The 114,091-nt window shown below is 45.2% G+C and carries 123 protein-coding genes and 2 pseudogenes (2 of these 125 running past the window's edge); 39 read left to right on the forward strand and 86 right to left on the reverse strand.

Annotation, left to right across the window (positions count from 1 at the left end; genetic code table 11):
* The 7 genes from L3068_RS24170 to L3068_RS24200 all read left to right on the forward strand — a co-directional run.
* Positions 1-336, forward strand: partial view of a hypothetical protein gene (locus L3068_RS24170; protein WP_000975181.1) — the 3' end only. It extends 561 nt beyond the left edge of the window; the window shows 336 of its 897 coding nt (coding positions 562-897); its start codon lies beyond the left edge, outside the window; it ends in the stop codon at positions 334-336.
* A gap of 47 nt (positions 337-383) precedes the next feature.
* Positions 384-698, forward strand: coding sequence for a hypothetical protein (locus L3068_RS24175; RefSeq protein WP_001005009.1), 315 nt, complete (start codon positions 384-386; stop codon positions 696-698).
* A gap of 73 nt (positions 699-771) precedes the next feature.
* On the forward strand, positions 772-1,029 hold the full coding sequence (locus L3068_RS24180) for a hypothetical protein (protein ID WP_000637193.1): 258 nt from the start codon (positions 772-774) through the stop codon (positions 1,027-1,029).
* A gap of 986 nt (positions 1,030-2,015) precedes the next feature.
* Positions 2,016-2,213: a hypothetical protein gene (locus tag L3068_RS24185; protein WP_001371914.1), complete on the forward strand. Its 198-nt coding sequence runs from the start codon at positions 2,016-2,018 to the stop codon at positions 2,211-2,213.
* A 140-nt stretch (positions 2,214-2,353) separates the two neighbouring features.
* Positions 2,354-2,629 (forward strand): hypothetical protein, encoded by a 276-nt coding sequence (locus L3068_RS24190; RefSeq protein WP_000864986.1) that lies wholly within the window; start codon positions 2,354-2,356, stop codon positions 2,627-2,629.
* A gap of 491 nt (positions 2,630-3,120) precedes the next feature.
* Complete coding sequence (locus L3068_RS24195; protein ID WP_000927306.1) at positions 3,121-4,599, forward strand: SulP family inorganic anion transporter; 1,479 nt, start codon at positions 3,121-3,123, stop codon at positions 4,597-4,599.
* An 18-nt stretch (positions 4,600-4,617) separates the two neighbouring features.
* Positions 4,618-5,445: a universal stress protein gene (locus L3068_RS24200; protein WP_001066652.1), complete on the forward strand. Its 828-nt coding sequence runs from the start codon at positions 4,618-4,620 to the stop codon at positions 5,443-5,445.
* A gap of 59 nt (positions 5,446-5,504) precedes the next feature.
* On the opposite strand, the gene arsC is transcribed toward L3068_RS24200, so the two are convergent.
* The 3 genes from arsC to L3068_RS24215 are packed head-to-tail and all read right to left on the reverse strand — an operon-like array spanning position 5,505 to position 7,598.
* Positions 5,505-5,930 carry a glutaredoxin-dependent arsenate reductase gene (gene arsC / locus L3068_RS24205; RefSeq protein WP_000065802.1) on the reverse strand — a complete coding sequence of 142 codons (426 nt, stop codon included), beginning with the start codon at positions 5,928-5,930 and terminating at the stop codon, positions 5,505-5,507.
* A 12-nt stretch (positions 5,931-5,942) separates the two neighbouring features.
* The gene (locus L3068_RS24210) at positions 5,943-7,232 is read right to left on the reverse strand and encodes an arsenic transporter (protein WP_000922628.1); all 1,290 of its coding nucleotides are present in this window, start codon (positions 7,230-7,232) and stop codon (positions 5,943-5,945) included.
* Positions 7,233-7,277: 45 nt separating this feature from the next.
* Entirely contained in the window at positions 7,278-7,598 is a 321-nt protein-coding gene (locus L3068_RS24215; protein WP_000941305.1) for a transcriptional regulator, read from the reverse strand.
* An 86-nt stretch (positions 7,599-7,684) separates the two neighbouring features.
* Between L3068_RS24215 and arsH the strand changes: the two genes are divergently transcribed.
* Positions 7,685-8,389, forward strand: coding sequence for an arsenical resistance protein ArsH (gene arsH, locus L3068_RS24220; protein ID WP_000130816.1), 705 nt, complete (start codon positions 7,685-7,687; stop codon positions 8,387-8,389).
* A 32-nt stretch (positions 8,390-8,421) separates the two neighbouring features.
* Here arsH and L3068_RS24225 read toward each other — a convergent pair whose 3' ends face one another.
* From L3068_RS24225 to L3068_RS24250, 6 genes are all read right to left on the reverse strand, one after another.
* Entirely contained in the window at positions 8,422-9,825 is a 1,404-nt protein-coding gene (locus L3068_RS24225; protein WP_044704760.1) for an ISNCY family transposase, read from the reverse strand.
* A gap of 294 nt (positions 9,826-10,119) precedes the next feature.
* Entirely contained in the window at positions 10,120-10,926 is an 807-nt protein-coding gene (locus tag L3068_RS24230) for a hypothetical protein (protein ID WP_016239971.1), read from the reverse strand.
* Between the two features lie 17 nt (positions 10,927-10,943).
* Positions 10,944-11,384 carry a hypothetical protein gene (locus tag L3068_RS24235; protein ID WP_016239970.1) on the reverse strand — a complete coding sequence of 147 codons (441 nt, stop codon included), beginning with the start codon at positions 11,382-11,384 and terminating at the stop codon, positions 10,944-10,946.
* A 152-nt stretch (positions 11,385-11,536) separates the two neighbouring features.
* A complete protein-coding gene (locus L3068_RS24240; protein ID WP_000482601.1) occupies positions 11,537-12,898 on the reverse strand; it encodes an FRG domain-containing protein in 1,362 nt (453 codons plus the stop codon).
* A 13-nt stretch (positions 12,899-12,911) separates the two neighbouring features.
* Positions 12,912-13,715, reverse strand: coding sequence for a hypothetical protein (locus L3068_RS24245; protein WP_000589340.1), 804 nt, complete (start codon positions 13,713-13,715; stop codon positions 12,912-12,914).
* 58 nt (positions 13,716-13,773) lie between these two features.
* Positions 13,774-15,120: an ISNCY-like element ISLad2 family transposase gene (locus L3068_RS24250; RefSeq protein ID WP_076611902.1), complete on the reverse strand. Its 1,347-nt coding sequence runs from the start codon at positions 15,118-15,120 to the stop codon at positions 13,774-13,776.
* Between the two features lie 221 nt (positions 15,121-15,341).
* Here L3068_RS24250 and L3068_RS24255 point away from each other — a divergent pair, with 221 nt between their 5' ends.
* The 4 genes from L3068_RS24255 to L3068_RS24270 all read left to right on the forward strand — a co-directional run bounded on the left by L3068_RS24255 (position 15,342) and on the right by L3068_RS24270 (position 17,568).
* Complete coding sequence (locus L3068_RS24255) at positions 15,342-15,659, forward strand: hypothetical protein (RefSeq protein ID WP_000785965.1); 318 nt, start codon at positions 15,342-15,344, stop codon at positions 15,657-15,659.
* Between the two features lie 22 nt (positions 15,660-15,681).
* Complete coding sequence (locus tag L3068_RS24260) at positions 15,682-15,987, forward strand: hypothetical protein (RefSeq protein WP_001100610.1); 306 nt, start codon at positions 15,682-15,684, stop codon at positions 15,985-15,987.
* Positions 15,988-16,031: 44 nt separating this feature from the next.
* On the forward strand, positions 16,032-16,703 hold the full coding sequence (locus L3068_RS24265) for a S1 family peptidase (protein WP_000285959.1): 672 nt from the start codon (positions 16,032-16,034) through the stop codon (positions 16,701-16,703).
* Between the two features lie 457 nt (positions 16,704-17,160).
* Positions 17,161-17,568 carry a hypothetical protein gene (locus L3068_RS24270; protein ID WP_001371904.1) on the forward strand — a complete coding sequence of 136 codons (408 nt, stop codon included), beginning with the start codon at positions 17,161-17,163 and terminating at the stop codon, positions 17,566-17,568.
* A 50-nt stretch (positions 17,569-17,618) separates the two neighbouring features.
* On the opposite strand, the gene L3068_RS24275 is transcribed toward L3068_RS24270, so the two are convergent.
* The 7 genes and pseudogenes from L3068_RS24275 to L3068_RS24305 all read right to left on the reverse strand — a co-directional run bounded on the left by L3068_RS24275 (position 17,619) and on the right by L3068_RS24305 (position 25,842).
* Positions 17,619-18,044, reverse strand: a complete 426-nt coding sequence (locus tag L3068_RS24275; protein WP_000457316.1) for a hypothetical protein — start codon at positions 18,042-18,044, stop codon at positions 17,619-17,621.
* Positions 18,045-18,101: 57 nt separating this feature from the next.
* Positions 18,102-19,070: pseudogene (locus L3068_RS24280) on the reverse strand (IS5-like element ISKpn26 family transposase); the annotation flags it as partial.
* Positions 19,071-19,512: 442 nt separating this feature from the next.
* Positions 19,513-20,004 carry a hypothetical protein gene (locus L3068_RS24285; protein ID WP_000636790.1) on the reverse strand — a complete coding sequence of 164 codons (492 nt, stop codon included), beginning with the start codon at positions 20,002-20,004 and terminating at the stop codon, positions 19,513-19,515.
* An 84-nt stretch (positions 20,005-20,088) separates the two neighbouring features.
* A complete protein-coding gene (locus L3068_RS24290; protein WP_000228894.1) occupies positions 20,089-20,604 on the reverse strand; it encodes a hypothetical protein in 516 nt (171 codons plus the stop codon).
* A gap of 564 nt (positions 20,605-21,168) precedes the next feature.
* Complete coding sequence (locus L3068_RS24295; protein WP_000502666.1) at positions 21,169-24,504, reverse strand: hypothetical protein; 3,336 nt, start codon at positions 24,502-24,504, stop codon at positions 21,169-21,171.
* A gap of 222 nt (positions 24,505-24,726) precedes the next feature.
* Positions 24,727-25,080 carry a hypothetical protein gene (locus L3068_RS24300; protein ID WP_000769182.1) on the reverse strand — a complete coding sequence of 118 codons (354 nt, stop codon included), beginning with the start codon at positions 25,078-25,080 and terminating at the stop codon, positions 24,727-24,729.
* A gap of 153 nt (positions 25,081-25,233) precedes the next feature.
* Positions 25,234-25,842, reverse strand: a complete 609-nt coding sequence (locus L3068_RS24305) for a hypothetical protein (RefSeq protein WP_000926374.1) — start codon at positions 25,840-25,842, stop codon at positions 25,234-25,236.
* 193 nt (positions 25,843-26,035) lie between these two features.
* Between L3068_RS24305 and umuD the strand changes: the two genes are divergently transcribed.
* Both umuD and umuC read left to right on the forward strand, forming a co-directional pair.
* Positions 26,036-26,470 carry a translesion error-prone DNA polymerase V autoproteolytic subunit gene (umuD, locus tag L3068_RS24310; RefSeq protein ID WP_000111290.1) on the forward strand — a complete coding sequence of 145 codons (435 nt, stop codon included), beginning with the start codon at positions 26,036-26,038 and terminating at the stop codon, positions 26,468-26,470.
* On the forward strand, positions 26,460-27,713 hold the full coding sequence (gene umuC, locus L3068_RS24315; RefSeq protein ID WP_001371894.1) for a translesion error-prone DNA polymerase V subunit UmuC: 1,254 nt from the start codon (positions 26,460-26,462) through the stop codon (positions 27,711-27,713). The genes umuD and umuC overlap by 11 nt, the downstream gene beginning before the upstream one ends.
* Positions 27,714-27,758: 45 nt before the next feature.
* Here umuC and L3068_RS24320 read toward each other — a convergent pair whose 3' ends face one another.
* A complete protein-coding gene (locus L3068_RS24320; protein ID WP_000031378.1) occupies positions 27,759-28,568 on the reverse strand; it encodes a DsbA family protein in 810 nt (269 codons plus the stop codon).
* A gap of 262 nt (positions 28,569-28,830) precedes the next feature.
* Between L3068_RS24320 and L3068_RS24325 the strand changes: the two genes are divergently transcribed.
* The gene (locus tag L3068_RS24325) at positions 28,831-29,286 is read left to right on the forward strand and encodes a hypothetical protein (protein ID WP_223230168.1); all 456 of its coding nucleotides are present in this window, start codon (positions 28,831-28,833) and stop codon (positions 29,284-29,286) included.
* A gap of 59 nt (positions 29,287-29,345) precedes the next feature.
* On the opposite strand, the gene L3068_RS24330 is transcribed toward L3068_RS24325, so the two are convergent.
* From L3068_RS24330 to L3068_RS24340, 3 genes are all read right to left on the reverse strand, one after another.
* Positions 29,346-29,606, reverse strand: coding sequence for a hypothetical protein (locus L3068_RS24330; RefSeq protein ID WP_001439466.1), 261 nt, complete (start codon positions 29,604-29,606; stop codon positions 29,346-29,348).
* A 195-nt stretch (positions 29,607-29,801) separates the two neighbouring features.
* Positions 29,802-30,194: a hypothetical protein gene (locus L3068_RS24335; protein WP_000843243.1), complete on the reverse strand. Its 393-nt coding sequence runs from the start codon at positions 30,192-30,194 to the stop codon at positions 29,802-29,804.
* 24 nt (positions 30,195-30,218) lie between these two features.
* On the reverse strand, positions 30,219-30,968 hold the full coding sequence (locus L3068_RS24340) for a thioredoxin fold domain-containing protein (RefSeq protein ID WP_000720274.1): 750 nt from the start codon (positions 30,966-30,968) through the stop codon (positions 30,219-30,221).
* Positions 30,969-31,115: 147 nt separating this feature from the next.
* Here L3068_RS24340 and L3068_RS24345 point away from each other — a divergent pair, with 147 nt between their 5' ends.
* From L3068_RS24345 to L3068_RS24360, 4 genes are all read left to right on the forward strand, one after another.
* Entirely contained in the window at positions 31,116-31,655 is a 540-nt protein-coding gene (locus L3068_RS24345; RefSeq protein ID WP_000494968.1) for a lytic transglycosylase domain-containing protein, read from the forward strand.
* A gap of 82 nt (positions 31,656-31,737) precedes the next feature.
* Positions 31,738-32,295 (forward strand): HAD domain-containing protein, encoded by a 558-nt coding sequence (locus tag L3068_RS24350; protein WP_001371950.1) that lies wholly within the window; start codon positions 31,738-31,740, stop codon positions 32,293-32,295.
* A 123-nt stretch (positions 32,296-32,418) separates the two neighbouring features.
* Positions 32,419-33,480 carry an HNH endonuclease signature motif containing protein gene (locus tag L3068_RS24355; RefSeq protein ID WP_000902297.1) on the forward strand — a complete coding sequence of 354 codons (1,062 nt, stop codon included), beginning with the start codon at positions 32,419-32,421 and terminating at the stop codon, positions 33,478-33,480.
* Positions 33,481-33,489: 9 nt separating this feature from the next.
* Positions 33,490-33,996 (forward strand): YrhA family protein, encoded by a 507-nt coding sequence (locus tag L3068_RS24360; RefSeq protein ID WP_000654195.1) that lies wholly within the window; start codon positions 33,490-33,492, stop codon positions 33,994-33,996.
* A gap of 122 nt (positions 33,997-34,118) precedes the next feature.
* Here the strand turns inward: L3068_RS24360 and L3068_RS24365 are convergent, their stop codons facing one another.
* The 5 genes from L3068_RS24365 to L3068_RS24385 all read right to left on the reverse strand — a co-directional run bounded on the left by L3068_RS24365 (position 34,119) and on the right by L3068_RS24385 (position 42,435).
* Complete coding sequence (locus L3068_RS24365; RefSeq protein ID WP_236904883.1) at positions 34,119-38,069, reverse strand: conjugal transfer protein TraG N-terminal domain-containing protein; 3,951 nt, start codon at positions 38,067-38,069, stop codon at positions 34,119-34,121.
* Positions 38,070-38,077: 8 nt separating this feature from the next.
* Positions 38,078-39,493: an IncHI-type conjugal transfer protein TrhH gene (gene trhH, locus L3068_RS24370; RefSeq protein WP_001257292.1), complete on the reverse strand. Its 1,416-nt coding sequence runs from the start codon at positions 39,491-39,493 to the stop codon at positions 38,078-38,080.
* Entirely contained in the window at positions 39,483-40,529 is a 1,047-nt protein-coding gene (locus tag L3068_RS24375; RefSeq protein ID WP_000196727.1) for a thioredoxin family protein, read from the reverse strand. Before L3068_RS24375 ends, trhH begins: the two co-directional genes overlap by 11 nt.
* 591 nt (positions 40,530-41,120) lie before the next feature.
* Complete coding sequence (locus L3068_RS24380; protein ID WP_001140952.1) at positions 41,121-41,633, reverse strand: hypothetical protein; 513 nt, start codon at positions 41,631-41,633, stop codon at positions 41,121-41,123.
* A gap of 1 nt (position 41,634) precedes the next feature.
* The gene (locus L3068_RS24385) at positions 41,635-42,435 is read right to left on the reverse strand and encodes a hypothetical protein (protein ID WP_000004208.1); all 801 of its coding nucleotides are present in this window, start codon (positions 42,433-42,435) and stop codon (positions 41,635-41,637) included.
* A gap of 759 nt (positions 42,436-43,194) precedes the next feature.
* Between L3068_RS24385 and mobI the strand changes: the two genes are divergently transcribed.
* The 8 genes from mobI to L3068_RS24425 are packed head-to-tail and all read left to right on the forward strand — an operon-like array spanning position 43,195 to position 53,337.
* Positions 43,195-43,680: a conjugative transfer protein MobI(A/C) gene (gene mobI, locus L3068_RS24390; protein WP_000071885.1), complete on the forward strand. Its 486-nt coding sequence runs from the start codon at positions 43,195-43,197 to the stop codon at positions 43,678-43,680.
* The gene (locus L3068_RS24395) at positions 43,677-44,414 is read left to right on the forward strand and encodes a hypothetical protein (protein WP_000995978.1); all 738 of its coding nucleotides are present in this window, start codon (positions 43,677-43,679) and stop codon (positions 44,412-44,414) included. The genes mobI and L3068_RS24395 overlap by 4 nt, the downstream gene beginning before the upstream one ends.
* Before the next feature lie 9 nt (positions 44,415-44,423).
* Entirely contained in the window at positions 44,424-47,570 is a 3,147-nt protein-coding gene (gene mobH / locus L3068_RS24400; RefSeq protein ID WP_001011152.1) for a MobH family relaxase, read from the forward strand.
* The gene (traD, locus tag L3068_RS24405; protein WP_001284073.1) at positions 47,570-49,654 is read left to right on the forward strand and encodes a conjugative transfer system coupling protein TraD; all 2,085 of its coding nucleotides are present in this window, start codon (positions 47,570-47,572) and stop codon (positions 49,652-49,654) included. The genes mobH and traD overlap by 1 nt, the downstream gene beginning before the upstream one ends.
* Complete coding sequence (locus L3068_RS24410) at positions 49,654-50,763, forward strand: hypothetical protein (protein ID WP_000343600.1); 1,110 nt, start codon at positions 49,654-49,656, stop codon at positions 50,761-50,763. The genes traD and L3068_RS24410 overlap by 1 nt, the downstream gene beginning before the upstream one ends.
* Positions 50,750-51,412, forward strand: a complete 663-nt coding sequence (locus L3068_RS24415; RefSeq protein ID WP_000718549.1) for an IncC plasmid conjugative DNA transfer DtrJ family protein — start codon at positions 50,750-50,752, stop codon at positions 51,410-51,412. The genes L3068_RS24410 and L3068_RS24415 overlap by 14 nt, the downstream gene beginning before the upstream one ends.
* Positions 51,413-51,422: 10 nt before the next feature.
* Complete coding sequence (locus L3068_RS24420; protein WP_000952985.1) at positions 51,423-52,604, forward strand: S49 family peptidase; 1,182 nt, start codon at positions 51,423-51,425, stop codon at positions 52,602-52,604.
* A 1-nt stretch (position 52,605) separates the two neighbouring features.
* Positions 52,606-53,337 carry a nuclease-related domain-containing protein gene (locus L3068_RS24425; protein WP_000338612.1) on the forward strand — a complete coding sequence of 244 codons (732 nt, stop codon included), beginning with the start codon at positions 52,606-52,608 and terminating at the stop codon, positions 53,335-53,337.
* 286 nt (positions 53,338-53,623) lie between these two features.
* Here the strand turns inward: L3068_RS24425 and L3068_RS24430 are convergent, their stop codons facing one another.
* The 11 genes from L3068_RS24430 to L3068_RS24480 form a co-directional block, all read right to left on the reverse strand.
* Entirely contained in the window at positions 53,624-53,977 is a 354-nt protein-coding gene (locus L3068_RS24430) for a hypothetical protein (protein WP_000210769.1), read from the reverse strand.
* 65 nt (positions 53,978-54,042) lie between these two features.
* Positions 54,043-54,327, reverse strand: coding sequence for a hypothetical protein (locus tag L3068_RS24435; RefSeq protein WP_001091367.1), 285 nt, complete (start codon positions 54,325-54,327; stop codon positions 54,043-54,045).
* A gap of 356 nt (positions 54,328-54,683) precedes the next feature.
* Positions 54,684-54,983: a hypothetical protein gene (locus L3068_RS24440; protein WP_000442693.1), complete on the reverse strand. Its 300-nt coding sequence runs from the start codon at positions 54,981-54,983 to the stop codon at positions 54,684-54,686.
* Between the two features lie 432 nt (positions 54,984-55,415).
* Positions 55,416-55,784 (reverse strand): hypothetical protein, encoded by a 369-nt coding sequence (locus L3068_RS24445; RefSeq protein WP_000537761.1) that lies wholly within the window; start codon positions 55,782-55,784, stop codon positions 55,416-55,418.
* 225 nt (positions 55,785-56,009) lie between these two features.
* Positions 56,010-56,546 (reverse strand): hypothetical protein, encoded by a 537-nt coding sequence (locus L3068_RS24450; protein WP_000800251.1) that lies wholly within the window; start codon positions 56,544-56,546, stop codon positions 56,010-56,012.
* A gap of 67 nt (positions 56,547-56,613) precedes the next feature.
* On the reverse strand, positions 56,614-57,051 hold the full coding sequence (locus L3068_RS24455; RefSeq protein WP_000286108.1) for a hypothetical protein: 438 nt from the start codon (positions 57,049-57,051) through the stop codon (positions 56,614-56,616).
* Positions 57,052-57,095: 44 nt separating this feature from the next.
* Positions 57,096-57,392, reverse strand: a complete 297-nt coding sequence (locus tag L3068_RS24460) for a hypothetical protein (protein ID WP_000856246.1) — start codon at positions 57,390-57,392, stop codon at positions 57,096-57,098.
* Between the two features lie 134 nt (positions 57,393-57,526).
* On the reverse strand, positions 57,527-58,228 hold the full coding sequence (locus L3068_RS24465) for a hypothetical protein (protein ID WP_000237191.1): 702 nt from the start codon (positions 58,226-58,228) through the stop codon (positions 57,527-57,529).
* A 314-nt stretch (positions 58,229-58,542) separates the two neighbouring features.
* Positions 58,543-58,824 carry a hypothetical protein gene (locus tag L3068_RS24470; RefSeq protein WP_000708863.1) on the reverse strand — a complete coding sequence of 94 codons (282 nt, stop codon included), beginning with the start codon at positions 58,822-58,824 and terminating at the stop codon, positions 58,543-58,545.
* A gap of 65 nt (positions 58,825-58,889) precedes the next feature.
* The gene (locus L3068_RS24475; RefSeq protein ID WP_001272971.1) at positions 58,890-60,074 is read right to left on the reverse strand and encodes a ParB-like helix-turn-helix domain-containing protein; all 1,185 of its coding nucleotides are present in this window, start codon (positions 60,072-60,074) and stop codon (positions 58,890-58,892) included.
* Between the two features lie 416 nt (positions 60,075-60,490).
* Positions 60,491-60,667, reverse strand: coding sequence for a hypothetical protein (locus L3068_RS24480; RefSeq protein WP_001371930.1), 177 nt, complete (start codon positions 60,665-60,667; stop codon positions 60,491-60,493).
* 510 nt (positions 60,668-61,177) lie between these two features.
* On the opposite strand from L3068_RS24480, the gene L3068_RS24485 reads away from it, so the two are divergent.
* From L3068_RS24485 to L3068_RS24505, 5 genes are all read left to right on the forward strand, one after another.
* Entirely contained in the window at positions 61,178-62,122 is a 945-nt protein-coding gene (locus tag L3068_RS24485) for a DUF5417 domain-containing protein (RefSeq protein ID WP_000778029.1), read from the forward strand.
* 95 nt (positions 62,123-62,217) lie between these two features.
* A complete protein-coding gene (locus L3068_RS24490; RefSeq protein WP_001371889.1) occupies positions 62,218-62,820 on the forward strand; it encodes a hypothetical protein in 603 nt (200 codons plus the stop codon).
* A gap of 59 nt (positions 62,821-62,879) precedes the next feature.
* Positions 62,880-63,230: a hypothetical protein gene (locus L3068_RS24495; protein ID WP_000743059.1), complete on the forward strand. Its 351-nt coding sequence runs from the start codon at positions 62,880-62,882 to the stop codon at positions 63,228-63,230.
* A gap of 46 nt (positions 63,231-63,276) precedes the next feature.
* Positions 63,277-63,480 (forward strand): hypothetical protein, encoded by a 204-nt coding sequence (locus tag L3068_RS24500; RefSeq protein ID WP_001015183.1) that lies wholly within the window; start codon positions 63,277-63,279, stop codon positions 63,478-63,480.
* Between the two features lie 281 nt (positions 63,481-63,761).
* Entirely contained in the window at positions 63,762-64,082 is a 321-nt protein-coding gene (locus tag L3068_RS24505) for a hypothetical protein (protein WP_000332796.1), read from the forward strand.
* A gap of 608 nt (positions 64,083-64,690) precedes the next feature.
* Here the strand turns inward: L3068_RS24505 and L3068_RS24510 are convergent.
* The 3 genes from L3068_RS24510 to relB all read right to left on the reverse strand — a co-directional run bounded on the left by L3068_RS24510 (position 64,691) and on the right by relB (position 65,447).
* Positions 64,691-64,849: a type I toxin-antitoxin system Hok/Gef family toxin gene (locus L3068_RS24510; protein ID WP_001447866.1), complete on the reverse strand. Its 159-nt coding sequence runs from the start codon at positions 64,847-64,849 to the stop codon at positions 64,691-64,693.
* Positions 64,850-64,920: 71 nt separating this feature from the next.
* On the reverse strand, positions 64,921-65,208 hold the full coding sequence (gene relE, locus L3068_RS24515; protein ID WP_000323025.1) for a type II toxin-antitoxin system mRNA interferase RelE: 288 nt from the start codon (positions 65,206-65,208) through the stop codon (positions 64,921-64,923).
* Positions 65,208-65,447, reverse strand: coding sequence for a type II toxin-antitoxin system antitoxin RelB (gene relB, locus L3068_RS24520; protein WP_000534858.1), 240 nt, complete (start codon positions 65,445-65,447; stop codon positions 65,208-65,210). Before relB ends, relE begins: the two co-directional genes overlap by 1 nt.
* A 24-nt stretch (positions 65,448-65,471) precedes the next feature.
* Here relB and L3068_RS24525 point away from each other — a divergent pair.
* A pseudogene (locus tag L3068_RS24525) lies at positions 65,472-65,588 on the forward strand (hypothetical protein); the annotation flags it as partial.
* Positions 65,589-65,709: 121 nt separating this feature from the next.
* On the opposite strand, the gene L3068_RS24530 reads toward L3068_RS24525, so the two are convergent.
* From L3068_RS24530 to L3068_RS24750, 45 genes are all read right to left on the reverse strand, one after another.
* Positions 65,710-66,633 carry a cation diffusion facilitator family transporter gene (locus tag L3068_RS24530; protein WP_000167917.1) on the reverse strand — a complete coding sequence of 308 codons (924 nt, stop codon included), beginning with the start codon at positions 66,631-66,633 and terminating at the stop codon, positions 65,710-65,712.
* Positions 66,634-66,832: 199 nt separating this feature from the next.
* Positions 66,833-67,405 carry a cytochrome b/b6 domain-containing protein gene (locus tag L3068_RS24535; RefSeq protein ID WP_001515348.1) on the reverse strand — a complete coding sequence of 191 codons (573 nt, stop codon included), beginning with the start codon at positions 67,403-67,405 and terminating at the stop codon, positions 66,833-66,835.
* Between the two features lie 475 nt (positions 67,406-67,880).
* The gene (locus tag L3068_RS24540) at positions 67,881-69,119 is read right to left on the reverse strand and encodes an IS110-like element ISEsa2 family transposase (RefSeq protein ID WP_000219087.1); all 1,239 of its coding nucleotides are present in this window, start codon (positions 69,117-69,119) and stop codon (positions 67,881-67,883) included.
* A 421-nt stretch (positions 69,120-69,540) separates the two neighbouring features.
* Positions 69,541-70,881, reverse strand: a complete 1,341-nt coding sequence (locus L3068_RS24545; protein WP_000589001.1) for an ISNCY family transposase — start codon at positions 70,879-70,881, stop codon at positions 69,541-69,543.
* Positions 70,882-71,055: 174 nt separating this feature from the next.
* A protein-coding gene (locus tag L3068_RS24550) for an IS3-like element ISKpn8 family transposase (protein ID WP_085949440.1) occupies positions 71,056-72,425 on the reverse strand; the annotation gives its coding sequence in 2 pieces (ribosomal slippage) (positions 71,056-71,945 and positions 71,945-72,425; 1,371 coding nt in all).
* A gap of 332 nt (positions 72,426-72,757) precedes the next feature.
* Positions 72,758-73,363: a hypothetical protein gene (locus L3068_RS24555; protein WP_000137794.1), complete on the reverse strand. Its 606-nt coding sequence runs from the start codon at positions 73,361-73,363 to the stop codon at positions 72,758-72,760.
* Between the two features lie 216 nt (positions 73,364-73,579).
* Positions 73,580-73,861: a hypothetical protein gene (locus L3068_RS24560; RefSeq protein WP_000703842.1), complete on the reverse strand. Its 282-nt coding sequence runs from the start codon at positions 73,859-73,861 to the stop codon at positions 73,580-73,582.
* 145 nt (positions 73,862-74,006) lie between these two features.
* Positions 74,007-74,183: a hypothetical protein gene (locus tag L3068_RS24565; protein WP_000802040.1), complete on the reverse strand. Its 177-nt coding sequence runs from the start codon at positions 74,181-74,183 to the stop codon at positions 74,007-74,009.
* 53 nt (positions 74,184-74,236) lie between these two features.
* Entirely contained in the window at positions 74,237-74,548 is a 312-nt protein-coding gene (locus tag L3068_RS24570; RefSeq protein WP_000633161.1) for a hypothetical protein, read from the reverse strand.
* A 222-nt stretch (positions 74,549-74,770) separates the two neighbouring features.
* Positions 74,771-74,971 (reverse strand): hypothetical protein, encoded by a 201-nt coding sequence (locus L3068_RS24575; protein ID WP_000814953.1) that lies wholly within the window; start codon positions 74,969-74,971, stop codon positions 74,771-74,773.
* 39 nt (positions 74,972-75,010) lie between these two features.
* Positions 75,011-75,235: a hypothetical protein gene (locus L3068_RS24580; protein ID WP_000551490.1), complete on the reverse strand. Its 225-nt coding sequence runs from the start codon at positions 75,233-75,235 to the stop codon at positions 75,011-75,013.
* Positions 75,236-75,289: 54 nt separating this feature from the next.
* Positions 75,290-75,493, reverse strand: a complete 204-nt coding sequence (locus L3068_RS24585; RefSeq protein ID WP_000781547.1) for a hypothetical protein — start codon at positions 75,491-75,493, stop codon at positions 75,290-75,292.
* Between the two features lie 552 nt (positions 75,494-76,045).
* A complete protein-coding gene (locus tag L3068_RS24590) occupies positions 76,046-76,537 on the reverse strand; it encodes a DUF3085 domain-containing protein (protein WP_001371932.1) in 492 nt (163 codons plus the stop codon).
* Between the two features lie 4 nt (positions 76,538-76,541).
* On the reverse strand, positions 76,542-76,853 hold the full coding sequence (locus tag L3068_RS24595) for a DUF957 domain-containing protein (RefSeq protein ID WP_001165367.1): 312 nt from the start codon (positions 76,851-76,853) through the stop codon (positions 76,542-76,544).
* Positions 76,854-77,369: 516 nt separating this feature from the next.
* A complete protein-coding gene (locus L3068_RS24600) occupies positions 77,370-77,690 on the reverse strand; it encodes a hypothetical protein (protein ID WP_000071366.1) in 321 nt (106 codons plus the stop codon).
* Positions 77,691-77,868: 178 nt separating this feature from the next.
* A complete protein-coding gene (locus L3068_RS24605; protein WP_000336109.1) occupies positions 77,869-78,096 on the reverse strand; it encodes a hypothetical protein in 228 nt (75 codons plus the stop codon).
* 174 nt (positions 78,097-78,270) lie between these two features.
* Positions 78,271-79,164, reverse strand: a complete 894-nt coding sequence (locus L3068_RS24610; protein WP_000252081.1) for a hypothetical protein — start codon at positions 79,162-79,164, stop codon at positions 78,271-78,273.
* Positions 79,154-80,266, reverse strand: a complete 1,113-nt coding sequence (locus tag L3068_RS24615; protein ID WP_032666269.1) for a toxic anion resistance protein — start codon at positions 80,264-80,266, stop codon at positions 79,154-79,156. Before L3068_RS24615 ends, L3068_RS24610 begins: the two co-directional genes overlap by 11 nt.
* Positions 80,263-81,072: a toxic anion resistance protein gene (locus L3068_RS24620; protein WP_000368643.1), complete on the reverse strand. Its 810-nt coding sequence runs from the start codon at positions 81,070-81,072 to the stop codon at positions 80,263-80,265. The genes L3068_RS24615 and L3068_RS24620 overlap by 4 nt, the downstream gene beginning before the upstream one ends.
* A gap of 570 nt (positions 81,073-81,642) precedes the next feature.
* The gene (locus L3068_RS24625) at positions 81,643-82,254 is read right to left on the reverse strand and encodes a DUF6012 family protein (RefSeq protein WP_001371923.1); all 612 of its coding nucleotides are present in this window, start codon (positions 82,252-82,254) and stop codon (positions 81,643-81,645) included.
* 110 nt (positions 82,255-82,364) lie between these two features.
* On the reverse strand, positions 82,365-82,898 hold the full coding sequence (locus L3068_RS24630; protein ID WP_000241452.1) for an HNH endonuclease: 534 nt from the start codon (positions 82,896-82,898) through the stop codon (positions 82,365-82,367).
* A gap of 54 nt (positions 82,899-82,952) precedes the next feature.
* Positions 82,953-83,147 carry a hypothetical protein gene (locus L3068_RS24635; protein WP_000159617.1) on the reverse strand — a complete coding sequence of 65 codons (195 nt, stop codon included), beginning with the start codon at positions 83,145-83,147 and terminating at the stop codon, positions 82,953-82,955.
* Entirely contained in the window at positions 83,144-83,455 is a 312-nt protein-coding gene (locus tag L3068_RS24640) for a hypothetical protein (protein ID WP_000172888.1), read from the reverse strand. The genes L3068_RS24635 and L3068_RS24640 overlap by 4 nt, the downstream gene beginning before the upstream one ends.
* Positions 83,456-83,517: 62 nt before the next feature.
* A complete protein-coding gene (locus L3068_RS24645) occupies positions 83,518-83,757 on the reverse strand; it encodes a hypothetical protein (RefSeq protein ID WP_001180999.1) in 240 nt (79 codons plus the stop codon).
* 249 nt (positions 83,758-84,006) lie between these two features.
* Positions 84,007-85,419, reverse strand: coding sequence for a hypothetical protein (locus L3068_RS24650; RefSeq protein WP_022646499.1), 1,413 nt, complete (start codon positions 85,417-85,419; stop codon positions 84,007-84,009).
* A gap of 153 nt (positions 85,420-85,572) precedes the next feature.
* Positions 85,573-85,902 carry a hypothetical protein gene (locus L3068_RS24655; protein ID WP_000140246.1) on the reverse strand — a complete coding sequence of 110 codons (330 nt, stop codon included), beginning with the start codon at positions 85,900-85,902 and terminating at the stop codon, positions 85,573-85,575.
* A 116-nt stretch (positions 85,903-86,018) separates the two neighbouring features.
* On the reverse strand, positions 86,019-86,987 hold the full coding sequence (locus tag L3068_RS24660) for an IS5 family transposase (RefSeq protein ID WP_016151349.1): 969 nt from the start codon (positions 86,985-86,987) through the stop codon (positions 86,019-86,021).
* A gap of 1 nt (position 86,988) precedes the next feature.
* Positions 86,989-87,189, reverse strand: coding sequence for a hypothetical protein (locus tag L3068_RS24665; protein WP_022646497.1), 201 nt, complete (start codon positions 87,187-87,189; stop codon positions 86,989-86,991).
* 50 nt (positions 87,190-87,239) lie between these two features.
* On the reverse strand, positions 87,240-88,031 hold the full coding sequence (locus L3068_RS24670; RefSeq protein ID WP_000774871.1) for a hypothetical protein: 792 nt from the start codon (positions 88,029-88,031) through the stop codon (positions 87,240-87,242).
* Positions 88,032-88,261: 230 nt separating this feature from the next.
* A complete protein-coding gene (locus tag L3068_RS24675) occupies positions 88,262-88,519 on the reverse strand; it encodes a hypothetical protein (RefSeq protein WP_001052325.1) in 258 nt (85 codons plus the stop codon).
* A 65-nt stretch (positions 88,520-88,584) separates the two neighbouring features.
* On the reverse strand, positions 88,585-88,911 hold the full coding sequence (locus tag L3068_RS24680; RefSeq protein ID WP_000556022.1) for a hypothetical protein: 327 nt from the start codon (positions 88,909-88,911) through the stop codon (positions 88,585-88,587).
* Between the two features lie 242 nt (positions 88,912-89,153).
* A complete protein-coding gene (locus L3068_RS24685; protein WP_000834113.1) occupies positions 89,154-89,474 on the reverse strand; it encodes a hypothetical protein in 321 nt (106 codons plus the stop codon).
* Between the two features lie 294 nt (positions 89,475-89,768).
* The gene (locus L3068_RS24690) at positions 89,769-91,019 is read right to left on the reverse strand and encodes a site-specific DNA-methyltransferase (protein ID WP_000104393.1); all 1,251 of its coding nucleotides are present in this window, start codon (positions 91,017-91,019) and stop codon (positions 89,769-89,771) included.
* A 170-nt stretch (positions 91,020-91,189) separates the two neighbouring features.
* A complete protein-coding gene (locus L3068_RS24695) occupies positions 91,190-91,798 on the reverse strand; it encodes a polyamine aminopropyltransferase (protein ID WP_000833775.1) in 609 nt (202 codons plus the stop codon).
* A gap of 155 nt (positions 91,799-91,953) precedes the next feature.
* Entirely contained in the window at positions 91,954-92,211 is a 258-nt protein-coding gene (locus L3068_RS24700; protein ID WP_001290639.1) for a hypothetical protein, read from the reverse strand.
* A gap of 64 nt (positions 92,212-92,275) precedes the next feature.
* Positions 92,276-92,704, reverse strand: coding sequence for a hypothetical protein (locus tag L3068_RS24705; RefSeq protein ID WP_000069824.1), 429 nt, complete (start codon positions 92,702-92,704; stop codon positions 92,276-92,278).
* A 91-nt stretch (positions 92,705-92,795) separates the two neighbouring features.
* Positions 92,796-93,173, reverse strand: a complete 378-nt coding sequence (locus tag L3068_RS24710) for a hypothetical protein (RefSeq protein ID WP_044704553.1) — start codon at positions 93,171-93,173, stop codon at positions 92,796-92,798.
* Between the two features lie 405 nt (positions 93,174-93,578).
* Complete coding sequence (locus tag L3068_RS24715; RefSeq protein WP_000339750.1) at positions 93,579-94,724, reverse strand: hypothetical protein; 1,146 nt, start codon at positions 94,722-94,724, stop codon at positions 93,579-93,581.
* Positions 94,725-94,768: 44 nt separating this feature from the next.
* Complete coding sequence (locus tag L3068_RS24720) at positions 94,769-95,065, reverse strand: type II toxin-antitoxin system RelE/ParE family toxin (protein ID WP_000581857.1); 297 nt, start codon at positions 95,063-95,065, stop codon at positions 94,769-94,771.
* A 49-nt stretch (positions 95,066-95,114) separates the two neighbouring features.
* Complete coding sequence (locus L3068_RS24725; protein WP_000170639.1) at positions 95,115-95,585, reverse strand: hypothetical protein; 471 nt, start codon at positions 95,583-95,585, stop codon at positions 95,115-95,117.
* A 433-nt stretch (positions 95,586-96,018) separates the two neighbouring features.
* Positions 96,019-98,409 (reverse strand): Ig-like domain-containing protein, encoded by a 2,391-nt coding sequence (locus L3068_RS24730; protein WP_000694552.1) that lies wholly within the window; start codon positions 98,407-98,409, stop codon positions 96,019-96,021.
* A gap of 401 nt (positions 98,410-98,810) precedes the next feature.
* Positions 98,811-99,062 (reverse strand): hypothetical protein, encoded by a 252-nt coding sequence (locus L3068_RS24735; protein ID WP_000115760.1) that lies wholly within the window; start codon positions 99,060-99,062, stop codon positions 98,811-98,813.
* Between the two features lie 32 nt (positions 99,063-99,094).
* On the reverse strand, positions 99,095-99,283 hold the full coding sequence (locus L3068_RS24740) for a hypothetical protein (RefSeq protein WP_001107529.1): 189 nt from the start codon (positions 99,281-99,283) through the stop codon (positions 99,095-99,097).
* A gap of 236 nt (positions 99,284-99,519) precedes the next feature.
* Complete coding sequence (locus L3068_RS24745; RefSeq protein ID WP_001251242.1) at positions 99,520-99,951, reverse strand: hypothetical protein; 432 nt, start codon at positions 99,949-99,951, stop codon at positions 99,520-99,522.
* Positions 99,952-100,054: 103 nt separating this feature from the next.
* On the reverse strand, positions 100,055-100,570 hold the full coding sequence (locus tag L3068_RS24750; protein WP_012695482.1) for a hypothetical protein: 516 nt from the start codon (positions 100,568-100,570) through the stop codon (positions 100,055-100,057).
* 331 nt (positions 100,571-100,901) lie between these two features.
* Here L3068_RS24750 and L3068_RS24755 point away from each other — a divergent pair, with 331 nt between their 5' ends.
* The 5 genes from L3068_RS24755 (at position 100,902) to L3068_RS24775 (ending at position 106,381) form a co-directional block, all read left to right on the forward strand.
* Positions 100,902-101,666 (forward strand): hypothetical protein, encoded by a 765-nt coding sequence (locus L3068_RS24755; protein ID WP_000277498.1) that lies wholly within the window; start codon positions 100,902-100,904, stop codon positions 101,664-101,666.
* 80 nt (positions 101,667-101,746) lie between these two features.
* The gene (locus tag L3068_RS24760) at positions 101,747-102,508 is read left to right on the forward strand and encodes a methyltransferase (RefSeq protein WP_001447802.1); all 762 of its coding nucleotides are present in this window, start codon (positions 101,747-101,749) and stop codon (positions 102,506-102,508) included.
* 93 nt (positions 102,509-102,601) lie between these two features.
* Positions 102,602-102,865, forward strand: a complete 264-nt coding sequence (locus tag L3068_RS24765) for a hypothetical protein (protein WP_000149862.1) — start codon at positions 102,602-102,604, stop codon at positions 102,863-102,865.
* A 43-nt stretch (positions 102,866-102,908) separates the two neighbouring features.
* Entirely contained in the window at positions 102,909-103,496 is a 588-nt protein-coding gene (locus L3068_RS24770; protein ID WP_000491820.1) for a hypothetical protein, read from the forward strand.
* A gap of 464 nt (positions 103,497-103,960) precedes the next feature.
* Positions 103,961-106,381: an Ig-like domain-containing protein gene (locus tag L3068_RS24775; protein WP_000681217.1), complete on the forward strand. Its 2,421-nt coding sequence runs from the start codon at positions 103,961-103,963 to the stop codon at positions 106,379-106,381.
* 2,077 nt (positions 106,382-108,458) lie between these two features.
* Here L3068_RS24775 and repHI2 read toward each other — a convergent pair.
* Both repHI2 and L3068_RS24785 read right to left on the reverse strand, forming a co-directional pair.
* Positions 108,459-109,547 (reverse strand): IncHI-type plasmid replication initiator protein RepHI2, encoded by a 1,089-nt coding sequence (gene repHI2 / locus L3068_RS24780; RefSeq protein ID WP_000159528.1) that lies wholly within the window; start codon positions 109,545-109,547, stop codon positions 108,459-108,461.
* A gap of 1,107 nt (positions 109,548-110,654) precedes the next feature.
* A complete protein-coding gene (locus L3068_RS24785) occupies positions 110,655-113,111 on the reverse strand; it encodes an Ig-like domain-containing protein (RefSeq protein WP_001232713.1) in 2,457 nt (818 codons plus the stop codon).
* Between the two features lie 372 nt (positions 113,112-113,483).
* Here L3068_RS24785 and L3068_RS24790 point away from each other — a divergent pair, with 372 nt between their 5' ends.
* Positions 113,484-114,091, forward strand: partial view of a hypothetical protein gene (locus L3068_RS24790; RefSeq protein WP_000966518.1) — the 5' portion only. 19 nt of this gene lie beyond the right edge of the window; only the first 608 of its 627 coding nucleotides appear in the window; its start codon is at positions 113,484-113,486; its stop codon lies beyond the right edge, outside the window.

The following is a 114,091-nucleotide window of genomic DNA, read 5'->3' on the forward strand; positions in this document are numbered from 1 at the left end:
TGGGTAAAATGGCCTGGCAAAATTGAGCATGCGCAAAAAGGAAATTGCAACGAAAATTACTGGTTCGATTATCAATCTGATAATCAGGAAGTGAACTGTACGGTCTCTGTTGTAGGTATCGAAGGTAACAGTTCCGGTGAGACAATTTATAGATTGCAAACTTTGCTAAAGCGTAAGCTCAATGAATATCAACTGGTTCGGTCTTTAGGGACTATTATGCTTCTTGATAATACCGGGAATATGATTCCATCAAACCATCCTTATTTTGAAGTCATCTCAAAAGCATGTATAAATGGAGTGCGTGACTTTGTTCGTCAAAACCCGTGGGTAGTCTGACGGTCAACTATAAAGCATAATATAATTAGTAATAACAAGGAACAGACATGAATGAAAACTCAGTAATCTTAATAAGTTTATTTTGGTTTTTTTTTGGATCGAGTGTTGTAGCTGGTTTTATGGATGCATCATTATATTGCTGGATTTTTGCAGCCATAAGCGCATTGTTTCTTCTTTCGGTGATACAAACACCAAAGGAGTTAACGGTATCTATTCTTCTTGCGGTACTTATGGCAAGCTCCGCAGGTGTTTTCATTCTGGCTTATAAAGTCAAAACGAATGTCGTTTCACCAATCTATCTCTTAAAAAAGCCTACTGCATACATGGCTGAAATAGATAACCGAAGGATTCATGGTTACTAAATATTTTGCAATTGCATCATTTGACGGTCCGGGTTTATTTACCCACAGCATCGACTAATTCAAGAGGTTACATATGATAGTTTCAGAAGCAATTTTTTATTCTTCTATTATTTCCTGGGTTCTTTATTGGTGGTTTATTGGAAATATTACTAAAAAGGTAGGGATGCTTGTTGTTCCACTCACGCTTACCTTCGGATGTTACATTTATGCAATTCATTTGGATGATTCCGAACAGCAAACCAATTTACGTTGGGAGCAGATCGGTTTTATTACCTTTATAATTGTGATAATGTGGGCAGGAAAGTTTGTGATGAAAAGACTATCTGAATGATGATCTAATCCACACTTTTCGATATCTTAGAAAAGTAACTTTGTGAGCAAACAGTCATATGACATGCAAAACGCTGATCTCAAAGACAGATGATGGATACACATTTAGCATTTCACCTTACGAAGACGGGTACCGCTTATCAGTCTCGCCTGAAAATCGTCACAATGGTACCCAAAGCTTTGACGGCTGGTTCCCACGTTTTTTTTCCGAACCACAGTATGCCAAATCATCTTTAACTAAGTTTCTCGGTGAGTCCTTAGTATGGGAAGAAGATTCAAGTAATGCTCTATGAGATTACTTATTATAAATTTTTCTATTAATCTCCATGGAGTGATATATGAATTTGGCCTATTTTTTATTTTTGTCTATAACTGTTATGCTTACGAGCTTTATTATTAAATCACTTGTCGTATTGGTAAAGTTCAAATTACTTCGTGATGAACGTCTCGAATATACCAGCAATAAAAATATTGATGAGATGTACGATTTAATGAATGCGAAGGAAGAAATCCTCATAAGGCATCATAAGCAGATGTTGGCATTGCATCTTTCACTATTAATATTCGTTCTATTTATTGCTTACATTTACTAAAAATAATTTTATTCAACATTTCAACAAAGGGTTTTCAATGGAAAGCTTCGAAACTGAACAAATGATTCAATATGCTTTCTACATAAATATCGTAATAACGACTGGTTTGGCATGGTTTTGCTTGCGGTCAGGATTGCATTACAATTTTTTCAGAAAAGCAGAGAGTGCCAGAACAAAAGGGCTGAGTAGTACCTCTACTGAACACGGTCCAGCAATTGTGAGAATAAAGAAGCTACAAGCATTAGTAGATTTTATTAGTAACTGTGCTTTTCTAATCCTTTCAATTGGCACAGCTTATATTTTGTATTTTTGGATCCACAGTTAACTCATACAAGGTAACTTCGGCAAATAACAACTTCTAATGCAGGACTTTAATAACTATAACGGATGCTACATGAAAAACGACAGTTTAATTACGCGGTATAAAATACTTAAAGGCGAACGCGATGAGTCTATCTTCACCATAATAATCGCGCTAGTAGTAAAGCTGGGGCTGGTAGCCCTGGCATTCTATCTGTTGCTTGGTTCCACGATTGATTGGTCAAGCTGGAAAACCTATGCCGCCATGTTGATCTTTGGAGCATTTCTCTAAAAGGATGACCACGGCAATACCAGGTCAGACAACAAGGTCGTTAGCATGATCGTTGGAAGCAACGGAAGCACCTTGAAAAAGGTCGGCAGCACTATAAAATCCATCAGCAATGCACACAAATAAACTACTGGTATCTTAAAATGAAAGTGAAAGAGTTGATCGCCATGCTGAACGAAAGAGACCCTGAGGCAATTGTTCTGATTTCCGGCTATGAAACGATCGGCGGCACGGAAGTCGCAGAAGCTGATTTGCTCATTGATATGCAGTCAATATGCTTAGAACAGGCTGATAATCTCACAGGAAACCGTAAAGTTGTTTCTTCCGGTGGTGAAGATTCAGTTTGGTTAGGCTGGAAAGATGATTACCGTACAAAGGTGTTTTTAGAAGATGCCCAAATTCCTGATCAAGATGAATGACGGTCAGCGTTGGCTTCAAAGGCAATCTATCAGTACGTGAAACGTAAATGTTAAAAAATAACCACATATGAATCAATAACTTATGTCAAAGCTAAGTAGAGATGTCCGGGGTGGGGCAAAGTTCAAATGTCCTTTGATAATATTGAATTCCTGGATAAAAATCGCATCTTAACCTCTTCGTTTGAGTACCTTGTTGGGTTGACCCCGTATTCGCTTTATTTGTAGTATTGGGCTGCTTTGAAGTGTTTCATGTTCAAACGCGACGTGTTCTGTAAGTTCTTCCTGACAACAGAGCCGACAATATATACACATCCGCTATGGAGAATCTGACAACCGCTATGCGTATTACGCCACCCTGAGTTTTTCCTTCCTCTGTCGTACTGAGCAAGCCTCAGCACGCACTCAATAACATCCCGTCTGCGGATGTGCTTTACCGTACGTAAAAATGTAGCCCTCCAGGGCTGACTGTATCTAAAAACTGAGAAATTACTATGTTGCTGTCCTCGACGCGTAAGGACTGGCTGGGTAACGTCCGTGGTGACGTTCTGGCCGGTATTGTTGTCGCGCTCGCACTCATTCCAGAAGCGATCGCCTTTTCCATTATCGCCGGTGTTGATCCCCAGGTGGGCCTCTACTCGGCGTTCTGTATTCCTCTCGTTATGGCCTTCTTTGGCGGACGTCCGGCGATGATTTCGTCCTCCACCGGTGCAATGGCTCTCCTGATGGTGACGCTGGTGAAAGATCATGGCTTACAGTATTTACTGGCTGCCTCCATACTGACCGGGGTATTCCAGCTGATAGCCGGATATCTGAAGCTTGGCGGGCTGATGCGTTTTGTTTCACGCTCAGTGGTCACGGGGTTTGTTAATGCACTGGCAATACTGATTTTTATGGCCCAGTTGCCTGAGCTGACCAATGTGACATGGCATGTTTATGCCATGACTGCGGCAGGGCTGGGGATCATCTATCTCTTCCCTTATATCAACAAAACCATTCCTTCACCGCTTGTGTGCATCGTGGTGCTGACTGGGATTGCCATGTGGCTGCATCTGGATGTGCGAACCGTCGGGGATATGGGGAAACTTCCCGACAGTCTGCCGGTCTTCCTGCTCCCGGACGTGCCTTTAAATCTTCAGACGCTGCTCATCATCCTGCCATATTCTGCGGGGCTTGCGGTGGTTGGCCTGCTTGAGTCGATGATGACCGCCACTATCGTGGATGACATGACCGACACGCCAAGCGACAAAAACAGGGAGTGCAAAGCTCAGGGCATCGCGAACATCTGCACATCCTTTATCGGAGGAATGGCAGGCTGCGCGATGATTGGGCAATCTGTTATCAACGTAAAATCCGGTGGACGCGGACGACTTTCAACCCTCACGGCGGGCGTGGTGCTGCTTTGCCTGATTGTGTTCCTGCGCAACTGGGTCTCCCAAATTCCGATGGCAGCGCTGGTCGCGGTGATGATTATGGTTTCCATCGGGACATTCTCCTGGCGCTCCATTGCCAACCTGCGGACACACCCCCTTTCAACCAGCGTGGTCATGCTTGCCACCGTCGCGGTTGTGGTGGCAACACATAATCTGGCCTTCGGTGTGCTGACCGGTGTACTGATTGCTTCGCTCAATTTTGCCACTAAAGTATCCCGGTTCATGCGTGTAACCTCAGTTCTGGAGGGGACGAGCCGGACGTATACCGTCACCGGCCAGGTATTCTTTGCATCAGCAGACCGCTTTACGAGCCACTTTGATTTCCGTGAAGCGATTGAGAATGTGGTGATAGACGTTTCACATGCCCATTTCTGGGACATCACGTCCGTCAGCGCCCTGGATAAGGTGGTCATTAAGTTCCGTAGAGAGGGCGCCGGGGTTGAAATACGTGGGATGAATGAAGCCACCCGCACCATCGTTGACCGGTTTGGTGTTCACGATAAACCTGAAGAAGTCGAAAAACTGATGGGCGGTCATTAACAGACTGGAGGGAAAACTATGAATAATACTGTTACAGCCTGTGTGGACGGTTCACTTTCAACGCGGTCAGTGTGTGAATATGCGGCGTGGGCAGCCCGCACTTTGCAATCACAGCTAGCACTGTTGCACGTTATCGAAAAAGACAGCACCCCGGTAGTGTCAGACCTGACCGGCACTCTCGGCATAGACAGTCAGCAATTGCTGACCGATGAGCTGGTAGAAATTGAAGGGCAACGTAATCGCCTGCTGATGGCCCAGGGGAAAGCAATACTGGAAAGTTGTGCTGAACTGCTTCAAAAACAGGGAAGCCCGGATGTGCTTTTGATGCAAAAACACGGTACACCGGATGAAGTTCTGGCAGAGCTGAGCGACCTTCGTCTCATGGTGCTGGGGCGTCGGGGTAGCCAGCATCCGGTAGGCTCTCATCTGGAAAGCGTTATTCGTCTGCAAAAGAAACCCCTACTGGTTGTTCCGGAGAACTACTCAGTGCCTTCCAGAGTCATGCTGGCTTATGATGGCAGTGAAGAAAGCAGGAGTAACCTGGAACGTCTGACGATGAGTCCCTTACTCAGGGGGCTGGAGTGCCACCTTGTCATGGTAAACGGTAAGAAGGAAGAGCTGCTGACCGCACAGCAAATTTTACGTGACGCGGATATAGAAAACAGCACAACACATCTTACCGGGCAATCAGTCGGGGACGCGCTTATTCGTTACGCCGAGGAAAATGCTGTCGATCTGATAGTGATGGGGGCCTACGGTCATTCCAGGTTGCGGCAGTTCTTTATCGGTAGTCATACCTCCGAAATGCTGCAAAAGACGCAACAACCGCTTCTTATCCTCCGTTAGCACTGATTATCTTAAATAAAAAAGGGCGAGTTCTCTCGCCCTTCGTCACAAGAACACGTTTAGTTCAGCCGGTTACCTTTTTCATCAACTACCTTCTCACCGTCCTCTTTCGTGAACGCGCTTTTCTGCGCATCGGGAAGAATATCCAGCACGACTTCAGAAGGGCGGCATAGCCGGGTACCCAGCGGCGTTACCACGATAGGGCGATTGATCAGAACAGGGTGCTGCAACATAAAATCGATTAACTGCTCGTCAGTAAAGCGGTCTTCCGCCAGCCCTAACGCTTCAAAAGGTTCGACATTCTTACGCAGCAGCGCTCGTACCGTGATCCCCATATCCGCAATGAGTTTTACCAGCTCAGCTCGTGATGGTGGGGTTTCAAGATAATGAATAACGGTCGGCTCTGTACCGCTGTTGCGGATCATTTCAAGGGTATTGCGTGACGTGCCGCAGGCCGGGTTGTGATAAATGGTAATGTTGCTCATATCAGTATCTCATTACAAAGTGAAAGACAGACGAAGCGCCAGTGCTGCAAGCGTGACAAACAGCACGGGGATTGTCATGACAATGCCCACCCGGAAGTAATATCCCCAGGTAATTTTGATATTTTTCTGCGACAGAACGTGCAGCCACAGTAACGTTGCCAGACTGCCGATAGGGGTAATTTTTGGCCCCAGGTCGCTGCCGATGACGTTGGCGTAAATCATCGCTTCTTTGATAACACCGGTCGCTGTGCTGCCATCAATCGACAGCGCCCCGACCAGCACGGTCGGCATATTGTTCATCACTGATGACAGGAAGGCCGTCAGGAAGCCCGTACCCAGCGTTGCCGCCCACAATCCCTGCTCTGCCAGCTGATTCAGCAAGGAAGAGAGATAGTGGGTCAGACCGGCATTTCGTAAGCCGTAGACCACCAGGTACATCCCCAGCGAGAAGATAACGATTTGCCAGGGCGCACCACGCAGCACCTTACCGGTGTTAATGGCATGCCCTTTTTTCGCAACAGCAAACAGAAGCAATGCACCAGCGGCTGCGACCAAACTGACCGGTACGCCCAGCGGCTCCAGTCCGAAGAATCCCACCAGAAGCAACACCAGAACCAGCCAGCCGGTTTTAAAGGTATTCACATCACGTATAGCGTCTTTCGGTTCTTTCAACAGAGAAACGTCGTAAACGGCGGGAATGTCCTTACGGAAAAACAGATGCAGCATCACCAGCGTAGCCGCAATCGCGGCCAGGTTAACCGGGACCATCACGGCGGCATATTCTGAGAAACCAAGCTTAAAGAAATCCGCCGAGACGATATTCACCAGGTTTGAGACAATCAGTGGCAGGCTTGCCGTGTCAGCGATAAACCCTGCGGCCATGATAAACGCTAAGGTTGCTCCCCGGCTGAATCCCAGCGCCAGCAGCATCGCGATAACGATAGGTGTCAGGATCAGTGCCGCACCGTCGTTGGCAAACAGTGCCGCAACCATCGCACCAAGCAGGACGATCCAGGTGAAGAGCAGCCGCCCCCGGCCATTCCCCCAACGGGCAACGTGCAGCGCGGCCCATTCAAAGAAGCCGGATTCGTCGAGCAGAAGACTGATGATGATCACGGCGATAAAGGTGGCGGTCGCATTCCACACTATCTGCCAGACCACCGGAATATCCCCCAGATGAACGACGCCAGTCAGCAATGCCAGAATTGCGCCCAGTGAGGCACTCCAGCCAATCCCCAGCCCTCTGGGTTGCCAGATAACCAGGACGAGCGTGAATAAAAAGATAGCACCAGCCAGTAACATCAGAAACTCCATTCACATTTGTTTATTCGGATATATATATCGCCATCAGCAGGAGACAGATGCCACGCTACTGAGCTTGTTGCGTATGTTTTCTCGTTCACAGTTCCAGGCTGTATCAATAATACCCGCAGCCCATGCTGGCATGTGTGGCGACAGTCGGTAATGCACCCATTTTCCTTCGCGACGGTCGATGACCAGCTCGGCTTCACGTAAAAGGGCCATATGGCGAGAAATTTTTGGCTGAGACTCTGCGGTTGCCGCACAGATGTCACAGACGCACATTTCACCGGACTCCCTGAGAAGCATCACGATAGTTGAACGGGTCTCGTCGGCGAGCAGTTTAAAAAGCTGAACAGGCTGTAGCATGCTTAACCTCGTAAAAAAATAACAATACATATGGTATTTCATATGTGATAACTTTTAAAGCATAGCTTATGAAATGGAGATTTTTTATGACCGACTTACCAGCAATCGAACCGGCTTATTTTGATGATGCGCTTGCCAGCAAACTTACGGGCAACAACGAAACCATGCCGCGAATTCTCATCCTGTACGGTTCAGTACGAGAGCGGTCCTACAGTCGTTTTGCAGCGGAAGAGGCCGGGCGGTTGCTGGCAAAGATGGGGGCTGAGGTGAAAATATTTAACCCATCCGGTCTGCCGTTACCCGATGATGCGCCCGAAAGTCACCCCAAAGTGCTTGAACTCCGCGAGCTGGTCAGGTGGTGTGACGGAATGGTCTGGAGTTCTCCGGAAAGACATGGCGCCATGAGCTCGGTGATGAAGGCCCAGATTGACTGGATACCCCTGAGTGAAGGTGCTGTTCGTCCTTCCCAGGGTAAAACGCTGGCCGTCATGCAGGTTTGTGGTGGTTCACAGTCGTTTAACACGGTCAATCAGATGCGGATACTTGGCCGCTGGATGCGGATGTTCACCATCCCCAATCAGTCGTCAGTGCCAAAGGCATGGCAGGAATTTGATGATGAAGGGCGCATGAAACCCTCACCCTGGTATGACAGGATTGTCGACGTTACCGAAGAGTTGTTCAAAATGACGTTACTCCTGAAAGGGCACACAGCCTACCTGTCCGACCGCTACAGCGAAAGGAAAGAGAGTCATCAGGAGCTCGCGGCACGGGTCAATCAGGCCAAAATCTGACAGCCAGGCATGCCCGGATGGATTACCGGGCTTTAAATCGGTTTCTTCCCAAATATCTCTTCAGAGCGTGACTGAAGTTTCACCAGGGCATTGAACATATCGTCCTGATCCAGGGAACGCTGGGATTTCTTCGTCGTGGGAGCTTTACGCCTGCGAGAAGGGCCGTCTCCGGATGGTACGGATTGCGACCGGTTATTATCCCGCTCGGCCTGGACCAGCTGCGCCATTTCCAGGGCCCGCCCCAGACGTTTGTTATCCACAATGGCCCCCTGATCGATTTCAGAAAGCTTGTCATAGGTGGAGTAGGGAAGTGATACGCCATTAAGCCGGAGCTCTTTATGTCCATCCGGGTAATGCCAGACATCGATGTATTTACCAATCGCCCGACGACTGAATTCGCTGTCTTCAATCAGATAAAGGACTTTGTCGTATTGCACTGTGAGTGATTTCGACACTTTACGAGCTTCATGCCAGTTAAATACCATATCAAGATCGTCATCGACATCCAGTTCCCGATGAACATCAAACGCCTGGCGAGGCGCTTTTGCGAAACGACGGTTGTAATCGTTCATGAACTCTTCGGCAAATGCGTTCGCAGCTTCCATGGAACTGATGCCCTGGAGCCTGAGCTCCTTGACCAGTCGGTCCTGAAGCGTCAGGTGCGCCCGTTCAACGCGGCCTTTGGCAGCACTGGTTTCTGCACAAATGGTCTGAATGTTCAGTTCATGCATCGCACGGCCAAACTGGGTATCGCCGTCGCCGCCGGTTGCATTTTTATTGTTGATCCTGAATACGCTGGCTTTGTCGCTGTACAGCGCAAGCGGTTTGCCATGTTTTTCAATATAGCCCCGGGTCGCTTCAAAATAGGTGAAAGTAGACTCAGATTTCACGAAAAGAAGCTGCATTAAACGACTGGTTGCGTCATCAACGTAAACCAGTGCCGTACACTTAGGTCCCCGATTTTCAAACCAGTGGTGGTCGCAGCCGTCGATTTGTATGAGTTCACCGGCACAGGCACGGCGGTAACGAGGTTGCTGAATTTTTGGCGCACGTTGCTTACGTGGGACCCACAGACTGGCCTGAGTCATCAGCTTACGGACGGTTTCTTTGGAAAGATGAACACCGTGCACCTCAGACAGTTTTTCACAGGCCAGCGTCGGACCGAAATCGTTATAGCGTTCGCGAATAATGTTCAGCGCGTATGCGGCCAGTCCCTGAGGCAACTGGTTGTTACTGGATTTACCACGACGGCGGCTGGTCATGCCAATCGGACCATCTTCACGATAACGCGCAAGCAGACGACGGCACTGACGGTCGGAGATACCAAGCCGCTGAGCTGCCATTTGTGTTGTCAGACGCCGGTCGATGACATCCTGAATGATTTTGAGTCGGTTAACTTCATCCAATGTGAAAAACTCCGCTGCGAGAGCCGTCATGGTAATCCTTACTTGATTATACACGCCGGACATCTTAACTTAGCCATTATCGGACATTACAACTTTGCTACTACAACTTATGTCAAAGCAAGTTTAAAATGTCACCTCTTTGTGCAAGATAGAAAGGGCACTTTCAGCCTATGTAATCATATTAATGTGACTGCTGCGTTATCCCACTCAACCAATTAATAAAGCAAAAGTTAAATATGAAAGACTGGAATAAAAATATAACGAAAACATCTTAATATGGAAATATCTGTGTCAACGGGATCTTTAGTTATTGAATATCTGGTTCTAAATAGGTTCTACATTCAACGGGAAGGGAAACCAAATATCTATATGTTTTTTATAAATACCATTACGTGGCAAACAACAATCTGCATATTTTTTTAAAGAATCTCCACATGGACAAATATTTTCTGGCGATAATACTCCATCATGTTCTTTCGCCTTAAATCTCCAGGTCGTAATATTGAAAATTTGATGTGGGGATTGTATGTATTTGACAACACTAATTAAAGTTGAATAGTTATAATGATCACCATCATTGGAGAAAAAAACACTACATTTGTTAACGGGATTACTAACTATGTCATAAGTAATTAATTCAAAATCGATCACTTCATCAAAGCAAAGAACTCCATTATAAAGTTTATTTTTAACATGACCACAATCATTAATAAAACTACGGGTTGTATTACATACTGAACATTTCACTTCTTTTATTATTTCACGAGAACTACCGAAGATTTTATATGGGAATAACGCCTGCCAATTACATACCATTCTCGCTAAGAAGTTAACACCATAGAAATTAACCTCAGGCAGAAACTCATTATTTTCTTTAATATGTATTAAATCTATTTCTATCCTTTCAAGTTCTACCCATGCTTCATAAAAATCACCTCTTGTAAGTAAATTAATGACTTGAATATATTTTAAATGGGCTAGTAAAATTGTTTTGTATAAAAACAATCTGTTTGATTCATTATTCAAGCTCAAGGATTGAGCTTTTTTTAACTCAGCATTAAGATAATCAAGAATAGCACTATCTTCTTGAGTAATACACATCCAACGCTTTAACTTTTCGTGAATATTCATAATATCTATATAGATTTTTATTTGATTTTGTTAATTACTTTTAAAACATCGTCTACTTTTCCAGAAACAGTGTATTTCACATGTTTTCCTGATTTATTTTTTTTAATTATAGAGACTTTAACGTCTATATCTCTAGTTCCAAAGTTATCAATTTTTTTCTGAATATAATTTGAAACAAGATTTACTAAAAAAGGTATCATTACTGATGTGGCAAAGAAAGTGCCTAACGCTAACGTTATACTGTTTAATTGCAGGTACGAAACACCATTAGAATCTCCGTACACTTTAACATTAGAATGTGATTGCTTGGTGAACTGGAAAAAATCCAGTGCATTACCTCCAGTAATTTTTGAACTATCAAAAACGATCGCAATCTCATCATCTTGAGGTTCATATGAAGAAATGATTTTTACCTCTTCATCTTCATCACTCATTTCACTCAAAGTAATGGGGTTCATTCTCAACTCCTTGTTTTATATTTTTACATTCAAATTTTACTATACGACTGGTTAATTGCTCCTGTCCAACACACACCAGAGTTCATATGCTTAGCATACAAGGGACCAATGCCAGTAGCGACAGGCTAGTGTGTCAAAAAACCACATGAAGATCAATCTCCTGCGGAAAATTTGGCCGCAATTAGTTTCATTGTCCTTTCCATGCCTTGATAAACTGTCGCATCTGTAATGTTTAACCTTGCGAGTTCCTTAAGTATTCTAGCTTTGTTTCTGATCACTATTTTTTCTACTTTAAACTCTTGCATAGCATCATCAGGGTTTGAAACTAAATCGGGATAAACAGCATTATTCCCAAATAATAAGAATGCACCTGACTGTGATGACATCCTTTCATTATTATTTCTTCCTTTAACGAAAATTAACCTTTCCAAATCTGATGGTATAATTACATCTTTAAAATAAGGTTTTTCATCTTTAATGTAATGTATGAGTTTTTGACAAGCTTCAGTTTTATTGAAAGCCTCCTTGTCCATTTTACAATCCAGCTGATCTTTCAGTGTTTGACTTAGCATTGATATATTTGATATGCAACTTACTGTATCAGAGTCAAAGAATTTTATACGATCCCTTTTTGTTTTGAAAATAATAACATGTCCATCAACCTCATTTGTATTTTCATTATTACTAATGTCGCAACAAGCGAAATACAGAGCGATTAGTGGATTTGATGTTATATCCAACAAACGAGTTGGTAGTCCGTAGTGTTGCATCCTTACTAACTTGTCTAGCATTGTTTTATCATCAACAAACTCAGTTGGCCTTGCTGTTAGGGCTTCACGGACTAAATTTGATTCACTGTGCAAATGCTTGAAGTTACCTTTTTTGTTTTTCCTGAAAACTGATGGAGCCAACTCGTAAGATACATCAGAATGTCCACGATAAAATATTTCTGCATCTTCTTCATGATCTTGTTCTAAAACACGCGCCATGAAACTTTGAACATTATCTATTATTGGGTAGTTATCAACTTCATCAGGAAGTGCTTCAGTAGGAGGAAGTGGTGTACTTCTTGTCGTTATATTTAGAAGTGCTAATGTTTGATTTAAATCACGTGCTTTTATTCCCCAGTGAGTCCGTTTCAGCCCATATGCACCTAATTCTAAAGCTGTTTGATATAACTCTTTGTTTATCACTACGACATCATCTTGTGAGTGAGTGATTCTGAAATCAAACTCAACATTTTTGTTAACTGTTCGTAGATTTGAAATTACACCAAGTCGCAAAGTAATGTATTCAACATTGTCTCGGGAATAAAGTTCTGACATAAAAAGCGTAGGTAATTTCTCAATATAAGATAATGCTTTATCATTCAAAGGCGTTAACTTCAACCGGATGTCATCAGAGGTGCCTTCTAACATACGTGATATAGGAAAATCACAACTCCCACTAACCCGTTCATACATGGGCCAATGTTCAAAATAGTCAGGTTCTCCGCCCATAATTAGATTAAACATTAAAACTAAATCCTTATATTTTACTTAATGAATTATTTACAATCCAATCAATTGCGCCAGAGGTGCGAATCCAAGGCTTTATATTATGATTCACATAATAAATGGCTTCATCCATTCCACCTAACGTGATATATCCACTGTTAGACTTGATCTGTAATCTGCACTTCGATAACAAGCCGGGGATGTGTCTATTAGAATCAATCGCAGCTTTAGCGATATCATCGGCATCCGGGGATGACTGTCGGTAGGCGAGTAGGGCGCGTGTATACTGAAAAAACGAACGCATATCCCCAGGATAATCGTCCAGTAGCAAGGCCAGATCATCCACCATTTCAAGCTCAAGGTAATAGTTCGCTAATAAATGACGAATCCCCTGGTTATCGTTCGGGTTGAGCTTCAGCATTTCGCGGCTATGAGCCATAGCCGGATAAAAATTACCAGACTCCCATAAGGCCTCAGCCAAAGCTGCTTTTGCTCTCATATATGGACGTGTTTCGACAAATCCCCAGAAACGTCCTGCGAACTCCTGAAAATCCTCGCCAAGTGCAATGCTGGCTGCGTACAAAGCAGTCTCCAGCTTCCCGATTTTTGACTCAGGAGGTTCTTGAGATATCTCGCAGTAGAATGAGTATGCGTCAGCACAGAGCGGGGATTTCTTGATAGCTTTTCTGATGAGTTTCAGCACAACTTCCAGGTCATCATTTTCCCAGGCATCGAACATGAACTCCTGAGCCGCAACCAGATCTAGATGTAATTGCTCAGAGCTGACAGCAGTTTTATACAAATCAACGCGCTTTGTAGTCGGGAATTTAATCATCTCAAGTATCCTTTTGGGGACTCACTGTTCCGGTACTTTGCAGCACTGATGGTCGATTCTATCGCTTTGAACTTGCCACAAACAAGCTCGGGTCTGCCAGAACGGGATTGATAGCCCGGAGCTGTTCCTGGATGCGCACCTGAGCCTTACGGCTGGGCGATTTTTTGCTTCGTTCCCGTTTGCCTTCGCTTTCCCGCTCATCCTGTTTTACCTGAGCCAGTCGGAGTACAGTCCCGAGACGTTTGTTATCAACAATCTGCCCCTGGTCGACACAGGCCAGCTTATCAAATGCCTGGCACTTAAGGCTCCGGTGCCCATAGAGGAAGGCGAGGGTGCCATCGGGATAATCCAGTACTTTAATTTTTTCACCGGCAAGACGGCTATTTTCTTCTGTGGTGTCCATGAGATAAAGGATCTTATCGTACTGGAAGGTCAGTGATTTCGACACGGTACGAACATCATGCCAGGCAAAGATGTCTCTTAATTCATCGGGGCTTTCCTGCACCGGACGATGCAAATCTTTGGGGAACTTAGCCGGTCGTGAAAACCGGCTGTTAAAGTCAGCGATGAAAGTGGCAAGCCAGGCATTTGCGGCCTCAATGCCGGTTATACCTTCCAGACGCATTTCTTTGATCAGCCGATCCTGAAGTGTCTGATTCGCACGTTCCACGCGGCCTTTAGCTTCAGAGCTGTTGGCACAAATAAGCTCGATTGCCAGGTCATAAAGCACACGTCCGAACTGGGTAACGGTGGTATTGCGTTTCTCCGGACCACTGACGCGAAATATTGCGTGTTTGTCACTGTACAGCGATACCGGCTTCCCATGCTGCTCGATGTATTCCCGGGTTGCCAGCATGTAGTCAAAGGCTGTTTCTGACTCGCTGAACCGCAAATGCATCAGACGCCCGGTGGCATCATCGATAAAGACCAGCAGGCAGCATTTTGGCGCACGGCCTTCAAACCAGTCATGGTGGGAGCCGTCGATCTGGATAAGTTCACCCAGACAATCACGCCGATGTCGGGGTTGATAAACCCGTGACTTACGGCGAGCATGCGGGACCCAGAGTCCGTCAGACGTCATCCAGTTGCGGACGGTCTCGATTGAAAGCCGGATATTATGGCGCTCTCTGAGTTTTTCTGCGGCCAGTGTGGGCCCAAAGTCACTGTAGTTTTCACGTATCAGCGTGAGTACTCGTAGTTTGAGAGATTCGGTCAACCGGCGGTTGCTGGGCTGGCCGCGTTTGCGGCTGACAAGTCCTTCAGCACCAGAAACTCGGTAACGATTGATAAGTCGTTGCGCCTGACGTTCTGAAATGCCAAGCTGTGATGCTGCATCACGACGGCGTAGACGCTTTTCACAAACTGCCTGTATCACCGGTAGGCGGTGGATCTCTTTATCTGACATGGTCACCAACATGCGTTGAGCCCCTTAGAATTGCATTCAGTTTAGCTTACTCTAAGGTGACGTTTCTATCTGGATAAAAAGTGACATTACTAAATGGTTCTAACAACTTAAGTGCGCATAATCAGGATTATGTAAGATCAGCGTTAAGTAGTCGATTTATTTGAAAGTGACGTCGTCTTTAAGTTAAAATCACCTATAATCAATACCTACTGGAGCAGCTCATGGCTGACACCTACCTCCCCCCGGGCTTTAAAAAATGCAAATCATGTCAGCAAGTTAAACCCTTTGAACAGTTTGGAAAAGAGCTCAAGGGCAAGTTTGGCCTCAAGAGTAAATGCCGAGCGTGTATTAGCGAGAAAAACAAAACGTACGCAGCAGGCCCAGGGGCCGAAGTAAAGACGCAAAATAATAGGACCTACCAGGCAGAAAACAAGACTGAGCTCGCGGAGAAAATGCGCGTTAAGCGTGCGAAAGAAAAATTTGGTGATCGCTATAATTCCTACCTCGCTTCTTTAGAGTCCATGAAAAAACTCAAATAATGTAATCGCCAACGGAGGAATAATGAATGTACATCTGAAATATGATACGATAAAGCACTATCACTTTGATTGGCTAACGCCTGCTGGCGACTATCCTAATTCAGCGGTTATGCTCGTAGGTTTCCGTGATGGGCGCTGGATTATTGTTCAAGAGTTCGGAAATGATTATAGCTGCTTCGAGGGCGTTCTGAAGAATGGTGATGATCTTAATACGGAGCCTAAATTCTATTCCGACTTAGAAAGCGTAGCGGTTGCTGCTTTTGGCATGATGAAGCAGATATATCCCCAGTACCAAGATAGCACGTTAGAAGAATTCCTCGCTGGATAAAATATTCTAGAAACCAAACTCGCCTTATTCGAAGGAAACTGACTATGTATAGAAAGGTTTTAGCTCTTTCAGCCTTACTGATTTCTGCTTGTTCCACCGATAATCCTCATAAACAAAGTATGCACCACAATGATTTTGAGCTTTCGGACTCAGCTGTAAAAATTCAAATCAAGTCTGGAAATAAGACAATCTCCGGCTCAGGTACTTGGATCGATGAACAACATATTCTTACAGCTTCACATTTATGGCTTGATGCAAGCAAGGATTATAGTCTAAGTATAATAACAAGGAATGGGAGCCAACCAGCAACAGTTATCAATATTGATGATCCTAAGAACCGGGACCTCGCTCTTTTAAAAGTAGAAAAAAATACTATTGTCAAAGCCCCACCTAATTGGAAGCTTCCAGTATGTGATAATGTTCTAGCTCCAGGTGAGTCTGTTTGGGTTCTATCGGGAATGTATAATACGCTTTCAAATACGTATGCTTCCCCCGACTCAACCTACTATTATAAAGGAATAGTTGGTTCTGATGGTTTGACTGCTTTTTATCAAAATGGAGTTAGTGGAAGCGCTGTGTTAAACCAATCTAAGAGTTGCTTATATGGTGTTGTGAGTCAACAAGACATTAAAAAGATCAATGTCTATCAGATATATATTACGAAGATTACTACAAATGAAATTATACGCGGATTCATAGGTTATAAAAATAATTAAATGAGCGTAATCTTACAACAGGCAATTCCGACGTTATCTGCGTTGGTCTACCTATCTGAACCTTTAAAAGGAACGTCTATCATGTATAAACTTTTACCCGCAATACTAGTCTTTCTTTCGGTGTTCCTTGGACTAATCGCTCTACTCAGTGCTATCAAAAATGGTTCTGATGAATTGGCGGTATTCCTCATTACACTTTCGGCGTGGTTCGCTGCTTTAAGTAAGTTTTATTCACTTAAACTGTATAAAAATAGTTAGCCTGTGAATCCAAATACAGTTGACAAGTATCCAGCACTGCCCCCGTGATTTATTCAGGTTAGAAGCATTCCCGGAGTGCAGGCTGGGATTAGAAAAGTTACTTTTCTTACGATGTACCAACCAATAGGGCACGACTTATCGTAATGCCTAATTACATATTACCTGTTTAAGTCGATCTAATAATTTCATTGGAGCAGACATGTCCCCGGAATTGGTATCAGGCATTGCACGAGTGGCGCATGAAAAGCTACTTTCAGTTTTGACGGAGTGCGGCACAAAGAAGACGAAAGGCACATGCCTTTTTGCAAGCTATCTTGTATGTTATTTAGCAAAAACTAAAGGTCTAGATGCTGTTGTTCGTGGGGGTAACGGTGCAGATGATGGCGGTATATTTACAGAGAGTGGTGGCTTTGGCCATTATTGGTGTGAATTGAACTTCGAAGAAGTGCAATATTATATTGACATCACTTCCGAGCAGTTTGGGTTTCATCCATACATAGTGAAACGCGTCAACGATATAACAGGATGGCCACGATATATTCCTGGTGATCAGGAAACGGTCGATAGTCATTTAGAACAATTATTACGCGACGGCTATACAGAATAGGCTGCGTATACACTATCGCAGCCTTTCAGGCTCTTAACCCTTGTGACCAGTTAACGGAACCACTCAGGATGACGCTGCCGATCAACGTTGATAACCTGCGAATTAAATTCAACGACATCCGCTGGAGTAAGCATTAATTCATCAGGATTTACAATAAATGGTCTTAAAACCACTTCGCCACCGTCTTCTTTTGCACCGTAGATATTAATAAGAAAGTGCAGTCGTTGATTTCCGTCAGCATTGCGTTGCCATTCTCTAAAAGTCAAAGTCTGTTTAATATAGTTTGTTAAAAGAAATGCGAATTCAGATTCTTCCGTTTGTGAGATACCGTTTTTGTTAGACATTTTTTTTAGTATCTTTCCGAGCATGGATACACAGGCATCTAGGGAAGGTGCGAATAAGCAGGTCATTTCTTCCCAAGCTGACTCGCTGATTAAAATTTCGCGGATCTGGGCCGATTTTTTTCCCGCAAACACATCGAATCAGCCTATTTAGGCTATTTTTTCCACCATTTCTGGCGTTATTTCCGGTTTTTACTGAGATCTCTCCCACTGACGTATCATTTGGTCCACCCGAAACAGGTTGGCCAGGGTGAATAACATCGCCAGTTGGTTATCGTTTTTCAGCAGCCCCTTGTATCTGGCTTTCACGAAGCCGAACTGCCGCTTGATGATGCGAAACGGGTGCTCCACCTTGGCACGGATGCTGGCTTTCATGTATTCGATGTTGATGGCCGTTTTGTTCTTGCGCGGATGCTGCTTCAAGGTTTTTACCTTGCCGGGACGCTCGGCGATCAGCCAGTCCACATCCACCTCGGCCAGCTCCTCGCGCTGTGGCGCTCCTTGGTAGCCGGCATCGGCTGAGACAAATTGCTCCTCTCCATGAAGCAGATTACCCAGCTGATTGAGGTCATGCTCGTTGGCCGCGGTGGTGACTAGGCTGTGGGTCAGGCCACTCTTGGCATCGACACCAATGTGGGCCTTCATGCCAAAGTGCCACTGATTGCCTTTCTTGGTCTGATGCATCTCCGGATCGCGTTGCTGCTCTTTGTTCTTGGTAGAGCTGGGTGCCTCAATGATGGTGGCATCCACCAAAGTGCCTTGGGTCATCATGACGCCTGCTTCGGCCAGCCAGCGATTGATGGTCTTGAACAATTGACGGGCCAGTTGATGCTGCTCGAGCAGGTGGCGGAAATTCATGATGGTGGTGCGATCCGGCAGGGCGCTATCCAGGGATAATCGGGCAAACAGGCGCATGGAGGCGATTTCGTACAGGGCATCTTCCATGGCACCGTCGCTCAGGTTGTACCAATGCTGCATGCAGTGAATACGCAGCATGGTCTCCAGCGGATAGGGCCGTCGGCCATTGCCCGCCTTGGGATAAAACGGCTCGATGACAGCGGTCATATTCTGCCATGGCAGAATCTGCTCCATGCGGGAGAGGAAAATCTCTTTTCGGGTCTGACGGCGCTTAGTGCTGAATTCACTATCGGCGAAGGTGAGTTAATGGCTCATGATGTCCCTCTGGGATGCGCTCCGGATGAATATGATGATCTCATATCAGGAACTTGTTCGCACCTTCCCTAGACTTAACGATGTTAAAATTTTGGTTGTATTAAAATCCTCCTGCGAAAGTGAAATCATCCATGTATTATCTTTATGATAGTCGGTGATATAAATAAAATGAGATGTAAAAGGCGTTGAGTGATTGAACTCTCCTAAGTTCCATCCATACTGTCTCACTGTATTTGAGCTAAGTTCTTTGTCGGTAATGTTCATAATTCATACCTTTCGATAAAGTCTGTAATGATAATTAGCTATCTCAAAGGCCCAGAACAACTCTTGAAATAACCTCACTCGAAGAATTTATCATATTGAACACCCCTACCTAATAACCTTGCCGACTTAATAAATCACAATAGCCCTCCCCTGTCATTTTAAAACGCTACTTGAATTTTTGATAGCTTATAGTTGTTTTACGTTCTTTGTGATACTCATATGTCATCTTCTCTTTCCAGTACCAATCTTGTAAATCCTGCAAGTCTAGCCCATTTTTCTCACGTATGCTTTCGTGTAATTCGCTAAGCGCGAGTTTATCATTAGGTTTATAAATGGCTAATTTTTCTTCAAATAAATCCAGCCAACGTTTCCCCATCTTTCGACGCAAAACAAACACCATCGTGATAATTGTACTGAAATGCACAGCAATTAGTTCCAACTTATGCGATTGCTGACCAGATAAAATTACTATTGTAACAACAGGGATGGCCGTATATAAAGCAATCAAAGCGACCATAAGTTGATATGGTTTTTCCCGTATTACCATGTCCATGGGTAAACCAGAGGACGCTACTGCTTGCCAAAATCTTAAATACCTTCCGATGGACTTAAACCTTTTCCCGTTTTTATGCATAAACCTGTTTTTATTTACTATCATGTTAGACCTCTATTTTTCTGTAATTCTAGAAGAATGTTACCTTAACCCTTAACAGGGATAACACCGCATGTATTATCTCCATAATCAAAGCGCAGGGCCGGTAATAAAAAGTACCATACCATCGATGTGTAGTTCGTTCAGTGCATCCCTGTCCGTGGATAGCTTTCTAATGTTGTCAGGAGTTGCATCAATCGGGTATAAATCTTGCGTCAGTTTGACGAGATTCTTCTCAGTGCAGGTAAGACCGCCTTCAGCGAGAGTGCGCAGGTAATCACTAAACACGACTTCTTTTTCATCAGAGGTAAGTCGCTCGAAGTACCCCATATGTTCGGACGTGAAATTCTCATCTGCAATACTTCTCACTACTGAGATGATATCCGACCTTATGACCAACTCCCGCACCGCAGCATAAAAAATCCTGCCGTAATGTCCTGACACGTTTTCCTTTGCGAGCCACCAGCGCTCATCCGTGGTAACGGGTACTGTGGTCGGGGATGCCAGTAGCAGAACGGGGCTTAAACCGGATCGCGATAACCCTTCAGCAAAAGCTTCTTCAGGAAGACTGCTAACAGGCTTGCCTTGATAACGTGCTTCTACCATCTATGCTTCTCCTTTCTGATGTAGGCATGACTGCCTTCTATTTAAGCAATCAGTAAACCGGATTGAGCTGAGCAACGTTATCCTTCTCCCATCATTGCTTGCCACTTTTACCATAAGCGCCAAACAATTAGCCCCATTATTCCGGTTGTAAACTGAACCTTAACACTAACCAGTATGAATCGGTCATCTGGGGCAAAGTGTCCACCGGGTTGAAGTAGCCAGGTTGTTAGCGGCGGATGGAAAGCCAGTACGAATCCGTAAACTATAAAAGCCAAGCTCAGTAAAAGAAGGAGCATGCGCCCAATACGTTTGAGTTGATAAGATAAACTCGCGCTAGTTTTTCGTGGGGGTACGATATGGTCTTTCAACACTGTCTCCTTGCCAGCAAATGCCGAAGCGCTGGCATAAAGATTAAACAATTTTTATGCCAGTTACTCCGGCGAGATGGGTGATAATCCTCGTTGCCATCATAAAGCCTTATCTCTTTCAAATTTGAGCGATAAGGGGTCTTTGAGCCTGTAATGGCTTTTTGTTTGATGTTTTGATGGCACCTGCCCCCGCGTTTTACCATGACCGAAGTACATAGCGGCTCACACCTTCTGCTGGCTGTTGCCACTCGCTATTCTCCGTTGACGGTCTGAGGCGCGTCGAGCCCCGGGAGATGTTTTTCATCGCCTGCTCAAGAGTGTCCATCCTGTAGGTTTTGATGTTCACCCCTTCTTCAGAAATAGGCCCCAGCAGTTCCGTAACCTCACGCTCACCCTGATAAATATCGACCCACTGTGTAATATTCACCTTATCACCATTCGCATCAATGCCACGTCGGTTAAAGTGGTCAATTTCAAACTCACACACGGTTACCGGTACCAGCCCCTCCGGGCGCGGATACCCGAGTATTTCATCAAAACCAGGTTCCCCTTCATCAGTGACCAGATCAGGCGTCAAATAGAGTTTTCCGTTACGGGAAAAATGCGCAACATGGCAGGACCACTGGTCATTTAACATCGTTGGCATGCTTGTGAACATTCCTGAATACCACCGTCTGGCATTATCAACTGATTTGGTGACGAGGATTTCATCTGGTACTTCCCCGTTGTCCATGGTGTAAAAACTGAGAGACAGAGCGGTATTTCTGCGTGAAAGTAGCTTTTCTTTATTGACCTCTTTATTTTCAAATTTGGACAGGTATTCCTCAAGGAACAGCGCCTGCAACTCGGGTGTCGGCGCTTTCTGATAAAACCAGTCGGCCAGGTCTTTAGTGCCAATATAGATGAGGCTGGCTTTACCTTTTTCGCTCTTGACCGCAACAGGAGCCATTAGGCTTACTTGCTGTACGTACTCACTGGTTTCATTGATACTTTCATAGGCCTCAATCCACTGGCCAAGCAGATTGGTGTAAATCACCGGATCGTTCAGCTTTAAAAACTGCTTAAGAGCCTGAGCGCCACGGGAGCATGTATCAAAATAACGCTGCTTCTCTTCGAAGCTTTTGAAAGCAGTCTTTTTGCCCGACCATGTGGCCACCAGCTGTTCATCTTCGAACAGGGTGTTTTCAGCTGGTAAGAAGTGTTTCATTTTCGCAAAACGTTGATGAGTGACGTTTAAGACATTTCGGGATGTAGCAAGTACCATTCGATGAACCCAGGCATGCCCTTCCATCCGGTTGTCGCATTCAAAATTTGCTGGTGCGGCATATGCAACAAGTTTCCCTGAAGCATTTACCGATAACCTGACCAGCTCATAGCCTTTGCTGCTAATAAAATTACGAACCCCGGGAAGATGTTTGAGCCCCACATCAGCGAGCATATAGAGCTGGTTCAGGAGCTCTTTGGAGCCCTTCTCTGTACTCATGGCAGCTTCCAGCGTCGCCCCCCTGTTATCAGCTCGCCAGGCTACAATGCATCGATCTATCAACTCTGATCTCAGATTAGGCTGGCCAATATTTCCATCGGCCAGAGCCTGGCTCAGCATCTGCCGGTAAGGTTCTTCTGCCTCACGCTCGGCACGAATATAATTTAAAGCCATCTTGAAGAAGCGAATGTAAAACAGGTGATTAGACCTGAATTTACGTCTGTGAATGTACCATTCGAGCTCCTCCGCTTTAATGGTATCCATGCACAGGAAACCCAGTTCAGCATCATTCCTGCTGGACTCCTTAAATAAAGACAAATTCACCTTACAATTGAAATCTCGATCCGTTGAGTATCTGTTTACTGTTGCGTTGACACAGATATCGTCTCCCTGACGGAATGCAATAACCGGCTCATAGTTTTTATGGGTTCTCCCAAGCCATTTATAGCCAGAGTAGCTGTTGTCTTCCTGAACTGCTCCTGGTGCTGTCACTGGGTTCATCAACGAATCCCAGTTGCACATTACCCGGGATCCGGACTGAAGGCATGAGTTTGCCTGTTCAAGATAACTTTGCAGAGACGGCCGTGTCTCAGCCATACCCAAAAGGCCAGAACCGTCTTTGTCGTGCAGAAATTGGAAGTACCGTTCCTGGAACTCAAGGCTCAGAAAACTGTAAGGGGTATTGGTATCATAGAAATCACCAAATAGTTTGAGCCGGTGATCGAGGCCGCAGATAAGGATCAGGAAACGACGGTAGTGAAGTGCCATAAGATCATGCTGCTTCAGTCGGTCGGTATAACTGACGTCCTCAAACTTTATGGTGCTGCCATCAATCCCCTGGAAATGTGCTTCCTGTTCGCTGGCGGAAGGGAATAGCTGCGAAGCCCCAAGATGGCTTTCTACCGAAGAGTAAACCTGATGAATATTTTGACCGTCCCGGACCAGAAGGAATACAACCCGGTTCCTGTCATTGCGGACATGATTTTCCCAGGGATCGCGGTAATCGATATAACGTCGTGTTGTGGCCATACATACGATGGAACGTTCGGACGGAAAAATCTGCTCCACCAGCCCGGGGCTGGTTCGTAAAGTTTCATGAAATTTTTCCATATCAGAGAAGTCGAACCAGCTATCGAGATCGCACCATACGGCCAGCTCTTCATCCACCATCAGCTTTGCCTGAACGACCTGGAGCGGGAGGTGTGATGGAGCGGATTCACCCTTCACGATATTCACTACCTCAACGTCTTTGCCGGTATACAGTTCCAGACTGCCAACGCCATCGTGGATTTTCTTCACATATTCCATGGCTTCTTCTGTAGTGGCCAGACTTGCCGCTGCAACTTCCTCGAAATAGGGCAGCATTCTTTTGCTGGCATTAGCGATTGCCTGCGTTCGTTGTGTGATGATTTTGCTGATGGCTGTGCTGATCTGCCCTTCTTTTAAGGCCGCTTCTCTGATTTGTTCAATGCGGGTATCTGAAATACCAGAGGACAGAGCATTTTGAACTGATCCAATCGCCAGTGAGGTTACCGCCTGCTGCTCTTGTGGGGGCACTAACGCAACGCTAAGGCCCGTCACAGGGTTTTCACGGTCATCTGTACCTAATTGCTCAATCGCAAGGTCACGGAGCCCCTGAGCATCGCTCACGAGGGCTGTAAGCGATGCCTGTAGGCTATTCACTTCTTCCTGAGCTTGTCTGAGTTCAGCATCCCGGATTACCTTATGGTCGGGTTCAAATACAAAACTGGACAGAAAATCCTTAACCAGGAAGCGATGCTCTCGCATTTCTTTGCCACGTTCCCTACGGTTGCCGCTGCTGTCTTCAGTGACAATAGCTACAGTCTGACCGTAAACGCGGGGATGGGCGCGTAGAATCACTGTGTGCAGCTTATCTTCAACGTAACGCAAAGACGTAATGAGCAGCGTATCCCCTGCCACAATACCCTCTTCAGGGATGCTGTCAGTGGACGTCCAGTACTGACCCGCCAGCAAAGAATGAAATCGCTCTAAACGGTCAATGTTATTTTTGCTGACCAGGTCACCCATATACCTTTCCTTCCAGATTCGTATGTTAGGTGAATCATACCAGATTGCACTTACCGTCTAATAACTCAAAAAACACCAACTTCGGCATTCACTAGAAATGAATCCGTCCACTATTATTCATTAATTAAATAGATTCTTAGATATGAATAGCGCATTGCTTTTAAAGCAGGTTTCGCAAAGGGTTAAAAAAGGCTTCTTAAGTGAAGCCTTTAATAATAAATGCTACTTATCTTCAGAGGGATACATTTCCCAGTATTTATTACGTACATTAACAAGGCAATGGTCTGCTGTTTCTGAAGCGCCTTTGTCGCGGTTTACAAAGGCTTCTGCAACTTCATCCAACTTATCCGGTACCGTATTTAATGGTAATGCCTGCTTCAGGTTGGTGGTTACCAGTTCCTTTGCTTTATCATGATTAAGTTCAGTTCGGATGCTTGCATCTTTACAAATATCATCAACCTTACCATCAAGAATAATGTTTGGGATAGGTTCGTTTTCAACTTTATGTGTAGTATTAGCAGAGGAGCCAAAAGCGACTGACATCATCGCACACAGCAGAATATTTTTTAATTTCATAGTTCACTCCATTATGACTATTGATATCTACTTATGAAGTATTAGTTATATCATGTTTGCCGTCAAAACATAGAACCCACTGTTTTGACTTTAAACATATCATGCTACAACGTTTTTTTGCACGTGACTTTAGTAGGCATGATTTATGAGGTTTCAGCAGGACGTCAGATTGTTGTCGATCCAGTATTGATGCAAGCCTACCGTCCATTTCTTCGATAAGGCCGAAAGTAAAAGCGCTAAACCACAGCAGTTACCAGGAGTAAAAATTCGTATGGGATCTGGAGAACCGACTTTAACACTCATAATGAACTCCAGAATGTTGCCATGGCATAGACTATTTCTAAGCCTGACGATATCTGCTTCAGGTTTTTTACCAGCGTCTATCTTTGCCAACATATTCTTCTCGGCTGGAAATGACAGTAATTCTATCGGCATCCCTTCCTGCTTAGCCTTTCGCATTAAAGCGTTACTCATTACTGACGTACCATCTAAGTCCACCAGTACAGGAACTGACTGCTGAACGTTAACAGTTGATTTCAACTTCAGCGTAACCCTGAGTGATGTTTCGATCCCATTCAGAAAGCTCGTACAGGCCGGTAACCATAGACCATGATGCAGCGCCTCGGTTGCTTGTTTAAAAAACCAGTCAATCACGGGGACAGTGCAATGCTCATAATAGTGATTTACCTCGCTGAACCTTGCCATATAAGCATCGTACTCAGCCTGGTCTTCAGGAGATAAAAAATTTGGTGGGAGGAGCATCAGAATCCTTTCATCCTAGCTTGTATACCTTCTTCGTAGGCCAGCTCGCCATTATCGGTAAAAGATGGTTTTTGATGTTTATGATAAAGCTTAATTTTTCGTCAGGCTTGATAGCGTTACCGGAGAGATTTGATCTTTTCTCTTCAACTCGCAATACTGTTTATACATACAGTACAAGAATTCGAGTGTAGCTATGTCTGTTATCCTTGAGCACATTAGCAACAAGCCTTACGAAATGGCACCTTTTTTCAGTGATTTACTAAGCTGTGGAGTGATGAGTCCGTGCGCCGGGCATGAAGATAATGAATTAAATTTGCATGAATATGTAGTCCGCAACCGCCCCTCAACCTTCTTTGTCAGGGCGGCGGGCCTCAGTATGATCAATGCCGGTATCAATGATGGAGCAATACTGGTTGTGGATCGGTCTTTAACAGCACGACACGGCTCTATCGTCGTTGCGCTGGTGGATGGAGAGTTTACGGTAAAGATCTTACACACGTATCCTGAGCTGCTTTTGATGCCTTCTAATCCAGCCTATAAGCCGATACGTGTAAATCCTGAATCCCTTGAGATATGGGGCGTCGTCACCTTTGCACTGAATCAGTTCAGCCATGTACATGCACGTTGATATTAACGGAGCCTATGCGGCATTTGAGTGTGCGATGGATCCCAAGCTGTCAAAAAAGCCGCTCATCATAGCCAGCAATAACGATTCGTCCGTCATTGCAATGAATAAACTGGCTAAAAGCGTTGGTATTAAGCGTGGGACCCCAATTTTTAAGTGCAGGGATTTGATTCAGCAACACCGGATCGAAGTCCGGAGCTCTAACTTTACTTTGTATGAAGACTACTCAAATCGCTTCCATGAAACGCTGGAAAGCTTCGCGCCTCAATCGAGTCGATATAGCATAGATGAAAATTTCATGTTATTGAAAAACATGAACAAGATAATAGATTATGAAGATTACGGCCGGTTGATCAGAAGTACACTTCTTCATAATCTGTCCCTTACCTGTGGTGTGGGTTGTTCAAGCACCAAAACCCTCGCTAAATTATGCACCTATGCGAGCAAACGATGGGCAGCTACAGGCGGGGTTGTAGTTTTGACTGATCAGGCCAGGATCAGGAAGCTCCTGAGCCTGATCAGTACCAGAGAAATATGGGGTATTGGTCGAAAGATTAGTGAACGCCTGTCGGCTTTCGGGATCATCACTGCCGGTGATTTTTATAATAGCGACGTTCGCTTTTTACGTAAAAGCTTTGGCGTTGAAATCGAGCGTACCTGGCGGGAACTGCATGGCGAACCATGTTTCCGGCTGCACGAGTCTCCTCCTGTCAGGCAACAGATTATCGTTTCCAGAAGTTTTGGTCAGCGCCTTAATGAGATAGGCAAGCTACATGAGGCAGTTTCATTTTTTACCGCCCGGGCGGCAGAGCAGCTGCGCAAGGATGGCTCGTGGACCCGTCAAATCACAGTCTTCATTCAGAGTAGCAATTATGCGCAAGGTGAAAACCGCTACAGCAATTGTGGTATCGAGCCGCTTACCGCTACACAGGACACCCGCGATCTGGTTGATGCAGCCATGACCATCCTGAACCGCATTTACAGACCCGGGATAGCGTATGCGAAAGCAGGGGTAATGCTCTCCGCTATGACTGACGGCACAGAGCAACTCAGCCTGTTTGATACTCGCCCGGCCAGGCCTGGCAGTCAGGCACTGATGAAAGTTATGGACCGGTTCAATAAAGAAAAGCGCGGAGCTCTGTTTTTACTGGGGGAAGGCATTCAACAGGATTTTCGTATGAAGCAGGCCATGCTATCACCGAGATATACGACCCGCTGGGATGAATTACTCGTTGTAAAAGCGTAGCGGCCATGACCGGCATGGCCGTACTCATCAAATGTGAAAGTAACTTTAGGCCCCGCGAGCTTTTTCGATTGCGCCCTGCAAAGTTGCTGCGTCCATAGCCCCGGGGATAAATGTGGTAGTCGCCGCATTCGGCTTTTTCATATTCATAATGATGAAACCGGGTGTGCCGGTGATCCCGAGCGCTTCGCCCAGCTGCATATTGCCGGAGATCACGTTTTCATACCGGTTTTTTTCCCTGTCAGAAAACGTGCTGTTAAACCCTGACTTTTCCACCACAGTATTAAAGTCAGTGAGTTCGAATTTGCGTTGAGAGGTCATGAAGGTATGAGCCACAGCCATCAGGTTGTTGTGGTACTTACGATAGGCTTCAGCACCGAAATTCTGATAGACGTGCAGACCCGTAGCGGCCCCCATGGCAGATACAGGTTTTGAACCGGCAAAAATCGGGAATTCTTTAAAGAAGAATTTTACATCTTTGCTCTGATTCATTACCGATTCAACAACAGGTGTAACCCGCATGCAGTAAATACACTGATAGTCGAAGAACTCGATTACCGCGACGTCGGCGTCATCAGGGCCGATGTTTGGCGTCTCCTTGGTATCCAGCAGAGCTGGCGCATATGGAATTATTCGTTCCACTGAGGCACTCACGTTCTGATTTTCCAGCGCCTTACCTGCTTCCACTAAATAATGGGGATTTTTTACCAGGTAAGTAGCGGCAATTTTGCCAATTTCTTCCTCACTGAGCACCTTCGGTTTAAAATAAGTTGCCGTGATTAACGCCGAGGCAGCGGTAGCAATAACCGCAGAAATTAAAATCGTGGCCATCGGTTTTAAATAAAATTCTTTAGACATAGCTACCTTTATGCTTTTCAGCCTGTTAGTTATTAACCTGCGATGGATTATACTGGCCCGGTAAATCGGAATTATTCGTGAAACAATGCTTTTTGGAGATTAAAGGATGATTAGGCAGGGCTTTATACTCACAACCGCAATGCTTTTGAGTGGATGCGGATATCATTTCGCAAACCAGGTAGATGCGTACGATCTAATGCCTCGTCCTGTTACAAATAAAAGGTTTCAGATAGTCCCTCCGGACGAAAGTATTCAGTCCAGAATGTTTTCAGGCCGTTTTGCTGATGGATTAGCAAAAAAAGGAGTCATTATTTCCACTCACCAGCCAGATTATGTGCTCAGGTTCCGAATCAGCAGCTCACAGGAGAACATGCAGTATAGCGAGCAGCTTCTTACTGGGGTGACAGGCTACGTTGTAGATAAAAAGACAACGAGAACTGACAAGCATGGCGAATTGCATACTGACTATGACTACAAGCCAGTCGATGGGGTAATAGGCACTGAGACGATGTCGCAGATGCACTATATGCGACAGCTGGATGTCGAGGTATACCCGTCAGCGAAAGGAGCAAAGCAGGTTCTGAAAGTGAGTATGCAAAGCAATGCACCTGTGCCGTCAGACAGCATTGCTTATTCAGCAATGATCGACGCCTTTACTGATAAATTTGATGCGCCGCTGCGTTCCGGAAATTATGTTGCAGTGATCCCCTGGAACTGAAAGCAGACGGCGGGAAGAGAATGTTCAAAAGTGACTTTTGGACACGCACATTAACGTGGCTATCGCCCTCCCCCATTAAAATCATAAAGTCGGTAAAGATCGCCCATCGTGATGGAATTGGGCTTATTAATGAACAGATACTGTAACTGTTCTTTATGTTGAGTACTGGCAGCTGCATTCATAAGCACTTCCAGGTAGAACTTGTAGCCTATGCTTCGCTCTGAATACATATACTGGAACTGCATCAGTAAAATGCCTGACATAACATACAACAGCAGCAGACTGAGTAATACAGTGCTATCAGGCTGTTCCAGTGCCATACTGACATACCCTGAACCCAGAATGCACAGAAGCCACCCCGTCATTAGAGCAGGCACCCTACGACTCAGACGTTTATAACAACGTTTTATTACGGGATCCCGGAGATACTTTTTGTCAGGTATCCCCGTTGCTCTGATGACGAAGCTACTGAGTATCGACATCTTTTTTCCTTCTGGACGCTCTCAGTCAATAAATCAGGCCAGGCGCTCATTGAAAGCTACCACGAGCTGCGAATCGGGATTTTTTACCAGTTCGGGCCGGATAACTTTTAGTTGCCTCGTTGGGGCGAGCTCATCTGTAGGCCTGATGGTGGTATTACCCGGCCCCTTGCGGGTACTGTCGGTGTTTACCTTGAGCTTTTTATTTCCCAGGTAGCTTTCCATCTTTTTAGAGATGGTGTCACCTGTGGTCGCAACACCAGAGAGTTCCTTTAGATGTTCACCTTTATCCATTTGTACCGATGACATCAGAAATCCGATTCCGGGATCGTTTTCCGTTCCACAGGCTCCGTACTGACATTGTGCAGCGAAAACGGGCTGTACACCTACAGCAACCAGCATTAACGTACTCAGTAAAGTAGATTTCATACACACCTCTTACAGTCGGAAAAGTTACTTTTGCGCAGCGCCCATTTGGGTCACCAGGTTTTCCGGGCTCAGCCACCCCGTAAATAACTGCGGTTTGCCGCTTAGTGTCACCATGGTAGGAGTACCTTGCAGCGGGATTGTTGAGGCCACCTGGAAATGCGATTTGATAATGTTTAAGCAAGCCTCATCAGGACGTCCTTCCGGGATAGTTGAAACCGGATTCATCGCTGCATCCAGAGCTTCGTTTGGCTTTGCTGAACACCAGATTTTGGCCATGTTCCCGGCTACTACCGAGTTCAGTCCTGCACGTGGGAATGCAAGAAACTTAATCGAAATACCGGCATCAAGATAAGACTTCAGATCATGATGCAGTTTTTGGCAGTATCCACAGGTTATATCGGTAAAGATAGCAAGCCGGTATTTTTCGTTTGGTGATTTGTAGTCGATGGATTTTGTTTTGGATGCGAATTCCCGGACGCCCATTAAAATGGCCTGCTCAGTGGTGTTTACCACATCTTTACCTTTCACGTGGAATAAGCTTCCGGTAAAAATGTAATCTCCGTCTTTGCTCACGTAACTTACCCCCTCCCTGGAAATCACCGTAAAAATATCTTTTACTGGCGAGGGTTCGACGTGCTCGATTGAAAGCCCAATGGCTTTGAGCTTATCCCGGGCTGCATCTGGCAGTACCATTGTATTAACCGGCTCGGCATTCATCGTGAAGGCGGTACTTAATGAAAGAAGTAATACCGATGCCTTAATAATTTTTTTCATTTCCGCTCCTTAAATCGAGCACTAATATTATCACGCCCCAAAATTCCAGAATTTTGCTTAAACGCTTAAATCAACGGGTAAAGCCGAAAGAAAGTCGATAGATATATGGGAGAATAGATAAAACGTAGATTCAGTGGAGAAATCGTTGTGTTTACACCACCAGCAGATGATGTGAAACCTATTCCCGTTCCTGATGAGATTTACACTCAGTGCATTACGGATGCCGCCCGCTACTTCGGAATTGATGCTGAACTGGTTTTTACGTTGTTTGACAATGAAGGCGGTAAGGTTGGTACTTTCAGCAGGAATACTAACGGCACTTATGATATTGGCCCAATGCAGATCAACTCATCCAATCTACCTGAAATAAAAAAGCATTTCCCGACGGTAACGTGGCGGGTTCTGGCTTACGATGCTTGCGCAAGTTTCTGGGTTGGAACATGGTGGCTCTATAGAAAAATTGTTGATCGCAAGGGCAATGTGTTTGAAGGGATTGCAGATTACAACAGCAAAACCCCAAAGGTACGTGCAAAGTACATATTTAACTTCATGGTAAAGTACAATCGCCGGATCCAGCAGCGTAACGGGATGGGTGAGCTTTATCAATGGACCCAGCAACCTCCTCGATACAATGGCCATATAGCTAAAAATGTCCCGGAGCAAAACCCGACTCCTGTTGTTAAATAAATACAACCCGATATTACAGAAGATCATCGAGTGGCTTGGGTAAACCACCACAAATATTTCACACTGACTCAGGAGTAATATATTGTCTTCTTCTGCAAGAAATTTATTTAAGATTCTCTCTTCTTTCTTGATCCAGAAAAACCCTCATCATGAAGAAGTATGTGTTCATGAAGAAACAACAGCTGGTTTATGGGCCCCTCTCCCTGATTCGCATGTCGTGCTTTTCTTAGATTTCGATGGGGTTTGCCACAGGTGTAAAAATGAAACCTTTGAGCGAATGCCACTGTTAGAGAAATTGCTGGATAACTGCCCTGCCATGGTGATTGTTATCTCCAGCTCATGGCGTGAGTGCGCTAATACAAGTTATCTGAAATCTCTGTTCCGGGTGCCTTATAGAGACAAAATCATAGGTGCAACCGGTTCGGTATATTTAAAACACGGACAGACTGGTGTGCGGGCTGCCGAGTGTGAGGACTTTGTCTTTTCACATCGAGTTAAAGCATTTATCTGCCTTGATGACGACGAATCATTATTTCCGGCCGGTTATCCGCATTTGCACAAAACCGATTATTACACGGGCCTCACCGAATCTGACCTTGCAGCTCTTAACGCAAGGTACCATCAGCTCATGGGACGCTGATGAACAAAGTAACTTTCCTTTTACCCTGTCACTGCTGATCTCGTACGCCCATCCACTTTAGGATTGATTGTTTTATACCATACGCAATAATGTCTCATATGAATTCGACAAGAAAGGGACATTATGCTGCATCACTGTCAGGCTAAGTCACTGGATGACATATACCTTGAGGATATTCCCCACATCATACATCCGGCCACGGCGGTACATGACCTCGAAGATACCGCCCTGCCAAACCGGATTATTCAGGAATGGAATTTACCGCAGGGATATACACAGTTTGTCAGCCGGTATCACCAGTTCCACCATCAACGCCCCTGGCTCGCTTACCGCGATACGCTTGACGACATCAGATACGGTAAGATCGTTCTGCTTAGAAAAGACATAACCGGCAATGCCGGGCCGGGGGTTATATCAAATGGCAACCTACGCAATGACCTGCCCCTGTCCCTCTTTACCCGTCTGCGCGATATCATCTCTCGTCAGTTGAAACGCCCGGGGTATTACGTTCGATCAACGACACCAGCACAGCACGCCCAATCAACAAAAACCATTAATTCCAAAGCGGCTGGTCGTCTTCTCGCAGCTGGCGGGCTTTATAATGGAAATGTGGAGGGATTTCGACATACGGCTGAACAACTTGGCGGCGAAGCTGTTGAAGGCTATGACCAGGTATTGAACGAAACAACTTCAGGTATGCTGGTTGCAGCGGCTTCACTTCTGGTTATCCGAAATCCAAGGTCTGCGGATGAATTGACAAGTTATCTCGGCAAGTACAAAAAAGCACACGTTTTGCTCGATGATATGAATGTTAGCGAATTGAACTACATGCGCCGAGACAGAGCTGAATATTTAGCTCTCCGTGGACAATTCAACAATACTGTACGCCCTAACTTCCTTAAATCACTTTCAGACCACCCAGATGCCCTGGCTACGTTTGAACCTAACGATTTGATGAAACTTGCAACAGGCAAGGTCCCCTCTGGGTGGCAGGTTCACCACAAGATCCCTCTTGATGATGGTGGCACAAACGCTATAGACAACCTGGTACTTATTCAGAATTCACCATACCATTCAGCACTGTCGAAAGCACAATCCATCATTACGAAGGATCTACCGTATAATTCAAGCACCAAAGTTCTATGGCCATCGCCGAACGGTGTTATCTACCCGGTAGGAAAGTAAGAGGCGCTCATGAAAGATTTAACTCAACTACTCAGCAGCTTAAAGAGGTTGATGGTTGCAGATCACTACCCTTTAGCCAGCCCGGTAGCCCCGGAAGTCTTGAAAGACTTAATCTGCAATCCGCCTCCAGTGGAGTGGGCAGATCACAAAAAGAGCGCCTATATAGATATACAGAAACTCATTAAAACCAGGCTTGATTATGCCCAAGTGTTTAATGCTATGGATGGTTTTGAGTACAACGGACTTACGTTTTATAACCTTGTTCAGGCAGAGAACGAAAATCTATTGTGGTCAAATATTTACATACGCAACTTTGAAGCACGAGACAATGAAATCTACGTTGACCCAAATCTCACTGATAAGGTGTTAATCGGAGAAGATGGCATGTCACTTTTCGCTTATAGTTTTGCAGACGACTGCTTTCAGATAAGAGACAAAGCATCTACTGATTATGTTATTGAATCTCATACAGAGTTTGATAGATTTTTGTCTTCACTGATTCAAACCGTCAGTTGAATGTTCCGCAAGAGCGGTACTTCTGAAAAAAAGGCCGCAAACACATACTTTGCGGCCTTAATTGTTTAGCAGTAATTTACAATCTATTGATAGTCATTTCAGGAGGTTATATTCAACCTCCCTTATTTTTTATTTTCATTAAGCCACTGATCCGCTTTATCGACACGTGACTGGTAAGGCTCATTTGTGTTGCTCAGCTCTGACTTCATGTACTGAATGAATTCATCTGCTTTCTGAGGCCCAAAGCGTGGGTCATCCGTCAATTGCTGCCGGATAGCCCTTTCAGAGTTCTGCGCTGCATTCGCATAAGTCGAAACGCCGTCGCTGCTAATACTCTGATACCGGTCACTTACAGCTGCGACGCCATCAGACATCTGCATGTGATTAAGGACTTTACCCTGGAGAGAATCAGGCATATTTGCAGGGTTAGAGGCATCATTTGCTATCGATGTCTGGGTTTGAAGGATGCCCGCTCCCGTAAGCATCTCATTTACCGGTTTCGCCCCAACGCTGGTTAGCGTATCCGAAACAAATTGCTGGCCCCCGAGTAGCGCACCAGAAATCGCGCCCCGCTCAGTGTTGGCCTCTATCTTTTCCCCAACCAAGCGATCTGTGACGGTCTGAGTGCGGTTACCAACGAGACCACCGCCCGACCCACCTTCTCCCAGGTTTGCCCGTACGACTGACTCAAGTGAACCATCAGCTCTGTTATGAGTGTTGAAACTGCTATGGATGCTCTTAACGTCATTCATACTCCAGTTAACGTTATAGTTACCCAGTTCATTAAGGATCTTCTGGGTATCCGCTTTGAGCTGCTCTCTTTCGGCACCGGTAGCCATGGTGCTGGCACCATAGGTAAAGACAGCTTGCTGTGCCAATTCAGCTCGCTTATCGTCCCGGCTTAAGTTCGGGTTGTTGGCAACACGACTAAAGTAGTTATCAGTGTTATTAGATAAGCCACGAACTTGCCCGCTCTGATACATACTGTTCAAAGCAGTGGCTCGTTGATCCATTCCATCACCAACCACCCGACCTCCAACCTTTTCCAGATCGTTAAATGTGCCTTCTGCATTTCTGACATCCTGACCCGAATTGACGACTTTCTCTACACCCTGATTATTCAGTACAGGTCCATTCTTTTCGAGAGAATTAAGCACATTCCTTTCTTCATCAGAATAAGTGCGGCCCACGTTGTTGTTATGTATTCCCTGAATATCGCCTTTGCCCGCGTTATCAAGGTTATACGGAGTAAAGCCAGCTTCACTTTTTCCAGGGACATGCTGTGTCGCGTCCTGAGCGTTGGAGGAAAGACCGAGTTTAGCCTGCGAATCTACACTTCCACCCAGTTCCCCTACGCGTGACGCACTCATCACGCCAGACGTATTTACGCTGTCAGGAGTTCTATCCTGTGCCTGAGTGATAGTATTAATTCCTGACCCGTCACCTGAAATTCTGTCGAGCTGATTGGTGATAGGTAGCAGCTGCTGTGCATTACCACCGAAGTCGGAAACCAGACTTTTAAGCAGGCTGGAGGTTTCACGGAGATCCTGTTTATTACTTTCGGCCGTCTCTCCCCGGGCGGTATCAATCGCAATTTTTTGCTCACTGAAATCTCGGGTTGCAGCCACAAGCGCGTCAGTACGTTGAAGCTGCGATCCAAGCTGATTACTGGCCTTGAAGGTATCGTTATAGGAGTTGAATTTCTCCATAAACGCATTCTCATCCAGCCCATTCTTACGAGCAAAATTCCTTACATCATCATCACTGAAGTTTTTGTTGCGAATAGAATCGGAGAACCTGTCCAGGTTAATGCTTTGTTTAGAATCAAGGCTCATTCCACTATTGGAGCTTGCGTTAGTCGAAACCGATGTAGAAATATTTTGCGCCATCGTCTGTGTCGCCTGGTTCATTTTCGACGATGCTTCTTTAAACGCATTAGTATTGGATATCTGATCGCTGCTTACCTGAGACGCCGCTTTAATGAACTGGTCAGTTAACGCAGAATCCTGGCTAAGCTGATTCGTGATTGCTTTTGAAAGGTCATTTGAAAGCGAGTCACTGCCTGTATTGGTCTTAGATGCACCGCTACTCAATTGCCCTGCTACAGCCGCTTTCAGCCCGGCTCCATTGCCAGTTCCAACACCTCCATTAAGCCCAGCGTTGAGAATAACATTTGAAGCAATGCTGGCCATCTGAGACGCACTCACCCCATGTTTCGTTGCAATACCTTCTGCTACAGAGGCACCAATCTTATCCGAGATCTGCTTCATTGTTTGCAGGTTGGTTGAGAACTGCTGGCTCGACTGTCCTGACCTTCCAATTTCGCTCATCTGACTGTAACCAGCCTGGAATGAATTACTTGCCGCACTCATAACTGATGAGGTTACAGCTGATCCTTGTCCCTGGCTGTTAGCGATACTTGAACCAGCATTCCACATTCCAAGACGGAAATTACTTGAATCAACTGCGCCGCCATCGCTGTATCCCTGACCGGTACTGGTTAAGGCGGTTCGTGTCACGTCACCAAATGAAGATTTACCGCTGTTAGGGCCATCCCATACTTTGGGCGTTACATGACCAGTATCCACCGGCGCATCGGGGGTCACTCCCTTAACCGCATTCATCATCGGGTGAATCGACTGTGTCATCAGGAATAATGTGAGTACCGGAATCAGAGCATAGAGGGCGGAAGCAACAGACAGGTATGAACTGTATGTTTCCGCAAGCCCTGGGAGTCCCATCCACGTGACGGCATTATTCTGGCTGTTGAGGGTGCTCCAGGTATCCAAGTCGGCCGTCGCGACTTTCTTCACATACGCGTTGACCATTACTGCCGTAAGCGGCCACATATTCACGAAGAGGATAAGTTGCAAATATTTCGCCGCAGCGGCAACACCATTACCACCTAACGCCAGCAGCATAAGCAAAGCAAATGGAGCAACCATATAAGCAAACATTTCAAGGAATGCGATTGCTGCTCCCGACAGTTGTAACCACAACTGGCCCTGTGAAGCCATTGTGTTGGTTCGCTTCAGAGAAGCCTCAAACAACTGCATATCGGAAGCCAGACCGAGTGGGGTCTTATATTTGCTTGCGCCATTTCTGAGCTCATTCATAATGAACAGGTTCAGGGTGGCGTCATACGAACCAATAGCCTTACCGTACATACCATTTGCTGACGCCATAACATCAGTAAAGCTTGCGCCGGTAGGTGCACCATTTGCTTCGTCTGGAGTAAGGATGCCGTTTGTCTGTCCTATAAGGGAAATAGTCTGGCGAGCTTCAGCTGTACTGGTAACCTGTTTCACAGTTGACCAGACCTCATCACACGTACCAGATTTTGAACCGTTAGCGCCAACAATACTGGCAGAGGCATTCTTCAGTGCGCCTTTCATCGCCTGATTAATCCGGTCCATGCTATCTGCCAGATTAGCTGAGAAAATATCGTTAAAAATAGTTTCTTTACCGGCAATATTTGCGCTTGAGTTTTGGGTAGCCTTCAGGCAGTTGTATGCAAGAGACTGAACGGTAGCACATACGTTCATTGGCCCTAGCCCGCTGGCCGGTTCAGGAAATGCGGAACAGTAGCCCTGGCTATCGCCGCCCCATTGCAAAAACTTCACGAATCGGATCATCGGACCGAGGGTGATGTCATCGTCCAGAGTTGTTGCAGACAGGTCCACCGGAGAAAGCGGATCAAACGCTGTTTTATAATCCTTCAGCAAACCCTGGCTTAAGTTAGTGGTGACGGTTGCCATCGCAGCAATAAAAATTGGAATTCCGTCGACGTTTCTGACCTCTCCCGACTTTACAGATTCAATAGTTACATCCACTCGAACCATTGCCATCATGAAAAGGATCAACCCCAAAAACCAGGAGAAAAACGGTAATTCATTTTTGGTCGGAGCCTGAAGCCATAGCCACGTTTTATAGAATAGGCTCACACCTGCTACAACGGCGGCCGTGGTCAGGAACTCTTTTACACCAGTATATTGAGAAAAGATCAGGGCAATACCGGTAAAAGCCGACCAGACAAAATCAATATCACCCAGGGTATATATGTTGTAATCCATGTCAGACCTCAGTTACGTGTGCCACGAATACTTTCAGTGAAAGCCTTCCGTTGCAGGCGACGGTTATCCCAGGTTGAAATGACGTCCGAGCTGGTACCGACCTGGCTGTGCGATAGCTCATAGGCGGCTTTAACCTGTTTTGAGAGATTGTCTGTTAATCGGTTGAGATCATCCCTTTTACCCGACAGCGACTCACTCGGTATGCTCATGGTTGAAATTTTGGCCTCAACCTGGCGCAACATGTTGATTACGAGGCTCGTCGCAGCAATAGTGCTGATGTCCTGAATGTATGCGTACCCTTCCGGTGCTTCGAATGTTTGCAAAGAGTCGATAATGGTCGGGATGCCGATATAGGAGATAATGCGTAATTCATCATCTGAAACACGAACGTCGTTGATGATTTTTTTCTGTACGTTTAAAAGAAGATCAGAAATGGTATCCTTCAATCCCTTAAAACCACCGTCATTAACTTCTGACATGACAAGGCACTGAGCCTTTCGTGGGGATGATGGATCTGGTGCCGGAGAACACTTGAGCATTTTAATTGATCCGCCAGCTGGTGGCCCCATGATGTAATCCGTGACAGTCATGGTAGACGGGCGGACTTCCATTCCCGCTTTTTCGCCTTTGCTATCCCAGTTGATAATGACAGTACCTACGAGAGACATAAGTTGTTCTGCCAGTTTATAACCGGATAACTCCGTTACCCCTCCGATGTTCATCGTTCCCTTATCAATATCCATGAACGACATATAGAAGAGGTTACCACTGAATTTTTCAGCGAACTCTTCGGGATCCTTTGCTTTAACCTGAGAAGTGACAGCTTCAGGTGACTTTGTCATCGATGAGCCAAAATCAGGAATAAGACCATTAATCGATCCCAGAATTGAGGCTGGTCCAGAGCTAACTGAGTTAGCGAACTGGCTTGGCGTACCCACGTTTTCAGAAAGGAAAGAGTAAGTTGCATTGCATGAATCTTTCGCAAATTTATTTAGCGCTTGCAGTTTGTTTTGGATGTCATTAATCGTTGCAGCACAGTCAGCACAAATAGCTGAAACAGCAACGTTAAAAGCATAGATAGCCGCACCCTGGGCAATACCACGGGCCACCTGCACAAGCTGGTCCCCGTTGATCATGCTGAAGGACCCAAGAAAAACGTCAATACCGTTACAACCGACAGAAGCTTTTGGAAACGACATGGAAACAAGGTTGGTATTAACGTTTGTTGTTCGGTAAGACATTGACCCGCCAACTATGCCTGTACGGGTTGCTGTGGAAAAGGTGGCCGGGCTGGTAGACGTCATCATGCCATTGAAAATGTTACGCATTGCGTTGTCTGCATTTGCAGTCGGGGCTAAAATTGCAGCACAAACAGAAAGAGACAAAAGTAACTTTTTGAAGTTGAAAACGGCATTACTGCGCATAAGTGCCTCCAAAACTGCCGCCAGCATTGAGATAATTGACCGGATCGGCCGTAGGCATGTCATAGCCTTCGAGTTTTTGGTCCATTATTTTTTGAAGTAGGAATGGGTCTGATTCCATTTCGGATTTATTAACGGTAATAACGCCATCATCGCCGATGGTATATTGCCTTTTAATATCTAGAGTTGACTGGAACGAAGCGTCATCGATCAGATTCATGCCCTTCGCGGCAAGTATAATAGTGTTCTTTAATTCATCAGCGGAGATCATGCCTTCACTAATGCGCTGAGCTGATGTCCCATCCTTTGAAACCAGGAAAATTGTAGGTACCTCTCGAATTTTAAATTGATCAATAATTTGTGCGTTGGGGATGTTAAAATCCTGAAAAAGGCCATTATGCAATGGCCTTCCATCCATACTGATTGGAAGAATATCTACCGAATAATAGTTCTGCATAAATTGAAGTATTTGGCTTTCTTCGTGGCAAAACTGGCAAGTACTCTGGAAAAAGAAAAATAAACCTGACTTAGTAAAGATATCTTTCATTACCGTTTGCTGATTTTTTTCAACAACAGTGCGGTGAGCATCCAGTGCCACCTTTTCCACTGGTTGCCTGCGTTTTTCAGACATCATCGGGTTTTTAAGAAAATAATCTTTTGATTTGTCAGAAAAACGCGTACTGATATCCAGCATTAACCTTTGCGCCGTGTAATAACGTGATAGATTTTCTGCGGTAGGGTTATCCATTGCCTGCGTTAACAGTCGAGGCATATTCTCTTTTAGCCATTTTGAATTTAAATCTACCATTTCCTCTTTTGAAGGCGAGCTAGCAGCACCGGTTGGTGGCAAAACCTCTTCTTCTTCAGCTTCGCTTTTTTTAGCAGGATCGTCATACCAGAAGAAACCCTTCTTATAAGCCTGGCCAGATACAAAGGGCGTATCTTTTATTAGGGGTTGCTCAGGGCTGGCGTGGGCACCAGTAATTACCAAAGACATAAGCAAAACCATCTTTGAAGGCGCTAATGCAATACGAGTCATAGACCGTTCTCCTTTTCTGATGCGGTTATGATGGCATACAAAAAAAAGGTTAGAGCTCGTATAGCATGGTCGTTTTTATGTTGAAAAGGACGGAAAAGGAGTGCTGACTAAGAAGATAGTCTCGGTGATGGAAAGATCATCCATCTTGCACGTTGTCAAAAATCCGGTGTAACAAAAACATGGTTTTATCGAATATCTAAAAGCAAATATTGCTTTGAAAACAGGTGTATTTAGAGCTGAAAAAAATCATCACAAGTAATGCTGTTTCTATATTTCAAAAAAGGAATAGCTAAGGATCAAAGAAGCGAACTTAGACAAGAATATAAAATATATTAATTGAAAGCGATTAAGAAGTCGTCATGCATAGAAGGTTTTGAGAACCTAAGTAGTTTTACGTTTTCAACAGAAAAAAAGGTGCACATTTTTGGAACGAAGAAAAACTGAATAAAGAAAAATCAAATTATATCTTTACTTGTCAAGAGTTGATATTTAAGTTGTAACTAATATTTGATTGTAAAGCAAACAACAGAATTTGACTTAAGTCAATATTTAGATTCAGACAAGGCAAGTTTCGCGATATCTTTTTTAAATTTAATCTAATTCTTCTTGAGAATACCTCTCTATGGCTGAAGCAGTTGAAGATAATCTGCAACGTGGACAATGAGCATCATTTGTCACTGGCACAATGTATGGGCGTTTACATTTTTCGCAGGCACCTAGTTCTTCAATTTCTTTCATAGAAGTAAGGATTTCTATTATTTTATTAACTTCCGGTGCGCATACAAAGTATCCCAGATTATGAAGGACACTCATTATTCGGTTGAAGTCAATTTGCCGAAAACTCGCTTCCGGATTTATTGGATCAAAACCAAAATAGTTAACTGCGACATCAATAACAGCAGAAAAGGCTCGGCGGTTATCTGTGCGTTTGCTCCAGCCCCGGATACCTTTTTTGAGTTTTGTTTTTGCACCAGGCTCAAAATCGATATTTTCAGCAACATGATTACCGTACAAAATTCGTATTGTATTTTTATTTGCCCCAAGCGACATAGTTCTTGCTGCTCGCAATAGAGCATTAGCTTTTGTTTGATCGACCTTTGCCATATCAATAATCCTTTAACATAACTTTATTTGTTAAAGTGTTGAACACATCCTGACGGTGACTGGTGAACATAGTGTCATAACGTAATAGTTCCATCAAATCATCACTAACTTTTCCTAACCGGATGTCAGCAGACAATTCATAAGCCCAGGCAAAAACTTTCGTTTTAAGTGAAACACTCTCTTCAATATGCCCTTGTGAGAAAGCAATTGTACGTGGGAAAAGAACGACATCGTTAATTGTTTTTAACGATGAATAACCAATGTCTTTAATAGCATCAGCTGTAGTTGGTTTTAAACCAAAGAAAATACTTACAAACTCTGGTGCGAGCATTGAGATAAAGAACACCTGCATAAAGTAGTCATTCTGTATATCAACACATTTAGAACGCAACTCATGAATCTTCTTGGGATTATAGATATCCACTGTACCATTCAGAAAAGTCACTTTTTCACCGGCATCGTAAATACCATAGTCAATATCATTTGTATCATATTCACGAATTACATTGGAATCACCGTCCAAGACCGCAGAAAAAAACCTCTCCCATGTAATTTCCTTTCCGAGTGTACGCGGAACCAAAAAACTACCTGGACGTGTTTCCACTTCAAAAGCTAAATCAGCGGCTGTACTAAATCCTTTCCCAAATAGGCGACGCTGGAGAAGAGGAGTCCCAGTTTGATATGCAGAAGATCCATGCACAGGCAATAACATTAAAAATGCACGGTAACTACGAATAAGCGAAATCTCAGTGCGGAAAAGTTTACCGAGTAAGCTACGAGTTAAATTATCAGATTCTGACATGTGCTGATTGTCCTTGCGCCATTACAATTGTTCAAATCTTCAACATGGATTTTTTGTTAGGTGTTCGGTAGGGTGAAAAGTAACTTTTAGTATTTTCTTAAGGCTTGAATAAGCCTTAAATCTATCCCTTCAACCACACCGCTTACTTGTAACACTTTTTAACCAAACTAACCAGAATTTTATCAAAAATTCCTGCGCATGCTAACGAAATGTGAAGCGATTAAAAAAAAACCTAAATCCAGCCCCTCCCAACGTTGGATTAGAATAACGACGTCTTTCACTGACCGTCATAAACTGACATTTTTACTTTTCATCAACCTCATGCTTACATAGGATCACTAAACAAAGAAAAGTGACCCTATGAATGCCTCACATAGGGTCACTTATGTTTGAAAAGTGACCCTATGTAATGTCGTCATAGGGTCACTTTTTATAAAAGTGTCACTATGGACAAAGTTCCATAGGGTCATTTTTTTTGGAAAAGTGGCACTAGATATATGTATAACTTTAATAGAGCAATGCACATTATCAAAAGCAATAATCCACAATGGTCATTCTGTCAAAAGTAACTTTAGGGGGTAGCGATGGAAGTGAGGCTAAACTCGCTGTTACTGTTTCTGAAGGCCCCTCCCGAATGGGGGAAACAGCGAGTGCATTACATCTGTTCAATTCCCTCATCAAAGAGCATTCAAAAATCTTCTGTTCGTGAAAAAAAACGGAAATTTCCTCCGGTATAGTAATTTCACATCAGGAGGCGTCATGAGTAATTCAAATCTTATAAGTTCTATAGAGCTAACACGTAAAAATTTACGTGCTCAGATTGAAGGTTTGCGTGTTGAGGCTGAAGATCTCATTACAAAATACTGGATCAAGTGGAAGGAACGAAACCACCAAGAGATTAACCTTACCCGACATAGCAAAGTTCCAAAGAGGGAGTACCTGGGTTCTTACGCACCAAAAGTTGAGCTAATTGGTAATGCCAGAAAAGTAACGATCACTTGGCATCAGTTCAGCCCTTATAAAACAAGAGCGCCTAGCCACATGTCAAAACGGGTGCAACCAATGAAAAGTGGAAAATATTCTAAGAACTGTTTTGTAAACCATGCCAGCTGGGAATACGAAATGATTTCTGAAACGGAAGCATTGCTGGAGCCTTACAGAGAAATGCTTGAGCTCTATCATTCAGCATATATCGAACTTGGACGAAAAATCCGTCAATACTCAAAAACTAAGGTGGCACAATGAACGACGCAATTATCACGGACAATGAGCGTATTAACATTGAACCAAAAGATGTAATGGTAAAAGGTTCAAATAAAAAGCAAGGCGTAAACGCTCAAACTTCTACTCAACGTAGACCAGAGCACCAGGGTATGGCCAAAGTTATTATTAACCCCGGCACCCCAGACTTTAACCGGTTTTTAACTGCCAGAAATGGAGCAGTCATCAGAGGTTTTGATGATGTGAGTATCGCTATTTCCTCTCTCTTTAAAACGGTTGATGCAGTTAAACATCCTGACCTTGTTCAGGCTATTCAGGATTGGTTCAACGAGCTGCATGAAGAAAACAATAAGATGAAAGAAAATCTTGTTGCTTATATTAAGTCAATTGAGTTCGACAAGAATGACTCATTCATGTCATCAACTCAGTTTGTACCTTTCAGTTTTGAACCAGTACAACTCAACTTCAATAACCACAACACCATGAGGTTTTACAAGTACATCTTCGAGATGAACCAGCTCATGAACACAATGTATGAGTACAACTCATTGGGTTTACTGGCTGTAAGCGACTATCCGGTTATGTCTCACAACATTATAAAGAGTATTAATTTATATGTTGAGAATGTGAAAAAGACTCTGAATGTTTCTCGCCGTAAGGATGGGCCATACAGTCCAGCAGAGTTCATCACCAAAGTAATGCAATATAAAAGTGTGCAGGCATACATTGCAGCCGAACTGTCAGGCAAACGTCGATAAGGTATGATGATGAATTTCAGGGCGCTGTATTTATGTATTAAACGGATTTTGGGGATATTCTCATCTCAGGAGAATGATGCAACCTCTGTAATGATTGAGGATATATCAAGCCTCTCTCCTTTTGCGCAGATTCTAGGAGATCAGAAGTACACTGTTCCTGATCATCCAAATCCAGAAGTCCTGAAATTCATCGAGTATCCAACTCGTCCGACGGGCATACAGACATTTAATGAACAGTCAATCCTGTCTCTGTATCGGGAAAAGCTGCACTCAATTTCAATGATGTTAGCTATCAGCGATAGCGACATCAGGGACGATGCATATACATTTACTAATTTAGTTTTAAAGCCCTTGGTTGAATATGTTCGCTGGATACATCTTTTGCCAGCTTCCGAAAATCATCATCATAATGGTATTGGTGGGTTACTTTCTCACAGCCTGGAAGTGGCCATACTCTCTTTAAAAAATGCGCATCACTCAGAACTGAGACCAATCGGATATCAAGATGAAGAAGTAGTCCGTAGAAAAGTATATCTCTATGCTGCGTTTATCTGTGGTTTAGTCCATGATGCCGGAAAGGTTTACGATCTCGACATTGTAAGCCTGAATTTAGCTAGTCCGATCATTTGGACGCCAAGCTCACAAAGTCTTCTTGACTGGGCACGTGAAAATGACGTGGTTGAATACGAAATCCACTGGCGAAAGCGTATTCATAATCAACATAATATCTGGTCCAGCGTTTTCCTTGAGCGAATCCTAAACCCGGTATGTCTTGCATTTTTGGATCGGGTAAATAAAGAACGTGTTTATTCAAAAATGATCACCGCCCTAAACGTTTATACTGATGGGAATGACTTTTTGTCTAAATGCGTGAGGACCGCTGATTTCTATTCTACTGGTACAGACCTTAATGTTTTACGTGACCCTATCATGGGTCTGCGTTCTAATGATGCAGCAGCAAGGGCCATTAGTACCATCAAGCACAACTTTACCAGTATCAATATCAACAATTACAATGCTAAGCCTATGCACATCATTATCGTAAATGGTGAGGTATACCTTAACGAGAACGCATTCCTTGATTTTGTTCTCAATGATTTCGAATTACATAAATATAACTTCCCTCAGGGAGAGGCTGGTAAGACCGTATTGGTAGAATCCCTAGTTCAACGTGGTTACGTCGAGCCCTATGATGATGAGCGTGTCGTTCACTACTTCATTCCGGGTATCTATTCGGAAAACGAAATATCAAACATCTTTAGAAATGGGATAGGGAAACTAGAATTCTATAACCTTCTTAAGCTAAGGTGGATTGGTTTAATCTTTGATTCTTATAAAATCCCTGACTCAGTGCCGGGTCTTTTTAGCGTTAATGCCAATAAAGACTTTATTTACATTGACGAGCAAAAAACAGTTACTGAATACAGAAGACCAGTGCCCGGTCGGGACGTTATAACTAAAATTACTGATACTGTTGAGACGGCTGTTCTTAAGGTTAATGATTTAGGCCGCTCCTCTGCCTCTATTGATGTTGATATACATTCTAAGAAAAATGAAGGCTCATCCGACGATTTTGAGAAGAAAGCCGAAAGTGATAATGAAATTGATAATGACACGCAGATAGTTAAATCTGAGGGTGAGGAAGCAGCTGATCCTGTCATTCCTGATATAGAAGAAAGTGAAGATGAATCGGCAAAGGACACGGAATCCCATGTCCTGGTCAACCAACTTCATGAACTCCTTTTAAGCGCTCCACTTTCCAATGACTATATAGTGTGTGTTGATGCTGTCCCCTACCTCAACATAGATACCACTATGGCATTGCTGCCGGGATTAGATGAAAAAGCATTCAGTGAAGAGCCCTATTTCCAACTGACATTCAGAGAAGGCTCTCTCGATGGAATGTGGATAGTAAGGGACATTGACGATCTGCGTTTAGTCCAGCTCGGCGATAACTGCGCCGGGTTCCAGCTCACCTATCATGAGCCAAGAAGGCCAACAACTTTAAAGTCACTTTTCAATACTTCTATGTATCAGGCATTAGTGATTAATGATGAGTCTTCTGTTGAAAACTCTGCCCCACGTCCAAAGCAAACGCTTGAGCTGCCTCCCCCACGTGTAAATGCAGTCGAAGAACATTCTGGCGACGTGGAATATCATGGAACCGATAGTGCATCCGCGACTGGTCCGCTGAAAACTGAGGCTGTGGAATATGAACATTATCAACATCTTTTTGAGAAAGAAGATGAAGAGCATGAGATCATTGATTATACCGATTTCTCACAGCTTAGTGTTTCTCGGCCAGAAGTCGGTAGTTGTGCAACAAGCTCTTCGGTCCATAATGAAAAGCTTCTCTCCGAGCCGTCAGAATTACCAGAACTTAACCGAGAACAGAACGCTGATCCCCAGGGTACGAATGAACGCTCTATGGATGTTTCTGTAGGACAAGAAAACTCAGAACCAGATACTGAGGGTAACTGCCCACCACCAGCTGAAGTTGTGTATTCCCAGACCGAAGCAGCCGCAACCAGTGTGATGGCAAGTGAAGAGCCCGCCTTACCTCCTGTACTTGAAGAATCAAATGGAGAGCATGCGCCCACAGACGCTAAGGGGCATCATCTTTCGCCAGCACTGGCCAGACTGTTCGCCCCAACAGCACCGGTAGAAAAACAAAATCCCAAGCGCAACCGGAATAAATCATCGGACAAAGCAGAAGTACAAAAACCAGCATCACCTGTTTCTGGTCACAATCTGAACAGTAAAGTCTTTGCATCTACTGAATCAGACCAAAATGGTGAATTCTCGCTTATAAGCGAAGGTGACGTTACAGAGCTTGAATTTGTAGAAATTGCGTTAGTACTGCATCAAATTCTGTCCAAAATGGAGGTGGCGTTTAAAAGAAAGCGCAAAAACAGATTTATGGTAAGTACTCCTAATACTCTCTATCTGACCCAATCTTGCGTGGAAAAATTTGGGTCGCAGTTAGAGGCTCAAGATCTTTTCAATAAGCTTCCTCAGTACCTCGTTAATTCTGGTGCTGTGATCAATACAAAATGCCATGCATTTAACATGCCTACTTTGCTGGCCGCATCAGACCGGGCGAAAGTGGACATTGAACGAATTATCAATAACCTGAAAGAGGCTGGGAACCTATAATGTCAGATTCGAAGAGGACTAACCTCCATGCACAAGAGAATTTTTATCGGCCTATTCTTGAGTATCGTAGTGCCTCAATACTTTTGATTTGTTCGGTTTCTATGCTTTATATGGGACTTTCTTCAGACGGACTGGACATCGCCCCAATAGTTCTGTTCACCTCAATATTGCTTTTTTTGCTGTGCCTTTATCGTTGCAAAACAGCAGCGCCATTTTTGATGGCTCATTGGCGTGTATTCAAGCGACATTTCATGTTCGTTAGTCTTGATTCACTGCGTGTAATTAACAAAAGTAACTTTTTCTCCAATGAGCGAAAGTATCGTCAACTGGTTCAGGATTATCAAAATAAAAATAAGGATATACCCGAGCGAAAGTCCTATTTTTGTGATGGGTTTGAGTGGGGTCCGGAACATGCGGATCGGGCATATCAAATAGCTAACCTCTCCAGTGATAAACGTGAGATCGAGTTGCCATTCGTCTTCAACCCAATTAAGAGACATTTTGACGCAATGGCTCGTAAGATGGGCGGCAGCAATGCAATTTTTGCTGTGGAACGTAGGGAACCCATATTTGTAACTGAAGACAATTGGTTTGGTCATACTCTGATAACCGGAAACGTGGGTACCGGGAAAACGGTGCTACAGCGTTTACTAAGCATTAGCATGCTTCATCTTGGTCATGTTGTTGTTGTCATAGATCCAAAGAACGATGCAGAGTGGCGAGAATCTCTAATGGAAGAGGCTAAGACCCTCGGTCTTCCTTTCTATAAATTTCATCCTGGCCAGCCAGCATCTTCGGTCTGTATTGATGTCTGCAACACCTATACTAATGTTTCTGACCTAACATCTCGTCTTTTGAGCTTGGTGACAGTTCCCGGTGAGGTTAACCCATTCGTTCAGTATGCCAAGGCTCTCGTTTCCAATGTGATTTCCGGGCTTTCTTACATAGAGAAAAAGCCTTCTATTTATCTGATTCACAAGAACATGAAAAGCCACATGTCTATTGTGAATCTTACAGTCAAGGTAATGGAGTCATGTTACGCGAGATATTATGGTTACGATGTCTGGACCGAAAAAGTTAAGTACGTCGCTAACGATACCTTGCCGGTACGTTTCAAGCGTCTCGCTGAATGGTTTACGGCTCATTTCATGAATTACGAGGGGTCCGAACAAATAGACTGGTTAGATACTGTTTCCCAGCTTATTGATTACTCAATGTCCGACCCAGAGCATATGGCTAAAATGACCGCAGGTATTATGCCTGTTTTCGATATGCTCATTGAAAAACCTTTAAATGAGCTTTTATCTCCTAACCCGAACTCAGTATCATCAAGAGAAATTGTAACAAGCGAAGGGATGTTCAGCACTGGCGGGGTGCTATACATTTCGCTTGATGGCCTTTCAAACCCCGATACAGCAGCTGCTATTTCTCAATTAATAATGTCAGATCTGACCTCCTGTGCCGGTAGTCGCTACAACGCTCAAGATGGTGATATGTCAGCTAATTCCAGGATAAGTATTTTTGTTGATGAGGCACACTCAGCCATTAACAACCCTATGATTAACCTTCTGGCGCAGGGTCGTGCAGCGAAAATTGCACTGTTTATTTGCACCCAAACCATCTCCGACTTTATTGCTGCGGCAAGTGTTGAAACTGCCAATCGAATTACGGGGCTCTGCAACAATTATATAAGCTTGCGAGTCAACGATACTCCTACTCAGACGCTTGTTGTAGAGAACTTTGGTAAGAGTGCGATAAGCACAAATATGGTCACTTATACGACCGGTTCAGAAACATCTTTGCCGCATAATAACTTCTCAGGTTCAATCTCAGAAAGAAAGCAGACAACTTTAGAAGAGAGTATTCCAAAGGATCTCTTGGGTCAGGTCCCTATGTTTCACATAGTTGCCAGGCTTCAAGATGGCAGGAAGGTTGTAGGCCAAATCCCTATTGCTGTTGCTGAGAAACAAATGAAGCCAAACACAACTCTGTCGGAAATGCTTTTCAAGAAGGCCGGAAAAGTTACTTTGCGTCAAAATCTCGATATCAAAAATCTTAATAAATTTCTAAGGAAGTTGCATTGATGGATGAAAAAATTGTCCTGACGCGCCAGCAAATTTTAAGCTCTGCACTAAAAGTCAGCAAATGTCGCTCGCTCGTAAAAAGGCGCTTTCAGTCTTTGGGTTTAAAGTACGCAGATTCTCAGGAAGTTCGAGATCGGCTAACTATGATAGAAAAAAACGCGTTTCATCATTTGGGAAAATTTTGTCAGAGCAACGATATCGATTCCCTATTCTCCATGGCAAATACCCTGTCTGAGCTTTTCCTTTTAAAGGGAGAGTTGATCACGACTGATCCCTTTGGGGACCGTGAAACCAGCTACTGGTCGGTACCACAAGGATCATGCCATGAATGGATTCAATCACTGACCACCAGCGAAGGTCCTGAACGTAAATTCGTTAGTTTCCGTATTTCTTTCGATAACAATGACGTACGGTGTGATCTTGTAAAAAAGAATGCCCGTATGCTTGGTTGTTATCTTTTGCCTTATTTCGTCGATTTAACACGCACGGTGGGCGCATTCATTAATTTGCCAGGTAGTGTCTCTTTTAAACAAGTACAGCGCATCAAACCCCAGATTCATCCAGAAACAACACATAGTCATATAGTTACTATTGAGGACTCTCCCTTTCTTTCTCGGTTAAAATTTAAAATCATTACTGCCATAGATCAGCTTCCTGACCCTAATGGCCTTTATACAAACACCTTTAACAGCATTATTGACCGTGCACTGCTGACTCATCTCAAAACCGAACAGGAAAAAATAGATAGTCCAAGAGTCTGCAAAAATGTGATTTCGGCTTTTGCCGACTCAACTCTTTCTCTGCCGGTGTTTAACATCGGCCTAAACGAGCAGTACAGATACTGGACGCCGTGGGGCATCAACTTTATAGAATTTTCCCGCCAGGCCGCAAAAGCAAGGACCGCTGTATTTGTTCCTGATGTGGGACAGATCGAGTGGAAAAGCGCAGAGCATAAAGAACTGGCGGAGTTAAGCCTCATCGACCAAATCATACCTAAACAGTACCACTGGCTCCTGGGTATCCCGACGATGTGGCGTAACAACTATTGCAATCACGATCAGAGGCTAGCTCTTTTTCGTGAATGGAGGGAAAGCAATGGCTGCGGATAATACAAGCAGGGCAGCAGTGCTCAGAACAATGCTTTTTTTTGGCATGGTCATTTATTTTGGTTACAGCTTGGCTTTCCAGAATACTGAGGAGCTCAAATATCAGATTACTCAGGAGGTTAATGCAAGCCGGTCCATCATATCAAATGACCGTTGGAAGTCTGTCATTGCAAATAGTGAAGCGACTTTAAATTGGTTGGTACATGACTATAAGTTAATTGACTATCTGAATACTATTCTGATCCCTGACACCAAAAAACCAGCCAGAGGTATTAACATTGTTGCTGAAAAATTTACCTCTATTAATTACACTATGGCCAAAAACATACCCCTCTTACTTTATCAGTCCATTTTCCGGTGGAACTTAATCCTGGGGTGGCTAATCGTTTTTCTGCCCTATCTATTTGCCATGCTAGCAGATGGAATGTACCAGTGGAAATTGAAGAGGTACGTATTTGGTAAGGTTACAGTTCAGTTTTATCGTATTTGGTTTCGAGCATTTTGGGTGATCAGTGCTTTAACGATGGTCTACCTGGTCATGCCAAATATGTCACTATTTAACAATATCGCTCAACTTTTCCCACCAGTCGCTTTATTGATACTGGGAATTGCATTGAATCGCTTGTGGTCTAACTTTCAAAAACTCATGTAAAGGTGGTCAGATGTTAAGCAGTAAAAAAAGGAAGTCCCCTACAAATATCAAAGAATCGCTCAATGATAACGCTGACCGTTTTTATAAGATGTTTCGCATTCATACCACGGCAAAAGTTGCTATGTCGCTAATTGCCATGACCGCTGTAGGGTTTTCTTTCTACAATCTTTACGAACAATGGCAGGACGCTGAAGGGAAGAAAGACCATATAGCTGTAATACGGATTTCTGGCGAGATGGGTACCGGCTCGGAAACGGGCGATGGAACAGTGATCGCAACAGCTCTTGCCAAAGCTTACAATAATCCCCATGCCAAAGCAGTTATTATCGAGGCAGAGTCAGGTGGTGGTGGTCCCTCTGACGCCATCATTATTTACCGCCAGATAAACGCGCTTAAAAACCACCAGCCACAGATTGAACGCGTATCAGATGCCGGTGGCTCTCTTTCATCTGTAGCCGCTGACAAGAGTAACAAAACCGGGAGCACAGAACGTGGCGATGAAGCACGGTCGAAGCAAAACTCCCTCGAAGTACTCTCCAGCGGTACCGGTCGTTTTTTCTCTGATATCGCAGACTCATATAAACCAATCATCGTTAGTGTGAAAGGCATATGCGCATCCGCATGCTATTACGCGGTATCGCCCGCTGATGCAATTTATGCCGACAGTAATGCCCTGATCGGTTCTATCGGTGTGCGTATGGACCACTGGAATCTGTCAGAGATCATGAGCACAGTAGGCGTCAAGAATGAGCCCCTTACGGCCGGTGAGTTCAAAGATGCTCTTGACCCCTTCCACCCATTGTCCGATTCAACGAGGGAGTTCATGCAGAAGGAGATCCTGAACACGATGCATGAAAAATTTATAACTGATGTTGAACTTGGACGGGGTAAAAAGCTTCTCTCGCGTCATGATGCCGATGCTGTTTCTCTCTATTCAGGCCGTGTATGGCCAACACCTCAGGCAGTTAAGTACGGCCTGGTGGATGGAGATCTTACGTCAGTAGAGATCCGTACACGTCTTTCAAAAATGTACTCCACTGACACGTTCAAAAACTACAATGAGCCTCATCGTAATCTCCGTTCTGCACTCGGCATGCTGATGAGCCTGTCTTCAAATATTGAGAGCCTTACCGGTACCACTACCCGCTTAGTAGAATCTGTTAATGCCACCAGCTACCCCTCTGTGAGGTAACATGGATGCTTTCAATCTGCTGTGGAGCATTACGGGGGTAGCTTTCATTATCCTTATTTTCGTCGTGTTGCTGTGTCTGTTGGGATTTATGACCTCTGCCATAGCGGAACGGCGGACTGCAAAGGCAATTGAATCTGGGCTTCCTGAAGAAGCTCAGGGGCTACTTAGTGATCTCACCTTTCAGTTGTCGGCTCATAGCACTACGCAGGTTGATCACATTCTCGTAGCCCCACATGGTATATACGTCATAGAGCAGAAAAACTACGTAGGCAAGCTCTACGGTACTCTGGAGGAAAGCCACTGGCGGAAATGGACTCAGTCCCGAACCCTCAAGTTGCAGAACCCGTTTAAGCAAAACCAGGGGCACATCAGGGCTATTCAGTCTGCTCTTAAGGCTAGAGAACTGGAATGTATCAATGTCGTCATCATAAACGGACGTTGTAAGTTTGATGGCATCAAGCCGGAATGGTTATGTATGGGGATGGACGATTTTATCCATAAAGTCAAACAACGACGAGGGCTACGGTTGTTCACACCGGAGTCTGTTCAGCACATCTGTTCGGTGTTGAAGTCAACAAGGAAGTCGCCAGGGCTCTATACGGACCTTACTCATATTCATAACATAACGACAAAGTACAAAGCCCCGATGAAATTCGAGCAACGAGTAACATACATTCTGCTCAACTTTATCCATTATCTGTGGGCAAGTCTGTTCACTAAGCAGAAGCCTTAGCGCTCTATCATTGGTAAGGCTGTAAAATGTCTGCAAAAGGCCCCATCGGTAAATTGTTGGGGCTTTTTCTTTGCGTAGTTCTGATACGGTTTATCCTGTGGAGCATTATGGCCACCAGCCAGCTGGTGACTGGCCAACGCTTTGTATGACGTAGCCTACTCAGGGCAGGCTATTTTAGAGGGACCGATTTTTATCCGGGCTAATTTAGAAAGAGATAATTTGAACTTAGGCGGGCTGACCACCAGCAGAGAGGTAAATCACTAGCCGGTGATATTGACAGAAGTCGTCAGGGGTTTAACGCCGGAATATTTTGCCAGGCCTCCTGCAAGGTCTGCAAGACTTCTACAAGTGATAGTGACGGCCACAGGACTGTTTCCGTCATTATCACTCCAGGTGGCTCGCACTCTACTGGTACCAGAATTAAAACAACACGAGTTCCTTTTACCTGGTAGGCAAGGTTTACTGCCGGTTGGCGGTAGGAGGCCAGTACACCCTCACCATATTGAGCAGGGTTACTTGCCCAGTTCCGCACCATTGCATACACCTGAGGCATATACCGACTATCCAGATCCCCTTTGGGCCGTCTGAACGGCACGATTTCTTCTGAGCGGTAGGTGGTCGTTGTTGTATTGGTTGTCATCTTTGTCACCTCCCCTGTTCGTCCATTTAGAGTTTTAAGCTGCTTTACACATCACACTCAACTGATTATTTAAGCTGGTCATCGTCTCTGGCCAGCATAGCCCAACCATTCGCCTGGTTTTCGCGGGAGTAAGGATTCATTTCAAAATAACTATCTACCGCGTCGCTGTCCGCAACAGAACTGTTGTTAGCTCTCTTTGAACCCTGAACCACTACAGCATCAACCTCTGCGGCTTTCCCGTTGCGCTGTACCAGGATTTTAACCGTATTGGGCTTACGTCTTGCGAGCAGTTTGTTGGCGATAAAAAGCACAACAATCCAGGCCAAAAGCACGTATAAAAATGTATTCATAATGCCCTCCTTTGTATGTGATTATTATACCTGCTTCCATTGCAGGCCAAACAGGTTCGGTGCATGAAAAATAGACTTCTCTCCGGCGTATAGCAATCTACTTACTGATCTGTTTTCGTATCAAACTGTATGGCATAACCGAGGGGCGTACGTGGTGAGTCAGAAAGTTACTTTTCCGTAATAGTTAATTTCAGATCCTTCTTCCAGTTACGCTTCAGTATAAAACCGATACCCTCTAATTCAGCATCCTTCACGTTTAATACGCTTCACTTTAAGGCAGGGCTTTTCGGTTGAAATGAATTCTTTTTCCGGTTGCTGGACATGGGTTTCATCCTGATAGTTAAAGTTGCAGGCTATCAGTCACCACCACCACCTCCGTCACCTCCTCCACCGCCACCATCACAACCACCAGCTATGCTATTTTCACCATTACAATCACCTCCGAGGGGGTTCAAATGGCTGCTCCCCTGTAGATGGTGTCCTTGCCAGATCGAACCCGAACCAGCGCCTCCTGAGCGTCTTTGCTTGCCCTGAGGCAATTGTGCAGGCTCACCAGCACCGGCGGTACCAAAAATGTCCCGGGCAATTTTATAAAGAAGGTAAAAAGGTACGCCCAGCATCATAAAAAAGATTACTGAAAATATTACACGTTCCATTGATGATCTCCTGTCTTGTGAGAGACCAGTTATATCAGGGTGATTCAGTATTTCCGTTTAGAAAAGAGTACTAATTTGGCCCTGTTCGCTCTTAATTTGCCATCCGGGAAAAAGTCATAGGGATAGGCCTGCCAGAGTCAATAACTTCCAGTGATCTGGAGGAGACCCCGGCTCTCTGAGCCCTCATGGATGGTACGGCTTTACCCCTTGTAAACAGATTCACGTTCCGCAGGACAAACATCGACTACTGACGTCTCATATTTGCTGACGCTAATCCGACGTCTCATTGCCGTCTGCTTGTTTTCTTTAAAGGGTGTATTAGACGAATATCAAATCGGAATGGTAGGGGATGTGTGGGCACCATGCCCGGCCCTCTTTGAGCATCTGAGAGATTGGAGACCTAGCCGGGTAAGATAGCTACTTTCTTACGGGTTACCCTTCAAATCCAAAGACGAAACGGACGCTGCCGTTCTCCACGTGGAGACGCTTTACTTCTTCGACAAATTCCTGGATCACCTCTCCGGCGTTATCGGGTGGTATGGCTGACAAAATTTCTTCCGAAGTCAGCCATGAGTATGAATGTTCACCGAATAAATCATCATCTTCGGACGGTATATCATCAGGTAATCCGCGTAATGCGTGGATAAAAACTGCTGATGTGCTCGCCCTTTCACGATCTACATCAAATCCGAGCCAGGCAAAGTGGAGATATGATCGGTCCCCTTTATAATTGCTTGATAAATTAATCCATTTACCAGGCTTTTCTTCCCTTTGAAATCGCCAGCAGATATCAACGCCCATTAAGAAACTCCATTACTATCGTTCGTATGAGATAACTATCATTTCAGAATACTATGACTTCTTCCCGTATAGAACTAATCGCTCACGCCATTTAGCTACTTACTTTTTTTACGTACGCTTGCAGCGCAGTACCTTGAGAGAAGTAAGTAAGACTGGGCGAAGCCAACCGGTTCCGCCACCTCGCTCACCGGCTTTTAGGCGTAAGCACTGAAGTCAGCCTCCATGCTAACTGGCGAGCCTGCGAAAGTCAGACTCGTTGTTATAAAGCGGCATATCGTAAGCAGTGTCTGAAATGAACATTCGGATCTGCTCAAGCGTCATGCCACAATGAAAACGGGTTACGCTCACATTGGCCCGGGGGAAGTCAGCACAAAATGCATTCAAAACATTCTCATGGACAATACCAATGTTGATTAACGCAGCTGGCCCGTTGTCACGGAAAGATACGACACGGAATCCCCCATACCAGCCTGACTGGGAGAAAAATGAAAATGCACTCGTTGCCAGACCATTAGACAGGTCATAGCGCAATTTCCCGCTCAGAGACTGGCTGTCTCTGCTGTACACGCGATTAATGAAAATGCCGGGACCAACTTCTACCGGCTGCTTGTTGCTTGCTAAACACGGAAAGCCCACCAGCGAAACCTCCCTTTCTCCTAACCAGTTTACCTGATACCCGGCAGTGAGAAAGTCAGTCAGTTCTACGCCAGAAAGAGCATTAATGGCCGCAATATCGGTATCCAAAATATTTACGTTTTTCATATTCATCTCATCTATATTCTAAAGTGCGTTTTTTGTCTATCAGCCCGAGGATTGAAAATTTGAATATTTAATGTGACAGAAAAATACCTGTCACCTTTTCAAAAACTGCCTGCAATTGAATATCGAGAGAGTCCATTTTAAAATCCACCAGCTCAGCTTTATTATCGCAAACCGAATAAAAATAGGAGTCAAATGCGTCTGTATCTTCATCTTTAAAAATACGGAAGGAATTAATTTTATTATGCCCTTCAAATTCGGCATGAATACCATAGCGAACCGAGCCGTCATCGAACTGAACAACCCGTCGTACAGAATTAATCCGGACGTACTGTTTTAAGGCCCTCGCGAAATCGGCATTTAACGCCAACGCTCGTAAGATTGAATCAGCGGTTTCATTCTGCTTTTTACGATCATATTCAAACATCCCACAGCCGGTGTTACGAAAGACCGGCTGAAGAGCATTAACCAGGTTGAAGGAATCCACGTTTCTGTCGTTTCTGTACATGAGATATCTCCTGCCCCTCCGCTATACGAAGGGGCTTGATAGGGTTACTGCCAGGCTGCGATCACTTCTTCGCACTGGAAATGAGATAAGCACTGCTGGAGTAAAAGGGCCAGCACCGCTGTGTTAGGGACGCGATTGTTACACCACGCGTTGAATAGCAGCTGCCATGGACCGGCATAATACCCGGCCAGTTTCTTTTTTTGTTTATCTGTGCAGCAGCTGGAAATGGCCTGCTGATAAAGGCTTTCATTCTCGGCACCAGAGCGTTGTTGCAGTGCCTGATAAATATAGGAGTAGACAGAATCGGAGCAATTAGATGCATAGGCCAGATTGGTTTTCATAATACCTCCTGTGTTTTTGGGTATTATATAAAACTCCGACCTACTGGCTAATAACCCACACTGTAATTTCTTTTAAAAACACAATAAATTTTCAAAATTGGACCAGTGTGGATTTAAGCGAGCAGTTTAAATCTTTATGAACTAGCTTTCAAAGAGGTTGGTTTTTCGGGAAGTTTTTTGCCAGACCAGCATGTTGGTTTTTTTTCTGTAGTGCAGATTAGCTGGTACCTGCCCCTTCTTACCTCTTTGAGCAATGACTGTTTGAAATATGGTAAGCCCAGTTCAAAAACCCAGTAACGACCGTCTGCAAAAACGACTGAATTTTCAACGCCATCCGAAGCCACCAAGGATGCATCATTAAGTAGACGTTCTTCATAATGAAATGGTAATGAAAATGTCAGATATAACGCACAAAGTACAAAGATTCCTGTGAGACTAACTGCCAGTGAACCACAATAACCAGAATAAACATTTAAATTTCTTTTGATAAATTTCTCATGCAAGATTACAAGCAGACAGAATACACAAGCTACCAGCCCAAATCCTACATGCAGATAAAACTGTCTTATTTCATCATTCCAGACGATGTTGTCCCATTTCGTGCTTAAGATTGAACCCAACAAGGAGATAATAAAAGCGGCAATTTGAGAACTGATAAAGTAGGAGAAAGCTGACTTTGAAGTTATTTTTTTCATAGAAACAGGAACCTCTTTACCTCGTTCCTGATCAGAGAAAAGACACAAAACGCACCATGCGCAAAAAACTGCAAGTCCAGATGCAATAATCTCGCGTAAAAACATATTAAACGTTTCCGATAATGAATAAGTAATTACCATATCCTCTCCGTAAGTCTACATATAATTCAGACGTGACAAATAATTAAAGGCATTGCTATTCTATCATTATGCATTGCGTTTAAAATCATTTCTAATTCAGCAGAGTAGCGATACAGGCATTTCGCTATCCTAAAATCTGGTAGCTTTCCATTTCCTTGCTGAGATAAATCAAAATAATTCTATTTATTGCCTATTCGGATGCTGCAAAACCTTATAAATCCGGATGTATATCACTTAACAGTGAACCATTCGGTGACTTGCTCTCCGTGAGGTCCACCGGGTTTATCCAGTAGGGAACATTCTGCTTTTACCGTTTACTGCATACGCGAGCAGGAATTCTGTTGCAGTTCTGCATTTGCCTGCTTTTCCAGTGCTGTCATAACCCGGCGGAGCATCGCCAGAGCCTGAACAGGCGAGCTCCCAAACTGCACTTTCACTTCATCCGTATCATGATCCTGAATCAGGTCGAGGATGTTCACTTCGATCCCTGCCCCGTTTTCATCTTTTGCCGTGCACTGAATACTTACCCGGGTCACCGAATCCGTCAGGACTGGCAGTGGGTTAGTCTTGTCTACGTTGATAAAAGCCTTCTTCATTGCCCTGTTTCCCCTTGTCCTGAAAAAGTTACCGACCCGTCCGGATGGAGGGGTCGGTCAGAAAATCATGCCTGTCCCTTATTCATCTTCTCAGCATGCTTACGCAGGTACTCTTTCAGGTCAGCATGAGCATTGATGATATCGTTCATTTCATCATTGGTCAGAACAAGCGTGTAAGTATCAGTGCTGACAGATTCACCTTCTTTAAGCTTGGCTTCTTCAGCAATACGTTCAAAAATCGGGATCGCGGTGTCGGCAATGACGGTCACGGTCTTTTTGTTCAGAACGCTGGACATGGATGGTGCTTTACCTGCCGGGTTCTGTTTAGGAGCGCTGTCCTTTGGAGCCGGAGCTGGTTCCTGTACCGGTGGCGTAACCAGCGTCTCTGTATTGCTTTCATCATTCAGTTGATCCGGTACCGGGGTGTTAACGGTAGCATTACCTGCCGGTTGCTCATCACCGGAGTTTTCCGGAGTCTGCGGATCTGCCATGCGCTCTTCTACCTTGGCAGCTTTGACGAATTTCAGCGTGTTTTTCGTCGCTTTACCATAGATGGAGATCGCCTTGTTGATGTTATCTACCGCATCCTCACCGCTGTACATATACTCGTCCAGCGCAACGTACATGCTCACCTGATCGCTCACAAGCATGGTCTGTAGTTCAGAAGGCAGGTCCAGTACGCGAACCATCTGGCGAAGATGCTGCTCTGATTTACCACGTTTTTTTGCCAGTTCCGCAAAGGTCTTAGGCTCTTCTTTATCTTCAACAAGACGCTTAATTGAAAGCGCTTCAGCTACGACAGACAGCGCCAGGTTGGAGTTGCCGGTCAGGGTGAAGAGTTCTGCTTTTGAAGCGCTACCGCGAAACTCTTCGCAGCGAATACGAGTAATGCGTTCACGCCCTTCTGCTTCCAGCTGGCGGTTTGCAATAGCGATGGAACGGATACGGCAAGCCCCCTGACGCAGTACAGGTACGCCATTAACCATCTGAACAACGATAGGCGTCACGCTGAACGGGTCTTCCATGTAGGCATCGGCCAGGCTGTTCAGGTGTTCCACAACGTGAGGCATTGAATAGTAGAGCTCGCCCATACCGGCCGTGCGGGTGTTAAAGCCTTCCTGCTCTACAACAACCGAAGGGTCAATGATAAGGCCGTTACCTTTACGGGCACCGTTACCAGTGCGTTCCAGGTAACCACGAAGGCTGATTTCGTTGCTGTTGTTTTTTACTTCAGTTTCGATTGCGGACATTTTTGTTCTCTCTTTTGGTTGGTTGTTTAACTGCGCTACAACACAACAATACCAGGTTCGACATTTTTTCTAATAGGTTGCACAGAAGAAAAAGTAACTTTTCTTAAAAAAAATTCCTGAGACAATACTACTCGATCCGTCCGTTTTAAATCTTCACAACAGTGGGCCGTTTTTACGTTTAAGCAAAATAGCTGGTTCAGAAGGTGAGTCGGAGAGAAAAGTTACTTTTCCGGTTGTCTGGGCCAGTGATGAGAGAGTGGCAGGACAGGAATGGCTAAACCGGTGCGGGTCTCTTGTAAGTCGCAGGGGATTGAGGAGATATAGAGGTAAACCGGTACGTTCAGTTTTTGGATTGAGCCGGGCTTTTGGCCCGGGCTTAAGGAAGCGGAAATTTGAACGAACTGGCAGGTAATGATTTATGCCGCCGACAGCTGGCCGTCAGTGCTTTGCTGTTCTGGTTTGACAGTTGGGGGATAACCGGCAGTTAGCCGCTGGCATTCCGCATCACAGAAAGCCCTGAGGTTGCTGAAGACGGACTCCATGAAATCAGCATGAGCATACGAGTCTACAGGACGTGTCTTGTTATCTTTCATCTTGTTCTCCTCAATCATTATTAAAACCAGCGGATTTAGTTCCTGGCGCTCCATCTGCTGACCGGCTTTCCCAGAGAGCAGCGATGTGTCGGGTTCTGTTTCTCATTTTATCGTTTTCATCGGGCCCATCCGGCCGTATAAGAGACCGATTTGGCATGTTTAAGAAACGTACTGGCGACATTAAAAGCTGAGGTTGGCTTTGGAATAAAAGGATACTTTTCCCGTTTGTCAGGTCTTTCGCTACCGCTGCACGATGATTCTGTCAGGCATTCTGCGCCCTCCTTGGCTGTACATCTTGAAACAAGCGGTGGGATGTTCCCTTCCCCCTGCTCACCGCAGAATAATTGGCAAGTCCCGACGGTCGTTCCGTACGAGCCGGGTCCAAATAATGAATAAATACAACGCCACTTCAATTGTATTGACAATAGAAGTTAGGAGGATCATAGTGTCATTCATGGTGCGGCTTTCGCACCACCGCCCCGGCGGTACCGGGCAGAACTGGAGTACCTCATGAAACTTTCCCGTCAGACGACTTCTGATACTTCTGTTGATGGCCGTTCACGCGCATATGCCTGGGGCCGTGTCCATTATTTCATTATCGAACATGCACCAATGGCTGAGCTGGTCGCTATTGACGAGCTGCTGGAAAAAGCTGGCTGGAGCAATGACGGCTGTCCGAACTATGAGAAAGATGACGAGTTTGGTAATGCTGGTTACAGCTGTGGTTACTGGATCGATATTGACAGCGTGGGAAGCTTCAAGGCTGACTACAAACGTCTTAAGGGTGAGATTAGTGCGCATATCGCCTCAAAGGCGGCAGAGGTGGAGATCCGCGTACTGGACTCGATGTCCGACAAAGAATGTAAAGATGTTGCCTCGGTGGCATGTACTGTTCGCCGTGACTTACGTACGCAGTCCGAATCGCTTCATTCACTGCGTACTATCGTAACGGTTGATCATTACAATCCCTATGTGATCACCAGCCGCCCGCTGAGCATTTCCGCCTGGACACTTATCCACGACTGTCTGAAAACCGGCACCATCAATGACGTCTGTTCACGGTTGAGTTCATTAATCCTGCACTCTGAAGCCGCGATTGCCCGTTGTAAGGGAAGCTCCGACTACTCTTCGGAACACGCTCAGCTATCGTTTTTTGCTGGTAACGACTATGTCACCAGACGCACCCTTGTTGATGCAGCTCACGAAGAGGCTCTGCGAATGAACCGCCGCTTTGATGAACGTATTGCAATGAACGCGGATTCTGATGCCAGAAGGCTCCAGTGCGAATTCAACCTGAGCAACCATGTCGTACAGCGTCGGACCGTTGAATCTGCTCATATCCAGGCAATCAACGAAGACGTCACCCGTTCACAGGCGGAACCACGCTGCCCTGGAAAGCTTCTTCTGAAAATGACCAGTCATGAGGAAGTGCGGGACTCACTGAGCACCTGTTAGTCCAGCGACACCCCCTGCGGCTCTACTACCGGGCCGCAGTCTGCTCCGGCCAGATGGTGCCAGTGGCGTAATGAATTTGTTTAATAAGGCTGAGTATGATGAATAAAGAACAACTAATCGACAAACTGGAACGCGTGGTATGTGGTCAGTACTCCTACGAAATGCAGGAGCTTGCGTATTCGGCCCTCTGCTGCATTAAAGGCACCCCGGACGACTGCGCTAAGTTCCCTGTTACGCGTCCGCTGCCTGACACCTTAGTGGACGTATGGGACGAGATCGGGCAATACCTTGGCACAGGCAAAGCCATTGAAACTCGCAGTTGCGGCGTTTCGCTTCTGCTTCATGGACACTGCTACGATTCAAATCATGTGCTGTACTGGCGCAATGCTGGCGCACTTCCAGCAGCTTGCGATACGCCACTGGCTGGTGGGTCTCGCAAACTGTTCACCTGCTCAGCCTGTGGAGTGGACGGTCTGGATGAACCACCTGAAACCAGTTGCCACTGCTGCACAGAGGGGGCCCACTGGATTGAGAGCAGGCTCTTCACCTCCGGGCAGGCAGACCCTGAAGAATTTAGACCCGTGGCGGTCGTGAAAGAGTGTGCAGGCTCAACGCCGGATGATCGGCTCATCTGGAGCGTGATTGAACAGCTCAACGGCGAACTGGCGGAAGGCGATAAACTATTTAAGCGACGCTGACAGATCACGTCAGCATTTATATCAGACGAACTCCAGAATAATTTAAAGCAACCATGAACATGAAAAAGCCCAAAGCTGCATTACAGAATGCCATGAAAGAAGATGTGCCAGCTGTGACACAGATTCAGATGCGATCTACGGTTTCCAGAAAGGTTCGCTATGTAAAACAGGCAAATCGAGAGGGTCTGAAATTATCTGAGTGGATGTCGCGGCATCTCGACGCTGTCTGTGATACCGCAGATGAGATTCATAAAGGCAAACGCTCAACTCCGGTTGCGCCTGGGAAGATTCCCCCTGAGGTATACCAGGTGATATACGATCAGTGCGGCGGGTTCGTGGAGTGTGATGCTAATGCCCAGGTAATCTGGGAAGCCTGCCGTGATGCCATTCTTAACGGAGACAAAGGGTAAACGGCAGGTATCGCCTGTCATTTTTACCCTTGTGAGGAAAATCCTGATGAACCATGAGAGCCGAACTGTATACCTGAACACGGCCATTGAGGCCCTGTTGAAAGCTGAGGCGGCTCTGAACGAGCTGGCATTAGCCTATGTACTCAAACCAGGTGAAAAGGCAAGCGCATGCCATCCCCGAACCGGTACGCTTTCCACAGCTTCCCAGGTAAGAAAACTTCGCCGTGTTCTAGAAAAAAACAAGTTATGACGGCCCTTATACGCTGGCATAATGTACCGTGCTTCGCTCATCCCAGCAGTATGGGTTTTAAACTCTTCCATTTTTAAGAGTACGGGAAGAGCCTTATTATTGTCGCATACCCTACGGATGCATTGCAGTTCAAACCGCTGTTCGGTGCAATTATTGCTGTATCCGGCGGATTTGAAAATGACAGAAATAGTGATGTAAAGCTCCGCCATTAAAGAAATGCCCCGTAGTTTGGCGAATCAACTTTCTGAATTATCTCGATGAACACCATTTAAGGAAATCGAATGTGTGATTTTTGCAGGGCTGACGAAAATTACTTTCATATGGCAGAATGCGTGTATGACCAACTGGTTAAAGAGTATCCCGTAATGTGGCTGCGGGATTCAACCCGGATCGGGGCCTGCTACCTCTGTCGAGAACTGCTGTCGCCGGAGGGGATGGTCCTGGCGATGCAGAGCGCTTTCCCTGCGAAGGGATGGCGGCTGCGTATTTGGTACAATGAAACCATTGACGAAGAGATAGAACCGCAGCGTGGAGACTGTATTGAGCTGTCCTCCAGGGCGGACGCTCTGCTGTCCTTCATGTCGTTCCAGGAAAAGGTTTAGCGCTGCGGCCCCCCTCACAAAAAGGCGCTTTCCGCGACAAATCTGGTACGACCGGACAACGTTGAGTCAATTCTTGCTTCCCCGCAGAAGAATCCCTATGAAGTAAAGTAGAGGTAGGCATTACGCCCACCAGCAAACCTGATAACTGTTCTTTGCGTAACATCCTCAAACTTCTGGTGCCTTCGTAGACTGCGATGCGAATGCCCATGAGCTGAATTCACCGTATCATTTGACCGGATGCAGCGAGAACAGAAATGACAATGTTTGAACGATTTGCCAGACGGCCATAAAACTCTACTGGGTACAGAATAAGGACTGACCGCAATGGCTACGTTCTATGAGCTACCGACCAGTGAGAAGTCCATTGTTTCCGGTACGTGCCCGGACGAGCACCGGTGAAATTTTTCCCGACTGGATTACGCTAAGGCTTTTGAACGGTTTGCGTGAAGTGGGACTCTTTGGGTCTGGTTCTTGATTTATACAAAAGGCTATATGCCACAAGACGGGAGGAAAAAAGGGTTTCCCCGACTGGAGAAACCCTTTCAAAAGGTGCCGATGGCATACTAATCCACACCCCGAAAAGAGGGGGTTGCCCCCCTCTTTGTCAGCTACTTACCGGATTCGTAGGCCAGGATAGCAGATACCTCCCTTGTTCCGTCTTTCATCCGCAACTCGCAAAGCGAGTTTCGTGTGAGCCAGGTGAATATCAACAGCGTTAAACAAACTATTAATATGCACAAAACAATGGGTTGGTTCGGCATTTTCATGGCCTTCTTCTCCTGTCAACGCAAAGCAGAAGTGTCACCATCGGTGCGAAACAGAGATGTCATGCTTTGGTTCAGAGAATGCGTTTGACCGCCTCGCTATATACTTCCGAGCGTTCTCTTTTCCCAACAGAAATCACGAAAACGACAACTTTCTCGTCTATAACCTGGTATACAAGGCGATAGCCTGAAGACCGGAGCTTAATCTTGTAACAATCAGGCATACCACGGAGCTTGTTTGCTTCAATCCGGGGTGACTCAAGTACTTCAACCAGCTTCTTTTTCAACTGTTCACGTACCGTCGAGCCCAGCTTTCGCCATTCCTTTAGTGCCCGCTCGTCAAAATCCAGAAAATACGCCATCAGAGTTCATCCAGCGTCACACGTACTGGCTTAGGATTACGAAGTCGTTCTTTCACTATCTCCACAAGTTCAGCATCTTCATCACTCAGGAGTGTCTGTTTGAACGGCAAGCGTTCATTGTCAGCGATATACTCGAGCATGAGACGAAGCGCTTCAGAAGGAGTTACGCCCATTTTTTCAAGCGCGGCGTAAGAACGCGCTTTAAGTTCATCGTCAATACGTAGGTTAATGCTACCCATGTCTTACACCCCTTGTAATTACAAATGTCATTACAAGTATCGCACTACAACATGCTTAGGGCAAGTCACGAAGTAAGTCAGAAAGTAGTCGTAAGAACGGTGATCACTGTCCGCTTTGTGCCAGAAGCGGACTTTTTAAAAATATTGCGTGCCCAACAATTGGGCGCAGGTCACATCAAGTACCCTCAGAATTATAGAGAATACCTGAAATTTTTGTAGAGCGAGGTTTGTTACCCTGCCCGACCAGCGACATGTGGTTAGTTTAGTGATCAGAAATGTCGAGCGTTTGGTCGTTCATTGACGCGGGATCTTCCAACGGTTCCACATGAGTGGTGATATGGATAAAAGGCAGTGCGGTGCGGATATCATTCTCTATACGCTCGGCCCAGTCGTGCCCATATTGAACAGTCCATCGCCCAGGAACTAGGATGTGCATTGTCATAAACGCCCGCCCGCCAGCCTGGCGTGTACGTAGTGCATGGAAATCAAGCCCCTGTTCACGATATCCTGCCAGCAGTGACTCGATTTTTTTGAGTTCTTCCGTGGGTAGCGATACGTCCATCAGACCTGCAGCTGAACGACTCATAAGCTGATAACCAGTCCAAACGATGTTGGCTGCGACCAGCAATGCAACGATCGGATCGACCCAAAACCAGCCGGTCAGATAAACCAGTCCGACACCAAAAATGACACCGACCGACGTCCAGACATCGGTCAGCAGGTGATGAGCATCTGCCTCAAGAGTGATAGAGTTGTGCTGCCTGCCAGCCCTTAACAAAATGCGAGCCGTCACAAAATTAAGGATTGATGCGACTGTTGAAACCAGTAATCCGAGACCAATCTCCTCAAGCGGCTGTGGAGTTAACATCCGCTCAACTGCGGTATAGGCGATACTGGCTGCCGCCAATAGGATCAGAAATCCTTCGAAAGCACTCGAGAAATATTCGGCTTTGCCGTGCCCATATGCATGGTTCTCATCGGCCGGAAGCGCAGCCAAGGTCAGCATCCAGAGCGCCATTAGGGCTCCTGCGAGGTTAACTACGGATTCGATGGCATCAGATAGCAGACCGACCGAACCGGTCATTTTCCACGCCACACCTTTGAGTCCGATAGTGGCAATAGCCGTGGCAATGGAAAGCCAAGCGTAGTGCGTCAGCGGACGAGGTAACCCTTTTGTTTTAGTCATTATTAACTTCCTAAAATAGGACGACTAACTCACATTTCTATCCATGATAGATAATTAAACAATCATTTCGCCATGAATATTTTTTCGTTTTTATTAAATTTAATTAAAAAGTCTCTGCAAGTGCTGTTTCATCTTCTAGTAAACTAAATTTTATTTTTAGGGTTTTCTTCAACTTGAAGTAATATTATCTCACAACAGATTAGTCACTTAGGTTAACTGAGCGGCTTTTATATTTTTCAATTAAAATATGCAAAACTCCCATTGCACCATGTGCATAAAAATAGACCTCAATGAAAGTAGTAAAGAACTTATGCCAGTGGATTACTGTTTCAGCCAGATTTGACTGCATGGTATTCAACAAGAACCATAGGCCACCTGAAAGTGCTACAATTAGCAATGCTAGAACTCCAAATCCTTGGATTGTACTGGCAATACCTCCCGAATGTGCATCGGGCAGTCGGAAACTAGTCAACGTTTTTATATCTTGCTTAATACCACTAAAGTCAAGCCCTACCCATGAAAAATAATAAGTAAAACCTCTTTGAGTAAGCATCCAACTTAACATAATAAAACCACAAATAATCAGTCCTAACCCTGAAATAATGTGCATCCAGGTTATAACTCCTTCAAGACTATGTTCACCAATTGCTTCGGTCTCTGTCAGATTAGAGTTAATAATTTGTGATAATATTAGAAATGCCACAATGATGTGAAGAATACGAAAAAAAGGAGCGTAATCATGGGGTAATAGATTCCAGAGTCGCAATTTCATTAATGAGTCCTTAGTAAATTTATCGATGATCTTAATCATACAAAAGAATTATTAGGATAACCTTAATTCTTAAAATTGCAGCAGGCATTAGTTCACCTCTGATATGGCCACTTGCGAAATGGGAATGGTAACTGTTATTACTATGTGTTTACTTGCTGTTCTTGTTACGCAGCCCCTTAAACACATTACTTTCAAATATGATTTCCTGCTGGGTTTAAATATGTGTCTTTCTATAGTGCGGCAACCTATTTTTACACCAACTCATGAATTAAATAAGAATCATAAATTAAATGAGAGGTTTAATTCTCTTGCTTAACGCGATGATATTAAATGGAAATTTTAATTTTTGTAATTTATTAAACAGTTAGAATGAGACATGGTAAATACGATCTTCCTTTAGATAATTCTGATAGCACTTTTTCTACTGGGCAGTCTGCAATGTCCGCTTCACGCCCTGAGACATTCGACAAGCTTTTTATGGCTTCAGTAAGGGCGAGTGTCTCGCTTCGAGAGCCAGCAAATATTTCGCTTCGTCATAACAGGTTCTGGCCTTCCAGCAGCGGTAAATGATCCTTATCCATTTGAACGCCAGTGCCCGGATCGCAGACTGATGAGATTTGCCCTTTTCTCTAAGGCCCTGATAATACAGTTTGGCCCAGTATGATGAATTAACCGTCTTGGCAGCCCATTCAACAAAGGTCTGCCTGACGAACTTGGCACATTGCCATCGCCAGTGAACCCATGATTTTTGGCCGCTTCGTTCGGTCACCGGTGCTATACCTGCGTAGTTTTGAATTTCTTCAGCGCTGTTAAACCGGTCACGATTATCACCAAGTGCAGCAAGCATCCGTGGGCCCATGCACGGTCCCATGCCCGGAAGTGATTTGAACAGCCCCGCATCTGGCAATGTGTCAAACAGCGTTTCGATTCGTTCGTCATAGGTTTTGATGATTTCACTCACGACTTTAATTTGTGTCGCCAGTGCTGCTGCCATCAAAGCATTAGCCTCTATAACACTCGGGTCTGTAGTCAATGGGATCGCATTATCAATACTCGCAACACGTTGCTCGGTAAGGGCCATAGCGCGACCACCTTTGGCATTCAGAAAGTTGCGGATCGTGTCGCGTCTGGCTCGTTTCAGTTGTTGCAGACTGGGCCACCGGATAATCAGCTCACACAACAGTAAGCTACCCCGATGTGAGAACCACTCCAGTGGCTGAGGATAATACTGTTTAAGCGTGTTGATTATCCGGTTCACAAAGCGTCGTTTATCTTCAACCAACTGACGACGTTGCTCAACCAGTTGCTGAAGTAAGCGAATATCCGCATTGTCGGGTTCAATAGCTTTTATCTTCTGGGGGTAACGCAGCATTAACTCTAATGCCAGCTCGGCATCCTGCGGATCATCTTTAGCGCCGCTGGGCGAGAAGGCTTGCCGATAACGAGCCAGGGACAATGCGTGGACGGGGAAAACGGTGATAAAGGGGTATTTTTGAAGAGCATATACCACGGGGCCCTTCTTCAGTTCGAGAGCTATTGCGATTCTACCTTTTACTTTCTGGTGTAACTCAGTAAGCCAGGCATCAAGCGCTTCTGCTGTATGTTCAATCACATCGAATACGCGTTCACCGTTTTTAAACTGAACACAGACATCGTGTTTTTTATCAGCCCAGTCCAGACCAACGTGCGCAGCAAATTGATTAGTCACAGTCATCACCAACTCCTTTTTATCGGGGATTGGTATGCATTCCACGCTCTTCGAAAGAAATATAGCCAGCAGTTTATCTGCATGCCCTGAGTATTCGTTAGCGAACGTGGAGCACCTACTGGCTCGAAAGAAAAGCGGCGATCATCACATGATTCTCGCTCAATATTCGTAACCAGTAAGCGCATACCCTGAATCACTTCAAAGTGTAATTCTCAGGGTACGAATGACTATATCTCGCTCTTAGCGGACATTAGCATAGGCTATTTACCATAACGCCGCATTACGCGTACCGCTCAGACGGCCTGAGCGCGTTTCTGACGTGTCCCCGTTAAAAACAGTAACAAACCACCCGAAAATGCACGCCAGAAACGCTACGTAAGAATCTATCCTATGACTGGATATGCACTCAACTGAATAACGCCTGGTTTCAGTCCATTTTATCGGGATCAGCCTTCTTTCTGGGTAATTTAGGGGGCTTCACTTGCTGATTACTTTGCGTGCGGCGCGTGAGCCAAGGATGGTCAGCTTTAGGTTTTACGTAGAATTTTGAGCGTAAATCAAAACGGGCATTATCCACACGTTCATGGACACTTTTTTCATCATCCAGTGGTATAGGCTCCGGGCCATCAACATATTTTTCCCATCCCAACGCTTTCCCATCATACAGAACCTTAATTTCACCGTTAAAGCTTTCGCATACCGTGACAACCGAATGCCGAAGTCGATATCCCCGGCCTTCACTGCGAATCTGAAACGCACTGCTTTTGTACTGGAAAGTGAGATTTTTGGAGAGAACGCGCTTCGCCTGGAGGCTGAAGATATAACCCAGTTCCTCTTCAGAATGGTGTACATCAAGATGGGCGTTATCAGCAATACGAGGCGGCGTAGCAAACCGGTTGTTATAGGCTTCAATAAAGGTCGGCAACCATGCGTTTGCTGTTTCAATATCACTGATACCCTGAAGCCGCATTTCTTTGACCAGCCTGTCCTGCAGTGTCTGATTGGCACGCTCTACCCGCCCTTTTGCCTGCGGGCTGTTGGCATGGATTGGCTCGATGCCCAGTGTCTTTATCGCACGTGTGAACTGAGTCAACTCTCCTTCCCGCTCCGGGTTATTTACTCTGAATATACTGTGTCTGTCAGAATAGAGAGCCAGTGGTACGCCATGATCATTAAGGTAACCCCGGAGGGTTTCCATGTAAGCCCGGGTTGTTTCTGCAGGAGCGAATCGTAGCGCCATCAGAGCGCTGGTAGCATCATCGATAAAGACTATCAGTGTGCATTTGGGGCCCCGACCTTCAAACCAGTCATGAGGCGAGCCATCAATCTGGATGAGTTCACCGTAGGATGGGCGCCGCATCCGGCGCTGATAAATTCGGGCAAACTTACGACGACGTTCGCGCCATATGCCCTCCTCTACCATCCACTTCCTGAGAGTTTCAATGGATAAACACAAGCCGTGTATCTCGCGCAATTTTTCGCACGCAAGCGTAGGTCCAAAATCAGCGTAGCGGCCTTTGAGGAGTGAAATTACTGTTGCTCTGAATTCGGTAGAAAAGGAATTATTGGGACGCTTTCCACGTCGGCGGGAAACTAGACCAGAAGGCCCTTCATTTCTATACCGTTGCACCAGACGTTTAACCTGCCGAATAGAAATGCCAATGCGTGCCGCAGCTTGTTCCTGAGTAATATGGCGATTAAGTGACTCCTGAATAATGTGAAGTCGGTCGAGTTCCTTATGACTCATCGTAACAGTCTCTTTGATCATGAAAAATCCCCCAGAGAATTGTCTGGGGACATTTTAGAATGGTTCAAAGGGGACATTACAGCTTGGTGTTAACAATGGCCTTCTTCTCCTTGCATTTAAGCAGGCAAGAGGCTACTCTGAATGTGACTAGCATACAGGGGCCTCGGGTTGTACTGACCCCAAAAAGTTGGACAGTTAAACACGAGGCACATAGGTCTGGGTTCGATATTCAATTGGACTCAGACCTTTTAATTTCAGGCTAATTCTTCTGCTGTTGTAGTAGTCAATATATTCCGTAACAGCATCCTTCAGTTCGCTTATATTACTGAACTCGTCAAGATAAAAACACTCCGACTTTAAGGTTCCAAAGAAACATTCCACGACTGCATTATCCAGACAATTGCCTTTTCTGGACATGCTCTGTGTAATGCCTTGTTCTTTAAGGATGTTTTGATACCTTCTCATACGATACTGCCATCCCTGGTCAGAGTGCAGAATAGGATGCTCGTGAGGCTTAAGCTTTTTGAATGCCTGATCGAGCATATTCTCGACCATGTTCATCACAGGTCTTTCCGACAGGCTGTAAGAAATAACTTCGTTGTTGAAGAGATCTATTACTGGAGACAAATACAGCTTTCGCCCATTGACTGCAAATTCAGTAACGTCGGTAACCCACTTCTCGTTTGGCCGTGTAGCCTTGAAATCCCTTTGGAGAACATTGGGGGCGGTTTGCCCTACCTCTCCTCTGTAGGAGCTGTATCGTTTGACCTTAATCGCTGCCTTAAGCGAGAGGGTTCCCATCAGGCGCTGAACGGCTTTATGGTTAATCCGTTCCCCGTCTCGATGGAGAGACAACGTTACCCTACGGTATCCGTAACGACCTTTATTCTCGTGATAAATCTCACCAATACGCTTTTTAACATCCGCATACTTATCAGGCTTGCTGAGAGCCTTTAGATGGTAATAAAACGTACTGCGCGGTATCTCCGCTGCCTTGAGAAGCTCATCAAGAGGGTAAAACTGCCTTAGCTCGTTGAGTACTTTCACTTTTTCGCGGGATGAGCTAAGGCTTTCAGCTTTTTTAGATACGTAAGCCGCATTTCAAGGAATCGAACTTGTCTTTCAAGATCCTCAATACGTCGGTCTTTCGACAGCTCCAATGCTAACGCCGCTTTTTCTGGATCAACTGACATTGTAATGTTTCTTTTGGTGCCGATCTTGAGTGCGCGTAAACCAGCTTCTCCGTGCTCCTCATAGACTTTCAGCCACTTGGCTACAGAACCACTACCAGCAAGCATAAAGTGAGCAGCAGCCTGATTGAGGGACATCTGCTGCTCGGTCACGGCTTTCACGACCTTAATGCGCAACTCTGGATCAGCACTAACGCCTTTAGGTTTGGGAATTAAACCTTTTTCTCCATGTTTTTCATAGAGGGCAACCCACGTCCTGACCTGGGTTCGAGGCACACCAAAACGTGCAGAGATGATCCTGTAACCATCATCAGTTGTGAAGTAGTGATTCACGACTTCAAGGCGCTTTTCGAAGGGGTATTTTGGCTTTGACATATCAGGGACTATTCCATTTCATCGTCCAACAAAATGGGTGCAGTACAGGTTAATTGAAAAATTACTCGGGGCTTTCTGCTTTTACCACAGTCAAACAGTGTTACCGCTGGCTGGGGCAAAAGCCTCCAGCACCAGCGTTATTATACCACCCTGCCCTGATCAGCCAAACACCCCGCCTACATAAATTACTGATTTTTCATTTATTTGACATGATTCACTTCCGGTTGTCGGCGAAAGTCATTTTATACTAAAGAAAAGGGTAACGGGCAGCTGCTGGGTCGGAACATACAGTGCAGTTCCTGCCCGTTTAATTTCCGGATGCAATGGTAGGATCAGGAGGCACTGCTTCCGTTGATTAGGGAAATCTTATGTGCCTGAATACGGCTGTATTCGAGATGGGATGCAATATTACAGATGCGCTCCAGTCGATCATGCAGCCTCGTGTAGGTCAGTCGATGAATACCGGACATTTCATCAAGTAGCCAGCGCTTGATGTAAGGGTTACAGGAAAGCCGGGCAAGATCGTCGTCATCCACTTCGTCAAAGAACCAGTACTGCTCCATCGGGACTACCTGAAATATCCACGGCCGGGGATAGTCCCCTGTGACAACCAAAAACCATGCAAGAAAGCATAGACACAGCTCAACGACCATAAGCATCGAAAATTGCGAATAACTTAGACCGGGCACATAGGGTGAACTATCCGCAACATACCCCCTGAGCAATTCCGCCACAAGGTAGCCCAATAGCGTCAAGGCCAGCATCAGGGTCAGGATTAATCCCCCATTAAACGCTACCGAAGCCTTTTGAACCCGATCAGGTGCTGTCCGGCTGCGATAGTTGGTCACTACTCTTTCTACAAGTGCCCTTATGGCAGCCTGTTCTTTACTGACATCAGCTCCGGAAAAACCGGACGGGCTTTTATTTAATTCAGTCATACCCCACTCCTGTTATGTGCTCTACTTAACAAACACGTAGATCATACAGAGCTCACGGACGCACTCCTGCCAGATAAAGGAGGGAATTTGGCTGTAAGACGGTTAGCCAACAGTTCAGGTTATGCGTGGGATCCGCCCAGTCAGAAAGGATTCCGTTAATAACAGGCAAGGTTAAAGGCAGATGGACGGTGAAATTGTGGGTGCTAAAAGGGGGTATTACTCTTTTTCCTGCATAGCGGTTTTTTCAGCCCGGGTGGCCAGACGAACATTTCCGAAAGGCTCACGGACAAGCAGTGGCTTCTCCTTCTTCCAGCCCCTGATAGCCGTTTCTCCAAACCGACGTGGTGCATTGCCGTTCCAGCGAGCAATCACATGGTTATCATGAATTTCAATAATGACAACGGGGTGGACAATGACCGTTGAAATGGTGGTATTTCCCATTTTGGTACGGGTTACAGACCAAACCTGCATCCCGGATTCCAGCTGGCTGATTTTCATATTATATCCTTAAGCCATCACGAACTGCGCCACAAACAATTAATGTGGCGCAATTTACCATAAACAATAAACATCAGATACCCGTGAAAAGATTTCCCTTTATTTTAAAATTCTTCTGGAGAAAAAATGATATTTCCAGAAGAGGTCAGCGAAATTCAGAAACGGCCATCACAATGGTGCTGCGCTGACGCTGGCGTTCTGCCTTGCGCTGCCTGCGGCGATAGATCTGTTTTGCGCTGACGTAAGGGCAGTCCTCACGGGTATACCAGCAGCAGCCGCAAGGTTCGGGCCGGGGTTTTCCGGCAAGTCCAAATGGTTTCATCAAGTCACCTTTTTAATGTTTTTAATGGAAAGATACTTACCTAACCCATTGTTTTATAGGAAATAACGTTGTTGCATAAACAGATACAGATAACCCTCAGGAGAAAACATGCAAAGGTTATCAGTGATAACCGCGTCCAGATACCGAGTGTCAGTCTGTAAACGTTTTATCACCAGAAAATGTGCTGCCGCAGCCTTAATGCCAGAACTACCGTTTACAACATTATGTATACCCGCTTTGAATAACGAACGAGCATGAATTACCTTTTCCCGGGCCGCTTCGATCTCAGCATTAATAACGCATTGCCGCGCCTGGATGACTGCCTCTCCGGTTAAATCGCGGAAATTCATTAGAGATGTGATCATGATTGACTCTCCAGATTATGTGGAATCATTATAACAACTGGCACCACGCCACAAATAACCTGAGATAAATTCTTTGAAATATTCCTATATATAAGGAATTACAGTCGGAAAAGAAACAATGAAATAGCGCCGACCGCTTAAAATCGATAAATTAAAATGGACGGCACTGGAATGAAAAACTGAAAGTAGTAAGACCGTAATTATCCTTCACGGATGTAAGCTTTAAAAGAGGAGTACTGGCAAAGCTTTGCCAAGTACTTCGGCGGTTGTGTCTACGATTTTACGGATGTCATCGATCTGCGAAGGCTTATTCAACACCACCGTAAAAAGCTCTCCTTCGTTATCAGCCTGCTCGCAGTTTCCGTATCGGCTCCCGTCGTACAGCTGCACAATACGTGACATAGAAGACTTTGTTTGTTTCATGGCTTTGCACCTGCTTTTAGGCAGTTTGGTTACTGGTTATCAGAAGCTGGTTTCATGCGCTTCCGGCTGGGACACGAACTGGTATTTGACGCCGCCAGGCACACCTACTGCTTCGGCAATAGAGTCGCAAAGCCGCGATAAATCATTTAGTGTCATCGGATATTCAATATCTACTGAATATAAAGCACCTGCATTTTCAGCATCTTCGATGTTTTTATACTGGGCACTAAATATAGCAATGGTCTGAATTTCGTGGTTATGCATGAACCGGTCCTTATTAAATTATAAAAGCCACCCGAGAGTGGCCTGAGTGGAAACTTAAATCTGTGAAGTATATTTGAGAGATTTTTTGCGATCCAGATGCCGGGCAACAATGGTTCCGATAACAAGTAGCGTGATGACCGCACTGAAGAAGGTGCTGTCAGGGACGCCCTGGAAAAAATCACTGAAACTGTAAACAATAAAAATCAATGCGCAAAAATAGAAAACGATACGAACATAAGGGGTAAAAAACATTTTCATCGGTTGCCTTCCATTCAGGGAGAATTCTCAGTAATTACATCACACCTGAAGAGAAACTATTTTCGTATAAATGAGCATTTTCGACATATCAGAGGGGGGTTTTACTCATAAATGAGGTAGTAAGGGTCACACTTGAGATGAAAGTTACTTTCCTGGCTGCGAACGAACTATCTCAAATGTTAGAGGTGTGCGTTCGCCTTAAGAGCTTCATGCCCTGAGGAGCTCAACTTGAGCCGATAGTATAAACCTGGCTCCAGATGCCTTACTGGCTGGCATAACTCCACGAGGCCCAGCCGGAACAGGACCGGAGAGCTCCTGCACGTCACATCATCAGGATTCCCCATAAACGTACGCCGTTCTCTGGCCCGTCTGAAATTGCCAGAGATATCATAGATCGTGCCGGATGCCATCCGTCTTAACACGTAAATCTGCGCCCTTGTAAGCTTCTGGGCGGAACTGCTTAAACCTGACATACCTTCCCGGCCTTATATAAAACAATCCGCCAGCAGCTCGACTGGCGGACAATGTTTGACTGGAAACAGCAAGGACATACTATTTGCTGACAAGTTTGATATTGGTTTCACTCATTCGAAGTCGAAACTCCTGAAAACCCTGCTCTACCGCTAACTCCAGCCACTCAACGGGAATGGTATAGCTACAATCAGACCCACCCAAAGCGGCATCACAAGCGTAATCCCAGTCCTCATCCAGTTTTGGATTCATCCCCTGGGCGTAAGCCACAGTATCGCGGGATGCGGGAGAGCCCTCAAGCTCAGCATTAGTGATCAGGTATACACCATGACTGTGCGCGAGAAGCACTTTTGGCACCAGATGTGTGCTGGCAATTTTTGAGGATGAGGGAAAGAAAACCCTACCAGCTTTACGCGCCTCTTCTTCAGTCTGTCCCTCAGCGTTAAGGAGGGCTCCCCCCGGATAGCATGCCGGGTCATAGATCTGATCTGGGGTGACCGAAAACGTTTTTGCGGTGCGAATTTCTTCGATCAGTTTATTGATATCTGCCATTTCAAATACGAGAGTGGTCACAGGCTTACTCTCCCTCTTCAGTGGACAACATCAGATACTTTGTTGCCAGCAGAAGCTCTCCCACATCCTTGAGGGACAATTCAGCTTTGCCTTCTACGGCAAGCTGCAAGCGCTGTCGAATTGCATGAACAGAATCTGAAGATAAAGATGCCATTTTGCGCAAAACGGCATTAGCCTTTTCTACAGCAGGATACAGAATTTCTGAGTTGGTATTATCTTCGTCATTATCAAAGATAATTTCAGAATCCATATTGATGTTATCTTCAAGCCAGCTTGAAAGCACTTCAAGTAATGACATCACCTTTTCAATTTGCATATCGCCTCCTCTGTTAACATGAAACAAATATAACAAAGTGGCTTACCCGGCTAATAACCTGAGCAGAAAGTTTTCGAACTTAGTTTGAAAACAAGTTTTCTGCTCAGGTTAATGTTAAAGTCGCTGGGTAAAAGATAAAAGGCACTGAAGATGATTTAAGCATCAAACAGACTAAATAGGATTCCGTCTTTTATAACGCTTTTAAAATAGAATGAATGAAATATAAATTTTGCGTTTAAGAATGAACGCTGTAGAGGATGATTTATCCTGTGATATGCAGTTTGTGGCCTTTAAAAAGGCTTTATTATGGACTTGAATTGCAAAGAGAGCACCGACATTTTTCTGGGGGCTCCCGCAGAGAAAAAGCTGTGAGGTTATGAAGACGTATAGGAGGTATTCGGCGAAATACTGTATGGCCACAGGAGAGCTTCAGCACCCATATCCTGCCGCCTCGCTCGCCTGTGGTGATTTCAATATGTTCTACGTCATACCACGTAGTTGTATTTCTCACTTTGTTTATGCTTCCTGACACCGCGTGAACGCAATCTTCGTCTGGATGCGTTCATAGATGGAAAACTGCCTTTCAATGGAATCGGCATTAGACAGTAATTCATGAAGCTCAGCAGAATCTGTATCAGGAACGATAGCGACAGAAACTCCATATTTACGCCCAGTTCTGATCAGGTGCGCAAGTTTTTCCTTCTCTGATTCTGTGAGCATTGCCAGATCCCTTCCGGATACCTGCTCGATAAATGGACCAAGGTTTTTCGGAAAAAAGGGTTCGGCATCAGAATTATGTACCGGGAGCGTTTGCGGCTTATCGAAGCTATTGGACATGAAAAGAACCTTTATAGTTAGAGAGGTGGAGACTGAATGCGTAGCCCATTAAAATTAGTAGTGCCACACTCGAATGCTAATCATACTTTATGATGGCTATGGTAGGAATGGCCGTCAACTTAAACCGCCAGAAGCGAGCCATTCACCGTTAAAGTAACTTTCCCGTATGATGTTCTTTTTATGGAATGAGTTGTTCACACTCCTCTTTAAGAGCCGCCCTGGAACGAGATCGACAGACTTTGCTTAATGAAGAGCGTAATTGATGTTCATCAACCCCATCAGCGACAAACTGACCAATTTTCTTTTCAAGACGCTGCATTGCCTCATAAAGCTTGGCATCAGTATTATTTTTAAGAAACCTCAGTATATAATCAGCAATAATTTGAACAGGAGTAAAGTTACACATCATGTATCCTTAATAAGTTGTGTAAAAATAAAACCATAAAAAACATAATCAGAAGTAGATTATTATACTTGAGTAAGCTTTTCAGCTAACAAGCTGGAGAAGCAGATTCCGGTAAATTACTACATATTTGATAAAAGTTACTGAATAAAAAAGCCCAGCGTACCGGGCTTTCATTCAATTTGATTCTAAGAATCTGACTCGCCGCCTGATTTTTATACCAAGAAGAGCGAACAAAACGCCAACGAATGCGACGGGACTACCTACTTTAAGACAATTAACCGACGCTTTTGAAAAGGTATGTGATTTAGACATACGTTTTTGCTCATAACGAATCGCAAGTGGTGAGACGGATTTATCTAAAGCTGTCTTTTCCAATGCATAACGAACTTTCACGGGAATATTTGACTGTAATACACCAGACATATACGCCCTAACAACATTCTGTGTTAACTTCACATCTGGCTTGCCGAGTTTTATATGTAGTTGCGCCTTTAAATAGTTTACAGATACCTCTTCGCCTGAGGGCCAATTACTATCATTTAAATATGCGACAAGTTTATCGTATTTTTCATGTTTTACATATTTCTTGATAACCTTTACAGTCGAAGCTGAAGTGGCATCAGTCTCTTCCGAACCTAAAGCAGATGTAAAAACTGACAAGCCGATAAGAAAAGCGCCAGCAATTAGAAGCATCGGGAATATCTCACCTATTTCCTCCCCCTTTAAAATTTTAAAGGCAGTTGAAGAAACTACTAATAGCCCCATAATCCCTAATAGCAACTTAGAATATGTAGTTAGGAAGCCTCCAAATGCATCGCCAAAATCCGAAACCACTAACTTATCTTCACCTTCAGATGAATTGAAGAATGACAAGGGCACATCAATATCAAAGTCCAGAACTGAAGGTGAGAGGTGTAATGACAGCAACCACAAGCAAAGACCAAAAATCATTATCAGCAGGCCCGCACCAAATATCGCGAAACCTGAATTTCTAATCTTTATAGACCGGTGAAAAAGAAATGACAGTTCACGGGAAAAATCGTCACTACTCTTAAGGTTACGCACCATGATCTACCCCTTTTTGTGTCAGTCGGGTGCGCAAATTCTCACGCATGGCAAGAACCTGTTTTTCTGTTTCCCTGAGCTTAATAGCCCCTTCTCTCTGGATTTTAACAACATCGCCAACCGTCTGGATAAGCGTATCCTGCACCTCTTTAAGGGTGCTTATATCAATAACCAGCCGTTGGTTTGCTTTCATAGTTTCTACTGCATTGCGATGCAGTAATTTTGCATTACTACGGAGTAACTCATTGTTGGCATTATCGATATCATTGGCAAGATTTACAGCGTTACGCTGTCCATTTAGAGAAATGGCTAACAGAAACTGACGCTTGAAATTAGGGACAGTAACCTCTTTGACGCTATGAAACTTGTCGATAAGACTTTGGTTATTTGCCTGTATAATCCGTACCATTGGCAATACTTGCATAGCAGACTGCTGAGAAACAACTAAATCGCCAATACGTTTTTCTAAATTAGCAATTAGCGTATCCAGATCAGATACTTCCTGGAACTTAGCAGGATTGTTACCAACATTAGCTCTGAGATTTTCTGCTTTTAATTGTAATTCTCCCAGCCTTAATTTACCGGCAGCAATATGTACACCTGTTAAGTGGTGTTCTTTAACGACTTCATCAAACATTTGCTGGAGCGAAATATTATTAGAACCGAGGCTATTCTGTGTAACTGAAACCTCTGAAACCAGAGCATCGATTTGTTCACGAGTTGATTCAAACTGTGCGGCGAAATTCTTCCCACGGGTGCGGATTTTATCCAACAAAGGGCCAATAACTGGCAGATTTGAACGACTTTCAGTTAAGTTCGAGATGTTTACATTTCTTGCAAGGTTGATAATTTCAGTTAATTTGCTCCCGGCTTCGTCTAAATCTTTATTGCGAATTTGCTCAAGCAGGCTATCCGCATAATTAGCAGTGTTTTCCCCCATTGCCCGGCCAAAACGATAAACTGTTCCTGGATCATCGGCATTAATGCATTCCGCGACGGCTTTAATCTCTTGTTCATCTTGCTCATTCAGCCCGAACTTTTCCAGTTCAGCGGAAGTCAAAGTAAAAGCAACAACCTCAGTTCTGGTGGTCAAATTATTAATCATTTTTGGAATCCCTCTAAATTTTGTCGCAGGCTTTTTAGAAGAGCCTCGTGGGCCTGATTAGCTTTTCTAACAATCGTAGGGTCAGTGTTATTTACTGATAACAGCGAAAGTGTGTGTTGCCGCCATACTGGAACCAGGACTTTTATAGTTTCGTTAAAGCGGTCAGCAATATCTATACAAGTCCCGCGAGTGATTTCCATCTGCATGGCGGCCATTTCATGAGACGCAAGCAGTGTTGCCAGGTTAGCTAAACGTCTGGCAAATCTTTCCCTCGGTTTATCGAAGACAAGGCTTAGATCGTCACTATTTTTTTCTTCGGTAGAATCCCTAAGGAACTCATGGCCTGCCTGGATAAAAATTTTAAGGCGTTTGATTTCTGACACATATGTTTCAAGCAGCTCTTCTAAAGCCAGTAGCGTCTCATTCACATGTGTCAGATATCCGTTCCCCTCATTAATAAGATTTTCCACCTTCTCACGTGCGTGTTGGTAACGAACGCGCTTTTCAAGGTGTTTGCCCGTAAAGCGGGAAAACCAGGATGGATTGCTACTGATAGAACGTGGATCTGCCTCCGCTAAGGCACTTACGATACGGTTCAAGGCTCCTGATAAAGCGGTAACTGCGTCTTTCTCCAGAAGATTTGAATACTTATCCATAGCCTTCGAAGATAAAGCCGAGTCGCCGTAATGGCTTATTGCCCCAGCATTAAGCAGAAGACCGGGTATAAATTCTTCTTTGAGTTCTGCTATCGATATGTTGCTGCTGTCAGTTGAAACGTTCATTTTTGCCTCAAAATGGTTATCCATGACAGCCTATCATTTACCGTTCTGCTGATTTTTCGGTTAAAGCGCCAAAACCTGGGTTTATCCGTTTTCGAGGCAAAAAAATAGAATCTGATCCTCACGTAACCCTTTGCCATTCTGATTAAAGGAGAAGTCCCCTACTGTCTGTGCACTGAATTCAGCACTGGATGAAGTTAGGACATGAAGTGCACATAGATCCCCTGCTTGACCTACCAATCACCGCCTTCAATGTTTAGATCTGGTGACCTTACAGCGACCATTTCTCTAACCGGATGGTCATTGTTGTCGTGGCTGCTCCCCAACAGCAGGCTTACCGTTCCGCTGGCAGAGTAATACATCGCGTCAGGAAAGTGCTCCCTGACCTCCTAAAGCAATTTGTTCATGCTGTTAGTTAAACGATAAAAGCGTCGGGCTGCGTTCGGCATAGCTTCTTCCAGGAGGTCAGAAGCATCAATCTCACGGCCGTTTATAACGCGGAGAATATCTTGCTCATCCATAGGTTACTCCCAGGCAATAAATCAAAGTGGCCAGGCAAAAGGAGACTCGCCTGGCATCAAAAAGAATAAAAGGTCGTTACGAACTGATAATGATGGCCTGGTCAGTTTGAGGAAGTCGGTTTCCTCTGATGAATGCTGGATGGCTTAAACGAGCAGATGACATGGTCATCGCCAGAAATGTCTCTTCACGCGAACGCAGCAATTCCCCCCATGAATAGGTTTCCCATACGTCGTGGGAAAGATCGGATTCCTTTATGTACCTTGACTGCATTGTTGGTTCAAAATCGACGGGAGCTAGACTGTCATAGGATGGATGTACACGGTACCCCAATTCTTCCTCCCTCTGATGGTATGCATGTGCCAAAAGGACATCATGGGAGACCAAGTCATAGTCTTTGTCCTGAACGAGCGTTTTTACGGTATGACTAATTTTTCCAAAGCCTTCAATTTCCCAGATTGTTATCATTGTGAACTCAGTTAAAGTCCGTGGGCTTTTTACCAGAAAGCCATTTAATGCACGTCGCCCCTTCAACATGACAACGTGGTAGGACTTGTTGGGATAAGGTTTCATTGCCACCAGCGAATCAGCTTTAAGCTCAAGTGACAATTCAGGTACAGAAACTGACACGAGAGTACACTTGTTTTTCATATGGTGAAGAATACGGGGCACAAGATGCAGATACATCATTTTCTCCTTTGAAGGATATACCAGGCAGCTCCTCAGCAGCATCAAAATATTTAAATCACTCTTTAATTAGTAAACCACTGCTGATTAACTTCTTTTATGTTTCACAGAAATTATTCGTTTTGTTTCTGTTCGTTATACTGCTCAAACCAGAAGACGACCGGTTTTTCTACAATATGAAGCAACCCAAAACGTTCTGCGGTACGGAAATTCACGCTATATGCGCGAGCCCGTTCAACCTGTTTGGTAATTTCTTTTCTCATTCCTTCAACACTAAAAGCTCCTTTAAAAAGGTTGCAGGGGGCGCATGATGGAAATAAGTTTTCTATAGCATGCAGTTCAGGGTGCATAACCTTACCCGTACTTCGGGCAACATGAGTTACGCCGCTGCCGACAGGGGCTCTCACCAGTTCAAAGTCGCGTCGAACAGGCTCAACATGATCGGCATGCCACCCTTTTTCAGGAAGCTTGCAACCACAATAGGCACAACGCCCCCCAAATTTCATTCGCAGCTCAGCTCGCTGTATTTTAGAGATCTTATTTTTAGGTTTTGAGAACCTACCATCAGGTGATTCAGCTTTGGATAACTTTGCTGAGGGCTCAGGTAATTCAACTAAATTCCCGTTGATATTTATCACCTTGACCATATCATTTTCCGCCTTTACTAAGCTCACGGGCACAGGAACTGGCTTAAGTAACCGCTAAAGATAACAGCCACTGACTGCATCTACCCAGACCTTCTGTTTATACTCAATAGGCCACCCCTCTTTATCTGCCCGGATGACGCAATCATTTACCGTGGTGCGTGACCGGATACGAACATCAAGCGGAAGCGAATCGTTATCCACACGAGCCTGTGCCTCATTTAAAATGCGTAAAAACATCTCTTTGGTCATTCAGATACCCCCTCAACTTTGCGAATTTTGATCAGATGAGGGCGACTCAGTTTACAAAGTTGTTCTGTCGCTTCATCAATCGAATTGAACCGATGAGCCTCTTCGATATTTAAAGTCCAGTATTTCGCTTTCCCTTCTCCCAGATCGGACTCAAAATAATTTCGCTTTACATCCATTTTTTTAGGCCTGCCATTTATCTTGACGACATTATGTCTGTCATCAAAAAGAAATTCGTCCCCCTCAAAAGTGATTAATACAAATGGCCCCTCAGGCTTGGAAGTCCGGGAACTTTCCATTTTCAAAGTCATACTTCAGCCTCTCGATAGAACTCATGAAACGTCAAATTAAAATGGACTCACACCACACTGATTCAGTATTCCTCCTGAACCCCATTAGGCTCTGTTGTGATTTCATATTTAATTCCGCCAGGTGCTCCCACAGCGTCCGCGACCGACTCACACAGCAGCGAGAGATCGTTGAGGGTCATTGGGTGTTCAATGTCCAGCGTGAAGAGTTTCCCGGCTTGCTTGGCGGCTGTCTTGTCAGCATGTTCGGCATTAAAAAGGTATACGGTGTGTTTTTCCTGAGCGGGTGTATTTTGATTTTGCATTGATGATCCTTTTGTTTAGTTCCCCGATTCCGGGGGTGAGTGAATTAATTTAAATTTATATTCGTCTGGTTTAATTAGAACGTTTCCACGCTATGCGTAAACAGGTAATGCAAGGGCTGTATCAACAGGATTAAAGTTACTTTTCTGGATGCAGCAACGCTTGGACATGATGTCCACATTACATCACGATCAAAGCTAAGTTTTTTTTGTATAACCCCTCCATTTTCGTGTGTTTCGCGTTTCAGACGCTTATACGACCTGCTTGACCATCCTCATCAGAAGGCGGTTTAACAGTCCTTTCGCTGTCGGGCGATTGCTATCGACATAGTAAAAACCTGTTTTGGTCGTACCGTGAGCACTGCTCAGCACCCTCAGTTCCCAGATAACGTCACGGATAACGCCGCCATTTTCTGGCTTAAGGCATTCAGATAAATGGCGCATGAAACGAGCTCTTACGGCACGGTAATAGCGGAACTCCTCTGGCTGGTTAGTATTTTCTTTCACCCGGAGTCGCTGGTTACACAGAGTTAGAACTGCATCCATCATTCCCGCCTTCAGCTTCGCCTGGATCGCACCTTGTTGCTGTTCCCTCTCACCTTCGAGTAACGTTAAAATTCTTTCTCCGAGTGCCGTCTTGTTGTGTACGTGCAACTGAACACAGGCAGCTACGCATGCCCAGAATCTGAACTTTTTTATCTGTCCACGCAATTTCCGGGCTACAACCTGACGGTATGCAGAATCACTGAGTATTTTAAAACGCCGACTGGCAACCAGCTCTGGAAGCGACACTCTGTCGCCTATCCCCAGGCGGGAAAAGGTTTGTCCCCGCTGTGCGAGACGATGATAGACAGCGCCCTTGCCTTTTGAAATTCGGACCGCGCCATAACGAAGAAGATACTGAGCAGCAGTCGTTGGAGTAAACTCACCGTCAGCGATGCGCTGGCGTAACCCGTCGTATTCATGCCAGATAATCCAGGACGCCGTATCTTCTTCAACAGTCAGCTCATCCTCTTCCTCGAATGCCACGACGACAGAACTGCTCTCTCCGGTCTTTAGGCTACGTGAAGCCCTGGGGTCAGCCTGCCCGTCAAAATAGGTCATCAGCGGCAACGTATCAGTCAGTCCATCATAAGCTGTACCGAACCGGCCTCCGGGCAGTTTCATCCAGAGTGGAGCTGGCATTGGTGTACGGGGCACAGGCTGCATGTCAGGCTCATCCTCAAGAAGGTCCAGATCGGCCTCTTCCCAGACCCTGCGATAGATCTCAATTGCCCGAAACGGGCGAGGGTTGAAACAGTGCAACGACCAGAGGAAATCAACGTGGATCACGTTTGCTTCCTGTACAAGCCGAAATTGTGGCTCAGCCATACGACGGTTATAAGCCGTATCGTCAACCTCGCCGGAAAGTAGCTTTCTGCGATGCTCTGCCGCACGTCTTGCTTCAACATAATCAAGGCTGCAACAGGCATGAAAAAGACGTTCAGTCAGGGACGAAGAAAAGATATTGGGTTGAAGACGCACATATCCGCCTTCGAACACTTTACGACCGATATAATCCCGCAGGCTCCAGTCGTACTGGATCTTAGAAAGAAATCGCTGAAGACGACTCAGGCCAGCCTGATAACCGTATTTCTCCGGGTCAGTTCGAAGGAGCGTTTCCATTGAATGGTCAACCCCTACTGCTGTGCAAAATGAGCACCCTATAATTCTGATCATTTAGAAATTTTTTTGCGTTTAAAATCAATGAATTGAAAGATTTCATTTTTCTAAGTCTGATAAAACAGATGAAAACCCAACTGACTATACTCATAAAACTCAATCTTTGCGCTGCTGTACGATACCAGTAATTACAGGTGCCGAGTTTAACATCATGAAAAGTAGCCCAATAATGAATGACGCAACGCCAGCTGCGGTGCCTAACTTCTGACTGAACACCATTGAAACAAAGTACATATTTGGGATAAAAACGGACATAGCAATCACGAAAAGTAACTTATTCAGATAATTATTTATTCGGGTCTTAACCTCAACTCTATCATAAAAAGCCATCGAAACGTAAGCAGTTATCAGTGAATAAAAAGACCATGTCATATAGTTAACCGATTCATTAAATGCCTCTCGCAAAAGCAAAGCACTTTCTGTCATTCCCTACCTCATTAAATCAATAGAAAATAAATCTGAATAATTTATTTTTAAAAGAAAAGAGGCTTTGTTGAATAAATCAGATTTCGGGTAAGTCTCCCCCGTAGCGGGTTGTGTTTTCAGGCAATACGCACGCTTTCAGGCATACCTGCTTTCGTCATTTTGTTCAGCGCTCGTACCAGGGCCATAGCCTCCGCAACCTGACCATCGTAGTCACGCAGCGTCAGTGAACCCCCGAACAGCTGTTTTACCCGGTACATCGCCGTTTCCGCTATCGAGCGACGATTGTAATCTGTTGTCCATTTCCACCGCGCATTACTCCCGGTCAGCCGCTGATTCGCAACAGCACGGTTACGGTCTGCATATTCACCGGGCCAGTAACCCGCACCTTTTCGGGGCGGGATAAGCGCGCTGATTTTCTTACGCCGCAGTTCATCGTGACAGAGCCGGGTGTCGTAAGCGCCGTCTGCCGATGCTGCCCTGATTTTTCTGTGAGTCTGCCGGATAAGACCCGGGAAGGCTTCTGAGTCCGTCACATTGTTCAGCGACAGGTCTGCACAGATGATTTCATGTGTGTTGCTGTCAACTGCCAGATGCAACTTTCGCCATATACGACGGCGTTCTTTGCCGTGTTTTTTGACTTTCCATTCGCCTTCACCAAAGACCTTCAGCCCGGTGGAATCAATCACCAGATGCGCGATTTCACCTCGGGTGAACGTTTTGAAACTGACATTAACCGACTTTGCGCGCTTGCTGACACTGGTGTAATCCGGGCAGCGCAACGGAACATTCATCAGTGTAAAAATGGAATCAATAAAACCCTGTGCAGCCCGCAGGGTCAACCTGAACACGCGTTTAATGACCAGAACGGTGGTGATGGCGAGATCAGAATAGCGCTGAGGTCTTCCCCGTGATGAAGGCGTTGCCGACTCATACCAGGCCTGAATAGCTTCATCATCCAGCCAGAAAGTTATGGAGCCACGGTTGATGAGGGCTTTATTGTAGGTGGGCCAGTTGGTGATTTTGAACTTTTGCTTTGCCACGGAACGGTCTGCGTTGTCGGGAAGATGCGTGATCTGATCCTTCAACTCAGCAAAAGTTCGATTTATTCAACAAAGCCTCATAGAAGTAAAACTCAGTTAAATGAAGATCGTTTTCTTTCACGTATGCCGCCAATTTGCGGATACGCTGTTCAAGCATTGTATCTATCCGTAAGGAAACACTCTGCGGAACGTCACTTGCAAATTCATTGATACAATCAACGGTAGAAACTATGAATTTATTGGTCATGGCAGGCTCCAGGCCACCGGGGAAACCGGTGGCTACGGTAATTGGCAGGCTTAAGCGCCGCAAAGGGTGTCAAGGGAAGGGAGAAGCTTGCTCAGCTTGTCGTAATCGAGCGGAGACAGTTCTGTAACGAGTTCGACCGAAAGACTAGTGTTGTCTTCTTCACACAGAATATAGATTCCGTCTTCTGGCTCTTTTCCGGCACATGCCTTCAGTCGTTTGTTAACGACCTCCTGGGCTGAATCCGCTACGTCGCAGCTCAGGACATAGCTTGCCACATAGCTGCTCTCACCGTGGTAATGCGTCACTTTACACAGAGCATACTGGATACCGGCTTTGTGAGCCTCATTCATGAGACGAGAAAACTGACAGCCATCCTGGTAATAGTGGGTATCCTTTGTGACCAGAATAGTCATACCCCCAAATTCATCTGTCCGGCTTTTACTGCATGTAAATGCAGCAGTAATTGTTACCATTTCCGAGAGGTCGAATACCGACAGCACGGCAGTTGTGAGGCAAATTGCATGGTCAAGATCAATGGTCTCTCCATGAAAAACTGCCAGCCCACTGCTGGTAACTTCTGTTGCGAACAACAGTTCATAATTGCAGTCTGGGCAGGATGGTTGCCCAAAGCTCGGCTCAGAAGGGTCATACTCAGGGTGGTTCTCGATAATACTGAGGATCAGCTTCTCAGTCAGAGAACAATCTGTCAGTGGCTTATCAAGCAAACGCTCACCTTCTGCAATTTCTGCTTCGGTAACGAATGTGATTGCTTCTTGTGCCATTTTTGCCTGCTCCTGAGTGCAGGGAATAATAAACGACGCCTGAGTATAATTATCTGCCACAGTTGACTCCTTGATTATTTAATTAATGTATTTGATGAGAAGATCATAACAAATACACTAATACCAACTAATAACCTGAAGGCGTTTTTTTAGAAAAAATATTAAGAAGAAGAATATGAACACTACCTCATCTTAAATTAATATCATTCAGGATTAATATTCATTTTTTGCAAATAAAAACCGCCAGACGGCGGCTTTTATAAAGAGGGAAATATCATTGGAAGTTGAAATTACTTCACGGCAGGCCGACAAATTACGCGACTGCTGTGAGCTGAAGCGAAACTTGTAGAGGAAACTATAATCACCTTTTCTAAGTCGTCGGCACTGTCAGCAATATGATGCCGGAAAGCCTCCTCTGCATCACCAGGGGAGTCGGCTTCGACCAGGTAGGCCTGATCATCATCATCAAACATAATGCGCCCGGAAATGAGATAAAGTCGGCTCAAATCTGGCGTTGCTGCGCTCGTGCTTCGTTCGTTCAGATTCATTTTTTCTCCGTCTGTTGCTCGTAAAAAGAATGACGCCGGTTTAAAAGGCGTCGCCAGGGTTCGGGCTAAAACGCAGGGTTGCCATCGAGGAAGCTCATTGGCTGGCCAATAGCGGATGCCACCCTGAGAATTTCACCTGGTGTGGCATAACGCAGCATTTCAGAGCGTCCAAATTTCTGATACTCATCTACTGACATCTTTCTCCACTCTGGGTGAGGATCTTTTCCGCACAGTGACCAGTTGCTTTCAGAGGAATCACGACGGAGAACGTACACATCAAGCGAGGCTGTAAGCCCACTTCCATATCCCCGCTGCGCTACAATACGAACCTGAGAACCATCGTCGCGTTGCAACGTCTGGGTTAATTTCGTGATAGGATCCTGAGAATGCATGCCATTTACCTCGTTTTCAAAAGATTTACCGTAAGTAAATGATACCGAATCGAGAATTCTGGCTAATAGGTCAGAAGAAAAAATAATGAATATTTTTGAAGTGTAGGATAATGATTAGAATAAAATGGCCTGAATAAATCGCTAGCGGTTAAATCCGCTTATTTCAGAGAAGCTCTGATTTAGTAGTTAGGGAAAACGATGCGGTGAAAAGTAACTTTTACACCGCAATTCAGAAAAAAGTTTCAATTAGTCACATTACGAATAACCCGGCTTACTTTCGCATGTGCGTTCCCCTGGATGTTAAAGTAAAGCCCCTCAGGCAGACTCGTCGCCCACTTAACTCCTCGCTCAGCCATACGCTTCGGTGTTTCCAGCCAACCACGAGGAATATTGCCCGTAACGTCACCGATAACCCGTGAAATGCATGCTGCTACCCGGATGCCGCCGGGAATATCGCATTCGGATTCAACAATATGCATAACCTCAAATAAAGCACCATGCCGCTGGACATGATCGCCAATGTGCAACTCGATAGGAGAAACCATTTCTGTATCTGACTTCATATCTGTCCACCTTTAATTTAGAAACCGTCTAAATTACCAATATAGTTAATGTACCGGATGTTAATTCAACAAGTTCTGTATCACAACCATCAGTTTTTTTTGTTGGGTCTATATCGGAGAAACAAGTGAATATTGAATACACTCGTTAATACAGACAACCGGAAATGAATGGCACCCTAATTATCTCTGCGGCGTATGCTAAGCCGTTAATATTGTCATTTTATGGTAGAAACAATGCAAAATGAATAAACCGCTTGTCGCTTCAAACCACTTTATCAAAACCGTTAACTTGCATTAAGCCCGATACAGTTCGGCGAGCTCGTCCAGCATGGGGTTACTCTTATATCCCGGTGCGGCCGTAAAAAGGTTTCGGGAAATCGCCAGCCATTCCATGATTTTGTCCGTCGCCAGCCAACGTCTGCCAAGTCGCTCGGCTGCGATGGGAACTTTATGCAGGCCAGCGAAGGGATCTACAACAAGATCTCCCGGCTCTGTCAAAAACTCAATCAGAAACGCTGCAAGCCTGGTAGGAGACGTTGCACCATGCAGCGGAAAACCTAGCTCGCGGGCAATGGAATGGCAAAATCTCGTATCAGCGCAGCTATTGCCGTAAAACAAAGTATTTTTGGGGATCGTTCCTTCTGTTTTATTTCCAAAGGATCCGCTTTTAAGCTGGTACGCCCCATCACCATAAAAGGTCGTGCGATTTTCACCGCCTGCTGCCTGCAATTTAAGATGCTGCTCTGAATGCGGTTGCAGTACACGTAAGTTGTTTGAACGAACCTTACTCGCATCATTGGTAAACCACAGCACAGGCTCATACGATGAGCAGAGCTGCACTCGTTGCTTACATGCCCAGTGCGTTGGCGATGGGGGCTTACTGCGATTCACCCACTGAAGCCTGTCCATGAGCTCAAGCCCCAGCTTGTCACATAATGCCAGTGTCAGACGCTCCAGATACAGAGAACGTGAAGGCCTGCCCCTATTAAAGCTATCTTGAGTGATATTCAATGCCACACTTGCGCCGGGTACAAGCTGTTTCACGATCGGTTCGAGGATACGCAGAAGCCAGTCAATATAAACCTGCTCGCCACGCCCCCCGCCATGCCCGTAGTCTCTTGAATTTCGAAGGAGGTAAGGCGGCGAGGTCAGGCAAAGATGAATTTGCTCTGTGATATTGCTGAAGAAGGCATAGGCGTTTCCAAAAACCGATGCCCCAAGAGAAGTTGAGAAACCGACAACACAGAGCTTTTCCCATGACTCGTGTAGGTTTGTTTTCGTCTTAGAGGAGTATCTCCAGACGCCCCGTTTTTCTGGAACGCGTTCGATGACTCCGGCCTGCCGAAGAGTCTGCTGAAACCAGCGTACTTTGTGTTTGACGCCGCTGGTTCTGGTTTTATCTGACCCAAATTCTTTCAGTTCGTGCAATTCGGCATCCGACATGCCAGTTTCACGCTGCACTTCGCGATAAAGCTCGTCGTTGCTCAACGGCAATTCGGAGGCTGCGTAGATCCGTGCAATTAAATCCGTAGAAATCGTGCTCATCAGCCATCCTTAATGGAGATGCAGTTTAAATATCGGCCTGATGGTTGGAAGGGGGATTACTAAATCAAACCGATCTGTTTATTTATAGGCTTTGTCAGGTCATGCAGCACAGCTGGGCATGCGCAAAGAGACCCAGTCTTCTTTAGCGGAGACACCTTCAAAAGTTGTACTCAATCAGCCCCAAGATTTTGAAACTCAATGTGCTTTTGCTCACACTCCTCCCTGCCCCACGAGCCCTGCCATTCACAGATGTCCCGGTACTTAATTTCCAGCTTATCCATCTGTGAGAGGTTAGCTGTTGCGAAGTCTGGCCATATGTCGTGCCAGCATGCGTTGTACGTGACGCCTGCTGGTGGGCAATACATCATTGCATCAGCATGGATAATTTCAACGCGAGGATCGTTTGCAAACGAGGCCGCAACGAGGTTAATAACGTCCTGTTCTTTTTCAATTACTGTTACATGGGTTACATCTTCTTTTTGAAGAATGGCGTGAAGCACCATCCCCAGACCAAGACCATTAATGAGCACGCGCCCGGTGGCTCGCTCTAAAAAATCCTGGCAGGTTCTGATCTCCATCGGGGTATTGGACATCACCACATCCCAGCCGTTGGACAAACGCCGATATCTACCGGGCGGGATAAACTCGTCTGTATTACCTGTATACTCGGCACGAAGGGCGAGGCTCATCGCCTTATCTGCGGTAATTTCGAATGTGTCCAGTTTCCAGGTTCCGGACGTGCCGTCTTTAACGGGTAAATCAGAAAAGCAGCTCTTCATCAAGGCAACCAAAATTCCAGTAATGTTGTTACGCTGAACCTATCACAAACCTGCTCTTAATACAGTTATCAGGAGTGACAGCGATCTTTGAGGAATCGTTTAAATCACGGGCATCCTGTAGCGGACGCCCGATATTTAATCAAATGTCGCAGGTGTTAAAGGAAGCGTTGCAAAGTTGCAACGTCTTCTGGAGCAACCTCCACGCAGCTCCTGACACTGTAGTGATTTTCGCCGTTGTAGTCGTAAACCCCACCGTCTTCAAAACTCAGCTGTTCAAGCTCGCCATGGCACTCTGAAATGAGTGCCGTCTGGCAAGCATTTTTCTCACAATCGCTGACGAGTAACCGAACATAGCTATTCTCATGGTCGCCGTTTCGGTTCTGGATTTTAACGATAAAGTGTTTTTCAGACATTTGTGCCTCCAGCACAGTTTGAGGTTAATTTAGCGTTGCCCCGGCTCACCGGGGCAAGAATAAATCAACCCTTAATGAAACTGTGCCCCCAGGTGTTAGGCTTAAATGCCTGCTCTTTGATATATGTTTTCATTACCTTGCAGGTTTTTTTCAGGGCTTTGGTATTGGCATCGGTTACTGAGATAAAATGGCGAGAATAACGGTTTTCCCGGTATTGCTTATCAGCGTTTGGGTCAATTGCTTCGCTTTGCAGGAGTCCTTCGTGCCTGCCAATTACTATTACGTAGTTCATTTCACCTGAAACACGATCCGTGAGTAATTGAATGGAAATATCAGTCGCTCGCGTGGCCTGGCTAGCAGAAATTTTTGCATGTAAGAAAGCTCCCTTTCGAAAGTTGGCCGGAGTCAAACCTGTAATATCCTCGGTGCTAAAATTAAGTGAAGATAGAGTTGAAAATAAATCACAGCTAATGACTTCAGTATTATTAGACATAACCCGGCTCCGCTCATATTCATGTTAAGGTAATTATATCAGGTTGATAGCATTACCTAATAACTTGGTGGCAAAAAGTTGTGGTTTTTGATTAACTAAAATTGATGTTCTCAATACTGCTCAAGAATTCTTTCTTTACACCCGGAGTAAAAGGTATACGTTCAATGTATTTATAAAGCGTCGCAAAGGTTTTGGTTTCAATGTTTCGTGAAATAACATCATCAATCGGGTCTTCGAACATATTAATAAAAACATCAATATGCTGCTCTCCGCTTTCTGAAGCTAAAGAGAGAATACAGACCACTTCAATGTAGCGGTTATCCTGCTCTGCAATGAACAACCAGTGCCCTTCGTTAAAGGCTGGTGCAGCACTGAAGCGTTTTACAATAATTTCTGAAAGAGCATATCCTGCCTGATCCAACAGATTAATAAAGTTGAGTTGAGTTGAAACCACGTCTAACGCTTTCATAAAACCTCCTTTTCATCTGTACTTATTATACTGTTACCCATCCCCCCAGCTAATAACCTCCCAGCAAACTTTCAAAAAAAATACCACCTTTAATTAGAATTGAACACATCCTTTTTAAATAACAAAAAGGATTATGAAACCCACAATGTTTGTGATGTGCCACCAAGGAAAAGTAACTTTTATGTGCTCATAAATCTTATTTCGTATTCACTTTCCTTTGTCTTTCGGTCGTAGATTATCAGGGGAAGCATAAGAAGAATATGTGAGGTTTAAGCAAATGCGGTGATCGGGCATTATAATTTGGTGAGGCTATTATAAGTGGATAAAGATAGTCGTAGGTATAGGATCAGGTTAAATTGCATTTTCCCGGTTGCCTTCCCTGGCCTACCGGTTTCAGCTCAGATACTAAGACCAGCGGTAATACTTAAAATATTCCTCATTTGCAGCTATAAACTCCCTCAAACCGTTCATTAATCCCTTCTCAAACGCTGTCACGATAAACCGGTAACCGTCCAGTGTTTCAATGTAGTAAATACCGCCTGGTGTAATTCCAACATGCAACACCTCGGCTGTCATCATAAACTGGCCTTCCGGAAAATCATGCGAAAGGTAAATGAAACCAGTAGTGGCCGATGCGGGTGTGGCATTCACTAAGACCCCGTTAAACTGCTGCCCGTGCCTCGCCGGTACAAGCTCACTTCCCCTGGTTGACTTATCAAGCAGCCTCTTAACATCTTTTTCTTCTTTTAACGAGGTATAGACCCGCACATCACTGTCATCACCTGGGCGAGAGCCGGTGCCAACATGAGCAAGACGACGGTAAGCACTGCGCATATTAACGTGGCAGGATGCCCCTGCTCTACCCTGAAGCCTTACGCCAAAGTCTTCGCAAAGTAACAAAATCTGACGTAGCTGGTTTTCATGCACGGACGCTGAGAGTGAAAGATTGAAACAGGAAAAGGTCAGTTCTAAAACCTTTTCGCGTTTGTCATTGAAATGAGCTTCCAGCCTGATGACTGGCTTTTCCGACATTGCAAAAGCTTTGTCCGTTACTCTGTACCGGCATTCATCTCCGAAACATTCTTTAACAACGCTGGCTATGACCGTGTCGTGTTCTCCATCTTCCGGAGCTGGCACAAAGATTTCAAATTGTGCCGGTGTATCCGGCTCAAGCAGAACGGGATAGAGACGCGGAGAATTAAGCAAAGCGCATTCAGAATTAATGAGCTTAACCCAGGCGCTTTTGTCGTCCGGATCCTTAAGCTGCTGTCCAAGGTTATCGCAAAAGTCAACTATCTGACGGGTATGCTCATCCGTGACTGCACAGATCAGGTTAAGACCATGCGTGGCCATACGCAGTTCCCGGGTTCGGGACTGGGAATTGATCGACCAGGGGTTAAGTGAAAGCGAAATAGGGCTTATGGAAGGGACGACCGTCTCATTCTGCAAATCTGTAAGCTGGCAGTTCGCAGTAGGCTTCGGGGAAAGGGTACTAAATATGTAACTTGCCTGTTGTTTAGTACTGGCCTGGATATAAAACATCGCGTCCATGCTTGTATCCCGGGATGAAATTGAAAATAGCTTCATTTTTAACCTTAATGGATGAGCGATTTATAGTCATGTGCAGACAAATGAACATTATGTGCGCCATCATTCCATTCAAAGAATAATCGATACTTAGAGTTTACTCGAATGGAGGAATAACGGTTTGACGTCATTCTTAAGCGTTCATAACGCAAGCTGTTGGATAATAACTCCCGCTCACTCTGGACATTATCCAGCGTTTCAAGTCGACACAGAATCGCGTTAATAATTTCAGAAGGAATACCTGCCGTTGTTTTTCCATTACGGAAGAACTTTTCAAGCCGTCTGTCTTTAAATGAATGGATCATAGTTCCTCCGTAATAATTGACCTTAAAATTAAATTAAAAGGGCTTTGAATTAATGAATACCTAAAATGCGGGCGGCAACTGCCAGCTGCTTATCACTTAACTGACGCTGGTGGGTTAAAGAAGACTTAAGGCTTTCCAGAAAATTATTACTACTGGATTGTTGGGTGATTGCATCAACCATTTTTTGATGAGACCTGCACCATGCTGTGAACGCAGAACTGTGGGCGCTTTCAGTCCTTAAACGCTCGTCTTGCAGGGATGCTGACACTTTGCGGGCAGCTTGCGCATTAATGCGGTACAGCGCATTCAGCGTGTAAGCAGTACGGGTCGTTTCGAGGCTGTAACCCGTGGCTTTACAAGCCATACAGCGACTTCTATAAAAATGCTTACGCTCTCCCCGCCCATTGCATTTATCGCAAACAATACGAAAAGTATATTCCGCAGTACCTTTTACAGAATCAACACAGCGGATTTTTGCGCTGGAGATTTCAATTCCACTGCGATCATAATATTTGGTCATAATGTGATTCCTCCGGTTAGTTCTGGAGTAATCATGACAGAATGAATCTACTGGCTAATAACCTGAGAGTAAATATTTTAAAAAAACATTGAGAGAGGGGCTGCAAATTTATACACGAAGGATTCAAATATAATTTGTTTAAAAAATTAAGAGCATTCTGAAGTAAAATTGCATCAAAAAGCATTCATGGATAAATCATGTACTGGTGCCAGCGATTTAAACGAGGACATTGTTCCGGTGTAATTACACAGTTTAGCATCATAGATTATAACCAAAAGGAAGGAGTCCTTCCCGTCTCGGGAATATTACTTTCCCGTTTGCAGTTTAAGAGACACTTAATGAGAAAGTAATAATTAAGTCATGCTCAACTCTACATTTTACATTGAGGATGGCGTAACAGGGTACGGCATACTACCGTACCCTTGTGTAGGGTTTATGTTTGAGGGAATTCTATAGTAAATGTGGCCGTGCCAGATTGACCACTTACAGCGGGAGTAACGGGATATGTGCGCTCTTCACCATTACCAAGATCCAGTGACAGCGATTTAGTTTCACCAGGCTGGACCGTAACTCCGGCAACCGTAACGCCGAACTGGGCGTTTTTCTGAACAGTCAGGGTTCCGTTTAACTGTCCGGTAATGATAGAACCGTCCTGACGACGCAACACACTGGTTCGGATGATGGCCAGCGGCGTGTTGTCCGTTGCTTTCAGTGCTACGGCTGTGGCCAGCGTCTTGAGATTATCCAGCATAATCAGGTTAGCTGGCTGGTAGGTAAAATTAAGCGTTTTAGTGGTCCGGTTACCTGATTCGTCAATAGCCAGAGCCTCCAGATGATACATCTGTCCCGATTCGTCAGTATTGGGGAAGATTCTGGGGTATTCAGGAATAAAGACATCCTTGGATAGCGGCGTGAATGCAAGGGTGACCTTTTCAGAGTTAGGTCCACCAGCGAGCTGAAGCGATATCAGGGAAGCATCCCCAGAGGCATCAGTAACGCTTATGCGTAGGTTCTCAAGCCCTTTAACCAGTTTTCCTTCTGCGTCTGCGCCATTAAAGCTGAACGCAATAACCGGAAGCGTTGAGTCAATTTTCAGCGGTGCATTAAGCGTTTTGGTTCCTGTGTTTCCAACAAGATCCGTGGCAGACACGCTAACAACCGTATAATCCCCGTCCGGTAGACCAGCGTATGAGAAAGTGGCGTTTTTGGTTTTATAATCGCTTTCACTGACAGTCACAGGCTTCAGGGTGAAAGTTTCCCCCCGGGCATTTTTAAGGGTGGCTTCGAAAACTTTGGTATCCCAGTAGCTGATGTTCCAGGCGTTGACGCGATCATTATCGGTGGCCGTCATAGTGATTGTCTTGGAGGCCTTGTTTACCTGAGCGACATTAACCACCGGTGGGTTGTTATCCCAGATAACCGTAAAATTACCAGCAAGCGCATCGAATATGCTGTCACCATCTTTTCCCGAGTAAAGATGCAGATACTCAAATCCTTTGTCACTGGTGTAGTTGAAGTTAACCGTCATCTCGCATGAACTTTGTCCGACAGGAATAGTGCAGAACCAGGCTGCATTTTTTACCGTTCTGAACTTTTGCACGTATGGTCGGGGTTCTGCGGTTACCTTTATGCGGCTAATGGTGGCGGTTTTAACGCTGATTGAGGCCTGAGTTAACCACTCACTGGTATCACTCCGGTACATCTCTTTAGCCACTATCTTCGGGGCTATTTCCATCGCCGGGGCTGGAGTGAAGTTGAGGGAGTTATGATGAATTCGTCTTACTCCTCCCGCCAGAGTCTGAAATTCATGATAAGTATCCCCCACATTTGGATATATGTATTTGAAAGTATAGATATTATAAGTGCTATCGGACGTCTGGAAATTCGAGTCCGCCCAGCCATATTTGGAACCGTTAACAGCAGTAAAGTCACTTTTCTTCCTTAATACCCGTACGGAAATAGGGTTCTGGAAGACGGTCATGCCAGACTGATAGGAGACCCATGATCCGGTAGTGGCGTCCTGCACCTGGATGATATCGTCAGGCTTAACCCGATCAATTACGCTTCGGCGGCTTAGTTCGCTCCTGTTTCCCGCTTTGTCATAAAGGTAGATCCCCACTTTATATTCAGAGCGGTTTTCCGGTGCCAGGGCATTGCTGCTTGCGTCGGCGACTTGAACGGTTACGCTACCTTCCACTGTATTAATTTCCGCTGGCTTTTTACGCTCCACTCCAGCGGCATCGGTTATGAAATATTCAGCATTAGCAAGCCCGGAACCTTTATCACTCAGTCCATTAAAGACCAGTGCCTGGACGCTGGCGTACTGCATACCGGCTGGTACTGAAGTGAAGATCGCTTCGCTGCCAAAGTTCCACCCATTTCTCGTATAACTTATGGTACCCGTTGCCGGAGGCGTTCGGTCAATTGCAAGCGGGTAATCCTGCCGGGAGACCTCCTTCCCTTGCAAGTCGGTAATCACCTCTCTGAGGGTGAAGCTATCTTCTCCCATCGCTGGTACGGTCAGAGTCTTGCCGTAATAATCAAAGCCTGTCGAAGATGTGGTACGGTCATCAACGGTAACCAGGCTGCTTTTCGTGCTCCAGATGAGGCTCCCGTCACTTTTCAGCAGACTGAGCGTAATATAACGGTCCAGACCGGAAATAACGGCAACGTCAAAGCTCGTTACCGGATTAATCCATACGGATGCAGGCGATACGGTCTTTTTAACGTTCAGGGTATCTTTAAAGCTGAATTCTGCGATTTCAGCGGAAGCTCCTGCGCTGAAACCTGCAAATGCAATAAGCAGGGCTAGTTTGATTTTCATGGGTTGTCTCCTGATCAGGTTCCCCATGATACTTTTTCAGTGTTCGTGATCTTTTCGGGAAAATAGCTATTTTTGATGTTTTTCTTTTCTGCCCGGCGGGACTTTTTTGTTTACGTGAATGCAACAAAACCAGAAAAGTTACTTTTTGATAGGGTAAAATTAGGTTTCCCTAATTTCCAGAAGCAAGCGAAAGCAGAACTAGCTTAATAGCCATTAAGAACGCCATACCTATTGATAAATAACGCTCCTTACATTTAATGATTTGAGCATTTAAAAATGAATTAGCGAAAGAATTTTGGTTTGCTTTTTATTGCATGAGTAAAACAGTATTAATAATCCGGAGCCATTAGAACGTACTCTAAAGACTCCGGTATACAGATATCTTGCCAGTAAAAATGGCCTTACTCCTCATCATCCCCCAGCGCTTTTTTGATGGCGCGGCGGCGGGCTGCATCACCTACACGATATCCGACTGAATATACGTCATTCAACCGGCGCAGAATAAGATTTATTTCCTCATCCTGAATGTAGGCAGGTAAACACAGAACCACGTCGCCATCTTCATCATAGACTCGAACAACTTCCTTCTGCCCATCTCGCTCGCGAATAATCTGGACATGCTGAACCCTGGTGTATTCTGGGTTTACGCTCATTTTAAGTATCTCTCTGTAATTGTTGTTACCAGTTAGCTATAAGCCGGATAATTCTGGTATTCAGTGTTCTGCACAGCAATCGCCTGCTCGTGGATCATTGACACTGCCAGGCGGGCTTTAACTCGCTTGCTGGTGAGAAAACGCTTCACTTCTTTAAGTTCGCTGCCAGCCGACAGCATATTGAAGACATGCTGTTTGAGACTGTTGTTATTTTTGGCCACTTGTTTCTCCATCATCTTTGTACATGGTTATTTCAGGCTGGCCTGCCAGATCACACACGTTATCCATATGCTTTTGGACCCAGTCTGTTAGACCCAGACCTTCGGCCTTTGCCTGATTGACGTAACGCAGTTTACGTTCAGGGGTAACCCGCATCTGTAGTTGTGCCGTCGCTGGAACCGCCTCTTTCAGGGCGTTAAGGCCCCTCTGATCACGGGCCTGAATTGATGGTTTACCGCTAGGCATCTGATGTATCGCTCTCCCGGCGAGCGGTGGACAGCTCTATTTCTTTTGCGATAGCTTTATCTATGGCATCCAGCTGCATGGCAAACTTGATTTCAAGCGAACAGCGTAATGCCTTCAGGGCGCGTTCTTTGGTGCTGTATTGTGGTATGCCGTTCTGGCTACCATTCATGCCTCGCATGCGGCGGGAGGTTGCATCGACAACCTCTCCCTCTTCCCGTGTGCCGTGAACCGTAGTTCCGCTCCATGTCGGATAAACAGTGCCAGTGGCGGTGTTGAAGCTCCAGCCGTTTTGGTATTCCCCCGAGACCTCTGGTACGGGCATATCGCGTTCAACGCCATAGTCAGACCAGCGTAAAGCGCGGTTTATTCTGGCCTGTGCCACCAGCTCATCATACGCGGCTTGTTCTTTTTTATTCATCGCCATTTAGGGCAATCTCCTTAGAGGGGAATTAGGTGTTATATCGGTACGTAAGTGCTTTTCAGGCCTAATCTCTGACAAGGCCTGATGTGCCAGACTGCCGTTGCATTCACCGTTTTATGGCGGTTGACAGAGCCTCATTAAGAGCCGCAATTAGCTCAGGCGAAGTCGGCTCCAGATTTTTGGAAGCGTTCAGCAGCTCCTGAAGTGAAGAGATTTCCTTTGGCTCCACCTGGTTTGTTTCAGGTGCCGTTTTTTGCACTTCATCCAGTGTACGCTGTGCACCGTTATCCAGCACCAGCACCCCCCCGGCACGAATTTCTGAAATGGTGCGCAACGTATACATCAATTTATCCCAGACACGGCTACCAACCTCGAACCCGGAATCAGCTACTTTTTCTTCATTATGCTTTTGAAAAATTTCTTCTAACCAAGTGGTGAAGCGCTTTCCAAAAGTATTGGCGGCTAAAGAAGTGCAGGAATAAACCTGTTCGACCTGTTTTGTTCCATTTTTATCAGTGAATGTAATGAGACCGATTCGGCCACTGTTAACAGTGTAAAAGCGAGGTTGAAAGCCAGCTTTGAGAAGGTTTTCAATAGCTGAAAAAAAATCTTTTTTGAGCATCGGTTTCAAAATGGTTTTCCTTTTATGCCCGGTGCCGCCGGGGCGGTGGCGTTAAATATACGCCATGTAAGTAAATTAATTTATACCCATTTGATTGTCAATACAAACAAAAAAACAAACCATGTTTATTATTTTATCAACGATGCTATTTTAAAGTCCGTCTAAAATAAAAAACCAAAAAGTTAAATTTGAAGCCGTCCTTCCTAAATTCATTTCTTGCGCATATTAGCACCCTGCTTTAAGTAAATAATTTTTGAAAAAGTTGTCTGGAGGTTATTAGCTCGTGCATCTGGATTGGTAATATAAAGCCAACACAGAAAAGGAAAACAAAATGTATAAATTAGTATCTCCTCGTGAACTGACTGAGATTATTACCGGTTTACTGCTTAAACCTGAACTCCTTGGTGAGCTGGACTCACCAGAAAAGCATCGGATGTTTATGGCAGATTTAGGCCGCGTGGTGGCCGAACATTGTGGAGGTCTGGTAAACAGCGTCGTCTTGCCAGGAACAGAAGTTACAGTGTCGGATGGGTTACCGCTTAATGGCCAGCCGGTACGTTATCTCGGAATCAAAGAGAACATCCCTCACCTCCTTGTAGAGCCTGATGCTTCCTTACCTTCGCTCGCTAAAAACGTCTGGATGTATGCAGATCCTGAAGGCTGGAAAGAACATTTTGGAGCTGAGGAAGACTGCCTTACTCCTGAAATGATGCAGCTGTTCCGTAAAGGTATCCAGGCTCTTCAGAAAGAGCATGACACCCCTGAAATTAGCCTCACACTTCAGGACTGGCGCCTGGAGGAGGAAACACTGCCAGAAGAGGACAGTCAGGCCTATCAGGTCAGCGTTACCGGCCAACATAACATCCACTGTGAAGTTGTTAACAAGGAAGGTAACCCCTGTTTTGGTGTCATGTTCGAAATCGATCAGGGTGTGCCTGCCTTACACATCAACACCGGCGGGGATATGTTGCTCCACATTCATTGCGCCCATAACGGACTCGTTCTGACCCCTGATGCAAGCGGTCAGCGATTTGATAAGGCTCCCGTTGACCGCTTCTCTTATAACAGCCCATCCCTGCTGTTGTCTGCCGACTAACCAAGGCCAAATCTGAATTGTCCCGTTTAAGTAACCAACCCGCTGCCGCCAGGCGGGTAAATCCTCTTAATGGAGTTTTAATGCAAATCTCAACTGAAGTTCTGAACGTCTTATCTCGCTGCCGTGCTGAAGGGAACTTTCTTTTCCTGGCCGACCAGCTCGACCGCAGCATTTATGTTAAGACAAACAAAGTGCTCGAAGCCGCCGGTGGCAAATGGAACCGAAAAGAGCAGGCACATATTTTTACGGCGGATGCAGCTGAGCGTATCGAGCAAATCATTCTGACAGGTTCGGTTGACATCCCACGAGATCTGTTCAATTTCTTCCCTACACCTGAGAATTTAGTCACAGATATGGTTCTACGCGCTGAACCAGCTGCCGGGGAGCGTGTACTGGAGCCAGAGTTTGGTGATGGCCGCATTCTGAAAGCCTTAAAACTGGCGGCTCCGGATGCATTGATTACCGGGATCGAATTGAACGATGAGCGATTCCTTGCAGTGAAGAACGATAGTGTCCTTAGCACAGGAGTCGAGCTGGTGCATACCGACTTTCTTGGGTACCAGCCCGATGAAACTTTTGATGTTATCGTTATGAATCCACCATTCCTTAAACGCTCTGACGTTAAACATGTCATGCATGCCATCGCAATGCTCGCTAAGCGAGGTCGCTTACAGGCCATTCTGTCAGCTGGGGTATTGTTCCGGGAAGACACACTGACAAAAGCGCTCAGGGAGCGAGTCAAACAACTTGGCGGACAAATTTCGCCTCTTCCGGATGATACATTTAGGGAGTCCGGAACAAAGGTCAAAACAGCCCGCCTTGAAATTGATCTTCGCCGCTAACTGACAAGCAACCGGAAAGAAATCTTAATACGAGTAGCCGGTTAAAGTTACCTGACCGGCTTAACTGACTAAATCAATAAAGAGTGAACAGAAATGACGCATACTGCCGTTTCTCAGGCTAATAGTGCTTTGCAGCTACCCACGGTGGAGCATGTCTACGCTCTTCTGAAAGCAAATTGTAAACCTGACCGCTTTGACGGGCGTGACGGACCCGTGTGGGGCCAGGAATACTCGTGGAATCTGGCAAAAGATCGCTTACAGGATCTGGAGAAATACGGTAAGGCATATGTCTCCCGTCATGAAGACCGTATGGGGGAAGGATTTAGTTTTGGTCCTGACCTGTTAATTATTCGCTAACGCTCCTAATGCCTGATGATATGGTAAGCACAACTGGAAAAATATGTTTTCAAAGCCTATGACCACTTTCACACCAGAACGTATTGAACAAATTTTGGAATTTGCCGAGGGTAGTAACCCAAGCGAAGCAATGAGTCTCAGAGCTGACGAAGTTGCTGTACTGGCACGTATTGGAAAGGCAGTTATGTCGATTGCGCCTGTTTATCAGTGCGAGTTTTGCCACCATGACGCAACCGGGCAACTTCAGTGGCACTGGGAAGATGTGAACAAAGCTTTTTATGATAAATACGATCCAGACAGACGCGGAAGACGTCGAATCCTCTATACCGCCCCGCCGATGCCTTTAGTTTCGGCTGACCTGCTTAACATGGCTTCATCTGCTATTGAAGACTTGCTCACTAACAAAGACAGAAGTGGTGCGGGAATGTGGAATGACATTCCAGAACAGCTACGACGCGCAGCAGAACTGGTAATGGATAATAGCCGGGCCGCTGAAACAGAAGCGATGCTGATGCGTCTTTATGTAGAATGTGACACAGGTGAGCGCAGGGGCAACGGCACTCAATCTGGCGTAGCAATGCCTTCTTGGCAAACCGTTGAAGAGGCACGTGTGTTGCTAGGGGTGAAATGATGCAGTTCTCGCCAGGGCAGTTTGTAATTCACAACAAGAAGCGCCTTGCGGAACGAAGGTAGACGTACTGACTGAGGTTCACTCCCCTCTCGACTGGTGGCGTAATGCCGCCAGGTTTTGATTCATATATGCCGTCCGTTAACGCATTTATATCTGACATACCTAATTTATCCTGATTCTTTTTTACACAAAGTAAAAGCATCACTTAATGCGATATGTGGATGCCGATAGTTTCAGGCTAATGTTATAAGTTTTGCAATCGTTGCCAGTTTGGACACCACAGAAATGTCAGATGTAATTCCAAAAAGAAAGATTTCCGTCCTGAACGCACAATAAGGTTTGTCGAAAGGCAAATTATAGATTTGTAATTTCGAGCACCATATGGAGAAGTTTTTTATACTTTTACGAACATAGTGACCTTTAGGAAAAGCTTAAAATAACACCAAACCTAAAGGGGAATAAGAATGAAACATCTCGCTTTTATTACTGCTGTAGCCGGACTCGGTATGTCTGTTCAGGCCCCAGCTCAGATATATGAATCGGCCTTTAAAGACACGAACGGTATTGAGATCCACGCCCCGTCTTCTCGTCTTATGCTTAATCCGGCATCACCGGTAACTTTGACACTTATTTCAGGTCTTGATCGTTTCGTTAATGTCAAAGTCACGAAAGACACTGGAACTGTCATTCTTAATACTACGACTACACGGACGGGTGTATCAGACCGACTAACAGCTGCTGACGGTAGTGAGTTCTACGGCAAAAAAGTAACTTTGCCTGCTTTGGGTGAAGGCAAATTTGTCGTTCAGATAAACGTGTTAGATCTCAATCAGAAGCCTGTAGCGACCTATAACTATAACTGGCTAATTGATGTCACCCCTCCAGCGGCAAATGCTCTTACCGCTAATACTGGTTCTGGCTCTACCGCTGGTGACGTGTGGAAGCTTGGATTAGAGGCAACGGGGCAGTATGACTTCACCTCTTCGGGCGTAAGTGATGCAAATGGTATTGATAAGGGCCTAATATATATTTACAGGCAGGACGGTAGCCTCTACAGCACTACACAGATGCAGTATGACGTATCCGGCCAAAAGATGTACCACACTTACTCTAAGAATTCAGTTAAGGGAACCGGAATACCAGACAGCAACCTGGATGAAGACTTTACTGCAAAAGTTGTTATCTTCGATAACGCAGGTAATAGCCGAACGCTGCCAACTCAAAAATTTCGCTACGACAACACGCTGGGTGAGATGACACTGTGGGCCGTTCATGATCCAAATACGTCTTCCAGCGTCGTACCCGGGGTTTCTAATTATCCGGCTTACAAAGCCGGTATGGTCGTTAACGAAAACCCTATTCGATTAGTCTACCGGATCCCAAAATCTAACTACCGTGCTTATTCAGAAGGTGGGCTTCAGTTCATCAATCAATATTCCGCCCCCAAAGAGATAGCTGTAGACAGCACTTATGCTTATGTTGAAATGACTCTTCCCTATGGCTCAATTAATGGGGATATGGCTCGTATGGCGAACTTTGGCCAGTGGGGAGGGTATTATCCGTCATACAGCCTCGTTCTAAACCCATCTGCAAACCAAACGCCTGCATTTGCGGGTACCTGGGTAGATTTCCTCGATGATAAGGGGAACTGGGTTAAGTGGAAGGATTTTGAGAGTGTGGCTTCATCACGACTGCCAATTAAAATTTCCCGACTTCGTTTTAACGTTGAAGCCCGGCCCTTTGCACAAGAGATCGGCGGTAAGGCGACCTGCACCATTCCGGCAGGAAAAACCTCGTGTGAAGCGCCTGAGACGTTTGATATGGCCTTGGGTACCCAGGGCTACAATAGGATCCTTTACTTCGTTCGCAGCATCAGCAATCCCATTTTGCGGTCTGAGCAATGGATTATGACACGCTGGAACAATAAACAACTGCCGGTAATAAACTCGATATCATATGACGAGACTAACAAGCAGCTGGATGTACTGGCGTCACTTGAAGGCGATGGTAACTGGTTCGACTCGGTCTCATTGAGGGAATTTTATCTTTCCGATAAGAACACCGGTACCCGGATGTCACCCACAGGCGTAATCAAATCTCGTATCTCAGGTAACTACACGATTGCTTATGATTTATCCCGTCAGTCTGAAGGAAAATACAACGTTGAGGTCAACATCAGGGACTTCTTCCAGAACCAGACCAATAAAACTTTCGGAGAAATTGCTCTGGATAACACTCCTCCGACAGTGGCCATAACATTCGACGGAAAGCCGGTAAAAGACGATACGGTAGTGTACGGCCTGGAGAACCTCAGGATCGCTCTGGCAGATAATCTGACAACCCCGAGGATAACCCGTCTTCAGCTCGTAGGTGGCCCCACAGCTGATAACGTTGAGCTTACGTGGTCACCGGCAGGCAAAGATACATACATGCCTGAGTATCCGAGGCTGTTCCCAAATTTCGAACCATCTGAAAATTATTCAATTAGCGTAACAGTTGCCGATAGTCAGTCGAATACCAAAACCTATACTCAGAAGTTCAGTTATCTACCGAATAACCTTGTGCAGTTACATAATCTACGCACATTATCGGTCAGTTCGCCTCTCAAAACGACAGATGGCGTACCCCTTGCGTACCTGTCCACTAACGTTCTGCGTAAGACAAATGGAGAAATTGCTAAAGGGGTCCAGAACGCAACGCTGACTGTGCGGAAGGATGCAGCCTTCGGTATTAAATTTAACGGGGCACAGGCGGCTCCAGGTGAGTCAGTTGAGGTGCAAATAGATATGGGCCAGGGGGATAATCTTCTGTTACCCGTTTATCCTTCCGAAAATGGGAAAGTTGGCACCTCAGAATTCATGATTCAGATCGACGAGTTGAAGTAACTACCCGGAGCCGACAGTAAAACTGACGGCTTCAATTTTACTGCCCTCCTTGACTCCGATCAGCCAGTACGTCTTCAGAGATTCGCAAGGAAGAACCGAAAGAAAAGTTACTTTAATCGTACGTTTCCAGCGATGCTTTTAAAAGACAATGCACACTCGTTGATTACGACAATGGGAGTGAGTGTCGAAACCCTTGAGTAAGGATACCCGGTAAATATACAGCCCCGGGGATCCTCTTCCTTCAACCGGGGATGACAACGGTAGTGAGTCCGGCAACTCACTCCCGTTGTCACTTCTCTGACATATCGTCATACGAGCTTACTCAAGTGCATCCACAAAGATGGGATCGTTTTGAATCTAAACTGGTACTGGTTAGCCAGTCACTTGCATCTATTCCCCCGTCGATACTTAAGTGACAATTGTAGTGATCTGCAATACTGGTGTCTCAGAAACACTGACGACGGTAGAGACTCAATACCCTAACCCCTGACAACAGGAGTGAGCTTAGAGGTGTTACGCTGCTGTCACTTAATGCTTGGGAATTGCCTGACTCACAACCATTGTCATCCGGAGCTACTGATTAACGTTGAACCGCTGGACTTTAATGACAGTGGTAGTGATGGATAGGCTCATTTCCATTGTCGTCATTTTATCGGACAAGCCTCTTCGTCCTACAGGTTTAAGCTGACAATGGTAGTGATTGGATGATCTCACTACTGTTGTCACTCAGTTCTTTGAGCGGACCCTTCCCTCGGTTGGTCGGCATTAACAACGGTAGTGACTCGATTGGCTCACTGCCATTGTCATCGTGTAAATGACGTACCTTATCAGCTCAGCTGAAAGCAATGACAACGGAAGTGACTCTAATTGCTCACTGCCATTGTCGTCGTGTCTATTGAGAGCCTTATCAGTGCACCTGAAAAGCAATGACAACGGTAGTGATTCTAATGGCTCACTACCGTTGTCACCGTGTGTATTGAGAGGATGGTCCACTTAACTGGACGTCTATGACAATGGTAGTGACTTTAATAGCTCACTACCATTGTCGGCGTGTGAATTGAGAGGATGATCAGCTCAGCTGTACGGCCATGACAATAGTAATGACTTAATGAGCTCACTACCGTTGTCACCCTGTTAATTAAGAGGCTCATCTGCTCTTCTGGAAGGCTATGACAACGGAAGTGACTTGCTGGGCTCAGTGCCATTGTCGCCGTATGAATTGAGAGGATCATCCGCTCTTCTGGATGGCAATGACAACGGTAATGACTTAATAGGCTCACTACCGTTGTCATCCTGTAAGTTAAGAGGTTGATCTGCTCAACGGGACGACTATGACAACGGTAGTGACTTGCTGGGCTCACTACCATTGTCACCCTGTGAATTGAGAGGTAGATCCGCTTAACCAGACGTCCATGACAACGGTAGTGACTTTCTGGGCTCAATACCGTTGTCACCCTGTGATTTAAGAGGTTGACCCGCTCTACTGGACGGCCATGACAACGGTAGTCACTTTCTGGGCTCACTACCGTTGTCGCCACATAGAATGAGAGGAGCATCAGCTCAGCTGAACGGCAATGACTACAGTAATGAGCTGGATGAAGCATAACCATTGACATCTGGCCCAACCGGAAGCCGTATTCGCCAATCCAATCGAGATTCACAATGGCCGTGACTCGCCGCATTAAGTTCCGGTGTCCTCCCAAAGCTGAACGCACACTCGGAGGACAATGACAATGCCAGTAAGGTACACATCATTACCATTGTCACTATAGCTACCAGAGAAGCCGGGATTTGAATGTCGATGGTAGTGAGTGGGTCAACTCACTGCCATTGTCACCCCGTTACGATATTTTCCGTTGGATGTACTGGCCAATGAAGTAAAGCGTAGAAACCGGGTGTTAACAGGTGACTCAGGAGAAAGCGTTGAATTCGCAATCTCGATCTACATAGGGTGGTAGAGAACAATGACAACGGTAATGACTTTTGACTCATTACCGTTGACGTGAAAGAGCGGGCTGGGACTAACGAAAATCGAAGAAGTAATTTAGCACCCGGAGCCTGAACCGCCGGGTTAACTTTAGCTGGCGTTGCTGTTCTTTTTCTGGCTTCGAAGACTACGAATATAGCGCAGTTCTTCAGCGGTTAAATCATGGACGGTAAGAACATCATCGCCGTCTATCGGGTCAGCTGGTGGGCATAACTCACCTTCTAAAACAGAAGACCCTGAGTTCTCTTCTTCATCTTCAACCACTTCTAAAGGAGGCTGAGTATTGTTCAAATTCAGATCGGGATCCCGCTTATGAATCTGGAAGTATACTTTTCCGTCTTTCTTAATTTCGGTGTACTGGAGGTATCCTATCGATGCCAACTCTTCAAGAGCCTTTCTCACGGTAGCATTCTGACTATTTGCTCGTGTTTTGAGGTTCAGACGATTTTTCAGCCGAGTAAGGGATATCGGTATAGGATTTGGCGGTAATGACTCTATGAACGTATAGAGAGCCTGGGCGCTTTCCTTCTTGGCCAACTCCTTAATTGCCTTCAGCTGCATCAAAACCTTATGATCGTATTGATAGAGCTCGAAAATCTTAGGATCAACCTGAAGGACAACCTGATCTGATTCCGGGTCTAACAGGGCAGACTGTACCAGATGCGTTGTATAGACTTTGGACGAGTTATTACTGGTGAACGACAAGGTAACGGATGCTAACCTGCGTAAGGAGGCGTCTATACGTTTTCTGGACGCTGTAGATGAGCGATAATTTTCAGGCGTACATAGCTTGAGGAATTCAGTGAATTTTAAGCTTATCGTGTCATTGTTAATCGGATGATTGGCATAGGTTCGAATGATGCCCATCCACGTCTTAAAATCTACTGACATATCAAGACGCTCACCGACAATTGAAATATTGGTGAACCCCTCGCTCTCCATTAAAGAGAGCGTCTGTAACTCTTTCGTTGCGTCAAAGCCAACCGTTTTATATTCCCGATTTTGACGCCCCACACTCTTTGGTGATGGGACGAACAGCCCGAGCCGCATCAAAGCAATAGACTGCACCGTACGGTTGCTGTTAGGACGCAAAATGATGTCTTTACCTGATTCTTTCTCTCTAACAGAGAAAGCCCTGGTGACCAGGTCCTGCTGCTCAGTATCTTTCTCTTTAGTCATAATAAGTTATCACTGAATGTGTAAACAGATTGGTGAATAGTAAGCCCCAGCGAACTCTATGTCACTGGATGGATCATTGTGATGATCCATATCTGTGCATAAGTTCTACCTAAAAAAACGACTCCACTCATTAAAACTTGGCAAAAACTCTTTGCATACAATGACCTGCAACTCTTATCAACAACGGATCAGATCAAGTTAAAAAGATCTAATGAAAAGTCACTACTATTGTCGCTCTGATCACTACTGATGTCAAAAAACTCATTACCAACGTTATAATAATCACTACCAATGTCAAAATAATCACTACTGTTGTCACTGATCACGTCTCAGGCCTTGTGCCGTCTGGCCTGGAGGCAGCGGGGATCTCTTTTGATCTATCAGGAACACTAAGGTACTAATTATTGGAACTACCTTGTGGAAAATGGGGATAAATAAATGCTTAGTTCTTATACAGGTCTCAACTTGCCTCCCTGATAAAAACTGTCGTCAAAGCTAAATCACAGCCACAGGCATTTTCGGTGGATAAATTTTTGAGAAATAGAAGCATACATGCAGACTCGTGTCGCAAGTAATTGAAAGTAATAATTTATTTAAATAATGCGAGTCACCTTACCTTACAGTGGAAGTTTAAGTCTAACCTCACTACCATTGTCACTTAAAATCATTACCAACGTCGAAATAGTCTCTACCATTGTCTTTTAAGTCACTCCCGTTGTCACTTATGTCGCTACTGTTGTCAGTGACAATGCTCCAGCCCAGTAACCATGCGGCCTACAGCGTACCGGGATCTTCTTTGTACTCTCTGGCACCTTTGGGATCATTTATTGGATCTACATGAGGGATAAAATCTTTTGACGATTTCGTAGTGCAGTTATACCAGCGACTTAGCAAGACAAAAGCTGCAATTTAGTGACGAGTTACTAGTCTGCCCAACAAGAGCAATGCAGAGAAGATATGTGGTGAAATGACCATGGTAGTGAGTCTAATCACTACCATGGTCCGCAGTAAGCGTTACTTACGCAATGAACGTCGGACTGATTTGCAACAACATGGGCTACGGCGCATCAGAAGACGGCCGTTGTGCTTCAGCAAAACAGCCCTGCTTTATTTTAATTCTTCAATGTTAATCATGAACTCAGATCTGCCTGTAAGGCCGGATACAGCAGGGAAAATAGGAAAGCTACGGCTGTCCCCGAGCCCCAAATCCAGTTGAAGCTCTTTGCTTTCACCTGGCATCGCAGAAACACCATTTACAGTCACGCCGAATGCAGCGTCCTTACGGACAGTAAGCACTGCGTCCTGAAGCCCTGTAGCGATTGAACCATCCTTTTTACGCAGCTGGCTGGCATACAGAACAGCCAGAGGAGTATTGTCAGATGTTTTGAGAGAAGCATTGACAGCTAAGGTTTTCAGATTCTCTAGCCTGACGAGATTGTTTGGAAGGTAGTTAAATTCGACTGAGCTTTCTTTAACGTTGTTCATCTCATCTTTGGCCTGAACTGTGAGAGTGTATGTTTCGCCTTCATTAAGAGACGGAAAGATCTTGGGATAATTAGGTGCATACAGGTTGTTTCCCAGATTCACCCAAGACAATTCCACCGCATCAGAAACAGGGCCACCGCGAAGAGTCATACGGCTTAAGGATGGTTTAGTTAGAGCATCGGTGAGCTGTATACGGACGTTCTCCAGCCCATATACTGTTACGTTTTTGCTGATCGGTTTTCCTTCGTAGCTAATACTTACAGATGGTGCTGTATTATCAACGACAACAGTTTGATAAGGGAGGTTACCGGTATTGTTGAATGTATCTTGGGCATTAATTACCACGTTATAACTGCCTTCTGGTACCTCTTTCATGTTGAACTCATACGTGTAGTTCCCAGACGCCATATTTCTACCTGTTTGTTTGCCGGTTACGCTTATTTCTGCGTTGTTACGGTTTTTATCTGACAACCAAACTCGATTTACATAAACATGGTCGAAATATGAACCATCTCCAGGTTGATTCACGTAAACCTGGAGAATGTTGGTGGTTTCAATGTAATCAAATCCAGTGACGGAGGGACCCAGTGTATGCCAGGCTATATTCTCCCATATAGGGGCAAAGAAGGTTGCTTCGGTGGTTGACCTTACTTCATAGCCACTATGAAGATAGCCGGTAGTGCCATTTATAATATCCTGGGGCAAAGAGACGGTACAGGTTGTTGAGCCAGCTGGAATACTGCATGTTGCTCCGCCAGTGATTTTTTGATCATATGGCCTAGCCTGTACATTGAACCGGATATTAGTAAGTTTTATAGGCATATCAGATGCCTTGAACAGGTTCCAGTTTACGCTGTTGAACCATGTTCCATCAGCCTTTTGTCGTTCTATGGGTGAACTTCCCCAAGCCGGACTCTTTACAGAGGCAGGATCCCAGTTGAGCCAGCTGGCATACTGACCAAGATCTCCTCCAGACCATTGATATGTATTCACAGGTCTATAGTAGTTTCCATCTAAGGCACCCTGTGGCAGCTTAACTTCCACGTAGACATAGGTGGCATCTTCGGAAAGGACCTGTACTCCGCCATAGTTATTGGTAATGCTCATGCCACCATTTCGATATGGCTTCCAGTTAGTTCTTGGGATACGTATAACCAACTTGTAGGGGTTTTCCAGCACTGTAAGGCCTCGTTTAAACGGGACGTATCCCGAAGAAATGCCGGGTACAACACTGGTGCTTACACGTGAGTCATGAACTGCAAATGGCGTAAATTCTCCCATTTGATCGTCATATAAAAACCGCTGGGGAGGAATGTTAAGCGTATTTCCTGCCAGGTCCGTAACGATGAAATTGAAGGTGAATTCTTCATCAAGATCACTTGAGGGCATGCCAGCCTGGGTGTTCATATCTTTAATCCACGGATAGAACGCACGTTTATTGGCTGTGTCATAACTCAGGTTATTGTCGGAGACCACAGAACCATTACTTCGTTTAATGACAAGACGGATCTTGGCAATTCCACTAGCATCCTCAATACCGTCTGCAAATATAGAAAACTGGCCACTACCGCCTCGGCCCAACTCCCAAAGTGGCCCAGAAAGTACCATGTCGTAACCTGCGTTTTGACTCGGATAAATACTCTTATAGCGTGGAGGAGTTGTATCAACGATGAAATGATAAGTAGATGTGCTCACTACAGTCTGGCGAATATCCAGAGTTTCATTGACTACAGTAAAGGTCCCTTCTCCGAGCGCCGGTAGAACCATATCCTTTCCATAGTATTCTGTTCCATCGGCAGCAACGATACGATCTGCAACGCTCGTTTTGGTCGAGACGGAGGAATACATAACCTTTTTATCGCTGTCTCGTGTGACCGTCACTCGCTCGTACCGATCAAGACCCGATATCAAGTTCAGAGTCAAAACACCAGCGGGATTAAGATATGTTTGTGTTGCAGGCTTAATATTCCGAACAGCCTTATTGGTATCTGTAAATGAGTAGCTAAATACCTGAGCATGTGCCGAAGATACAGTAGCAAGGGCAGTTGCAACCATGCAGCCAATTAGAGTTTTACGCATATGATGCTCCGGGAATAGGTTATAGCCTTATTCTACGGATTCAGCCTACAAGGTCCGGTCGGATAAAGTGATAATTTGCCTGTTAAAAGAGACATCAAGTGAGAAAGCAACCAACGTACAGAATGCAAAATGGCGGCAGTGCATCTGGATGACGCAAAAGTAACTTTTTGTACCCACTTTTTTGGATTTTAGCCTTCAAAATGAGTATTCAACCAATCATAAAAGTAACTTTTGATAGACGCTGCTCCTTTATGTTTGCCAATTGTGCTGATATGTTTTTAAATTCAAGGAAGCGAGATTTTAAAAGCATCTGTTGAGTCAAATTTATGTAAAATAACAGGGTAACCATCACTTCTAGGTTGAGGAAACCCAATGTTATACATGCTCTTATGCTGTTTTCTGATGCTCAACAGTACATTCGTTATGTTCAGAGCAATGTCTGCAATAAGTAAAGGATCCGCTAAAGAAAACCGGTCTGAAATATCGCTGATAGTCCTAGCAACACTTGGAATTGCATCACCATTCATTGTCGCAATGATTACTATTAATGAAAGTATGACATCTAAAACAGTAACAGATTTTTCTTTGGGTGCTCAGTGGTCCGGAATGGTTTCAGCGGTAGCGCTAATGGGGTTATATGCTCGACGCGTTTGGAAAGAGAAGAAGTCCTTATTTACTGGCGCTTTCCTGGCCTCTTCCTTAATGGCCTTTATTTTTACTGACAGCCTTGTTTTCGTATCCCAGAAGGACACCGGCGTTCTGGCTACTTTCGTACTCGATAAAAACGCTGGAGATATTGATTGTAGTCGCCCGGCTATGATTGTCCATTACAGTAAAGGTGTTCCAACGGACTGGCGTTGCCCAACCAGTATCATGTTGATGGCGTATTCTTCATATCCTTTTTTACCTTGGCCTGAGTATAGCCATGGTACCAGCCAGTCTCTTACGGTTGTTATTGATACATTTATGGAAAACGCTGT

Origin of the sequence: Enterobacter cloacae complex sp. ECL414 (assembly GCF_021869685.1) — a bacterium.
Taxonomy (GTDB): domain Bacteria; phylum Pseudomonadota; class Gammaproteobacteria; order Enterobacterales; family Enterobacteriaceae; genus Enterobacter; species Enterobacter kobei.

Excerpts from the sequence above, each read along its gene's own strand:
- L3068_RS24175 (WP_001005009.1), top strand. The coding sequence starts at position 384 with ATGAATGAAAACTCAGTAATCTTAATAAGTTTATTTTGGTTTTTTTTT.
- L3068_RS24180 (WP_000637193.1), top strand. The coding sequence starts at position 772 with ATGATAGTTTCAGAAGCAATTTTTTATTCTTCTATTATTTCCTGGGTT.
- L3068_RS24185 (WP_001371914.1), top strand. The coding sequence starts at position 2,016 with ATGAAAAACGACAGTTTAATTACGCGGTATAAAATACTTAAAGGCGAA.
- L3068_RS24190 (WP_000864986.1), top strand. The coding sequence starts at position 2,354 with ATGAAAGTGAAAGAGTTGATCGCCATGCTGAACGAAAGAGACCCTGAG.
- L3068_RS24195 (WP_000927306.1), top strand. The coding sequence starts at position 3,121 with ATGTTGCTGTCCTCGACGCGTAAGGACTGGCTGGGTAACGTCCGTGGT.
- L3068_RS24200 (WP_001066652.1), top strand. The coding sequence starts at position 4,618 with ATGAATAATACTGTTACAGCCTGTGTGGACGGTTCACTTTCAACGCGG.
- arsC (WP_000065802.1), bottom strand. The coding sequence starts at position 5,930 with ATGAGCAACATTACCATTTATCACAACCCGGCCTGCGGCACGTCACGC.
- L3068_RS24210 (WP_000922628.1), bottom strand. The coding sequence starts at position 7,232 with ATGTTACTGGCTGGTGCTATCTTTTTATTCACGCTCGTCCTGGTTATC.
- L3068_RS24215 (WP_000941305.1), bottom strand. The coding sequence starts at position 7,598 with ATGCTACAGCCTGTTCAGCTTTTTAAACTGCTCGCCGACGAGACCCGT.
- arsH (WP_000130816.1), top strand. The coding sequence starts at position 7,685 with ATGACCGACTTACCAGCAATCGAACCGGCTTATTTTGATGATGCGCTT.
- L3068_RS24225 (WP_044704760.1), bottom strand. The coding sequence starts at position 9,825 with ATGACGGCTCTCGCAGCGGAGTTTTTCACATTGGATGAAGTTAACCGA.
- L3068_RS24230 (WP_016239971.1), bottom strand. The coding sequence starts at position 10,926 with ATGAATATTCACGAAAAGTTAAAGCGTTGGATGTGTATTACTCAAGAA.
- L3068_RS24235 (WP_016239970.1), bottom strand. The coding sequence starts at position 11,384 with ATGAACCCCATTACTTTGAGTGAAATGAGTGATGAAGATGAAGAGGTA.
- L3068_RS24240 (WP_000482601.1), bottom strand. The coding sequence starts at position 12,898 with ATGTTTAATCTAATTATGGGCGGAGAACCTGACTATTTTGAACATTGG.
- L3068_RS24245 (WP_000589340.1), bottom strand. The coding sequence starts at position 13,715 with ATGATTAAATTCCCGACTACAAAGCGCGTTGATTTGTATAAAACTGCT.
- L3068_RS24250 (WP_076611902.1), bottom strand. The coding sequence starts at position 15,120 with ATGTCAGATAAAGAGATCCACCGCCTACCGGTGATACAGGCAGTTTGT.
- L3068_RS24255 (WP_000785965.1), top strand. The coding sequence starts at position 15,342 with ATGGCTGACACCTACCTCCCCCCGGGCTTTAAAAAATGCAAATCATGT.
- L3068_RS24260 (WP_001100610.1), top strand. The coding sequence starts at position 15,682 with ATGAATGTACATCTGAAATATGATACGATAAAGCACTATCACTTTGAT.
- L3068_RS24265 (WP_000285959.1), top strand. The coding sequence starts at position 16,032 with ATGTATAGAAAGGTTTTAGCTCTTTCAGCCTTACTGATTTCTGCTTGT.
- L3068_RS24270 (WP_001371904.1), top strand. The coding sequence starts at position 17,161 with ATGTCCCCGGAATTGGTATCAGGCATTGCACGAGTGGCGCATGAAAAG.
- L3068_RS24285 (WP_000636790.1), bottom strand. The coding sequence starts at position 20,004 with ATGATAGTAAATAAAAACAGGTTTATGCATAAAAACGGGAAAAGGTTT.
- L3068_RS24290 (WP_000228894.1), bottom strand. The coding sequence starts at position 20,604 with ATGGTAGAAGCACGTTATCAAGGCAAGCCTGTTAGCAGTCTTCCTGAA.
- L3068_RS24295 (WP_000502666.1), bottom strand. The coding sequence starts at position 24,504 with ATGGGTGACCTGGTCAGCAAAAATAACATTGACCGTTTAGAGCGATTT.
- L3068_RS24300 (WP_000769182.1), bottom strand. The coding sequence starts at position 25,080 with ATGAAATTAAAAAATATTCTGCTGTGTGCGATGATGTCAGTCGCTTTT.
- L3068_RS24305 (WP_000926374.1), bottom strand. The coding sequence starts at position 25,842 with ATGCTCCTCCCACCAAATTTTTTATCTCCTGAAGACCAGGCTGAGTAC.
- umuD (WP_000111290.1), top strand. The coding sequence starts at position 26,036 with ATGTCTGTTATCCTTGAGCACATTAGCAACAAGCCTTACGAAATGGCA.
- umuC (WP_001371894.1), top strand. The coding sequence starts at position 26,460 with ATGCACGTTGATATTAACGGAGCCTATGCGGCATTTGAGTGTGCGATG.
- L3068_RS24320 (WP_000031378.1), bottom strand. The coding sequence starts at position 28,568 with ATGTCTAAAGAATTTTATTTAAAACCGATGGCCACGATTTTAATTTCT.
- L3068_RS24325 (WP_223230168.1), top strand. The coding sequence starts at position 28,831 with ATGTTTTCAGGCCGTTTTGCTGATGGATTAGCAAAAAAAGGAGTCATT.
- L3068_RS24330 (WP_001439466.1), bottom strand. The coding sequence starts at position 29,606 with ATGGCACTGGAACAGCCTGATAGCACTGTATTACTCAGTCTGCTGCTG.
- L3068_RS24335 (WP_000843243.1), bottom strand. The coding sequence starts at position 30,194 with ATGAAATCTACTTTACTGAGTACGTTAATGCTGGTTGCTGTAGGTGTA.
- L3068_RS24340 (WP_000720274.1), bottom strand. The coding sequence starts at position 30,968 with ATGAAAAAAATTATTAAGGCATCGGTATTACTTCTTTCATTAAGTACC.
- L3068_RS24355 (WP_000902297.1), top strand. The coding sequence starts at position 32,419 with ATGCTGCATCACTGTCAGGCTAAGTCACTGGATGACATATACCTTGAG.
- L3068_RS24360 (WP_000654195.1), top strand. The coding sequence starts at position 33,490 with ATGAAAGATTTAACTCAACTACTCAGCAGCTTAAAGAGGTTGATGGTT.
- L3068_RS24365 (WP_236904883.1), bottom strand. The coding sequence starts at position 38,069 with ATGGATTACAACATATATACCCTGGGTGATATTGATTTTGTCTGGTCG.
- trhH (WP_001257292.1), bottom strand. The coding sequence starts at position 39,493 with ATGCGCAGTAATGCCGTTTTCAACTTCAAAAAGTTACTTTTGTCTCTT.
- L3068_RS24375 (WP_000196727.1), bottom strand. The coding sequence starts at position 40,529 with ATGACTCGTATTGCATTAGCGCCTTCAAAGATGGTTTTGCTTATGTCT.
- L3068_RS24380 (WP_001140952.1), bottom strand. The coding sequence starts at position 41,633 with ATGGCAAAGGTCGATCAAACAAAAGCTAATGCTCTATTGCGAGCAGCA.
- L3068_RS24385 (WP_000004208.1), bottom strand. The coding sequence starts at position 42,435 with ATGTCAGAATCTGATAATTTAACTCGTAGCTTACTCGGTAAACTTTTC.
- mobI (WP_000071885.1), top strand. The coding sequence starts at position 43,195 with ATGAGTAATTCAAATCTTATAAGTTCTATAGAGCTAACACGTAAAAAT.
- L3068_RS24395 (WP_000995978.1), top strand. The coding sequence starts at position 43,677 with ATGAACGACGCAATTATCACGGACAATGAGCGTATTAACATTGAACCA.
- mobH (WP_001011152.1), top strand. The coding sequence starts at position 44,424 with ATGAATTTCAGGGCGCTGTATTTATGTATTAAACGGATTTTGGGGATA.
- traD (WP_001284073.1), top strand. The coding sequence starts at position 47,570 with ATGTCAGATTCGAAGAGGACTAACCTCCATGCACAAGAGAATTTTTAT.
- L3068_RS24410 (WP_000343600.1), top strand. The coding sequence starts at position 49,654 with ATGGATGAAAAAATTGTCCTGACGCGCCAGCAAATTTTAAGCTCTGCA.
- L3068_RS24415 (WP_000718549.1), top strand. The coding sequence starts at position 50,750 with ATGGCTGCGGATAATACAAGCAGGGCAGCAGTGCTCAGAACAATGCTT.
- L3068_RS24420 (WP_000952985.1), top strand. The coding sequence starts at position 51,423 with ATGTTAAGCAGTAAAAAAAGGAAGTCCCCTACAAATATCAAAGAATCG.
- L3068_RS24425 (WP_000338612.1), top strand. The coding sequence starts at position 52,606 with ATGGATGCTTTCAATCTGCTGTGGAGCATTACGGGGGTAGCTTTCATT.
- L3068_RS24430 (WP_000210769.1), bottom strand. The coding sequence starts at position 53,977 with ATGACAACCAATACAACAACGACCACCTACCGCTCAGAAGAAATCGTG.
- L3068_RS24435 (WP_001091367.1), bottom strand. The coding sequence starts at position 54,327 with ATGAATACATTTTTATACGTGCTTTTGGCCTGGATTGTTGTGCTTTTT.
- L3068_RS24440 (WP_000442693.1), bottom strand. The coding sequence starts at position 54,983 with ATGGAACGTGTAATATTTTCAGTAATCTTTTTTATGATGCTGGGCGTA.
- L3068_RS24445 (WP_000537761.1), bottom strand. The coding sequence starts at position 55,784 with ATGGGCGTTGATATCTGCTGGCGATTTCAAAGGGAAGAAAAGCCTGGT.
- L3068_RS24450 (WP_000800251.1), bottom strand. The coding sequence starts at position 56,546 with ATGAAAAACGTAAATATTTTGGATACCGATATTGCGGCCATTAATGCT.
- L3068_RS24455 (WP_000286108.1), bottom strand. The coding sequence starts at position 57,051 with ATGTACAGAAACGACAGAAACGTGGATTCCTTCAACCTGGTTAATGCT.
- L3068_RS24460 (WP_000856246.1), bottom strand. The coding sequence starts at position 57,392 with ATGAAAACCAATCTGGCCTATGCATCTAATTGCTCCGATTCTGTCTAC.
- L3068_RS24465 (WP_000237191.1), bottom strand. The coding sequence starts at position 58,228 with ATGGTAATTACTTATTCATTATCGGAAACGTTTAATATGTTTTTACGC.
- L3068_RS24470 (WP_000708863.1), bottom strand. The coding sequence starts at position 58,824 with ATGAAGAAGGCTTTTATCAACGTAGACAAGACTAACCCACTGCCAGTC.
- L3068_RS24475 (WP_001272971.1), bottom strand. The coding sequence starts at position 60,074 with ATGTCCGCAATCGAAACTGAAGTAAAAAACAACAGCAACGAAATCAGC.
- L3068_RS24480 (WP_001371930.1), bottom strand. The coding sequence starts at position 60,667 with ATGAAAGATAACAAGACACGTCCTGTAGACTCGTATGCTCATGCTGAT.
- L3068_RS24485 (WP_000778029.1), top strand. The coding sequence starts at position 61,178 with ATGAAACTTTCCCGTCAGACGACTTCTGATACTTCTGTTGATGGCCGT.
- L3068_RS24490 (WP_001371889.1), top strand. The coding sequence starts at position 62,218 with ATGATGAATAAAGAACAACTAATCGACAAACTGGAACGCGTGGTATGT.
- L3068_RS24495 (WP_000743059.1), top strand. The coding sequence starts at position 62,880 with ATGAAAAAGCCCAAAGCTGCATTACAGAATGCCATGAAAGAAGATGTG.
- L3068_RS24500 (WP_001015183.1), top strand. The coding sequence starts at position 63,277 with ATGAACCATGAGAGCCGAACTGTATACCTGAACACGGCCATTGAGGCC.
- L3068_RS24505 (WP_000332796.1), top strand. The coding sequence starts at position 63,762 with ATGTGTGATTTTTGCAGGGCTGACGAAAATTACTTTCATATGGCAGAA.
- L3068_RS24510 (WP_001447866.1), bottom strand. The coding sequence starts at position 64,849 with ATGAAAATGCCGAACCAACCCATTGTTTTGTGCATATTAATAGTTTGT.
- relE (WP_000323025.1), bottom strand. The coding sequence starts at position 65,208 with ATGGCGTATTTTCTGGATTTTGACGAGCGGGCACTAAAGGAATGGCGA.
- relB (WP_000534858.1), bottom strand. The coding sequence starts at position 65,447 with ATGGGTAGCATTAACCTACGTATTGACGATGAACTTAAAGCGCGTTCT.
- L3068_RS24530 (WP_000167917.1), bottom strand. The coding sequence starts at position 66,633 with ATGACTAAAACAAAAGGGTTACCTCGTCCGCTGACGCACTACGCTTGG.
- L3068_RS24535 (WP_001515348.1), bottom strand. The coding sequence starts at position 67,405 with ATGAAATTGCGACTCTGGAATCTATTACCCCATGATTACGCTCCTTTT.
- L3068_RS24540 (WP_000219087.1), bottom strand. The coding sequence starts at position 69,119 with ATGACTGTGACTAATCAATTTGCTGCGCACGTTGGTCTGGACTGGGCT.
- L3068_RS24545 (WP_000589001.1), bottom strand. The coding sequence starts at position 70,881 with ATGATCAAAGAGACTGTTACGATGAGTCATAAGGAACTCGACCGACTT.
- L3068_RS24555 (WP_000137794.1), bottom strand. The coding sequence starts at position 73,363 with ATGACTGAATTAAATAAAAGCCCGTCCGGTTTTTCCGGAGCTGATGTC.
- L3068_RS24560 (WP_000703842.1), bottom strand. The coding sequence starts at position 73,861 with ATGAAAATCAGCCAGCTGGAATCCGGGATGCAGGTTTGGTCTGTAACC.
- L3068_RS24565 (WP_000802040.1), bottom strand. The coding sequence starts at position 74,183 with ATGAAACCATTTGGACTTGCCGGAAAACCCCGGCCCGAACCTTGCGGC.
- L3068_RS24570 (WP_000633161.1), bottom strand. The coding sequence starts at position 74,548 with ATGATCACATCTCTAATGAATTTCCGCGATTTAACCGGAGAGGCAGTC.
- L3068_RS24575 (WP_000814953.1), bottom strand. The coding sequence starts at position 74,971 with ATGAAACAAACAAAGTCTTCTATGTCACGTATTGTGCAGCTGTACGAC.
- L3068_RS24580 (WP_000551490.1), bottom strand. The coding sequence starts at position 75,235 with ATGCATAACCACGAAATTCAGACCATTGCTATATTTAGTGCCCAGTAT.
- L3068_RS24585 (WP_000781547.1), bottom strand. The coding sequence starts at position 75,493 with ATGAAAATGTTTTTTACCCCTTATGTTCGTATCGTTTTCTATTTTTGC.
- L3068_RS24595 (WP_001165367.1), bottom strand. The coding sequence starts at position 76,853 with ATGCAAATTGAAAAGGTGATGTCATTACTTGAAGTGCTTTCAAGCTGG.
- L3068_RS24600 (WP_000071366.1), bottom strand. The coding sequence starts at position 77,690 with ATGTCCAATAGCTTCGATAAGCCGCAAACGCTCCCGGTACATAATTCT.
- L3068_RS24605 (WP_000336109.1), bottom strand. The coding sequence starts at position 78,096 with ATGTGTAACTTTACTCCTGTTCAAATTATTGCTGATTATATACTGAGG.
- L3068_RS24610 (WP_000252081.1), bottom strand. The coding sequence starts at position 79,164 with ATGGTGCGTAACCTTAAGAGTAGTGACGATTTTTCCCGTGAACTGTCA.
- L3068_RS24615 (WP_032666269.1), bottom strand. The coding sequence starts at position 80,266 with ATGATTAATAATTTGACCACCAGAACTGAGGTTGTTGCTTTTACTTTG.
- L3068_RS24620 (WP_000368643.1), bottom strand. The coding sequence starts at position 81,072 with ATGGATAACCATTTTGAGGCAAAAATGAACGTTTCAACTGACAGCAGC.
- L3068_RS24625 (WP_001371923.1), bottom strand. The coding sequence starts at position 82,254 with ATGATGTATCTGCATCTTGTGCCCCGTATTCTTCACCATATGAAAAAC.
- L3068_RS24630 (WP_000241452.1), bottom strand. The coding sequence starts at position 82,898 with ATGGTCAAGGTGATAAATATCAACGGGAATTTAGTTGAATTACCTGAG.
- L3068_RS24635 (WP_000159617.1), bottom strand. The coding sequence starts at position 83,147 with ATGACCAAAGAGATGTTTTTACGCATTTTAAATGAGGCACAGGCTCGT.
- L3068_RS24640 (WP_000172888.1), bottom strand. The coding sequence starts at position 83,455 with ATGACTTTGAAAATGGAAAGTTCCCGGACTTCCAAGCCTGAGGGGCCA.
- L3068_RS24645 (WP_001180999.1), bottom strand. The coding sequence starts at position 83,757 with ATGCAAAATCAAAATACACCCGCTCAGGAAAAACACACCGTATACCTT.
- L3068_RS24650 (WP_022646499.1), bottom strand. The coding sequence starts at position 85,419 with ATGGAAACGCTCCTTCGAACTGACCCGGAGAAATACGGTTATCAGGCT.
- L3068_RS24655 (WP_000140246.1), bottom strand. The coding sequence starts at position 85,902 with ATGACAGAAAGTGCTTTGCTTTTGCGAGAGGCATTTAATGAATCGGTT.
- L3068_RS24665 (WP_022646497.1), bottom strand. The coding sequence starts at position 87,189 with ATGACCAATAAATTCATAGTTTCTACCGTTGATTGTATCAATGAATTT.
- L3068_RS24675 (WP_001052325.1), bottom strand. The coding sequence starts at position 88,519 with ATGAATCTGAACGAACGAAGCACGAGCGCAGCAACGCCAGATTTGAGC.
- L3068_RS24680 (WP_000556022.1), bottom strand. The coding sequence starts at position 88,911 with ATGCATTCTCAGGATCCTATCACGAAATTAACCCAGACGTTGCAACGC.
- L3068_RS24685 (WP_000834113.1), bottom strand. The coding sequence starts at position 89,474 with ATGAAGTCAGATACAGAAATGGTTTCTCCTATCGAGTTGCACATTGGC.
- L3068_RS24690 (WP_000104393.1), bottom strand. The coding sequence starts at position 91,019 with ATGAGCACGATTTCTACGGATTTAATTGCACGGATCTACGCAGCCTCC.
- L3068_RS24695 (WP_000833775.1), bottom strand. The coding sequence starts at position 91,798 with ATGAAGAGCTGCTTTTCTGATTTACCCGTTAAAGACGGCACGTCCGGA.
- L3068_RS24700 (WP_001290639.1), bottom strand. The coding sequence starts at position 92,211 with ATGTCTGAAAAACACTTTATCGTTAAAATCCAGAACCGAAACGGCGAC.
- L3068_RS24705 (WP_000069824.1), bottom strand. The coding sequence starts at position 92,704 with ATGTCTAATAATACTGAAGTCATTAGCTGTGATTTATTTTCAACTCTA.
- L3068_RS24710 (WP_044704553.1), bottom strand. The coding sequence starts at position 93,173 with ATGAAAGCGTTAGACGTGGTTTCAACTCAACTCAACTTTATTAATCTG.
- L3068_RS24715 (WP_000339750.1), bottom strand. The coding sequence starts at position 94,724 with ATGGACGCGATGTTTTATATCCAGGCCAGTACTAAACAACAGGCAAGT.
- L3068_RS24720 (WP_000581857.1), bottom strand. The coding sequence starts at position 95,065 with ATGATCCATTCATTTAAAGACAGACGGCTTGAAAAGTTCTTCCGTAAT.
- L3068_RS24725 (WP_000170639.1), bottom strand. The coding sequence starts at position 95,585 with ATGACCAAATATTATGATCGCAGTGGAATTGAAATCTCCAGCGCAAAA.
- L3068_RS24730 (WP_000694552.1), bottom strand. The coding sequence starts at position 98,409 with ATGAAAATCAAACTAGCCCTGCTTATTGCATTTGCAGGTTTCAGCGCA.
- L3068_RS24735 (WP_000115760.1), bottom strand. The coding sequence starts at position 99,062 with ATGAGCGTAAACCCAGAATACACCAGGGTTCAGCATGTCCAGATTATT.
- L3068_RS24745 (WP_001251242.1), bottom strand. The coding sequence starts at position 99,951 with ATGGCGATGAATAAAAAAGAACAAGCCGCGTATGATGAGCTGGTGGCA.
- L3068_RS24750 (WP_012695482.1), bottom strand. The coding sequence starts at position 100,570 with ATGCTCAAAAAAGATTTTTTTTCAGCTATTGAAAACCTTCTCAAAGCT.
- L3068_RS24755 (WP_000277498.1), top strand. The coding sequence starts at position 100,902 with ATGTATAAATTAGTATCTCCTCGTGAACTGACTGAGATTATTACCGGT.
- L3068_RS24760 (WP_001447802.1), top strand. The coding sequence starts at position 101,747 with ATGCAAATCTCAACTGAAGTTCTGAACGTCTTATCTCGCTGCCGTGCT.
- L3068_RS24765 (WP_000149862.1), top strand. The coding sequence starts at position 102,602 with ATGACGCATACTGCCGTTTCTCAGGCTAATAGTGCTTTGCAGCTACCC.
- L3068_RS24770 (WP_000491820.1), top strand. The coding sequence starts at position 102,909 with ATGTTTTCAAAGCCTATGACCACTTTCACACCAGAACGTATTGAACAA.
- L3068_RS24775 (WP_000681217.1), top strand. The coding sequence starts at position 103,961 with ATGAAACATCTCGCTTTTATTACTGCTGTAGCCGGACTCGGTATGTCT.
- repHI2 (WP_000159528.1), bottom strand. The coding sequence starts at position 109,547 with ATGACTAAAGAGAAAGATACTGAGCAGCAGGACCTGGTCACCAGGGCT.
- L3068_RS24785 (WP_001232713.1), bottom strand. The coding sequence starts at position 113,111 with ATGCGTAAAACTCTAATTGGCTGCATGGTTGCAACTGCCCTTGCTACT.